This window comes from Cupriavidus pauculus, assembly GCF_002858765.1.
Lineage (GTDB): Bacteria > Pseudomonadota > Gammaproteobacteria > Burkholderiales > Burkholderiaceae > Cupriavidus > Cupriavidus pauculus_B.
In genome coordinates this window covers 564,773-679,811 of the sequence record NZ_PJRP01000001.1, presented here as the reverse complement: position 1 = coordinate 679,811, position 115,039 = coordinate 564,773, and the positions used below count along the sequence as shown (strand labels likewise).

The window sequence follows — 115,039 nt, the reverse complement described above, 5'->3', positions numbered from 1 at the left end:
GGGCGCACCGGCGCCCTTGAACAATGCATTGGCCGGCTCCGTGGGGGCGGGCTCGGCGGTCGTGGAATAGCGGCGCATACGTTAGAATTCGTGCCAATGCCGCGATTGTCGCAGAGATCGCCATGTCCGGCAGACCATCGCCTTATCGCCTTATGAATTCTCCGTATTTCCCGCTCTCATCGATCGCCGACATGTCCACTTCCGCCCCCCTCTCCGAACTGCCAGCCGGCAAGAACCCGGCCTTGCGCGTGGTACCGATGCCCGCCGACGCCAACGTGCACGGCGACGTGTTCGGCGGCTGGATCATGGCCCAGGTGGACATCGCCGGCTCGATCCCGGCGGTGGAACGCGCCCAGGGCCGCGTGGCCACGGTGGCGGTGAACTCGTTCCTCTTCAAGCACCCCGTGTTCGTGGGCGATCTGGTCAGCTTCTACGCGGATATCGTCAAGACGGGCCGCACGTCGATCACGGTGTCCGTGGAGGTCTACGCGCAACGGATGCGCCACAGCCACGAGATCGTCAAGGTGACGGAAGCCACGCTGACGTACGTGGCCACCGACGAAAGCCGGCAACCGCGGGTGTTGCCGGCCTGAATGCGCCGTTGAACGGGTTGGATTCCCCTCTCCAGTACGACGGGAGAGGGGAGCAAACAAGCGGTAGATGCAGCGCCTCAGTCGAACTTCGAGAAATCCGGCTTGCGCTTCTCGAAGAATGCCGTGAACGCTTCCTTGGCTTCCGGCGCCACCAGCATGCGGCGGAACACCTCGCCTTCCTCGGCCATCTTCTTCGCCACGGCCGCCACATCGTCGCCCTTCATCAGCCGCTTGGTCTCGCGCAGCGACGACGCAGGCAGCGCCGCCAGCTTGGCCGCCTGCTGGCGCACGTAGTCCGACAGCTCGCCCACCGGCAACACCTTCGTCACCAGCCCGATCGCGAATGCCTCCTGCGCGCTGAACGCCTCGCCCAGCAGCAGCTTCTCGGCGGCGCGCTGGTAGCCCATCAGGCGCGGCAGCAGCAGGCTCGACGCGGCCTCCGGGCACAGGCCCAGCTGCGAGAACGGCAGCGACAGCTTGGCGGTGTCCGACGCATAGACCAGGTCGCAATGCAGCAGCAGCGTGGTGCCGATGCCCACGGCCGCGCCGCTGACCGACGCCACCACGGGCTTGGTGGCGTGGCTGATGGCGTGCAGGAACTGGAACACCGGCGGCTGGGCGCCGTCGCTGCCTTGCGTCGGCGGACGCTTCATGAAGTCTTCCAGGTCGTTGCCGGCCGTGAAGATCTCGGGCTTGCCTTCGATCACGATCACGCGCACGGCGCTGTCGGATTCGGCGGCACGCAGCGCATCGGCCATGGTCTGGTACATGGCCGCGGTGATGGCGTTCTTCTTGTCGATGCGATCGAAACCAATGGCCAGAATGCCCTGGTCGATGCGGGTGGCAATGCTCATGTCTTCCTCGTCTCGGTCGTGATGCAGACTGCCGCTCACACGAACGGTGGCGGCATGTCGGAAAGATAACTGAGCCCGAACGCGCCCGCGCCCACGTTGAGCGCGACGGTCAGGCTCATCGGCGCGAGCATCAGCTCCACGCCGTACTTGGCGGCGGTTTCGGCCAGCGACTGCCACGCCGGCCACGATTCCACTTCGTCCAGATCGCCCGCGTAAGCGGCGGCCACGGCGGGCGTCAGCAGGCACTTGGCCCGGATGCAGGCTTCCGCGTGACCCAGCAGGCGGCGCACGCCGTCCTCGGCCCCGCGCACCTTGGCAATCGCTTCGGTCTCGCCCTGGTGCATGCGGATCACCGGTCGGATATTGAACGCGCTACCCAGCATGTAGCGGCTCCACGTGATGCTGTTCTCGCCCTTGTGCTTGGCGCGCGTGTACATGTACAGCAGTTCGTCGGGGATCAGGAACATGTGCGCGGCGTCGCGCAGGCGGTTCTCCACGGCGTCGACCACCGCCGTCGCCTTCGCGCCATCGGCCAGCATACGGGCGGCCTCGCGCACGATCAGCGCCTGGCCGGGGCCGATGGCGCCGGTGTCGATCACGGTCAGGTCGAACAGCCCGCTGCGGCCGGCGTCCTTGCGCAGCTTGAAACTGCGCGCGACGGTGCCCACCACGGCGCCCGTGGCATTCGCGTAGAGCTTGCTGCGGCTGCTGGCGATGGTCAGCAGGATGGCGCGGTCGCAACCGGCCACCACGTTCTTCAGCAGGTGGTCTTCCAGTTCGCGTTCGAGCAGCGGGATCGATTCGGCGTAGTGGTCCTGCTTGCCGACCAGGTATTGCTGATAGAGGTCCGGCAGCGCGGCCTCGTCGCGCGTATCGACCACGAAGCGGTCACCGGCGCGGATGCGGAACGGGATGGTGCGGACGCCCAGCGCGTCCATCATCGAACGCGGCATGTCGCATGCCGCGTCGGCCAGAATGGCGGTCTCCTGCATATTGTTGTTCTCCTCCGTGTCAGTGCGTCAACGTGTTGGCATCTTCGTGTCCATACATTTCTTCATCTGATCGAAGGTTGGGACAGCCCTCCCCCGGGCTGTCCCTGCGGCGCGTTTAAACGCGCTCGAAGATTCCGGCGGCGCCCATGCCCGTGCCCACGCACATGGTGACCATGCCGTACTTCAGGTTGTGACGACGCAGCGCGTGCACCACGGTGGCCGAGCGGATCGCACCGGTCGCGCCGAGCGGGTGGCCCAGCGCAATCGCGCCGCCCATGCGGTTCACACGGGCCGGATCGAGTTCCAGGTCACGCATCACCGCCAGCGACTGCGCGGCGAATGCCTCGTTCAGCTCGATCCATTCGATCTGGTCCTGCGTCAGGCCGCCGGCCTTCAGCGCTGCCGGAATCGCAACCTTGGGGCCGATCCCCATGATTTCCGGCGGCACGCCACGCACCGCGAACGATACGAAACGGGCCAGCGGCACCAGGTTGAACTGCTTGAGGATCTTTTCCGAGACCAGGATCAGCGCGCCGGCGCCATCCGACGTCTGCGAGCTGTTGCCGGCCGTCACGCTGCCCTTGTTGGCGAACACCGGGCGCAGCTTGCCCAGGCCTTCCACCGACGTGTCCGGGCGCGGACCTTCGTCCAGCGAGATAGTACGCGTCTTGACGCTGACCTGGCCAGTGGCGAGGTCCGGAAACTTCTCGACTACCTCAATCGGGGTAATCTCGTCGTTGAATTCACCGGCCTGCTGCGCGGCAATCGCCTTCTGGTGCGAGGCCAGCGAGAACGCGTCCTGGTCTTCGCGGCTCACCTTCCATTGGGTAGCCACCTTCTCGGCGGTCAGGCCCATGCCGTAGGCAATGCCCACGTTCTCGTCGCGCTCGAAGATCGACGGCGACATCGACGGCGAGTTGCCCATCATCGGCACCATGCTCATCGATTCCACGCCAGCGGCGATCATCACGTCGGACTCGCCCACGCGGATGCGGTCGGCCGCCATGGCCACGGCCGACAGGCCCGAGGCACAGAAGCGGTTCACCGTGATGCCGCCCACGGTATTGGGCAGGCCGGACAGCAGCGCGCCGATACGCGCCACGTTCAGGCCCTGCTGGGCTTCGGGAATGGCGCAGCCAACGATCGCATCTTCGATCAGTGCCGGGTCCAGCCCCGGCACCTGGGCCACGGCGGCCTTCAGGATCGAGGCCAGCAGGTCGTCGGGACGGGTGTTCTTGAACGCGCCCTTCGGGGCCTTGCCAATCGGCGAACGGGTAGCCGCAACGATGTAGGCGTCTTGCAGTTGTTTCATGATGTCGGTTCCTCGTTGGCGGATTAGTTGCGCACCGGCTTGCCCGTCTGCAGCATGCCCATGATGCGCTCCTGCGTCTTGCCATTGCCCAGCAGGTCGATGAACGCCTTGCGTTCCAGCGCCAGCAGCCAGTCTTCGCTGACCAGCGAGCCCGCTTCCACGTCGCCGCCGCAGACCACTTCGGCAATGCGCGACGCGATCAGGAAATCGTGCGCCGAGATGAAGTTGCCATCGCGCATGTTCACGAGCGATGCCTGGATCGTGGCGATGCCCGAGCGGCCCGCCACCGGAATCAGCTGGCCCGGCAGCGGCGCGCGGTAGCCGGCATTGGCCAGCGCGCGCACTTCGCTCTGTGCCACGTACAGCAGTTCGTGCACGTTGTAGACGATGGTGTCGGTCGGCTGCACGTAGCTCATCTTCTGCGCGTCAAGCGCCGACGTCGACACCTTGGCCATGGCCGCCGCCTGGAAGCGGTTGGTGACGAAGTTCAGGTAGTTCGTGCTGCCGGCAGCCTGCGCCGCCTTGGCCGCCGCAATCGCGGCTTCCTTCAGCCCGCCGCCGGCCGGCACCAGGCCCACGCCCACTTCGACCAGGCCCACGTAGCTTTCCATCGCCACCACACGCCTGGCCGAATGCAGCATCAGCTCGCAGCCACCGCCCAGCGCGATACCCGACACGGCCGGCACCACCGGCACCGCCGCGTACTTCACGCGCATCATCGTGTCCTGGAACTTCTTCACGAACGGCTCGATGCCCTTGGCACCGCCCATCATGAAGGCCGGCATCGCGGCTTCCAGGTTGGCACCGGCCGAGAACGGACCGCCCGGCGCGCCCAGCTGCAGCGACGTCGGCTGCCAGACCACCAGGCCCTTGTACTCGGCCTCGGCCAGTTCCACGGCGCGCACGATGGTGTCGAGCACGTCCGGGCCGATGGTGTTCATCTTGCCCTTGAACGAGATGACCAGCACATCGTCAGCGCCTTCGCTGGTCCAGATGCGTGCACCGTCGTTCTCTTCGATGGTCTTGCCGGCGCGACGCGGGTCGGCGGCATCGGTGCCCTTGATGGCGGCACGGAACACCTGGCGCTCGTACACCGGCAGCGCGGCGCGCTTGACGAAGCTGCTGGTCGCCGGCGACCACGAACCCTGCGCGGTGTGTACGCCGCCGTTGTCGGCCACGGGGCCTTGCAGCACCCAGGCCGGCAGCGGCACGTTGGCCAGCGCCTTGCCCGCTTCGATGTCTTCCTTCACCCACTGCGCCACCTGCATCCAGCCGGCGGCCTGCCAGTCCTCGAACGGGCCCGAGTTCCAGCCGAAGCCCCAGCGAATCGCCAGGTCGATGTCGGCCGCCGAACCGGCGATCTGCTCCAGGTACACACCGATGTAGTGGAACACGTCGCGGAACACGGCCCACAGGAACTGCGCCTGCGGATTGGTCGATTCGCGCAGCAGCTTGATGCGCTCGGCCGGGTCCTTCTTGAGCATGCGCACGACGATCTCGTCGGCCTTCTTGCCCGAATCCACGTACTGGCCGGTCTTGGCGTCCAGCACCTTGATGGCCTTGCCTTCCTTCTTGTAGAAGCCCGCGCCGGTCTTCTGGCCCAGCGCGCCGGCATCCACCAGGCTCTTCAGCACGGCCGGCGTCTTGTAGACGGCTGCGAAGGGGTCACCGCCCAGGCCGTCCTGCATGGTCTTGATCACGTGCGCCATCGTGTCCAGACCCACCACGTCGGCGGTGCGGAACGTGGCCGACTTGGCGCGACCCAGCTTGGTGCCGGTCAGGTCGTCGACGATATCGAACGGAATGCCGTACTTTTCGGCTTCGGCAAACACGGCCAGGATCGAGAAGATCCCCACGCGGTTGGCGATGAAGTTCGGCGTGTCCTTGGCACGCACCACGCCCTTGCCGAGCGTGGTGGTCAGGAAGGCTTCCAGGCGATCCAGGATCTCCGGCTTCGTGGTGGCGGTCGGGATCAGCTCCACCAGATGCATGTAGCGCGGCGGATTGAAGAAGTGCACGCCGCAGAAGCGCGCCTTCAGGTCGGCGTCGAAGCCGTCGGACAGCGACGTGATCGACAGGCCAGACGTATTCGTCGCGAAGATTGCGTTCGGCGCCAGGTGCGGCGCCACCTTCTTGTAAAGGTCGTGCTTCCAGTCCATGCGTTCGGCGATCGCCTCGATCACCACGTCGCATTCCTTCAGCAGGGCGATGTCGTCCTCGTAGTTGGCCGCGCGGATCAGGCCGGCCTCATCCTTGATCCCCAGCGGCGCCGGCGACAGCTTCTTGAGGTTCTCGATGGCACGCAGGGCAATGCCATTCTTGGGGCCTTCCTTGGCCGGGAGGTCGAACAGCACCACGGGCACGCGGGCGTTGACCAGGTGGGCGGCAATCTGCGCCCCCATGACGCCGGCACCCAGCACGGCGACTTTCTTGACGATGAAATTGGACATGCGCGCTCCTAGAGTCGTGAGCGTTTGAGAAGAGAGTCTGCAAGGCCGGAGGCAGTCAGTCGACCGCCTCCGCATAACTTGTCCGGCCGATCAGAACAGATCGGCATCCAGCGCCATCAGCGTGGCCGAACCGGCGCGCGCCTTGCGGATTTCGGCGGCGATTTCCGGCAGCAGCTTGGCAAAGTAGAAGCGCGCCGTGGCCAGCTTGCTGACGTAGAACTTGTCGCCGCTGTCCTGCTTTTCGAGCGCGATCTTGGCCATGCGGGCCCAGAAGTACGAGAAGACCAGGTGGCCCACCACGCGCAGGTACGGCACGGCGGCGGCGCCCACCTCGTCGGGGTTGCCCATCGCCTTCATGCCGATTTCCATCGTGAGCTTCTGCACCTTGTCGCCGATGTCGGCCAAGGGGTTCACGAATTCCTGCATGGCTTCGTTGGTGCCCTCTTCCTCGACGAACTGCTGCACGATCTTGCCGAAGGCCTTCAGCTTGGCGCCCATGTCGCCCAGGATCTTGCGGCCCAGCAGGTCCAGCGACTGGATCGTGTTGGTGCCTTCGTAGATCATGTTGATGCGGGCATCGCGCACGTATTGCTCCATGCCCCACTCGGAGATGTAGCCGTGGCCGCCGAACACCTGCATGCCTTCGTTGGTCGACGTGAACGCGTTGTCGGTCAGGAAGGCCTTGATCACCGGGGTCAGCAGCGCCACCAGGTCGGCGGCTTCCTTGCGCACGCTCTCGTCGGCGTGCGACAGTTCGCGGTCGATCTGCAGCGCCGTCCAGTAGCTGAATGCGCGGCCGCCTTCGGCGTAGGCCTTCTGCGTCAGCAGCATGCGGCGCACGTCCGGATGCACGATAATCGGGTCGGCCGCCTTCTCGGGGGCCTTCGGACCGGTCAGCGCGCGCATCTGCAGGCGGTCCTTGGCGTAGGCCAGCGAGTTCTGGTAGGCCACTTCGGTCAGGCCCAGGCCTTGCGCGCCCACGCCCAGGCGGGCGGCGTTCATCATCACGAACATGGCGTTGAGGCCCTTGTTGGCCTCGCCAACCAGCCAGCCGCGCGCACCGTCCAGGTTCATCACGCAGGTGGCGTTGCCGTGGATGCCCATCTTGTGCTCGATCGAGCCGCACTGGATGCCGTTACGCTCGCCCGGGTTGCCGCTGGCATCGGGAATGAACTTCGGCACGACGAACAGCGAGATGCCCTTGGTGCCTTGCGGGGCGTCCGGCAGGCGCGCCAGCACCAGGTGGATGATGTTCTCGGCCAGGTCGTGCTCGCCGGCCGAGATGAAGATCTTGGTGCCCGTGATGGCGTACGAGCCATCGGCCTGCGGTTCGGCCTTCGAGCGCAGGATGCCCAGGTCGGTGCCGCAGTGCGGCTCGGTCAGGCACATCGTGCCGGTCCACACGCCCGACACCAGCTTGGGCAGGTAGGCCTGCTTCAGTTCCGGCGTGCCGTGCGCGTGCAGCGCCTCGTAGGCACCGTGCGACAGGCCCGGGTACATCGTCCAGGCCTGGCCGGCCGAGTTCAGCATCTCGTACAGCGCGTTGTTGACGATGATCGGCAGGCCCTGGCCGCCGAATTCGGGGTCGCAGGCCAGCGCAGGCCAGCCGGCCTCGACATACTGCTGGTAGGCTTCCTTGAAGCCCTTGGGTGCGCGCACCACGCCGTCGCCGACGTACGTGCAGCCTTCGCGGTCGCCGGGCTGGTTCAGCGGGAACACCACGTCCGAGCAGAACTTGCCGGCTTCTTCGATAACCTGGTTGATGGTGTCCGCGTCGATGTCCGCGTGTTGCGGCATCGCCTTGAGTTCGGCTTCTACGCCGAGCAGTTCATGGAGCACGAACTGCATGTCGCGCAACGGTGCGGTGTACTGGCCCATCAAAGACTCCTTGGAGGTTTGCTTAGTGCCGCCACACGCGCATGCCGCACGCCCTGGAGGGGACGCGTGCGACCGTTGCCCGGGGGCGGCTCAGGTTCGGTAAGACTGAATCAGTTTGTTGAGCGCGACCATGGCAAGTTCGGCGCTGTCCGGCAGGCGCAGGAATCGGGCGTCATGATGCAAGCCTAGTTCAAGGCTGTACATTTCAAACAGCATCAGGCGCGGATCGCAATCCGCGCGCAGGTGCCCCTCTTCCCGGGCCTGGTCGATCGCACGCAACAACGCGGCCCGCCAGATGGTGACGCTCTTGACCAGCTCGTCACGCACCGGGCTTTCCGCGCGGTCGTCGTACTCCACCGCCCCGCTGATGTAGATGCAACCCGTGGTCACTTCCTGGATGCGCTTTTCCATCCAGCGCCGCACCATCGACCACAGGCGAGGCAAACCGCGCGGCTCCTGCAGCGAGGGGTAGAACACCTCCTGCTCGAACCGACGGTGATACTCGCGCACCACTTCCACCTGCAGGTCCTCGCGCGAACCGAAATGCGCGAATACGCCGCTCTTGCTCATCTGCATGCGTTCCGCGAGCAGGCCGATGGTCAGCCCTTCCAGCCCGTCGCGGGACGACAGTTCCAGTGCGGCATCGAGAATCGCCACGCGCGTCATCTCACCCTTTCGCAAGGGCGTGGGCGCGGCGGCGGATTCAAGACGAACTGACTGGTGTCGCATGGTTTTCTCTCCGTTCTCTTCAGCATCCCGCGGATGCTGTTTCCTGGCTTGACGCTGCGTTCGGCAGGCGCCGCGACAGCAAACTGCCGTCGCAAATGCACGAAGTCTAAGCCAAAAAAGAACGGTCGTTCAGATTATTCTGGCGAGGCCGACTGGCATCAAGTATTTAATTAGACCCGTGTTTCTAAACACACGGCCCCGATGGGGCCGACACGGGCGCACGTTGCGGCGCATTGCAGCAACGGCTTAAAAACCGCATGGGATCGGGGTATGCGCGCAACCGGACAAGGCAGGGCTGCGGCGAGGCACCATGTTACCGTGTGACGCCTTGTCGGCGCCTCAGTAGCGCCCCGTCACCCCCGCGATAACGACGCCGAGACGCAACACGTAGTAGGCCGCCCAATTGGCAAAGCGCCGCAAACGCGGCAGCCGGGCGTGCACCTCGGGCATCACACGCGCGCTGCGCTGGGCCATGGCGCGCTCCAGCCGGGTGCGCAGCGTATCGGCAAACGCGGCGTCATAGACGGCCACGTTGGCCTCGCGGGCCAGCAACAGGCTGAAGGGATCCATGTTGCTCGATCCCACTGTGGCCCAGGTGTCGTCGACCACGGCCACCTTGGCGTGCAGGAAGCTCTCCTCGTACTCATAGATCTCCACGCCCGCCTCCAGCAGCCGCGCGTAGAGCGCGTGGGTGGCGTAGTGCTGGAGCCGGTATTCCACCATCCCCTGCAGCAGCAGCCGCACGCGCACACCGCGCTCCCGGCAGGCCAGCAGCGCGCGCCGCATCTTGTGGCCGGGCAGGAAGTAGGCATTGGCCAGGATCACATCGTGGCGCGCCGAGCCCAGCGCGTACAGGTATTCGCGTTCGATGGTGCGGCGATTGCGCAGGTTGTCGCGCAGCAGCAAGGCGGCGGGCACGCCGTCGGGCTGGACGTCACTCCGCGCCTGCCGCGCGCCACGCGTCAGCGTCTCCACTTCGGCAAACGCATTCGCGGTTTCGCGCAGGCCGCGCCGTTGTGCGATGCGAAACCAGAGCCGTGCCGACGCCAGTGCGATCTGCGCCACCAGCGGCCCGCGCACGCGCACCGCAAAGTCGTAGCGAGGCCCCAGTTCCGGCAGATCGACCGGCCCGTGGTTATGGTCGTCGATGATATTGATGCCGCCCACGAAGGCAACCTTGCCGTCGACCACGGCGATCTTGCGGTGGAGTCGCCGCAGGTGGCGCCGCGCGAACTTGAACCCGCGCATCGGCCGGTAGATCTCCACATTGACACCGCCGGCGCGCAGGCGGTCCAGCAGCGCGGCGGGCATGTCGCCAGCGCCAAATCCATCGACCACCAGCCGGACATCGACGCCACGCCGGGCAGCGGCAATCAGCGCATCGCCAACGCGCGTGCCCACGTCATCGTCGGCATAGATATAGGTTTCCACCACCACGTGCCCCTGCGCGGCATCGATGGCCGAGATCAATGCCGGAAAGAACTCCTGGCCATTGCGTAGCAGGTCGACGAGGTTGCCCGGCACCGGGCTGCCACGGCGGCGCACCCAGTGCATCAGCCTGGCCTTGGCGTGGGCACCCGCGGTGCGCAGCTCATGGACGGGCCCGGTCAGGCCGGGCGCGGGCGATGGCGACGGGGCGGCATCCGCCGGCGCCTGGCGCGCATCGGGCACCCCGGGTACCTCGGGCGCATCGTGCCCATCGGGGGGCCGGGACAATTCGGGTTCGGCGCGATCGTAGATCCGTGACATGGCTCGATTATCGGCCAACGGGCGGCTCCTGCACATGGCCCAGCCGAACTCTGCTATTGTCGGGACATTGTGACGCCCAACAGGGAAAGCATTGTGAAGGTATTCGGTATCGCCGGTTCTTCGGGCAGCGGCAAGACGACGCTGCTGGACCAGTTGATCCCCCGCTTCGTGGCCGACGGCCTGCGCGTCGCCGGCATCAAGCACACGCACCACGGCTTCGATCCGGACACACCAGGCAAGGATTCGTGGCGCATGCGCCAGGGTGGCTGCGAAAATGTGGTGCTGGTCGGCGCCCGCCACCTGACGCTGATGCGTCATTACCCGGAAGACAAGCCCTCTCCGGAGATCGGCGAAGCCTTGGCCGTGCTGCCGCCCGACACCGACCTGGTCATGGTCGAGGGCTACAAATGGAGCGATTTCCCCAAGCTGGAAATCTATCGGCCTGCCAACGGCAAGGCGCCGCTCTGGTCCGAAGTGCCGGGTGTGGTGGCGGTGGCCACCGATGCGATGGACCAGGTGGCCGGACAGACCACGCTGCCCGTGATCGACCTGGCCGACGCGGACGCCATCTACCACTGGATCCGCGACTACCTGGCATCGCACTGACGCCAGATTCAACAGGGCCCGGACGGGCCCCTGCCCCTTCTTTCCGCCTTACGCTTCCGGAATCGCCACGCGATGCGCCAGTTCGGCCATCAGTGGCACGTGATCCGAGCGCTCGGCCCATTCGCGGCCGGTCAGCGCCTGCGAGCGTTCGATGTCGAACCCGCGCACGTAGATGCGGTCGAGTTGCCACCACGGCATATGGCTCGGAAATGTATGAATGCGCCCGTTCTTGGCGTGGGCCGACTCCACGGCATTCAGCGTGTTGCAGATGCGGGTATCGAGCTTGTGGTTCCAGTCGTTGAAATCGCCGGCGATGACCAGCGGGGCGTGGTCGGGCACCACCGACCGCACCCGCTCCACCAACGCGCTGGCCTGCCGCACCCGGCTGCGCGCGAACAGCCCGAAATGCACGCAGATCAGGTGCGCCTCCACGCCATTGATATCCGCCACCGCGTGCAGCAGCCCGCGCTGCTCGAAGCGGTGATCCGAAATATCAAGATTCTCTGACATCAGGATCGGATGCCGCGACAGGATCGCGTTGCCGTGGTGCCCGTGGTCGTACACCGCATTGCGCCCGTAGACGGAATGCGGATAGGCGTCGGTGGCCAGGTAGTTGAGCTGGGTGTGGTCGGGATCGAACAGTTCGGCGGCGATCAGGCGGTCATTGCGGTCCTGCACTTCCTGCAGGAACACGATATCGGCGTCCATCGACTGCAGGCCCGTGCGCACGCTCTGGATGCGCGGCTTGCCCGTGAACCCCTTCACGCCCTTGTGGATGTTGTAGGTCACGACGCGCAGTTTCATCGCGCCTCTCCACGGACTGCCCCGGCTTCCGCGCCCTGCGCCCCGGCCATGCGCCAGGCCAGCTGGCGCACCGCCTCGGCATTGCTGCTGGAAAAGCAGCGCTCGGCGGCGGCCTGCCACGGCAACCACTCGAACTGCAGGTGCTCACGCGGCGCCAGCGTCACCGGCAGGGGTTCGGGCACGCACAGGCCGAACCAGTGCTCGGTATTGCGGGTGACGCCGGGGGCATAGCGGTGCCGCCACTGGGGGTAGATTTCGTAGTCGATGGTATGCCGCCAGTCGGTCAGCTGGTAGCGGTCGGCCACGATGCCGGTTTCTTCGGCAACTTCGCGGGCGGCAGTGGCCATCAGCGGCTCGTCTTCGGCATCGAGGCTGCCCGTGACCGATTGCCAGAAGCCTGGCCGGTCGGCACGCTCGATCAACAGGACTTGCAGGTCTGGCGTATGAATGACGACCAGCACCGATTCGGGAATCTTGTAGCGCATGGGGCGGTGGAAGCAACAGACCCCAAGCATAGCGCAGCGGCGCCAGCTTCGGCGTCCTCCGCTGTCTGAATACCGCGATGTGGAATCAGGCGGCGGTCTGCTCGCCAGACTGCCGGGGTGTCAGGTAATGCCCGCCGGGGACCGGCGAGGCCACGCCGTCCGGCCCCGTGCCGGACATGCCGCTCAGCCACGTATCGAAGACTTCGGGTGAATCGCCATGGCCCCAGGCGGCGCGCAGCTGCTGCATCAGCGGCGCCAGCGCCTGGGTGTAGCGCTGCGATGCCACACGGGCATGTTCGGCCAGCGCATCGGTGCTTTCGCGCACCTGGGCGGCCAGTTCCGAGCGTTCCTGGCCGATTTCCTTCTCGCGCATGCCAAGCTGGTTGTATTTCTGGATCAGGAAGCGCTGGTAGTCGCCCGCCTCCACGCCTTGCGCGGCCTGGGCATTGACCTGCTCGAAGCGCATCACGATGCTGGCCGTTTCCTGCTCCACATGGGCCGCCTCGGCATTCACCTGCGCCAGGGCTTCCTGAAGCCGAAGCGCCTCGCGTCGATGGGTCTGCAGGCGCGTGGCTTCGTCGTCAAACGTGCGTTGGGCGGTCAGATAGGCCTGCACGACGGGCTGCGGCGCCACCACGAGCAGCGGGTCTGCGCCACCGGCACGCCGGCCCGACAGCAGCGCATCCTCGGCCAGCCGCAGGTTGCCGACATCCTCCAGCCATCGGCCGCGGGCCATGACGGTTGCCACGGTATCCAGCGCCAGCTTGCGCAGGGCGTCGGCGCGCTGTGCGGCCACGGGGCCCTCGCCCTGCACGGGCTGCGCGTAGTCCGAAAGCGGCTGCGCGTTCTGGACGGCATGCGCAATATCGGGCACGCAGGCCGCCACGGTGGTCGCCACCGATTCCGACATGGCCTGGGCCGACTTGCGCACTGCGCGGCGCAGCTCGAAGCGCGCCAGCAGCATCATCAACAGCCCGGCCACCAGCCAGGTCAGGATGGTTTCGGCATGGGCCAGTACGAAGGCCCGGATCATTTCCGTATCGAGTTGCAGCATCTGTTGTAGTCCTCCCACGTCGCGCCCGGCCTTTCGGGTGGGCCGGCTTCGCGCGCATCAGGCAGAAAGACATCATCCGGGATGGCTTCGTTCCGGGTAGTAACAAATGGAAACGCATCCTTGCGCCAGAAACAAAAAAGCCGCGCTTGGGCGCGGCTTTTCATACCAGAACCGGAATGATCCGGCGCCGGTCAGGGGATCGGGCGATCCGGTCAGGCAGTCGTCTTCGGCTCTTGCGCGCGCAGGCGGATATGCAGCTCGCGCAGTTGCTTTTCGTCGACCGAGCTCGGCGCCTGGGTCAGCAGGTCCTGGGCACGTTGCGTCTTCGGGAAGGCGATCACGTCGCGGATCGAATCGGCCCCGGCCATCATCGTCACGATACGGTCCAGGCCGAAGGCCAGGCCACCATGCGGCGGCGCACCATATTGCAGGGCGTCGAGCAGGTAGCCGAACTTGGAACGTGCTTCCTCGGCACCGATCTTCAGCGCGCGGAACACCTTGCTCTGCACGTCCTCGCGGTAGATACGGACCGAGCCGCCGCCCATTTCCCAGCCGTTCAGGACCATGTCGTAGGCCTTGGCGATGCACTTGCCCGGGTCGGTTTCCAGGTACTGCAGGTGCTCGTCCTTGGGGCTGGTGAACGGATGGTGCATGGCCACCCAGCGAGCATCTTCCTCGTCGTACTCGAACATCGGGAAGTCGATCACCCACAGCGGCTTCCAGGTGTCCTCGAACAGGCCGGTGCTCTTGCCGAATTCCGAATGGCCGATCTTCAGGCGCAGCGCGCCGATGGCGTCGTTGACTACCTTGGCCTTGTCGGCGCCAAAGAAGATGATGTCGCCGTCCTGGGCTTCGGTGCGCTTCAGGATTTCGTTGATCGCGGCGTCGTGCAGGTTCTTCACGATCGGCGACTGCAGGCCGTCACGGCCCTTGGCCACTTCGTTGACCTTGATCCACGCCAGGCCCTTGGCGCCATAGATCGCCACGAACTGGGTGTAGGCATCGATCTCGCCACGCGAGATGGCGCTGCCGCCCGGCACGCGCAGACCCACCACACGACCCGTGTCGCTGTTGGCCGGACCCGAGAACACCTTGAAGTCGACGTCCTTCATCACGTCGGTCAGCTCGGTGAATTCCAGCTTGACGCGCAGGTCAGGCTTGTCCGAGCCAAAGCGGGCCATGGCTTCGCGGAATTCCATCACCGGGAACTTGGAGATCAGGTCCACGTCGATGGCGTTCTTGAACACGGTACGCATCATGTCCTCGAACAGGTCACGGATCTCCTGTTCGGTCAGGAACGACGTTTCGCAGTCGATCTGCGTGAATTCGGGCTGGCGGTCGGCGCGCAGGTCCTCGTCACGGAAGCACTTGGTGATCTGGTAGTAGCGGTCGAAACCCGAGACCATCAGCATCTGCTTGAAGATCTGCGGCGACTGCGGCAGCGCGAAGAAGTGGCCCGGGTTCACGCGCGACGGCACCAGGTAATCGCGTGCGCCTTCCGGCGTGCTCTTGCCCAGCATCGGCGTTTCGATGTCGATGAAACCCTGTGCGTCCAGATACTTGCGCACTTCCATGGCCACCTTGTAGCGCAGGCGCAGGTTGTATTGCATCTGCGGGCGGCGCAGGTCCAGCACGCGGTGCGTCAGGCGCGTGGTTTCCGACAGGTTGTCGTCGTCCAGCTGGAACGGGGGCGTGACCGACGGGTTCAGCACTGTCAGCTCGTGGCACAGCACCTCGATCTTGCCCGAGGTCAGGTTGGCATTCTCGGTGCCGTCCGGGCGCGGGCGCACCTTGCCCACCACGCGGATGCAGAATTCGTTGCGGATCTCTTCCGCGGCCTTGAACATCTCCGGACGATCCGGATCGCACACCACCTGCACCAGGCCTTCACGGTCGCGCAGGTCGACGAAGATCACGCCGCCATGGTCGCGACGGCGCTGCACCCAGCCCGTCAGGGCCACTTCCTGGCCGGTCAGTTGTTCGGTCACCAGACCGCAGTAATGTGTACGCATGGAAGACATAGGAGAGAGTCCCTGTAATACGCGGCCGCCAGGCAGCCGCGCGCAAATCAGTTGGTATGGGTGTCGGCGACTTCGTCCGCAACCAGCACGGCTTCGTCCGTGCCGGCGTCAACGTTGCGGCGCGGCAGGTCGGTCGGCGCCACCACGCCCATCGACACGATGTACTTCAGCGCCGCGTCGACGGTCATGTCGAGTTCGATGGTGTCTGCCTTCGGCATCATCAGGAAGAAGCCCGAAGTCGGGTTCGGCGTCGTCGGCACGTACACGCTGACGTATTCGCCCTGCAGGTGATTCTGCACGTCGCCGCCCGGACGCCCGGTCAGAAACGCGATCGTCCACGACCCTTCGCGCGGATACTGCACCAGCAGCGCCTTGCGGAACGCATTGCCCGACGACGACAGCAACGTGTCCGATACCTGCTTCACGCTGGTATAGATCGGGCCCACCACCGGAATATGGCCAAGCAGCGCTTCCCACCAGCGCACCAGGCGCTGGCCGATGAAGTTGTGCGTCAGCACGCCCACCAGCAGGATGAACAGCAGGGTCAGGATCGCGCCCAGGCCCGGGATGCGGCGCCCGAACAGGTTCTCGGGCTGCCACGCCAGCGGCAGCAGGGCCATGCTCTGGTCCATCGTGCCGATGATCAGGTTGAGCACCCACAGCGTGATGCCCAGCGGCACGAGCACGAGCAGACCGGTCAGGAACCAGGTCTTGATGGCGGACGTTTTCTTGGTAGCCACGGCTTCCTGGCGCTCAGTTGCTGCTGGAGGCCGGCGCGGCCGGCGTGGCCGGTGCCGCAGGCGCGGCGGCGGGGGCGGGGGCGGGGGCGGGGGCGGCCGGCGCGGCATCGGCGGCCGGCGAACTGGCAGGCGCGCTGGCGCCGCCACTGCCGCCACGGAAATCCGTCACGTACCAGCCCGAGCCCTTGAGCTGGAAGCCGGCTGCGGTCAGTTGCTTCTTGAAGGTCCCGGCGGTGCCGCAGGATGGGCAATCCGTGAGCGGGGCGTCGCTCATCTTCTGCAGCACATCGCGCCCGTGGCCGCAGGCGTCGCAACGGTAGGCATAGATCGGCATGGTTCTTTCGTGGAATCTGAAACGTAAAGCGGGTAAATGGCTGCGCCCGGTCCGTTCGACAAGGGCCAGCGCACGAAAATATACCCGCGCGGCGATGCAAAGCCTCGGATTATAAACCGTCGGCGCGGCGTCTACCGGCAGGAAATGGGGGCTTTCGGGGGCGTAATCGTCACGATTTCGCCCCTGCGCTTAAAAGTTAAGCAATATGCACTTCACGAACAGGCGGCCGGTCACTGATCCATTGCGGCAGCAGAGACCCGAACACCATGCCACTGATCGAGAACATCAGGCCCACCATCTGCGGCGGCACGGTAGCCCCGGTGAACGCCACCTCACATGTCAGCCACGAGGTCAGGCCCAGCACAATGGCCAGCAGGCCGCCCTGGCGCGTGGCCGGCTTCCAGAACAGGCCGAAAGCCAGCGGCACGAACGCCGACACCAGCGTCACCTTGTAGGCGTTTTCCACCATGTGGAAAATCGACAGGTGCGAATTCAGCGCGAACAGCGTCACCAGCGCGGTAAAGACCAGCACCACGGCCTGCATCACGCGCAGGAACTGCTTGTCGCTCAAATGGCGGAAATACGGGCGCAGGATGTTCTCCGCGAACGTCACGGACGGCGCCAGCAGCGTGGCCGACGCGCAGCTCTTGATGGCCGACAGCAGCGCGCCGAAGAACATCACCTGCGCAAACATCGGCGCGTGGTTCAGGATCAGCTGCGGCAGGATCAGCTGCGAATCCGAATTGATGTACTTCTCGACCATCTGCGGATCGATCAGCGTGGCCGAATAGGCCAGGAACATCGGAATGAAGGCAAAGAAGAAGTACAGCACGCCGCCCAGCACCGAGGCGCGGCCGGCAATCTGCTCGTTCTTCGAGGATGTCACGCGCTGGAACACGTCCTGCTGCGGGATCGACCCGAGCATCATGGTGAACAGCGCCGCCGCAAACCCAATGATCTGGACCAGATCCAGCGATGGCAGGAACTCGAACTTGCCGGCCGCCGCCGCATGCGACACCACCGCAGTCACGCCACCGGCCTGCCCGCTGACCTCGTAGCCGATGTAGAGCATGCCGATCACGATGATGATCATCTGGATGAAGTCGGTCACGGCCACCGACCACATGCCGCCAAACAGCGTATAGACCAGCACGCTGGCGGCGCCGATCATCATGCCGGCCTCCTGCGACAGCGCGCCGTCCGACACCGTATAGAACACCAGGCCCAGCGCCTTGATCTGCGCCGCCACCCAGCCCAGGTACGACACGACGATGCACAGCGTGGTCAGCACTTCGGCCAGACGGCCGTAGCGGTTGTGGTAGTAGTCGCCGATCGTCAGCAGGTTCATCCGGTACAGCGGCCGGGCGAAGAACAGGCCAACGAGGATCAGGCAGAGCGACGAACCGAAGGGATCGGAGACCACCCCCGACAGGCCTTCCTTGAGGAAGACGGCCGGGATGCCGAGCACGGTTTCAGAGCCGAACCATGTGGCGAAGACCGTGGCGGTGACGATGTAGAACGGCAGGCTGCGTCCCGCGACGGCGAAGTCGGCGGTGCCCTTGACGCGCAGTGCCGCCCACAGGCCGATGCCGACCGAGATAACCCAATAGATGATGACGAACCAGATCAGCATGCCGCTGCCCTATCCCAAATAGCCAGAAATGCCCTGGTGGCGAAAAACCGAATGCCGGCCGGATGCCTGGAACGTACCAGGCCGACTCCGCCCGGAGTCCAATTCATCGGTCGGGGCCGCGGGCGCCCGGGAGGGGCATAGGCGGTCGTAGCCGAATCAAAACGCGGATTATAGCGACGCAGACTCCCCGGGACGAAAAAAATTCCCCGGGGCGCGGTCAAATCCCCACACTCGCACCGGCACGGTGCAGCGTGGGGCGCACGGCATCTGGCGCAGGGTTACCAGTAGCCCGCCCAGGCCAGCGCCTGGACGATCACGATACCGGCCAGGAACCCGCCCACCAGCATCAGCGCGGTGGAAAGCCGCCGGTTGGTACGGCGCTGCTCATGCACCAGCTGGGTCAGCAGCCGCTCCTGTTCGCCGTTATTCAGCAGCGCGCGGCGCTCCAGGAACTGGTGCGCCAGGCGCGGGAAGTCGGGCAGCATCTTCGCCCATTGCGGCGCCTCGACCTTGACGCGCTCCCACGCGCCCTGCCAGCCGACCTGCTCGTACATCCAGCGCTCCAGGAACGGCTTGGCGGTCTTCCAGAGGTCGAGATCGGGGTCCAGCTGGCGGCCCAGGCCCTCGATATTGAGCAGCGTCTTCTGCAGCAGCACCAGCTGCGGCTGGATTTCGACGTTGAACCGGCGTGACGTCTGGAACAGGCGCATCAGCACCATGCCCAGCGAGATTTCGCGCAGCGGCTTGTCGAAATAGGGTTCGCAGCACGCGCGCACCGCCGATTCCAGCTCCTCGACACGCGTCTCCGAGGGCACCCAGCCCGATTCCACGTGCAGCAACGCCACACGGTGGTAGTCGCGACGGAAGAAGGCGATGAAGTTCTGCGCCAGGTAGTTCTTGTCGAACTCGGACAGCGCGCCGACGATGCCGAAGTCCAGCGCGATATACCGGCCAAAGGTCTCCGGCTGCACCGACACCAGGATGTTGCCCGGGTGCATGTCGGCATGGAAGAAGCCGTCGCGGAACACCTGCGTAAAGAAGATCTCCACACCTTCCTCGGCCAGCTTGTGCATGTCGACGCCAGCGGCCTTGAGCGATTCGGTGCGCGAGATGGGGATGCCATGCATGCGCTCCATCGTGAAGACGGTGCCGGTACACCAGTCCCAGAACACCTCGGGCACGCACAGCAGGTCGCTGTCGGCAAAGTTGCGGCGCAGCTGGCTGGCGTTGGCCGCCTCGATCATCAGGTCCAGCTCGTCGTGCAGGTACTTGTCGAATTCGGCCACCACTTCGCGCGGCTTCAGGCGACGGCCATCGACCCATACGCGCTCCAGCCAGGTGGCCATGTCGCGCATCAACGCCAGGTCGCTGTCGATCACGGGCAGCATGCCGGGGCGCAGTACCTTCACGGCCACCTCGCGGCCATGGTTCGGGCCGCCGCGCAGCGTGGCGAAGTGAACCTGAGCAATCGACGCGCTGGCCACGGGCTGGTGCTCGAAGTTGTCGTACAGCTGGTCCAGCGAGCGGCCCAGCGACTTTTCGATGATCTTCACGGCCACCGCCGAATCGAACGGCGGCACCTGGTCCTGCAGCTTGGCCAGTTCGTCGGCGATATCGGGCGGCATCAGGTCGCGCCGGGTCGACAACACCTGGCCGAACTTGACGAAGATCGGCCCCAGGGTTGTCAGCGCCAGGCGCAAACGCTCGCCGCGCGGCTGTTCCAGCTTGCGGCCGATGGTGATCACGCGCACCAGGAACTTGATGCGCCGGCTCTTGAAGCCGGACAGCACTAGCTCGTCGAGCCCGTAGTAAAGGATGACGAAGACAATCTTGCAGAGACGCAGCAGGCGGGTCATGCGGGGATTTTCAGAAGACGGCGCCGCGCGATGCGGCAGCGAAGAGTGACATGGCGATTAACGGTGGGCCGACGGAAGCTGGCCCGAAGCCCCCTCCCCCTGCCCACCCGTGCGTTCCAGGCGTTCGAGCCGCTTTTCCAGCCGCGCCAGGTCGTCCCGCACACGCGCCACGTCGACGCCAAACCCGTCCAGCGCGGCATGGCGCACCAGGGTCGGCTGTTCGTCGAGCAGGTATTCGGTCACGTTGTCGAGCAGCGCCCGGCCCACGCGCGTGGCGCTTTCATGCACCTGGCGCGCGCCGTCCACCACCCGCTGGGCCACGCTGTCGCTGACCGGGCCGCCCATCACGCCACGCAGCGCGCGGGACAGGTCTTCAGCCGCATCCCAGCGCAGGTTGCGCGCCAGCGTCGACACCGCGTTGGCCAGTTCCGCATCGCCATCGATCCGCACATGGCGCATGGCAGCAGCCTGGCCGCCCTCGGCCACGTCGGCCACCACCAGCGGCCATTGCTGCAACGGCACCCGCAGCGTCACGGCAGGCGTGTCGGCTTCAGCCGCCTGGTCGATGCCGCCCTGGTCCGTGATCCGCAGGGACAACGCGAATGCCGCGGCGTCGAACCGGATGACGCGGCCGGCAAATGGCACCAACAGGCCGCAGGCCCAGGGCTCCTGTTCGATCAGGTGATTCAGTGCGGCGACGATCGGCGCGGCCAGGGGTGTCGGCAATGCGTTCATGGCGTCCGGGTTCCGGGCAGGTCTGCCCAATAAAAAAGGCCCACGCGTACGTGGGCCTCCATTCTAAGCTACTCGGCCGCCGCTTCATGTCATCCATGCGGCGGCGGACGCGCCGCTCAGGATTCCTGCTGGATACCGGCCAGCAGCCAGCCGCCGCCGGACACCGACTTGGCCAGGTTCCAGACTTCGCCGAACGGCTGCGCCGCCTCGCCGGCAGTCTCGCGGATCATGCCCGAGAAACGTACGCTGGCAATGTGCTGGGCCGGCGTGTTTTCGATGCCCAGCAACTGGGCGTCGAGCGTGACCACATCGGTCTTGTTGAGCGCTTCGCCGCGCTCGGACAGGTCCATCTTGATCTCGGCGAACATTTCCGGCGTGGTGAATTCGCGGATGTCGTCCAGGTTGCCGGCGTCCCACGCGGCCTGCAGGCGCACGTAGTGAACCTTGGCGTTGCGCAGGAAGGCTTCGGTGTCGAAGTCGGCCGGCACGCCCCATGGCTGTTGCACCGCCGCGGCGGCAGCACCAGCGGCCGCGCCGCCCATGACCGGGTTGGCCGCCGCGCCGTTGTAGCCGGCCGGCTGCGCCGGTTCGGCCTGGCGGAGCGTCGGCTCGGCGTTGCGCGCCGTGCCGCCGAACGGCGAGCTGTTACCGTTGCCGCCCATGCCGGCGTAGGCCGGCGTCTGCGAACGGGCCGAGCCACCACGGAACTTGCGGAACAGCCACAGGGCGATCATTGCGATCACGGCGAACATGATCACATTGGCCAGGAAGCTGGCCGCCGCGCCACCCAAACCGAAGTGCGACAGCAGGTAACCCAGGCCCAGGCCGGCCGCCAGGCCGCCGAGCATGCCACCCCAGTTACGCTTCGGTGCCGCAGCCGCTGCGCCACCCGCAGCGCCGGCGGTCGCCGGGGCTGCCTGCTGCGCGGGCTGCTGCTGGGCCGGCGCATTCTGTTGCGGCGGCGTGGCCTGACGCTGCTGCGTCACGCTCGACGATTGCTTGCCGACACTGCGCGATCCGCCGAGGCGTTTCGCATTGGCGTCGAGTGCTGCCCCCATGGCCACCGTCACCATCAGTGCGGCCGCCAGGAATTTTCCACGAAAAGAAGACATTTGAGCTTTTCCCCTGTCATTTTCGGCCATCATTGGCCGAACATGGCGAATTAGTACTTTCTCCCGACATGGAGCGCCACGACTCCGGCCGTCAGGTTGAAGTATTCGACTTGTTCGAGTCCAACTTGTTCCATCAAGCGTACAAGTGAACCCTGGTCTGGATGCATTCTGATCGATTCTGCGAGATAGCGATAGCTCGGGGCATCCCCAGCTACGCGCTCGCCCAGCCAGGGGAGCACCTTGAAAGAATAGACGTCGTAGATTTTCTCGAGCGGCTTCCAGACCTTGGAGAATTCCAGCACCATCACCTTGCCGCCCGGCTTGACCACGCGGCGCATCTCGGCCAGGGCGCGGTCCTTGTGCGTCATGTTGCGCAAGCCGAAGGCCACCGTGACCAGGTCGAAGTAATTGTCCGGGAACGGGATCCGCTCGGCGTCGCACAGCGCCACCGGCGTGACGACGCCCTTGTCCAGCAGGCGGTCGCGGCCCACGCGCAGCATCGACTCGTTAATGTCGGTCAGCCAGACCTCGCCCTTCGGGCCGGCCTGTTTCGCGAAGGCCTTGGCCAGGTCGCCCGTGCCGCCGGCGATGTCCAGCACCTTCTGGCCCGGCCGCACATTGGCCTGAGCAATCGTGAAGATCTTCCAGACGCGGTGCATGCCACCGGACATCAGGTCGTTCATCACGTCGTATTTGCTGGCCACCGAGTGGAACACGCCGGCAACCTTGCCCGCCTTTTCCGCTTCGTCGACCTTGTCGAACCCGAAGTGGGTTTCGCTCATTCTCAGACTCCAGGTACTTGATTCAGTGATGATGGCCGCATGCGTGGCCGCCGGCCGCCGGCATCGGCGCATCGCGGTCCAGCCCGGCAGCTTCCAGCCGCTTCAGGTAGCCGTCCCACAACATGTCCTGCTGGTCGCCCAGGCGGTACAGCAGTTCCCACGTGTAGATGCCCGTGTCGTGGCCGTCGTCGAAGCGGATCTGGATCGCATAGTTGCCCACCGGCTCCACCGCCGCGATACCCACGTGGCGCTTGCCGGTCTGCAGCGTTTCCTGGCCAGGGCCGTGGCCCTGGACTTCGGCGGAGGGCGAGTATACGCGCAGCAACTCGAACGGCAGCCGCCACGTGCGGCCATTGTCGAAGCCGATTTCCAGCACGCGCGACTGCGTGTGGACGGTCAGTGCGGTGGGGTGAGGAGTATCTTTGTCCAGGCCAGCCATGATGTATGGTTGCGGCGCCCGCTTGGCAACCCCGGGAGGGGCCGTTACAGCGGCGCCGTCATGCGTCTTGTACGACCCGATAGCTTACTCCACCCCCCTCGCCTTGCCCATCCCGCGGGCCGCCGCCACTTTCGTCGGCGCCAGGGCCCACCGGCACATAGCGCAGGCGCCGGCCGTGGAAGGCCGCCACGGTGCTGCGGTGCGCGATGCTCACGATCGCGGCGCCGGGCAGTTCGTCCACCATCAGCTGGTACATCGCGCGCTCGGTTTCCTCGTCCAGCGCACTCGTAGCCTCGTCCAGGAACAGGTACTCGGGCTTCTGCAGCAGCGCCCGGGCGAAGGCCAGCCGCTGCTGCTCGCCGGGCGACAGCCGCAGCGACCAGTTGTCGAACACGTCCAGATGCTTGGTCAGCATGCCCAGCCGCGCCTTGCGCAGCACGGCGACCAGCGTCTCGCGCGAATGGCTGTTGCCGGCGTCGGGATACGACAGCGCGTCGGCCAGCGTGCCGATCGGCAGGTAGCTGCGCTGCGGCAGGAACAGCATGCGCCGGTGCGGCACCGTGATGCGCCCGCTGCCATAGGGCCAGATGCCGGCCAGCGCGCGGAACAGCACGCTCTTGCCGCATCCTGACGGCCCATGCACCAGCCAGCGCTCGCCCGGTGCGATCGACAGCGAGAACGGCGCCACCAGCGGGCGCTGCCCCGGGTGACGGTCGGGATCGATCCCTTCCTCGTCCACGTCCAGCCCGCCGCGCACCGGCAGCGCCAGGGCCAGGCCGCTGATCGAGATATCGCCTGCGGACGGGCTGGCGGACTGCACCACCTCGATATCGCCCGGCCCTTCGTGCGTCAGGTCCTGGCGCTCGGCCACGCGCATGGCGTCCTGGAAGTCGATCAGACGGTTGGCGGCGGCCTTCCAGCCGACCAGCGTCGAATAGCTGTCGACGAACCACGACAGCGCGCCCTGCACCTGGCCGAACGCCGAATTGATCTGCATGAGGCCGCCCAGCGTCAGCTTGCCGGAGAAGTAACGCGGCGCGGCCACCAGCAGCGGGAAGATGATCGCGAACTGACCGTAGCCGGAGTTCACGAAGGTCAGGCGCCGGGTATAGCGCATGAGCTGGTTCCAGTTCGCCCGGATCCGCTCGAAACGGGCGCGCAGGCCGGCCTGCTCGGTCGGTTCGCCCCGATAGAGCGCCACCGGCTCGCTGTTCTCGCGCAGGCGCACCAGCATGAAACGGAAGTTGGCCTCGTACTGTTCCTGCTGGAACGACAGGCCGATCAGCGGCCGCCCCACGAAGTGGGCAATCAGCGAGCCCGCCACCGCGTAGCCGATGGCAAACCAGACCATGTAGCCGGGGATCGTCAGGTCCGTGCCGCCCAGCGCCAGCGTGATCGGGCCGGACACCACCCAGAGGATGCCGATGAACGACACCAGCGTCACCGCCGAGTTGAGCAGGCCCATCGACAGCGTCAGCGCGCCATCGGTGAACTGGCGCAGGTCATCGGCCAGCCGCTGGTCGGGGTTGTCGGTCGAATGGGTCTGCTCGATCCGGTAATAAGCCTGGTGCCCGAGCCAGCGTTGCATGAAGGTGCCGGTCATCCAGGTGCGCCAGCGCATCTGCAGCATCATCTGGTAGTACTGGCGCGAGATCGCCAGCACGATGAAGCAGGCGGCGATCCACGAAAACCGCAGCAGCAGCGCCTTGAACGAAACGAAGTCGCGCTGCTCGATGGCGTTGTAGAACACGCGGTTCCACTCGTTGAGCAGCACGTTGATATAGACGATGCCCAGGTTCAGCGCCACGACCAGCGTCAGCAGCCCCAGGCCGGCCTTGCGGTCTTCCGAACTCCAGTACGGCTTGATCAGCGCCCAGGTGGCCGCCATGCGCAGCCGGCTCTGGTTCTTGAGGGCCTCGGCGGGTACGGCAGGACCGGGCACGATTACGGACGACGGTGTGGATGACATGGCGCCAGCGGTTGGCCCGCCGCGCGAGGCCGGCGGGCATGTTGTTGTTCGACCGGAGTCAGACGCACCGCCGGGCGGGCGGGTTCCGTACCAGACTGCTACGGCACTTTACAAGGGGACGGGAAGAATTGCAGCGGACGCGGTCAATAACGGTCGGCAGTCGTCGGCAGCGGGCCGCCGGCCGGTTGCCGGTCGACGGCCGCACCGCGTCAGTCCGAATCGGCCAGCACCGAAAGTGCCGTGCGCAGCGCCGGCAGCCGGAGGCCCAGCTCGGCAATGCGCGCCGCGTCGGCGGCCCGTTGGGGCGCGGCCCAGACGGCTTCCGGAAAATGGGTATCCCAGCGGTAGCGCGGAATGATGTGCCAGTGCAGGTGCGGCACCATGTTGCCGAACGCGGCCAGGTTGACCTTGTCCGGCGTCATGACTTCACGCACCACGCGCTCGACGCGCGCCACCAGCCGCATCAGCCAGGCCTGGTCGGCATCGTCCAGGTCGGTCAGCTCGGCGGCGTGGTCGTTCCAGACCACGCGGCAGAATCCCGGAAAGCGGTCGTGCTCGACCAGGATCACGCGCGCGCGGTCGCCCATCCAGAGCAGTTCGCCGCCGTCGGCTTCGCACAGGGGACAGTTGGGAACCCGGTTCATGGCGATGGCTTACACCAGCACGCGCTCGATGCCGCCGGCGTTGGCGCGGGCCACGTACTCGGGCATCCAGTTCTGGCCCAGCAGGTGCTTGGCCATCTCCACGACGATGTAGTCGGCCGATACCGACGCATCCTCGTTGTAGCGCGACAGGCCCTGCAGGCACGACGGACAGCTGGTCAGGATCTTGACGTCGCCGTTGAAGTCGTCGGTGCGCAGCTTGTCGGCGCCGCGGCGCATTTCCTCTTCCTTGCGGAAGCGGATCTGCGTCGACACATCCGGACGCGTCACGGCCAGCGTGCCCGATTCCCCGCAGCAGCGCTCGTTCTTCTCGATCTTGCCGCCGCCCTGGTTCCCGCCCATCAGGTCGTTCACCAGCTTCGTCGGGTCCATCGTCTTGATCGGAGTGTGGCAGGGGTCGTGGTACATGTAGCGCGTACCGGTCACGCCCTCCAGCTTCACACCCTTTTCCAGCAGGTACTCGTGGATGTCGATGATGCGGCAGCCCGGGAAGATCTTGTCGAACTCATACCCGGCCAGCTGGTCGTAGCACGTGCCGCAACTGACCACCACGGTCTTGATGTCGAGGTAGTTCAGCGTATTGGCCACGCGGTGGAACAGCACGCGGTTGTCGCTGACCATCTTTTCGGCCTTGTCGTACTGCCCGGCGCCGCGCTGCGGATAGCCGCAGCACAGGTAGCCCGGCGGCAGCACGGTCTGCACGCCCACATGCCAGAGCATCGCCTGCGTGGCCAGCCCCACCTGCGAGAACAGGCGCTCCGACCCGCAGCCCGGGAAGTAGAACACGGCTTCGGTCTCGGCCGTGGTCGTCTTCGGGTTGCGGATGATCGGCACGATCTCGTTGTCTTCGATATCGAGCAGCGCGCGCGCCGTCTTCTTGGGCAGGTTGCCCGGCATCTTCTTGTTGATGAAGTGGATCACCTGCTCCTGCACCGGCGGCTTGCCAACCGTGGCGGGCGGATGCTGGGTCTGCTTCCTCGCAAACTTCTTGAGCACCTCGTTGCCCAGGCGCTGCGCCTTGTAGCCCCAGCCGATCATGGCCGCGCGGGTCATGTTGATCGTCTGCGGGTTGGTCGCGTTCAGGAAGAACATCGACGCGGCGGTGCCCGGGTTGAACTTCTTCTGGCCCATCTTGCGCAGCAGGTTGCGCATGTTCATCGACACGTCGCCGAAGTCGATCTTGACCGGGCACGGCGTCACGCACTTGTGGCAGACCGTGCAGTGGTCGGCCACGTCCGAGAACTCGTCCCAGTGCTTGATCGACACGCCGCGGCGCGTCTGTTCCTCGTACAGGAACGCCTCTACCAGAAGCGACGTGGCCAGGATCTTGTTGCGCGGGCTGTACAGCAGGTTGGCGCGCGGTACGTGCGTGGCGCACACGGGCTTGCACTTGCCGCATCGCAGGCAGTCCTTCACGCTGTCGGCAATGGCGCCGATGTCGCTCTGCTGCATGATGATGGACTCATGCCCCATCAGGCCGAACGACGGCGTGTACGCGTTGCGCAGGTCGGCGCCCGGCAGCAGCTTGCCCTTGTTGAAGCGGCCCTGCGGGTCCACGCGCTGCTTGTACTCGCGGAATTCGCCGATCTCGTCCTCGGTCAGGAATTCGAGCTTGGTGATGCCGATGCCGTGCTCGCCCGAAATCACGCCGTCCAGCGAACGGGCCAGGTCCATGATGCGGGCCACCGCGCGGTGCGCGTCCTGCAGCATGTCGTAGTCGTCCGAGTTGACGGGGATGTTCGTGTGCACGTTGCCGTCGCCGGCGTGCATGTGCAGCGCCACGAACACGCGGCCGCGCAGCACCTGCTTGTGGATCTTCTGCGCCTCGTCCAGGATCGGCTTGAACTCGCCGCCGTTGAAGATCTTGCGCAGTTCGGCACGGATCTCGCTCTTCCAGCTCACGCGGATCGTGCGGTCCTGCATCAGGTGGAACACCGTGGCGTCCGGCTGGCTCTGCAGGCGCTGCTCGAAGGCCGGGCCCAGCAGGCCCAGGCCGTGGCCGATCAGCGATGCGCGGGCCGTCTGCAGCGGCGTATCGAGATGGTCCTCCAGGTAGCGCCAGCGCGCGCGGATCTCGCGCAGCAGCGTCAGCGCGTGCTGCACGCGATCTTCCAGCAACTCGGCGCTCGGAATCTCGTTGGCATCGTCGCTGCGACCCAGCGGCAGGTTGCCACGCGCGAAGAATGCCTCCAGCTCGTCCACCAGCTTGAGCTTGTTCTTGGTCGACAGCTCGATGTTGATGCGCTCGATGCCGTCCGTGTACTCGCCCATGCGGGGCAGCGGAATCACCACGTCTTCGTTGATCTTGAAGGCGTTGGTGTGGCGCGCGATGGCGGCCGTGCGCGACCGGTCGAGCCAGAACTTCTTGCGGGCCTCGGGGCTCACGGCGATAAAGCCTTCGCCGCTCTTGCCGTTGGCCATGCGAATCACTTCCGAGGTGGCACGCGCCACAGCGTCTTCGTCGTCGCCGACGATATCGCCGATCAGCACCATCTTCGGGAAGGCGTTGCGTTTGCTCTTGGTGGCGTAGCCCACCGCGCGCAGATAGCGCTCGTCCAGGTGTTCCAGGCCGGCCAGGATCGCCCCACCCTCGCGCTTCGATTCGGCGTCCAGAAAGTCCTTGATCTCGACGATGCTGGGGATGGCGTCGCGCGGCTGGCCGAAGAACTCCAGGCACACCGTGCGGATGTGCTTCGGCATGCGGTGCAGGATCCAGCGTGCGCTGGTGATGATGCCGTCGCAGCCTTCCTTCTGCACGCCGGGCAGGCCGGCCAGGAACTTGTCGGTGACGTCCTTGCCCAAGCCTTCCTTGCGGAACTTGCGGCCCTCGATGGCCAGCGTCTCGGTGCGCAGCACCTTCTCGCCCGGCTTGCGATCGCCGTCTGACCACTTCAGCTCGAACGTGGCTACCGGCACGTCGTGGATCTTGCCCAGGTTGTGGTCCATGCGGGTGATCTCGAGCCAGTTGCCCTCGGGATCGACCATGCGCCACCACGCCAGGTTGTCCAGTGCCGTGCCCCACAGCACGGCCTTCTTGCCGCCCGCGTTCATGGCCACGTTGCCGCCGATGCACGATGCATCGATCGACGTCGGGTCCACCGCGAACACCAGGCCAGCCTTGTCGGCGGCATCGGCCACGCGGCGCGTCACCACGCCGGCGCCCGAGAAGATCGTCGCCACCTTGTGCGGCACGTTGGGCAGGTCGGTCATCTCCACCGCGTCCAGCTGTTCCAGCTTTTCGGTGTTGATGACGGCCGCGAACGGCGTCAGCGGCACGGCGCCGCCGGTGTAGCCGGTGCCGCCTCCGCGCGGAATGATGGTTAGGCCCAGCTCGAAGCAGCCCTTGACCATCCCGGCAATCTCTTCCTCGGTGTCCGGGGTCAGCACCACGAACGGGTATTCCACGCGCCAGTCGGTGGCATCGGTCACGTGCGACACGCGCGACAGGCCGTCGAACTTGATGTTGTCCTTCTGGGTCACCTTGCCCAGCACGCGCTGGGTGCGCTTGCGCAGCGCGTAGGCGTCGGCGAATTCCTGCTGGAACGCCTCGATCGCCTGCTTGGCGAACACGACCAGCTGCTCCACGCGGTGCGAACGGTCTTCGGCGGCGGGCTCGGCGTGCTCGGCACGGTCGGCGGCGCGGCGTTTCTCGATTTCGTTCAGGCGATGGTGCAGCGCGCTGACCAGCATCTGGCGGCGCTTGGGATTTTCGAGCAGGTCATCCTGCAGGTAGGGATTGCGGCGAACCACCCAGATATCGCCCAGCACCTCGTAGAGCATGCGGGCCGACCGGCCGGTACGGCGTTCGCCGCGCAGTTCGTCAAGAATGCGCCAGGCTTCCTCGCCAAGCAGACGGATGACAATCTCGCGATCCGAAAACGACGTGTAGTTATAGGGGATCTCACGCAGGCGCGGCGGGGCGTCCTGCGCGGCGAGCTTGGCATCGAGCACGAGTGGGGCGTTCATGGGCGGGACCGCTTTGAAGCTGCGCACGGGGACGGTGCGCGATTATCGTCATTAAAGGGCGATTGTACTGCAACGCCCAGTTTCGCCGCGCCGCAACATGGGCGTTTTGGGGGAATAACCCCTGAAAATGTCGGGAATCAGCACGGATTGCATGCAATTTGCCGCATTTTAGGCATTTCCGGGCCACCTCCCCGCCCGCCGCCCTAGAACCACTGCCGGACCGCCTCGGCCACGCCGTGCCAGAAGGAATCGGGGATCCACAGCAGGCTGGCGGTCATCGCCAGGTAGCGCAGGAACTTGCCGATCGCCATATAGAACAGGCTGTGCCAGAACGGCAGCCGCAGCCAGCCGGCCAAAGTGCACAGTGGATCACCAATCCCGGGCAGCCACGAAAACAGCATCGTCGGCGGGCCGTAGCGGCGCATCCAGCGGAAGTATTTGGCGTCCAGCCTGGGCTTGTGCCGCTTGCGCGGGTGCGTGCGGTGCTCGGCATGTTCGCGCTCGTGCTCGTGCAACTGTCGCCGTTGCCGGTAACGCACCACCGCCAGCTTGGCGGCGTACCCGAGCCACCAGTCGATGGCGCCGCCCAGCGTGTTGCCGGCCGTGGCCACCAGTATCGCCGGCCAGAACAGGTCCGGATTGAGCTTCACGTAGCCAAACACGGCCGGCTCCGAACCCAGCGGCAGCAGCGTGGCCGACACCAGGCTGACCACGAAAATGGCCGGCAGCCCGACCTTGGGCAGGGCTACGGTCTCGAACAGCCAGTCGATGAAGGCTTCCATGCGTGGGGACGTTGGACAGGCCGCTCAGGGCAGGGGAACCCGCATGGCAGCACCGAAGGTTTTGTGATTTACTTTTAGAGCCTGTGGCGGCGGATCGTTCATTCCGCCGCAAGACCGGGCAAACCCGGCAGCACCAATATCACGAAATAGCCGTCTCAACCAAGCGGCAGTACCGCGTCGTGGCCCGTCCCGCGCACTCTACATTCGGGGATCGGCGGAGCTGGCCATGCGCGCACCACCCCACATGGAGACAAGCATGGCGATTCCGATCCGCCTGACGGTCAACGGCAAGCCCGTTGACGCGCAGGTCGAACCCAACACCCTTCTGGTCCAGTTCCTGCGCGAGCAGCTTCGCCTGACCGGCACCCACGTGGGCTGCGACACCGCCCAGTGCGGCGCCTGCACCGTCCATCTGGACGGCCGCGCCGTGAAGTCCTGCAACATACTGGCAGTCCAGGCGGACGGGACCAGCGTGACCACTATCGAGGGCCTGGCCGCCAACGGCGAGATGCACCCGATGCAGCAGGCGTTCCGCGAATGCCACGGCCTGCAATGCGGCTTCTGCACGCCGGGCATGGTGATGGCGGCCACGTCGCTGCTGCAGCAGCAGCCGAATGCCGATGCCCAGGCCATCCGCGACCAGCTCGAAGGCAACCTGTGCCGCTGCACCGGCTATCACAACATCGTGCGTGCGGTGCAGCAGGGCCAGGCCGCCATGGGCGACCGCACCGCGGTCAGCGCCGAATAAGGGAGGCCCGTCATGAATGCACCCGAAAAGCACCCGTTCGTCGGCACGCCCGTGCGCCGCAAGGAAGACTACCGCTTCCTGACCGGCAACGGCCAGTACACCGACGACGTCACGCTGCCGCACCAGAGCTACGGCTACTTCGTGCGCTCGCCCCACGCTCACGCGCGCATCCGGTCGATCGACACCACGGAGGCCCTGGCAGCGCCCGGCGTCATCGCCGTGCTCACCGGCGATGACATGGCCGGCGACAAGGTGGGCGGCCTGCCCTGCGGCTGGCTGATCCACAGCATCGACGGCTCGCCGATGAAAGAGCCGCCCCACCCTGCCTTGGCCCACGGCAAGGTTCGCCACGTCGGCGACCAGGTAGCGGTGGTGATTGCCGAATCGCTGCAGCAGGCGCGCGACGCGGCCGAAATGGTCGTGGTCGACTACGACGAGTTGCCCGCCGTGGTCAGTCCGGCCGATGCCGCCGCATCGTCCACGCTGGTCCACGACGACGTACCGGCCAACACCTGCTACACCTGGGGCCACGGCGACCGCGCCGCCACCGACGCCGCATTCGGCAAGGCTGCCCACGTGACCACGCTGGAGATCGTCAACAACCGGCTGATCCCGAACGCCATCGAGCCGCGCGCGGTCAACGCCAGCTACACCCGCCAGGACGACAGCTACACGGTCTACGTCGCCAACCAGAACCCGCACGTGGAACGCCTGCTGATGGGCGCCTTCGTGCTGGGGCTGCCCGAATCGCGCCTGCGCATCATCGCGCCGGACGTCGGTGGCGGCTTTGGCTCGAAGATCTTCCTCTACCCGGAGGATGTGGCGCTGACCTGGGCGTCGAAGAAGGTCGGCCGGCCGATCAAGTGGACGGCCGAGCGATCGGAGTCGTTCCTGACCGACGCCCACGGCCGCGACCACGTGACCAAGGCCGAACTGGCGCTCGATGCCGACGGCAAGTTCCTTGCCATGCGCGTGCACACGGTGGCCAACATGGGCGCGTATCTGTCCACCTTCGCCAGCAGCGTGCCGACGATCCTCTACGCCACGCTGCTCGCCGGCCAGTACGCCACCCCGGCCATCTACGCCGAGGTGAAGGCCGTGTTCACGAACACGTCGCCGGTGGACGCCTATCGCGGCGCGGGCCGCCCCGAAGCCACCTACGTGGTGGAGCGCCTGGTCGAGGCCGCCGCGCACGAAACCGGCACCGACCCTGCCGCGCTGCGCCGCAAGAACTTCATCCGCACCTTCCCGTACGCCACGCCCGTGGGCCTGACCTACGACACCGGCGACTACGAGCCCTGCCTGGCGCGGGCCGAGGAACTGGCCGACGTCGCCGGCTTTCCGGCGCGCCGCGACGCCGCAAAGCAGCGCGGCAAGCTGCGCGGACTTGGCTACTCGTGCTACATCGAAGCCTGCGGACTGGCCCCATCGAACATCGCCGGCGCGCTTGGCGCGCGAGCGGGCCTGTTCGAGGTGGGCGAGATCCGCGTACACCCTACCGGCACCGTGACCGTCTTCACCGGCTCGCACAGCCACGGGCAGGGCCACGAAACCACGTTCGCGCAGATCGTGGCAGACCGGCTCGGCATTGCGCTGGACGCCGTGGAGATCGTGCATGGCGACACCGGCCGCGTGCCGTTCGGCATGGGCACCTACGGGTCGCGCTCGCTGGCGGTGGGCGGATCAGCCATCGTGAAGGCGCTGGACAAGATCGAGGCCAAGGCCAAGAAGATCGCCGCCCACCTGCTGGAAGCGTCCGACGCCGACATCGAGTTCCAGGACGGCGTGTTCCGCGTGGCTGGCACCGATCGCACCAAGACCTTTGGCGAGGTGGCGCTCACCGCCTACGTGCCGCACAACTATCCGCTCGACAAGCTCGAACCGGGCCTGAACGAGAACGCGTTCTACGACCCGACCAACTTCACCTATCCGTCCGGCGCCTATATCTGCGAGGTCGAGGTCGACCCCGACACGGGCGAGTCGCACGTCGTCAAGTTCACGGCGGTGGACGACTTCGGCAACGTCATCAACCCGATGATCGTCGAGGGCCAGGTCCACGGCGGCATTGGCCAGGGCCTGGGCCAGGCGATGCTGGAGCAGTGCATCTACGACCCCGACAGCGGCCAGCTGCTGACCGGTTCCTATATGGACTACGCCATGCCGCGCGCCGGCGATCTGCCGGACTTCACGGTGGAAACCTCCAGCGGCACGCCCTGCACGCACAATCCGCTGGGCGTGAAGGGCTGCGGCGAGGCCGGTGCCATCGGGTCGCCACCAGCGTTCATCAACGCGCTGGTCGACGCGCTGTCGCCGCTGGGCGTGCGCGACGTGCAGATGCCCGCCACGCCGCACCGCGTGTGGCAGGCCATTCAGTCCGCGCAGGGTAGCGCGGCGTAACCCGGGGGAGACGACCATGTACGCATTCCAGTACGAACGCGCCACGGACGCCGCTTCGGCCGTGGCCAAACTCAAGGCCGATGGCGACGCCAAGTTCCTGGCCGGCGGGCAAAGCCTGCTGGCGGCCATGAAGCTGCGCCTGGCCGCCCCGTCGACGCTCGTCGACATCGCGCGCATCCCGGGCATCGCCGACATCGCCGTGCAGGGCAACGAGCTGGTGATCGGTGCCGCCGCGCGCCACGCCGACGTGGCCGCCAACGCCGAGGTCATGCGCCGCATTCCGGCGCTGGCGGCGCTGGCTTTCGGCATCGGCGACCGCCAGGTGCGGGCGATGGGCACGATTGGCGGATCGCTGGCCAACGATGACCCCGCCGCCGACTACCCGGCGGCCGTGCTCGGCCTGAACGCCACCGTCGTGACCGACCGCCGCAGCATCGCCGCAGACGACTTCTTCAAGGGCCTTTACGAAACCGCGCTGGCCCCTGACGAACTGATCACGGCCGTGCGGTTCCCGGTGCCCGACAAGGCCGCCTACATCAAGTTCCGCAACCCGGCGTCGCGCTTCGCGCTGGTGGGCGTGATGGTGGCGCGCACCGGCCAGTCGGTACGCGTGGCGGTGACGGGCGCGGCCGACAGCGTGTTCCGCGCGCCGGCGCTGGAGCAGGCGCTGACCACCAGCTTCACGGTGGCGGCGGCACGGGCGGTGAAGGTCGATCCGTCGGGCCTCAACGGCGACCTGCATGCGTCGCCCGCGTACCGCGCGCACCTGATTCCGGTGCTGACGGCCCGGGCGGTGGAACAGGCGCTGAAGGGGTAGCTTCGCTTTGGTTTGCTCCCCTCTCCCGCAAAGCGGGGGAGGGGCTGGGGGAGAGGGCGGGCCTGTCGGGCACCATCATGCTGGATCACACAGACAGCTTCGCTGGATGTGGCCCCTTGTTGCACCACCCCTCTCCCCTGCCCTCTCCCCATGAGGGGAGAGGGAGCCAGGACACTATCTTCTGCATCCGCTCGGGCGTGGCTGGCGGCGGTGACCGTTAAACAACCCCCAGCTTCGCTTACGGCTTGTTGTTGAAATCATGCTTCCCACTTCCATCGACCAGACCCTCTCTTCGCTCGAAGCCCAGCAGTACTTCGCCGATCGCGAGACCGCCACGGTGCTGTACCTGGCCCTGCGCATGCAGCGGCCGCTGTTTCTGGAAGGCGAACCGGGCGTGGGCAAGACGGCGCTGGCGCAGGCCATGGCCGCCATGCTCGGCACGCGCCTGCTGCGGCTGCAGTGCTATGAGGGGCTCGACGCCGCCAGCGCCCTCTACGAGTGGGACTACCCGCGTCAGATCATGGCGCTGCGCCTGGCCGAAGCGCGCGGCGAGCGGCCCGAGCAGCAGTCGCTCTACCACGACGACTACCTGCTCAAGCGCCCGCTGCTCGAATCACTGCTGCCGGACCCCGCCAGACCCGACGTGCCGCGCGTGCTGCTGATCGACGAGATCGACCGCGCCGACGAGCCGTTCGAGGCCTTCCTGCTCGAAGTGCTGTCCGAGTACCAGGTGTCGATCCCCGAGATCGGCGTGATCCGCGCCGAGCGGCCGCCGCTGATCGTCATCACGTCGAACCGCACGCGCGAGGTTCACGACGCGCTCAAGCGGCGCTGCCTGTACCAGTGGATGGGCTACCCGGAACGCGACCGGGAACTGCAGATCGTGGCCGCCCGTGCGCCCGAAGCCGCGGCGGCGTTGCAGCAGCAGGCCGTCGACTTCATCCACAGGCTGCGTGGCATCGACCTGTTCAAGGCGCCGGGCATTGCCGAAGCCATCGACTGGTGCCGGGCGCTGGCCGCGCTTGGCGTGACCGAACTCGATCCGCAATCGGTGCGCAACACGCTGGGCGTGCTGCTCAAGTACCAGGACGACCTGGCGCGCGCCGATGGCCCCACCATCGCGGACTTGCTGGCCGGCGCCACGCCCGCTGGCTGACAGGAAGCCGGACATGCCGCAGGACGTACCGCCCCCCACCGCCTTGCCGATGCTGGCGCGCAACGTCACCCATTTCACGCGGCTGCTGCGCGATGCCGGCTTTGGCCTGTCGCCCGCGCACGCGGTCGACGCACTGGAGGCGCTGCGCCACGTCGACATCGGCGCCCGCAGCGAAGTGCGTGCCGCGCTGGCCGCGTTGATGCTGTCCGGCCCCGACCAGCGGCCGCTGTTCGATGCCGCCTTCGACCTGTTCTGGCGTGACCCTGACTGGGAGGGCAAGCTGCGCGCGATGCTGCTGCCGCGCGTGGATGCCGGCACGCCGCCGCCCAAGCGCAGCAATCGCCTGGCCGATGCCCTGGCGGCGCGCCAGCCGGCCGCCGCCCGGCCCGACCCGCCGATGCGCGAGGAACGCTTCACGGCGCCGCTGACCTTCTCCGACCGCGAGCGTCTGGCGAGCCGCGACTTCGACACGCTTTCCGCAGATGAATGGCGTGCCCTGCAGCATCTGGTGCGTACGCACCGCGCCCACCTGGCGCTGCAACGGACGCGCCGGCTCCGGGCCGCCGCCTGCGGCACCCATGCCGACCTGCGCGCCAGCGCGCGGCTGGCCGTGCGCCAGCATGGTGAATGGCTGCGCTGGAAATACCGCAAGCACGCCGAGCGCAAGCCGCCCGTGGTGCTGCTGCTCGACATCTCGGGCTCCATGAGCCAGTACTCGCGCGCGGTGCTGTACTTCTGCCATGCGCTGATGCAATCGCGCGAGCGCATGCACGTGTTCCTGTTCGGCACACGGCTGACCAACGTCACCCGGGCGCTGCGCGAACGCGATCCCGACGACGCCGTGACCCTGATCGCCGAGCAGGTGCGCGACTGGGCCGGCGGCACCCGCATCGGCGCCGCGCTGGCGGCCTTCAACCGGCAATGGGCCCGCCGCACGCTGGGCGGCCGCGCCACCGTGCTGTTCGTCAGCGATGGCATCGACCTGGAACACATCGACCTGCTGGCGCAGGAGATGGCCCGGCTGCGCCGCTTCGCGCACCGCATCGTGTGGCTCAATCCGCTGCTGCGCTACGCGGGCTTCGCGCCCCAGGCGCGCGGCATCCAGGCCATCCTGCCGCATGTGGACGCGCTGCGCCCGGCACACAACCTCGACAGCCTGCTGGCACTGGAAACGCTGCTGGCGGACACCGGCAGGCCACCGCGCGTGCCACCGGACAGACAAACCGCCCCCCGACAAGGAAATCCGCCATGGAAATGAACCAGACCCAGCGCCTGCCCGTGCCGCAACAGGTGGCATGGGAGGCGCTGAACGACATAGCCCTGCTCAAGCAATGTATTCCCGGATGTGAGAGCATCGAGCCCGATGGCGAAAATGCCTACCAGCTTGCGCTGACCGCCGCCGTGGGGCCGGTCAAGGCGCGCTTCAAGGGGCGCATGGCCCTGCAGGACATCCAGGCGCCGGACAGCTACACGATCCAGTTCGACGGACAAGGTGGCGCGGCCGGCTTCGGCAAGGGGTCCGCCACGGTCACGCTGACCCCCGAAGGCGACGAGACGCTGCTCACCTATGCGGTGAAGGCGCAGGTAGGCGGCAAGATCGCGCAGATTGGCTCGCGGCTGGTGGATGCCGCCGCGCGCAAGATGGCCGATGCGTTTTTCGTGCGCTTCACCGAGGCCGTGGGCGGCAGCCCCGCCGACGCCGAAGCGCCGGACAGCGACAACGACAGCCAGAGCAACGAGGCCACCGAAGACGGCGACAAAGGCGACGACGGCGGTGGCGAGGAACAGACGAAGAAGCGGAAACGATCATGGACAGCGTGGATCTCGAAGTCCTGAAAAGCAGCGTGAAGTGGCAGCAGGAAGGACACGGCGTATTGCTGGTGACGGTGGTCAGGACATGGGGCTCGTCGCCCCGGCCTGAAGGCGCGATGCTGGCAGTACGCGACGACGGCCTTGTCGTCGGCTCGGTCTCGGGCGGATGCATCGAGGACGACATCATTTATCGCGTGCACAAGGAAGGCATCAAGGCGACGCGCCCCGAAGCCATGAAGTACGGCATCAGCGCCGAAGAAGCCCATCGCTTCGGCCTGCCTTGCGGCGGCACCATCGAACTGGTGGCCGAGCCGCTGGCGCCGCACAGCGGCCTCGCGGAACTGCTGCAGGCGGTGGAAAGCGGCCGGCTGGTGGCGCGCTCGCTGGACATGGCCACCGGGCGGGCCACGCTGGGCCACGCCGTGGCGACCGACGGCCAGACGTTCGACGGCCAGACGCTGATGACCATCCACGGGCCGCGCTACCGCATGTTGGTGATCGGCGCGGGCCAGTTGTCGAAGTACCTGTGCCAGATTGCCGTGGGCCTGGGCTTCCAGGTCACCGTGTGCGATCCGCGCGAGGAATACACCGAGACGTGGGATATCCCCGGCGTGACGATGGTGCGCACGATGCCCGACGACACGGTCGAGGCGATGCAGCTCGACGAACGCTGCGCGGTGATCGCGCTCACGCACGACCCGAAGCTGGACGACCTGGCGCTGATGGAAGCCCTGCGCACGCCCGCGTTCTACGTGGGCGCGCTGGGTTCGCGCCGCAACAACCAGGCGCGGCGCGAGCGGCTCAAGGAATTCGACCTGACCGAACTGCAACTGGCCCGCCTGCACGGCCCGGTGGGCATCTACATCGGCAGCCGCACGCCGCCCGAGATCGCCATCTCGATCCTGGCCGAGGTGGTCGCCGCCAAGAACCACGTATCGCTGCCCGACATCCTCCAGGTGGAAGGCGCCAAGGCCGCCCGCGAAATCGCGGCCGGCGAAGCCGACTGTCCGATCCTTCCCGGCGGCGTCCCCGCCGCACAGCCATGAGCAAGTCCACCCGCGCCCCGCTCATCCAGAGCGACCTGCCCACCGGCATCCTGCTGGCCGCCGGCTTCGGCCGGCGTTTCGACCCGGCCGGCCTGCGCAACAAGCTGCTCGAAAAGCTGCCCGATGGCCGCACCGTGGCCTGGCGCAGCGCGCGCACGCTGGCGGCCGGACTGCCCAATTCGATTGCCGTGGTGCGCCCCGGCATACCGGAACTGGCCGAGGAACTGCGGCGCGGTGGCTGCAAGGTGGTGGAAGCCCCGGAAGCCGAGGCCGGCATGGGCGCGGCGCTGCGCGCGGGCGTGGCGGCCTGTGCCGATGCCCGCGGCTGGGTGGTGGCGTTGGCCGACATGCCGTGGCTGTCGATGGAACTGGTGCGCGCGGTGGCCCTGACCATCACGTCGCGTGACACCATTGCGGCGCCGTGGCGCGACGGCCAGCGCGGGCATCCGGTGGGATTCGGCGAGGCCTGGAAAGACGAACTGCTGAAGCTCGACGGCGACGAAGGCGCGCGTGCGCTGCTGAAGTCGCACCCCGTCACCCGCATCCTGACCGACGACGACGGCGCGTTCCGCGATATCGACCTGCCGGGGGACGTGCGCTGACTTGCGGTTTACTCCTCTCTCCCGCCTGCGGGGGAGAGGGCGGGCCGTTCCAAATGCGACGGGTCGGCAAGCAGAACCTCGACGCCCTCTCCCCCAACCCCTCTCCCATTGCATGGGAGAGGGGAGCAAACCCTCAGCATCTCAAGCCATCAGCCCCCCTCTGTCTCCATCAGCGCGCGCAGGTACTCGCTGCTCCACCAGTGCACGTCCTGCTGGCGAATGCGTTCCAGCAGTTTCTGGTGCCGGGCGCGGCGTTCCGACAGCGGCATGTGCAGCGCCTGCTGGATCGCCTGCGCCGTGGCGCGGGTGTCATAGGGGTTCACCAGCAGCGCTTCCTTCAGCTGCTCGGCCGCGCCGGCAAAGCGCGACAGCACCAGCACGCCGGGATCGTCGGGGTCCTGCGCGGCGATGTATTCCTTGGCCACCAGATTCATGCCATCGCGCAACGGGGTGACCAGCGCCACGCAACTGGCGCGGCACAGGCCCGGCAGGCGCCGGCGCGACGTGGACCGATGGATGTAGCGCACCGGCATCCAGTCCAGCTCGCCGTATTCCCCGTTGATGGCTCCGGTGATGCCTTCCATCTCGCGGCGCAGGTCGGCATAGGCATCCACCGATTCGCGCGACGGCGCGGCAATCTGGACCAGCGTGGCGCTCGACCGGTTCTCGGGGTACTCGGCCAGCAGGGTCTGGTACGCCTTGAGCCGCTGCGGCAGGCCCTTTGAATAGTCGAGCCGGTCGATGCCCAGCAGCAGCCGGCGGCGCGCATACTGGCCGCGCATCATCTCGTAGGTTTCCACGGCCTCGTCGCCGCGTCCCAGTTCGGCAAATTCGTCGACATCGATGCCGATCGGGAACGCCTGCGCACGCACGGTGCGGTGGAACGCGCGGAAGCGGTACTCGCCCATCGGCTCCGCCCCGGCCTCGCCCTGCACGTAGCGCGAGAAATGGTCCAGGTCAGCCTGGCTCTGGAAGCCGAGCAGGTCATAGGCAAACAGCGCGCGCATCAGCCATTCGTGCTGTGGGATGGCGGCCAGGATCAGCGGTGGCGGCAGCGGCACGTGCAGGAAGAACCCGATGCGCTGGCCGCAGCCAATGGCGCGCAGTTCGGCCGCCAGCGGGATCAGGTGGTAGTCGTGGATCCAGATCACGTCGTCGGGCTTCAGCAGCGGCGCCAGCTTGCGCGCGAACAGCTGGTTCACGCGGCGGTAGGCATTGAGGCTGCCGCCGGCGTCGAAGTCCGCCAGGTCCACACGGTAGTGCAGCACCGGCCAGAGTACGCCGTTGCTGTAGCCCAGGTAGTACGCGTCATGATCCTCACGGCACAGGTCCACGGTGGCCAGCGTCACGTTGCCCGCCTGCACCTGGTGCACTTCGCCTTCGCCGGGCGTGCCGCCCTGCGCGGTTTCCACCACCTTGCCGCTCCAGCCGAACCAGAGGCCGCCCGTCTTGTTGAGCGCCTCGGAAAGCGCCACAGCCAGCCCGCCCGCCGCGTGGTTGCGGGGGTCCGCGACCCGGTTCGATACCGCTACTAGTCTGCCCATATCTCGCTTGTTGTTGTTGCCAATCCTTTCTTCAGATCACGGTGTCCCAGGGTGCCGACAGCCGCATGGCACCGTTGATCAGGCCGACCATCGAATAGGTCTGCGGGAAGTTGCCCCACATCTCTCCGGTGATCGGGTGGGTGTCTTCCGACAGCAATCCCAGCGGATTGCGTGCGGCCAGCATGGCCTCGAAGATTTCCCGCGCCTCCTCGCGCCGCCCGATGCGCGCCAGCGCGTCGATGCGCCAGAAGGTGCAGATGTTGAAGGCGGTTTCCGGCTTGCCGAAGTCGTCGGGCGCCTCGTAGCGCCGCATGTACGGCCCGTCGCACAGCGACGCTTCCAGCGCCTTGACCGTGGAAACGAAGCGCGGGTCTTTCGGGTCGATGAAGTTGACTTCGGCCATCAGCAGCACGCTGGCGTCGAGTTCCTTGCCGCCGAAGCTCTCCGCAAACGCCTGGCGGCTTTCATTCCACGATTCGTCCAGGATGCGCTGCTTCATGTGGTCGGCATGGTCATGCCAGTAGGCGGCACGCGCGGGCTGTTCGAGCTTCTCCGCGATCTTGGCCAGGCGGTCGCACGCCACCCAGCTCATCAGCGCCGACGACGTGTGGATGCGTGCGCGTGTGCGCAGTTCCCACATGCCCGCGTCGGGCGTGCCGAACACGCGTACGGCCTGCTCGCCCACGTCTTCCAGCCGGCGGAACTCGGCGGGGCCGCCGCGATAGAGCAGCCGGTGGTCGTGAAAGGCTTGCGCGGCGGCCAGCACCACGTTGCCATAGACATCGTGCTGGAAGTGCTCCTGCGCCTGGTTGCCCACGCGCACCGGCCCCATGCCGCGATAGCCGCTCAGATGATCGAGCATGCTTTCCGGCAGTTCTCGTTCGAGCCCGATGCCGTAAAGCGGCTGGATATGTCCGTCCTGCGACTGCATCACCACGTTGGACAGCCAGCGCAGGTAGTCTTCCATCGTGCCGACTTCAGACAGGCTGTTCAGCGCACGCACCACGAAGAACGCGTCGCGCAGCCAACAGAAGCGGTAATCCCAGTTCCGGCCGCTGCCGGGCGCCTCGGGGATGCTGGTGGTCATCGCGGCCACGATGGCACCCGTTTCCTCGTACAGCGACATCTTCAGCGTGATGGCGGCACGGATCACGGCGTCCTGCCATTCGCGCGGCACGGCCAGCCGGCGGCTCCAGAGGCGCCAGTACGAGGTCGTTTCCTGCTCGAAGTCGCGGGCGGTGTCGTCCACACCGTGCGTGAGCGTTTCGTCGGGTCCGAGGATGAAGTTGTAGCCGCGCGTGACTAGGAAGGGCGTATTCGACAGCACGTAGGCCAGCGGCGCGTCGGTGGTCAGGCGCAGCGTCATGTCGTCGCTGACAAAACGCGCGTGGCTGCTGCCGCGCGTGACCTGCGGCTTGGTGCGGCCCCAGTTGAAGCGGGGCGCCACCGTCACACGCACGCGCGGCGCGCCCCGGATCGGCCGGATGCGCCGCACCAGCGTCAACGGACGGAAGTAGCGGCCCAGCCGGAAGAAGCGCGGGCAGAAATCGGTGATCTCCAGGCAGCTGCCATGCTGGTCGATCAGCCGCGTGCGCAGCACGGCCGTATTCGGCTCGTACCACTGCGTGGCTTCCTGGAAGTCCTCGATCTCGATATTGAAGTGGCCGGCGTTCTCGCCGGTATCGAGCAGCGCATTGAAGACCGGGTCGCCGTCGAAGCGCGGCATGCAGCACCAGACGATGCGGCCACGCCCGTCGACCAGCGCCGAAAACGCGCAGTTGCCGATCATGCCGAGCGACAGCGACGGATCGGCCTGGCGGCAGGAGCTGTCCGAATCCGTGTTGACCGCCGGCGCCTCGGTGGCGATGGCGGGGTTGAGGTTGGCAGGGTCACTCACAACGGTTTCTCCCTTGCAGGTGATGGGGGTGAAAGGGGATCGGACGGGTCTTCGCGGCGCGCCATCAGATGGGTAAGCGCGTGTGCGGAGCGATGCAGCCATTCGCGCAGGACGGCGGGCGCCGGCACGCTGACCGACGCGGCCGTGGCACGCTGGCCCACCAGCAGGCCCACGCCGCCCAGTTCGCGGACCACCGTAAAGCCGGCCTCGTCGGTCACGTCGTCACCGGCAAACAGCGGCATGCGGCCGGCAAAGGGCGCCGAGCGCATAAACGTGGCAATCGCCCCGCCCTTGTCCACGCCGGCCGGCTTGATCTCGATGACCATCTTGCCGGGTAGCGCGTCGAGCCCGACCGCATCGCGCAGCACATCGGCCACGGCGGCGCGCACCAGCGGCTCCAGTTCAGGCACCTGGCGATAGTGGATGGCCACGGCCACCGACTTGCGCTCCAGCTGCAGGCCGGGGTGCTTGAGCACCAGCGCTTCGAGCTTCGGCAGCAACGGACCGATGCCCGGCGCGGGTGGCCGCACGATGCTCTCGGCGCCGTGGCGGAATTCCGCGCCGTGCACGCCGGCGGCCGGCAATCGCAACGGTTGCAGGAAATAGTCGAGTTCGTCCACGGGACGACCCGAGACGATGGCCAGCGCGCCGTCCAGGCAGGTGTGCAGCGCACGCAGCGTGCCGACCAGCTGGGGCTCCACCTGCACCAGGTCGGGGCGCGGCGCAAGATCGGCCAGCGTCCCGTCGAAGTCCAGGAACAGCGCGGTGTTGGGTTCGATGAGAGGTAGGGGGGGCATCGCGTGAAACCGTAGCACGCCGATTTGCCGAGCGTCCACCGGGCGCTGTCCTACAACAGTGGCCCTTGCGGCACGCGGGGCGCTCCCATGCGAAGCCGGGGCCCGCAAGTGCGCCATCCATTATCATTGGCGGTTTCCGCCGATTTTTCCGGCTTTTTTTGCCACGGCCAAGCGTGGCGCTCGCAGACCATGACCCGCACCCCCGCCAAGCCCGATTATTTGAAGAAGATCCTGACCGCCAAGGTCTACGACGTGGCACAGGAGACCGAACTGACCTACGCCCCCGCGCTGTCGGCACGCACGAACAACGCGGTCTGGTTCAAGCGCGAAGACACCCAGCCGGTGTTTTCGTTCAAGTTGCGCGGGGCGTACAACAAGATGGCGTCGCTGCGGCCCGAGGAACTCAAGCGCGGCGTGATCGCCGCTTCGGCCGGCAACCATGCCCAGGGCGTGGCCCTGTCCGCCGCCCGGCTGCAGTGCAAGGCCATGATCTGCATGCCGACCACCACGCCGCAGGTGAAGATCGACGCCGTGCGCGAGCGCGGCGGCGAATGGGTGCAGATCGTGCTGCATGGCGATTCGTACAGCGATGCCTACCTGCACGCGGCCGAACTGGAAAAGAAGCACAAGCTCACGTTCATCCACCCGTTCGACGACCCCGACGTCATCGCCGGCCAGGGCACCATCGCCATGGAGATCCTGCGCCAGCACCCGGGCCCGATCCACGCGATCTTCGTGGCCATCGGCGGCGGCGGCCTGATTTCGGGCATTGCCAGCTACGTGAAGGCCGTGCGCCCCGACATCAAGGTGATCGGCGTGCAGACGTTCGATTCCGACGCGATGAAGCGTTCGGTGGACGCCGGCAAGCGCGTGGAGCTGAAGGACGTGGGCCTGTTCTCGGACGGCACCGCAGTGAAGCTGGTGGGCAAGGAGACCTTCCGCATCACGCGCGAACTGGTGGACGAGATCATCCTGGTGGATACCGATGCCATCTGCGCGGGCCTGAAGGATGTGTTCCAGGACACGCGCAGCATCCTGGAGCCGGCCGGCGCGCTGGCCGTGGCCGGCCTGAAGGCCTATGCCGAGCGCGAAAAGCTCAAGAGCCAGCACCTGGTGGCCATTGCCTGCGGCGCCAACATGAACTTCGACCGCCTGCGCTTCGTGGCCGAGCGTGCCGAAGTGGGCGAGGCCCGCGAGGCCATCTTCGCGGTCACCATCCCCGAGGAACGCGGCAGCTTCAAGCGCTTCTGCGAACAGGTCGGCACCCGCAGCGTGACCGAGTTCAACTACCGCATCGCCGACACCGGCGTGGCGCACATCTTCGTGGGCCTGCAGATCGCCAGCCGCGCGGAAAGCGACAAGATGGCCGCCAACTTCCGCCGCCATGGCTTTGACACGCTGGACCTGTCCAACGACGAACTGGCCAAGCAGCACATCCGCTACATGGTGGGCGGCCATTCGCCGCTGGCGCACGACGAACTGCTGTACCGCTTCGAGTTTCCGGAGCGTCCCGGCGCCCTGATGCGGTTCCTGTCGAGCATGAGCCCGAACTGGAACATCAGCCTGTTCCACTACCGGAACCAGGGCGCGGACACGTCGAACATCCTGGTCGGCATCCAGGTCCCCAAGAACGAAAAGCGCGAATTCCGCACGTTCCTTTCCACGCTCGGCTACGTACACTGGGATGAGACCGACAACCCCGTCTACAAGCTGTTCCTGTCCTGAGACCGACCATGACGCTTCCTGAGCACTCGCCGCTGGGCAAGCCCTCGGCCTACAAGACCGAATACGACCCGACGCTGCTGTTCCCTATCCCGCGCCAGCCCAAGCGCACGGAGATCGGCCTGCCGGAAGGCAAGGCCCTGCCGTTCTTCGGTGTCGATATCTGGAATGCCTACGAGGTGTCGTGGCTGAACCTGAAGGGCAAGCCGCAAGTGGCGCTGGCCACGTTCATCATTCCGGCCGATACGCCGAACATCGTCGAATCGAAGTCGTTCAAGCTGTACCTGAATTCGTTCAACCAGAGCAAGATCGCGTCGGCCGAGGCGCTGCAGCAGCTGCTGCATCACGACCTGTCCGAAGCCACGGGCGGCACGGTGCAGGTGCGGCTGGTGACCGAATCGGATCTTGGCACGCAGAAGATGGGCGAACTGGACGGCCTGCTGCTTGATCGCCTGGACATCGAGACCGACGTCTACGAACCCGATCCGACGCTGCTCAAGGCCGACCAGGATGAATCGCCGGTGGAGGAATCGCTGGTGTCGCACCTGCTGAAGTCGAACTGCCTGGTGACCGGGCAGCCCGACTGGGGCAGCGTGCAGATCCGCTACGTGGGCGCACCGATCGACCAGGAAGGGCTGCTCAAGTACCTGATCTCGTTCCGCAACCACAACGAGTTCCACGAGCAGTGCGTGGAGCGGATCTTTACCGACGTGATGCGCATGTGCAAGCCGGTGAAGCTGGCCGTCTACGCGCGCTACACGCGCCGTGGCGGGCTGGACATCAACCCGTTCCGCACCAACTTCAACACGCCGTGGCCGGACAACCGGCGCAACGCGCGGCAGTAACACTGCCGCCGGCCGGGCCGGTTCATCAGAACTCCGCGTGGGCGCGGATGCCGATGAACTTGGCCGGTCCGCGGTCGCGGTTGTAGCCCGGGTTTCGCACGTACTGGAAGTCCGGGCTCAGCGTCAGCGTCTTCCACACCGCCACGCTGTAGTAGATCTCGACGATCTGCTCCGGCCCGTAGCGCAACGCGCCATCGCCCAGGAAGGCCCCCAGGCCGCCGGCGGCCAGGTAGTTGCGGTGCCCCGATCCCAGCATGTTCACGGCCACGGCCAGACCCACCTCGTCCTTGGGGCGGCCCCATTTCGCGCCCTTCATCGTGCCACCCGCCGACACCTGCCGGCCGATTTCGGTGAAGGCATAGGTTTCGGTCTTGTCGTCGGACCAGTTGGCACGCAGGAACACGCCGGCGTCGTCGGCCACTTCCTGCAGGAAGGCCAGCCCCACGCCCCACTTGCTGTGCTCGCGCCGCACATCGGCCACATCGGGCGTCACGCCGTTGGCCTGGCCGAAGGCGATGGCGTCGTTGAACGCCCCCATGCGCGCCTTGTTCCGCCATAGCAGCAGGCGCGCCTGGCCGGGCCGTTCCGCGATGGTGTAGCGCTTTTCCAGCTCCAGCATCTGGCCGTAGTGCTCGAACAGCCGGGTGTCCAGCTCGCGCCCGTTCGATTCGATCGGCTGCAGGAAATGGCCCACACGCGCCGACCAGCCATCGCCGACGTATTCGAGCGCCGCGCCCCAGTTATAGCCGCGCGAATCGGCGGGATAGTCCCACGAGCCGTGCGTCATGAACGACCAGTTCATGAACTGCGTGCGGGGGTCGGAGCCATACGGGTTCTGGTCGAACACGTCGATCACGCCGAAGTTGCCGGCGGTCAGCACCAGGCGCTGCTTGTCCACCGTGCGCGCGAACTGGTTGAAATCGGATTCCAGCGTCTCATCGCCGCCGCCCAGGCCCCAGTACTGCCGGATAAAGGCGCGCGCGCGATAGACCTTCGGGGTCGTGCTGGCCGTCTTGGCCAGTTCGCCGTTCGACAGGCCGCCCATGCCGTGCAGGTCGGAAAACGGCACGCCCTGCGCCACCTCGGGGTTGAGGTGGAATTCGGCGCCCTTCCACAGCCGCAGTCCCAGGTCGAACGTGGCCGTGAACGAGTAGCTCTTGGCACGATCGGGCGTCAGGCTGTTCTCGCCCGAATACGGCGCGCTGAACGCGGGCTTACGCTGCCAGATGTAGGTGGTCTGCCCGTGAAATGCGAACGGGCTCTCCATATCGTTCACAAGCGGCACGCTGGCTGCCGGCGCGGTGACGGTCGGAGCGGCGGGAGCGGTCAGGGCGTCCGCGGGCGTCGTTTCCTGCGCGTGCGCCGCCCACGGCAAGGCCGTACTCGCCACCATCCAGGCGGCAAGCTGACGGACAAAGCGCGGGCGCGGCTGCAACACGGCGGCCAGGAAACGGAAACGCTGCATAGGAAAACCCGGGATGCGGATGCACCACCTACGGGCACCCTTCTTGACAGGCGCGAGCATAGCCAAGCCCACATGACATGTCTACCTTGTTTTGCTGCGACGCAGCATTCCGCCAACGCTTGTTTTATCAACGCTTTGCGGTGGCGCAAAGCCGACGTTGTAACCGTCCTTGTATTAATTAATCCGAAAATTAATATTGACCGGAGCCCTGCCGTTTTTTGGCTCCCAGACGACTCTCCGATGTCTTCCCCGGACTGGTTTCGATGCCCAACCGCCCGCCGACCGATTCCCCGCGCCGCCCCGGCCGCCCTGCCGCGCAGGCTGCCGACGCTGGCCAGCGCGATCGCCTGATCGATGCCGCCGTCACGCTGTTCGCCAGCCATGGCGTAGCGGCCACCTCGACCAAGGCCATCGCCGCCGAAGCCGGCGTCACGCCCGCCCTGGTGCATTACTACTTTCGCGACCGCGACGCGCTGCTCGACGCCATCTTCGAGGAACGGGTCCAGCCCCTGATCGAGCACGTATTCGGCACCCTGCAAGCCGGCCCGTCTGACCCCGTCGCCCGTATCCAGGCGCTGGCGGAGCAGTTGATCCGCACGGCGTCGGCCACGCCGTGGTTCCCGGGCCTGTGGATACGCGAGATCGTCGGCACGGAAGGCCAGTTGCGCGAGCGCCTGCTGCAGCGGGTGGCCCTGCAACGCGCGCATCTGATCGCCAGCCCCCTGGCGGCCGCCCATGCGCAGGGGCAGCTCAATCCTGGCCTGGAGCCGGCGCTGGTCATGGTGTCGCTGATCGGCCTGACGCTGCTGCCGCTGGCCACCACGCATATCTGGCGCGCCCTGCCCGGCGCCGCCGACATCGACACCGACACGCTGGTGCGCCACGTCACCGCTCTGCTGGGCCACGGGCTGTCCGTGCCGTCCAACGCCCGCCCTGAACCCGGTATCCCGGAGCCCGCATGATGCTTCCCATCCCGAACCGCACCTGGCCCCTGCTGCTGGCCGCCATGTCCCTGCCGATGCTCGCCGCCTGCAGCCATGACAAGCCCTCGACCTGGCAGGGCTATGTGGAAGGCGAGTTCGTCGCCGTGGCCTCGCCGTTCGCCGGCCGCCTCGAAACGCTGTCGGTCGATCGCGGCCAGCAGGTCAGCAGCGGCGCGCCATTGTTCGTGCTGGAATCCGACGACGAACGCGCCGCACGCCAGCAGGCCGCCGAACAGGTGCGCGTGGCCGAGGCCCAGCTGGCCGACATCCAGACCGGCAAGCGCCCCGTGGAAGTGGCCGTCAACCAGGCGCAACTGGTACAGGCCCAGGCACAGGCCGGACGCAGTGCCGCCCAGCGCAAGCGCGACGAGGCGCAGTTCGACATCGGCGGCATCTCGAAGGCGCAGCTCGACGAAAGCCGCGCCACGGCCGACGCCGACGCCGCCCGCGTGCGCGAACTGCAGCGCGATATCGACGTGGCCCGGCTGCCCGGCCGCAAGGACCAGCTGGCCGCGCAAAGCGCGCAGATCGATGCCGCTCGCGCCGCGCTGGCGCAAGCCGAGTGGAAGCTGTCGCGCAAGTCGGTCAATGCCACGGTGTCCGGACTGGTCTACGACGTGCCGTTCCGCCCCGGCGAATGGGTGCCCGCGGGCAGCGCCGTGGTGCGCATGCTGCCGCCCGGCAACGTCAAGGTGCGCTTCTACGTGCCCGAGGCCGTGGTCGGGTCGCTGAAGAACGGCCAGGCCATCACCATCCATTGCGATGGCTGCGCGGCGCCCGTGGCCGCCAAGGTCACCTATGTATCGAACGAGGCCGAGTACACGCCGCCCGTCATCTACAGCAACGAAACCCGCCGCAAGCTCGTGTTCCTGATCGAGGCCCGCCCCAGCGCCGCCGACGCGCCGAAGCTGCGTCCCGGCCAGCCGGTGGAGGTGACGCAATCATGAACACGCAGGCCACCGGCGGACTTGGCAACGGCAAGGCAGCCAACGACGGCAATGGCCATGGCAATGGCCACCGCAACGGCGAACTCGTCATCGACGTACACGATCTCAACAAGCATTTCGGCGACAAGCACGTGGTCAACAACCTGACCATGCAGGTGGCCCGCGGCGAGATCTTCGGCTTCCTGGGGCCGAACGGCAGCGGCAAGACCACGTCGATCCGCATGATGTGCGGCCTGCTGACGCCGGACTCCGGCTCCGGCACCTGCCTGGGCTACGACATCCTCAAGCAGGCGGCCGACATCAAGCGCAACGTCGGCTACATGACGCAGCGGTTCTCGTACTGGGAAGACCTGTCGATCCGCGAGAACCTCGATTTCGTCGCCCGCGTCTACGACATGCCCAACCGCAAGGACGTGGTGGCGCGCGCGCTGGAAGACCTGGGCCTGCAGTCGCGCGCCGAGCAGCTGGCCGGCTCGCTGTCCGGCGGCTGGAAGCAGCGGCTGGCGCTGGCCGCGTGCCTGCTGCACGAGCCGCAACTGCTGCTGCTCGACGAACCCACCGCCGGCGTCGACCCCAAGGCGCGCCGCGACTTCTGGGAACAGCTTCACCAACTGGCCGCGCGCGGCATTTCGGTGCTGGTCAGCACGCACTACATGGACGAGGCCGAGCGCTGCCACAAGCTCGCCTATATCGCCTACGGCAAGCTGCTGGCCCAGGGCACGTCCGATGAAGTCGTGGCCAGCCAGCACCTGAGCACCTGGAGCGTCGAGGGTGACAACCTGGCCGAACTGTCCGCGCAGCTGCAGGGCAAGCCCGGCGTGGACCAGACCGTGGCATTCGGCACCGCGCTGCACGTGACCGGCAAGGACGCCGCGCAACTGGAGCAGACGCTCCGGCAATATGCTGGCGCCGACCACCGCCTCGTGCAGACCGAGACCAGCCTCGAAGACGTGTTCATCCACATGATGGGCGGCGCGCAGGACAACATGGCCGCCCCGCCGCCGAAGAAGGCCGCGCACGGCCGCAAGGAGTCGTCATGAGCGCCGCGCGCCAGCCCTCGCGCGCGACCAGGCGCTCGCCGCACACTGCTTTCTCGCTGCAGCGCTGGTGGAGCATCGTGCTGAAGGAATTCCTGCAACTGCGCCGCGACCGCATCACGTTCGGCATGATCGTGGCCCTGCCCATCGTGCAGTTGCTGCTGTTCGGCTTCGCCATCAACAGCGATCCGCGCCACATGCCCACGGCGGTGATCGTCGCGGAGCACAGCGACTTCTCGCGCACGTTCATCGCGGCGATGGAAAACTCCACGTACTTCCGCGTGGTGCGCACGATGCCCGACGAGGCCGCGGGCCGCGAGGCGCTGCTGCGGGGCGACGTGCAGTTCGTGGTCAACATCCCGCACGACTTCTCGCGGCGGCTGCTGCATGGCGACCGTCCCCAGATCCTGGTGGAAGCCGATGCCACCGACCCGTCGGCCACGGGCCAGGCCATCGCGGCGCTGTCGCAGTTGCCGGACACCGTCGCGCGCATCGACCTCAAGGGTGCGCTGGCGCCGCTGGCCGGCGGCAAACCGGCCTTCGACGTGAACGTGCATCGCCTGTACAACCCGGAAGGCATCACGCAGTACAACATCGTGCCTGGGTTGATGGGCACCATCCTGACGATGACGATGGTCATGATGACGGGCCTGGCCATGACGCGCGAACGCGAGCGCGGCACGATGGAAAACCTGCTGGCCACGCCGGTGCAGCCCGTCGAGGTCATCTCGGGCAAGATCGTCCCGTACATCTTCATCGGCCTGATCCAGGCCACCATCATCGTGCTGGCCGCGCACTATGTGTTCTCCGTGCCGTTCCTGGGCTCGGTGCTGGCGGTGTACCTGGCCACGCTGCTGTTCATCGCGGCCAACCTGACGGTGGGCATCACGCTGTCGTCGCTGGCCAGCAATCAGCTGCAGGCGGTGCAACTGACGTTCTTCTACTTCCTGCCGAACATCCTGCTGTCCGGCTTCATGTTCCCGTTCGCCGGCATGCCGACGTGGGCACAGTGGATCGGCAACGTGCTGCCGATGACCTATTTCAACCGGATGGTCCGCAGCATCATGCTCAAGGGCAGCGGCTGGACCGAACTCTGGCCCAACGTCTGGCCCGTGGCGCTGTTCACGGTCATCGTCATGGGCATCGCCGTTCGCTTCTACAAGCGCACGCTCGACTGACACGCGGAGCCCCGCCATGCGTACGTTCCCCACCCTGCTCGCTTCGGTCGCCGCGCTTTCCGCGCTGCTGGTTGCCGGTTGCGCGGTCGGCCCCGATTTCCGCACCCCCGACGCCCCCACCGACGCGCGCTACACGGCCGGCCCGCAGCCGCTGCAGATGCCGGCTGCGGGCTATCCCACGCAAACGCTGCAGGCCGGCGACGTGCCCGCCCAATGGTGGACGCTGTTCGGCAATCCGCAACTCGATGAAACGGTACGCATCGCACTGGCCAGCAGCCCCACGCTGACCCAGGCGCGCGCCCGCCTGCGCGAAGCCCAGGAGAACCTGGCCGCGCGCACCGGCGCCACCCAGTTTCCGCAGGTCGATGCCAAACTGAACACCACGCGCCAGCAGGTGGACCTGACCTCCGTCGGCATCACGCAGTTTCCGAGCCCAGGGCCGTTCACGCTCTACAACGCCAGCGTGCAGGTGTCCTACGCGCTGGACCTGTTCGGCGGGCAACGGCGCGAACTCGAAGGCCTGCGCGCCGCCGTGGATTACCAGCGCTACGAGCTTGAGGCGGCCCGCCTGTCGCTGGCCGCGAACGTGGCCACTACGGCGATCCGCGAGGCCGGGCTGCGCGCGCAACTTGCCGATACGGTGGCCATCGCCGAAGCGCAGCAGCGCCAGCTTGGCATCATGCAACAGCGGCTGAAGGCCGGCGGCGTGGCCCGCGTGGACGTGCAGCGGCAGCAGTCCGAACTGGCGCAGACGCAGGCGCTGGTGCCGGGGCTGTCGCAACAGCTTGATGCCGCGCGCCACCAGCTGGCCGTCTACACGGGACAGACCCCGGGCAGCGCGCAACTGCCCGAGTTCCGGCTCGAAGACCTGCACCTGCCCGAGACCCTGCCGGTCAGCCTGCCCGCCGAACTGGCGCGCCGCCGCCCCGATATCCGCGCGGCCGAGGCGCTGCTGCACCAGGCATCCGCCGACATCGGCGTGGCCACGGCCAACCTCTACCCGCAGATCACGCTGACGGCCAGCGGCGGCACCCAGCAGATGCGCGCCCGCGACCTGTTCAGCAGCATGAATGTCTGGAGCCTCGCCGCCGGCGTGGTGCAGCCCGTGTTCCACGGCGGCGAGCTACGCGCGCAGAAGCGCGCCAAGGAAGCGGCGTACGAACAGTCGCTGGGTGCCTACCAGCAGGCCGTGCTGCAGGGCCTGCAGAACGTGGCCGACACGCTGCGCGCCCTCGACGCCGACGCCGGCACGCTCCAGGCCCGCGCCGACAACGCCACGCAAACGCGCGACACGCTGGCCATCGTCAACGAGCAATACCGGCTGGGCGGCGTGAGCCAGTTCACGGTCATCGACGCCGAACGCCAGGCCCGCCAGGCCACGCTCGACCTGTCGCAGGCCCGCGCCGCAAGACTGGCCGATTCGGCAGCGCTGATGCAGGCACTGGGAGGGGGGTGGTGGGGTGAGGAGGCGACGGTGGGAAGCTTGAAATAGAGGATGTCGGCATCGGAAACGTCTACCCTCTCCCCCGCCCCTCTCCCGCCCGCGGGAGAGGGGAGAACACCAAGCGCATGACAAAGGCTGCCGGATCGCTCCCCTCTTGCGAGGCGCGGAGTGGCAAGGGGTGCTGGGTCTCTCCCCTCTTGCGGGGCGCGGAGAACACCAAGCGCATGACAAGGGCTGCTGGGTCGCTCCCCTCTTGCGAGGCGCGGAGTGGCAAGGGGTGCTGGGTCTCTCCCCTCTTGCGGGGCGCGGAGAACACCAAGCGCATGACAAGGGCTGCTGGGTCGCTCCCTGTAGTGGTCAAGTTTTTTCAGACAGGTATTAGGGTGGTCTGTTGGAACTTGTCCTCGTAGTCTGTTGGCGACGTGTAGCCCAGTGTCGAATGCAAGCGCACCGGGTTGTAGAAGCCCACGATGTACTGCGTGATGTCGCGCCGGGCTTCCGCCCGGTCGACGTACCGCCTCTGCCAGACGCGCTCCATCTTCAGGTTCAGGAAGAAGCGTTCGGCTACAGCGTTATCCCAGCAATCGCCGGCCCGGCTCATGCTGCAAACCAGGCCGTGGCGCGCCAGCAATCCCTGGTACTCCTCGCTTGCATACTGGCTGCCGCGGTCCGAATGCACAATCAGTCCGGGCGCCGGATTGCGCTGCAGGATGGCCATCTTCAAGGCCGACGCCACCAGCGCGGCGGGCATGGCCGCTGCGCTGGCCCAGCCCACTACCTTGCGCGAATACAGGTCCAACACCACCGCCAGATACAACCAGCCTTCCCCCGTGCGCACATACGTGATGTCCGACACCCAGGCCCGGTTGGGCTGTGCGGGCCTGAACTGCCTGCTCAGCACGTTCGGCGCCACCGGCCTCCCATGCCGGCTGTCAGTCGTCGCCACGAACTTGCGCTTCCACACCGGGTGCAGATTCTCCTGGCGCATCAGCGTGCGGGCCCGATAGCGCCCGATCTTCACCCCCTGCTTGTCCAAATCCTGCGCCACGCGCCGGCTGCCGTAGGTACGTCCGCTGGCCTCGAACGCCGCCCGCACATACACCGCCTGCCGCAAGGCCTTCTCCTTGGTGGCAGGCTCTCGCCCGGCCGCGTAATACCCCGCCCGGCTCACGCCCAGTACCCGGCATGCCCGACTGATGGAGATCGCCTCCTTCTGCAATCCGCTAACCACTCGATAGATCACTTGAGTTCGCGGGCGAAGAAGGCCGATGCCTTTTTTAGGATCAGGTTGTCCTCCTTCAGTCGGCGGTTTTCCTCTTCGAGCTGGCGGATGCGCTGCTGCTCAGGCGTCAGCGGCTTGCCCACTCCCTTGCCGCCAGCCACTTCAAGGTCGTATTGGACCAGCCAGCGCCGTAAGGCGGTCTCGCCAATCGCCATCGTGTGGCAAACCTCGGCGACCGATAGGCCCTGATCCCGGATCATCCGGACTACCTCCAGCTTGAAGGCAGCGTCAAACTTGCGGCGTTGCTTTGTCATGTCGTCTTTCCTCGTCGATCGTGATTTTCCACCTATCGACCTGTCTGAGGAAATTGGACCACTACACCCCTCTCCCGCCTGCGGGAGAGGGGCTGGGGGAGAGGGCAAGCGCATCAAGTGCTATGAGCGCAGATATCCCCTCAACCGCCTCACTCCTTCATCCAGCCGCGCCACGTCGCATGCGTAGCACCACCTGACGAAGCCCTCGCCCTCGTCGCCGAACGCGCTGCCGGGGGCCAGCCCAAGGTGGGCCTCGCGCACCAGGCGCTTGCAGAGCGCCAGGCTGTCGGTGGCGCCTGCCAGCCGGAAGAACACGTACATGGCGCCATCGGGCGCGTGGGCTTCCACCCCCGGCAGGCTGGAAAGCGCGCCCACCAGATGATCGCGCGACGTGCGCAGCCGCTGCACCAGGTCTTGCGTAAACGCCTCGCCCTGCTGCACGGCCACGATGCCGGCCTCCTGCACGAACGACGGCGCGCACGAGGTGTTGTATTCGATCAGCTTGCCCAGGTCGTCCATCAGCGACGCGGGCAGCACCATCCAGCCCAGCCGCCAGCCCGTCATCAGCCAGGCCTTGGAGAACGAGTTCACCGCGATCACGCGCTCGTCGCGGCTGGCGATATCGAGGAAGGATGGCGCGTTGCCGCCCTCGCTGCCGTAGTAGAGCCGTTCGTAGACTTCGTCGGCGATGATCCAGATGCCGTGGCGGCGGCAGTGGTCCAGTACGGCCTGCTGCTGGGCGCGCGGCATGACCCAGCCCGTGGGGTTGTTCGGCGAATTGATCATCACCGCCCGCGTGCCGGGGGTCAGGGCACGCAGCAGGCGGTCAGTGTCGAGCGTCCAGCCTTCGTCGCCAAAATCGAGCGATACCGTTTCCACGGTGGCGCCGAGGATGCGCGGAATTTCCACCAGGTTGGGCCAGAGCGGCGTGACGCAGACCACGCGGTCGCCGGGGCCGGCCACCAGCTGCGCGGCCAGCATCAGCGCGTTGACGCCTGCGCTGGTCACGGCGATGTTGTCGACCGGCGTGGCGCCGTGCAGCCGCGTCACGTAGTCGGACAGCGCGGCCCGCAGCGGCGCGATCCCAAGGTTGTGCGTGTAGAACGTGGCGCCGCTGGCCAGCGCCTGGGCGGCGGCGTCGCGGATGAAGGCTGGCGTGACCTGGTCGGATTCGCCAAACCAGAACGGCATGACATCCGGCAGGCCGATGCCGGCGTTAGCCACCTCGCGGATGCGCGAGGCGCGCAGGCCATGGACGATGTCCCGCGCCAGCGGCGCGGCTTCAGGGGGAGAAGGCAGGCGGGACGGGCTGGCGGACATCGGCACTCCTGGCGTGGAAACGGATGAAGCGCCTAGCGTACCGGAATCCCGCCGGCCCTGCCGGGACGAATGACTGGGGGATTACGCGAAGCGCGCCCGCAGGTCGTCGGCCGTCATCGCCGCATAGCCGAGGCTGTTCAGCGGCGTGCGCACGGCACGCAGCAGGCCGGCGTTATCGGGCGCCGTGGTGCCATCGGGCAGCGTCATGTTGTTCTCGAAGCCGATGCGCGCGTGCCCGCCCAGCATCACGGCCGCGGCCGCGCAATCGGCTTCCTGCTTGCCGAAGGCGCAGACCGCCCATTCGACGCCGCTCTGGTCCAGCCCCATGTCGTGCCACGCGGCCAGGAACGGCAGCAGGTCCGTGGGCGACGACTTCTGGCCAGCCGAGTAGCGGCCCAGCACGAACAGCACCCAGTGGCGGCCTTCGGGAATCGCCCCGCTCCCCCGCAGCGCGGCATAGCGGCGCACATCGTTGGCGTCGTAGAGGATGTACTGCGCCACCACGTGCTCGCGATGCATCCACTGGAAGAAGGCTTCTGCCGCTGGCAGCGCCGCATCGTCGGGCACCAGTTCGCGCACCGCCACCGACGCGGCCTCCGGACGCAGCGCCTGCACCATGGCGATCTGCTGGGCCGGCTGGCAGATGCCCACCGCTTCGGTGGTCAGTTGCAGCACCAGGTTCTGGCCAACCGCCTGGCGCACGGCCGCGATGGCCGGCTCGTAGTCGGCCACTTCGAGACTGTGCGTGGCGTCGGCCTTGCGCACGTGCAGGTGGATCATCGCCGCGCCGGCTTCCACGCAGTCACGCGCGCACTGGGCCAGCTCGTCGGGGGCGATGGGCAGCCGCGCGTGGTCGGCGTGGGTCTTGCGCGCGCCGTTGGGCGCCACGGCCAGGGAGAAGGGACGGCGCAGGGTATCGATCGTCATGCGTCGTTCCTCAGGCCGGCAGCACAGTGTTCACCGACTGCACGAAGCGGTCGACGATGTTGTCGATATCGGCCGGCGTGCAGATGAACGGCGGCGCAAACAGCACGTGGTCGCCGTGGATGCCATCGACGGTGCCACCCATCGGGTAGACCAGCAGGCCATTCTCCATGCAGGTGCGCTTGAGCACGGCGTGGGTCTTCCTGGCCGGATCGAACGTGGCCTTGGTGGCGCGGTCGGCCACGAACTCGACGCCGACGAACAGGCCGCGGCCCCGCACGTCACCAAGATTCGGATGGTCACCCAGCGCCTCGCGCAGCCGTGCGCGCAGTTGCTCGCCACGCGCCAGCACGTTGTCGAGCAGCTTGTCCTCGGCAATCGTGCGCTGCACGGCCAGCGCAGCGGCGCACGCGGTGGCGTGCCCGATATACGTATGGCCGTGCTGGAAGAAGCCGCTGCCGCCGACGATGGCTTCGTAGATGCGCGCGGTGGACAGCATCGCGCCAATCGGCTGATAGCCGGCACCCAGGCCCTTGGCGATGGTCACGATGTCGGGCACCACGCCGTCTTCCTCGCACGCGAACAGGTAGCCGGTGCGGCCCATGCCGGACATCACTTCGTCCAGGATCAGCAGCACGCCGTACTTGTCGCACACGGCGCGGATGCGCTTGAGATAGTCCGCCACCGGCGGCACCGCGCCGGCCGTGGCGCCGACCACGGTCTCGGCCACGAAACCGGCCACCGAATCGGGCCCCAGTTCCAGGATCTTGGCCTCCAGCTCGTCGGCCAGGCGCTGCGCGTATTGCACGTCGGTCTCGCCGGCCGCCTGGTCGCGATAGGCATAGCACGGCGACACGTGATGCGCGGGCACCAGCAGCGGCAGGAACGGCTCCCGGCGCCAGGCGTTGCCGCCAATGGCCAGCGCGCCCAGCGTGTTGCCGTGATAGCTCTGCCGGCGCGCGATGAAATGCCGGCGCTGCGTCTGGCCAATCTCGACGAAGTACTGCCGCGCCAGCTTCAGCGCGGCTTCCACCGCCTCGGAACCACCCGACACGAAGTACACGTGGTTCAGGTCGCCAGGCGCGGCATCGGCCAGCGTTTGCGCCAGCGTCTCGGACACTTCGGTGGTGAAGAACGACGTGTGCGCATAGGCCAGCGTATCCACCTGCGACTTGATCGCCTCGATCACGCGCGGATGGCCGTGCCCCAGGCACGACACCGCCGCGCCACCCGAGGCGTCCAGATAGGCGCGGCCGTTGCTGTCGAACAGCTCGATACCCTTGCCGCCAACGGCGACGGGCAAGGTTTGCTTGGGATTGCGATGAAAGACGTGCGTCATGGTCGGTCGGCGTGCAGGAAAGCGCGTGGGGCGCGAAACAGGTAGTCAGTATAGGAACAACATACCGCCTACGCAACAACTGTTTCATCGAATAGCATCAACGAAACATACGATTCCCGCAATTCCGCCGACACCGGCAGGCGACCTATGCAACAATCGTTGCAAATCCCGCTTTTTCATCACATCGATGTCCGCCGACCAGCCGAACCCTCCCGAATCGCTCGACGCCCTGCTCGACCAACTGCGCGCGGAATTTCCGAATCTCAGCGTCCAGTTCCAGGGCGGCGCGCGCTATCTGCTGGACCATCCGCGCGACATCGCCATCCAGTCGATGCGCAAGGTGGCCGCCAATGCGGGGGTGCAGCCGGCGACGCTGGTGCGCCTGTCGCAGTCGCTGGGATTCGAGGGCTGGCAGGGGCTGCGCGAGCTGTTCGTGACGGCCGTGCGCGAAGGCGGCAGCCAGCCGTACGCGCGCCGGGCGCGCAAGGTGGTCAAGGACTCGGACAAGACCAGCGGCCCGGGCAAGATGCTGGCCGAGATGATCGAAGTCCAGCACCACAACCTCGACGCCCTGCTGGCCAACAACGCCGACACCCTGCCCCGCGCCGCAGACCTGCTGGCCGCCGCGCCCATCGTGCATGTGGCCGGCTTCCGCTCATGCTTTCCGATTGCGTTCACGTTCCACTACATCTACGGGCTGTTCCGCAGTTCGGTGCGGTTGATCCGCGGCGACGCCGGCACGCTGGAGATGGAACTGCGCGCGCTCAACGCCAAGGACGCCGTGCTGGTGGCCGGCTTCGCGCCCTACTCGCAGGAAAGCCTGCGCGTGGCCCAGGCCGCGCGCGAGGCCGGCTGCAAGGTCATCGCCCTGACCGACAGCACCGTGGCCCCGATTGCCCTGGAGGCCGACTGCACGCTGCTGTTCGCCATCGACAGCCCGTCGTTCTTCCCGTCGATCACATCGGGCGTGACGATGGTGGAAGCGCTGGTCGAGCAACTGCTGGCCCGCAAGGGCAAGGGGGCGATCCGCGCGCTGGAGCAGACCGAGGGGCAGCTGCATCGCACGGGGGCTTACTTGCCATAACGGCTTTGGGAGGCGCCAGCAAGGCGAAGCGAAGCGGTTCTGGCCAGGCGCGCGGCCGCAGACAGTACAAGTGGTACGGCAAGGCCGCGCAACGACGCCAGAATCGTCTTGGTAGCGACGCTTACTCGAACGCCTCATCATTCGGGTTCGCATACGCCTTCTTGATCTGCTCGCTCTGCGGCAGGTCGAACGAGATGTTCTTAGGCGGCACCGGCTTCTGGAACCACTTGGCGTAGAGCGTGTTGATCTCGCCGCTGCGCATCAGGCCGGTCATGGCGTTGTCCACCACCTGCTTGAAGCCCGGATCGTCGCGGCGCATCATGAAGCCGTAGGCCTCGAACGATTGCGGCGTGCCCACCACGGCCCAGTCGTCGGGCTTGGGCGCCAGCGTGCGGGCGCCAGACAGCAGCACGTCGTCCATCATGAATGCCGCCACGCGGCCCGACTGCAGGATCAGGAACGATTCACCGTAGTCCTTGGCGCTCTGAATCGTCATGTTGGCGCCCTTTTCGTCGTTGAGCTTACGCAGGATGCGCTCCGACGTCGTGCCCGCGTTCGTTACCACGTTCTTGCCAGCCAGGTCCGGGAAGTCGTGGATCGGACTGCCCTTCTTGACCAGCAGCCGGGTGCCGGCCACAAAGTACGTGGTCGAAAACGCCACCTGCTGCTGGCGCGATTTCAGGTTGGTCGTGACGCCGCATTCCAGGTCCACCGTGCCGTTCTGCACCAGCGATTGGCGATTTTGCGATGTCACCGGGACCATTCGCACCTGCAGGTTCTGCGAGCCGGCTTCCTTCTTGACCGCCTCCACCACGCGGTCGCAGATGTCCTGGGCAAACCCGATCACCTTCTGGTTGGCGTCGTAATACGAAAACGGGATCGATGACGTGCGGTGTCCGATCGAGATCGTGTTGGACGACTTGATCTTGCTGAGCGTCGGGCTGGCGGCCACCGCCGCGGCATCGGCGGCCAGCGCCGAACCGGCGCCACTGAATGCGGCCAGCAGCACCGCGGCACGGATCGGGAAGGACTGGGTCATGGAAACACTCCTGTTGAATGAAAGCGTCAGCTGTTGCAATGCTAGTCATTGAGCAACAAGTGTTCCATCATGGATAACCATGAAACAAATGGATTCTCCCCGAAGTCGGGCATGCGGCGCCCGGCTTTGGGGAAATGCGGCGGCGCGGCAAAGGGGTCAGTGCGCCGACGGGGTGCGTGGAACCCCCTTCCACATGGCCAGCCCGCTCGCCAGCAGCAGACCCGCCAGCAGGTACAGCGCGTTGTCCATGCTGCCCGTGTGGGTCTTGATCTGGCCAATCACCCACGGGCTGACGATGCCGCTGGTGATGCCGATGCTGGAAATGAACGCGATGCCCGTGGCGGCGGTCTGGGCCGGCAGGTGGCTGGGTGGCAGCGACCAGAAGATCGGCAGGGCGGCAAAGATCAGGACGGCCGCCACCGACAGCATCGCCAGCGACACCGCCAGGCTCGGCACGTGCAGCGTCAGCGCCGCCAGCGCCAGCGCGCCGCCGGCGGTGCAGCACAGGAAGTGCCCGTGGCGCTCGCCCAGCCGGTCGGACCGGCGTGCGATCAGGATCAGCCCCACCGCGCCGATCGCGTTCGGAATGACCGAGTACAGGCTGACGGCCATCACGTCGCGGATGCCGAAGTCCCGGATCATCAGCGGCATCCAGAACGACAGCGTCAGCGAACCGCACGTCAACGCAAAGTAGATGAATGCGAACAGGTACACGCGCGGATTGCGCAACGCCTGGCCCAGCGCCTGCAGCGAATGGGCGTGGCCGCTGCTGCCCTGCGACTCGGCCGCGTGTTGCGCTACCAGGTAGTCCTGCTCGTCCGGCGTCAGCCAGCGCGCCTGACGCGGGCCGTCGACCAGGCAGAACGCCGCCACCAGCCCCAGCAGCACGGCCGGCGCGCCTTCGATGGCGAACATCCATTGCCAGCCGTGCATGCCCATCACGCCGGCCATGTCACGCATGATCCAGCCCGATACCAGCCCGCCCAGCACCCCGGCCACGGCCACGCCGGCAAAGAAGATCGCCATCACCGCGGCACGGCGGCGCGCCGGGAACCAGTAGGTCAGGTAGAGCACGATGCCCGGGAAAAAGCCCGCCTCGAACACGCCCAGCAGGAAGCGCAGCAGGTAGAAGTGCGACGGCTGCGACACCAGCATCATGCCGACCGACGCCACGCCCCACAGCACCATGATGCGCGTGAACGTGCGCCGCGCCCCGAAGCGGGCCAGCAGCATGTTGCTGGGCACCTCGCAGAGCACGTAGCCCACGTAGAACACGGCGGCGCCCAGGCCGTACATGGCGTCGCTGAAGCCCAGGTCCTGTTTCATCTGCAACTGCGCGAAGCCGATGTTGATGCGGTCCAGGAACGACACCACGTAGCAGACGAACAGGAACGGGATGATGCGCAGCCAGACCTTGCGGTACAGCGCGTCTTCCTGCGGCAGCGGCAGGCTGTGTGGCAACGGTTCGGACAAGATTTCAGGCAATGCGGGGGCGGCGCCCAGGCTCTGGGTGTGCATGGTTGTCTCCGGATTCGGGGGTAGCAGGCGCGAGTCGCCCCCGGGGCGTCGGATTGCGCCCCTGCGGAGGTGATCGCGGATTAGGGGGTGGCCGGGCGGCCTGCGCGGGGCTAGGCCGGGGTTGGCACTTCGGCAGCCGCGCGGGCCAGCCGCATGGCTTCAACCAGCGCGTCGTGATCGCCGATGTGGTTGGCCAGCAGCAGGATCAGCCGCGCGTTGACAGCCTGGCTGGCGGCATCGTCCAGGTCGCGGTGCATGTCGATCAGCGCCTCGTAGAAGTCATCGGGGCGCGCGAGGTTGGGGGCGGTAGTGAGCGGCATGGGGCCTGTCTCCTTCGGATGGCTGCGTTCAGGTCTTCAGGCCAGGGCCGGTGCCGGCACCGGGGCGGATGGCGCCAGGCTCGCGGATGCCGGCGCGTTGCCGGTGGCTCGGGCCAGCGCGACGGCAATCCCGGCCACATCGACACCGCGCCAGCGCGCGCATACATGCTGGTCGGGGCGGATCAGGTAGCAGGTGCCGGCGCGGGCGTCGTAGCGATTGGCGGCCAGGCCTTCGGCATCGCGCAGCACCGTGGCACCGGGCCAGGCCTGGGCCGATGCTGAGATGGCCGCGTCGGTGACAAACACCACGCGCAGCGGAATGCCGCCCTGCTGCAGCACGCGCAGCGCTTCGGCCTGTGCGGCATCGAGCCCGGCCGGCGGGCCGAACACCAGCGCCACGAATTCGTCGCCCAGATGCTGCAGCAGCCAGGGCTTGCCGGCCGCATCGGCGACGGGGGCATCGACGCACGCGGCACCCAGCGCCATCGCACCGCCAAAGGCAGCGGCAGCGGCATCGCCCGTGTTCAGCGCCGAATCGTGCAGCACGGCCGGCACCGACAGCCGGCCGCTGTTGACCAGCTGCCGTGCGAACGCATGATCGCGGGCCAGCGTCAGCACGGCATCGCGGAACACGCGGCTCACCGCGCTCTTCGGCGTGATGAAATCGGTGGCGCGCGTGGAGTTGCGGATGTTCTCGTCGGCGGCGAATTCGCGTTCGCTGGCGTAGGTGTCCAGCAGGCTGTCGGGCGCCTTGCCCTGCAGCACATAGGCCAGCTTCCAGGCCAGGTTCTCGGCGTCCTGCACACCGCTGTTGGCGCCACGCGCACCGAACGGCGACACCCCGTGCGCGGCATCGCCGGTGAACAGCACGCGGCCATGGCGGAAGCTGTCCATGCGCACGCACGCGAACGTGTACACGCTGACCCATTCCAGCTCGAACTTCGCGTCGGGGCCCAGCAGCGCCTGCACGCGCGGAATCACCCGCTCGGGCGCCTTCTCGGCCACGGGATCGGCATCCCATCCCAGCTGGAAGTCGATGCGCCAGACGTTGTCGGGCTGGCGGTGCAGCAGCACCGACTGGTTCGGATGGAACGGCGGGTCGAACCAGAACCAGCGCTCGGCCGGAAACGGCGCCTCCATCTTCACATCGGCAATCAGGAAGCGGTCGCGAAACGTATGGCCATGGCTTTCCTGTCCCAGCATCTTGCGCAGCGGGCTGCGCGAGCCATCGGCCGCCACCACGTAGCGGCCGCACAGCGTGTAGCAGCCGTCGGGCGTCTCGATGGTCAGGGCCACGTGGTCGGGGTGCTGCGCCACCGCCACGGCGCGGCTCTTCCAGCGGATGTCGATATTCGGCATCGCCCGCGCGCAATCGAGCAGGTAGCCCTCGACGTAGTACTGCTGCAGGTTGATGAACGCCGGGCGCTGGTGGCCGGCCTCGGGCAGCAGGTCGAACGCGTAGATCTGGCGGTCCTGCAGAAACACCTTGCCCACGTGCCAGCGCACGCCCTTGTCGACCATGCGGTCGCCGCAGCCCAGGCGGTCGAAGATGTCCAGCGTGCGCTTGGCAAAGCAGATCGCACGCGAGCCGGTGGACAGCGTGCAGTCGTCATCGACCAGCACCACGGGCACGCCGTGGCGCGCCAGGTCGATCGCCGTAGCCAGCCCCACCGGCCCCGCGCCCACCACGATCACGGGATGCGGTCCCTCGGCCTGGTGGCCGGCCTGCTGCTCGGCACAGGGCACGTAGGCGTACGTCTGCTTCTGGTAGTCGATGTCGACTTCGGTACTGCTCATGGTGTCTCCGTCCACTTTGCGTGGTTGTGTTCTTTTTCGCCGCTCTCCCGCCGTGCGGGAGAGCGGCGAAAACAGCCGGTGCCAACTCACGCCTGCAAAGCCGCCCACATATCCTGGTCGCGCTGCGCCGTCCAGATGCGCGGATGCGTGATGCCCGACGCCTCGTCGAACGCCCGCGACACATCGAACGGCAGGCAGTGCTCGTAGATGAACACGTGGCCGAACTTCGGATCCATCGACTTGCGCGTATGCGCCATGGCGGCCTTCAGGTCGAGCTTGTCGGCCACGGCTTCGCGGCCGGCCTGCAGCAGCGTGGAGACAAAGTCCTTGGTGTAGGCCAGGCCCTTGGCCACATCGGCCGGCGTGGTCAGCGCGGGGCCGCGGCCCGGCACCAGCTTTTCGGGCTGCAGCGCGGCCAGTGCGTCGAGCGTGGCCGGCCATTGTTCGAGCTGGGCGTCGCCGCAGTAGCAGGCGGCGTCGTACTCCACCAGGTCGCCCGAGAACAGCACCTTCTGCTGCGGCAGCCACACCACGGTGTCGCCCTTGGTGTGTCCTGCGCCCAGGTGCGCGATGCGCACTTCCAGCTTGCCCATGAACAGCGTGATCTCGCGCTCGAAGACCAGCGTCGGCCAGGTCAGGCCCGGCACCGTTTCCACGCCGGCGAACAGGCGCGGAAACCGTTCGATCTCGGACTTCATGTCGGCCTCGCCGCGCTCCACGATCATCTCAAAGGTGCCCCGGCTGGCGATGACCTGCTGCGCGCCCTCGGCAAAGTAGGCCGACGCGCCCAGCACGCGCACCGCATGGTAGTGCGACAGCACCACGTACTTGATGGGCTTGTCGGTGATCTCGCGGATGCGGGCGATCAGGTCCTGCGCCATGGCCGGCGTGGCGGTGGTGTCCACGATCATCACGCCGTCGTCGCCAATGATCACGCCCGAATTGGGGTCGCCCTCGGCCGTGTAGGCCCAGGCGTTTTCGGAAAGCTGGGTGAAGGTGATCTGCTTGGCTTCCAGGTCGGCCTGGGATGCGAATGCTTTTGCCATGTTTGTCTCGTTGTCGTCGGTATCGGAATGGGATCGGGGGGGACGATCCACGCTGGAGGCCGGCGGAATCGACCGGATCGGCCAGGTTGGGCGTAAGGGAATCTTAGGAAGACGGCTATTTTTAGTCAATGGCAAATACGATTGCTATTTGCTAAATTACCCGCCATGCCTTGTGACAGCGTGGGCGACGCGGGAAAACCCCGAGCCCCTGGCACCGCATCAAGCGCCTGACAGGCCGCCCGATGGCGATGCATCGCGTACCATTGGGCTCTTTCCGACAGACACGGCAGCAGGCAGGCATGGCACGACCCCCGGGCGAATCCGCCGGCAAGACGCAGCGCGGCATCCAGAGCGTGGAGGTGGGCGGCCGCCTGCTGCAGGCGCTGGCCGATGCACGCCGGCCGCTGGCCCTGGCCGACCTGGCCGCCGCGGCGCAACTGGCGCCGGCCCAGGCGCACACGTACCTGGTCAGCCTGACGCGGCTCGGACTCATCAAGCGCGATCATCTCGACGGCAGCTACGAACCGGGGCCGCTGGCGTTGCGCCTGGGCATGCTGCATCTCGATCACACGCCGGCCTATCGCGCGGCCGTGCCGCACGTGCAGGCGCTGGCCTCGGCCATCGGCTGGAACGTGGCGGTCAGCCTGCCCACGCCGCAGGGGCCGACCATCGTCCACTATGCGACCGCCGGGTCGCCGCTCCACGTCAACCTGCACGTGGGCACGGTGATGGCCCTGGCCACCACCGCCACCGGCCGCACGTATTGCGCGTTCCAGCCGGCGGCGCACTGGCAGCCGATCTGGCGCCAGCAGCAGGCCGGGGCCGCGTCGGCATCGCCAGATGCCCTGTCCGCTTTCGAGGATCAGCTCGACGCCGTGCGCCAGCGCGGCATGGCCCGCAGCATCGATTCGCCCAGCCCCGCCGTCAGCAGCCTGGCGATGCCGCTGGTCGATGCCGATGGCACGCTGCGCCTGGTGCTGACCGCCATCGGGTCCACCGGCGCCATCGACGTCGACTGGCAAGGCCCCGTGGCCAGCGCGCTGCGCGGCGCCATCGACGACATCGCGCAGGCAGTGGCACCGACATGACCGACCCGGAAGACAGCAAACCCCAGCGCGGCATCCAGTCGCTGGACAATACCGGCCAGTTGCTCAATGCGCTGGCCGACGCCGGTCGTCCGCTCTCGCTCGGCGAACTGGCGCGCGCCGCCGGCATGGCACCGGCCAAGGCGTTCCCGCATCTGGTCAGCCTGCAGAAGATCGGCCTGCTGGCGCGCAACGCCGATGGCGATTTCGAGGCCGGCATGCTGGCGCTGGAAATGGGCCTGGTGGCCCTGCAGCGCCTGTCGCCCACGCGCGAGGCCGAGCCCGAGGTGGTGGCGCTGGCGCACGCCACGGGCCTGTCGGTGGCGATGGCGGTGTTCGGGCCCTTGGGGCCCACGGTGATCCGGCTGGAGGAAGCGTCGCGCCCGCAGCACGTCAGCCTGCGTGTCGGCACGGTGCTGTCGATGGTCCACACGGCCATCGGCCGCACCTTCGCCGCTCACCTGCCCGACGACGTACTGACCCAGGCACTGGCGCAGGACGCGATCCGCATGGCCGGCGTGACCGTGGATACGGCGGTGCAGCAGGCGGCCACGCCGCGCTGGCGCAAGATCCGCGACGATGGCATCGACAACGCCGTCAGCCGCCCCGTGCCCGGCATCGACACACTGGCGGCCCCGGTGTTCGACCACACCGGCGCGCTGGCGCTGGTCATCGCCGTCATGGGCAGCAGCGGCAGCTTCGACAGCGCGACGGACAGCGATGTGGCCCAGCTGGTCAGGCAGGCGGCCCGGCGTCTGTCGTGGCGGTTCGGCGCGATGGGTGCCACCGGTGCAAGTAGCGCAAGCGACGCCACCGGCGCCTGACCGGCGTACCGCCATCCGGGCGCTGCACCCGCAGTCAGTCCTCCAGTTGCCGGGCGCCGATGCTGGCCAGATAGCTGTCCACCGCGCTACCCACCGTGGGGTGGAAGCAATCGTCGGGGAATATCGCGGTCAGCTCGAAGCGCCTGAGCTTGTCGCGGACCGGGTCCTTCATTTCCGCGAAATGCAGCGCCACGCCGTCCTCGGCCAGGTTCTGGATCAGTTCGCGCAGCATGTCGGCCGATGTAACGTCCACGCTGGTCACCGGCTCGGCCGCCACCACCACCCAGCGCACCGGCGGCGGCGCGGCCTCCACCGCTTCCATCAGCCGTTGCTGGAACAGTTCGGCATTGGCAAAGAACAGCGGCGCGTCCCAGCGGAACAGCACCAGCCCGTCGATCAGCGCCGCATGCGGATAGCGCTTCAGGTCGTGATAGCCGCGCAGGCCCGGCACCCGGCCCAGCACCGCAAAGTGCGGCCGCCAGCCATCCCACAGGAACTCGATCACGGCCAGGACCACCGCCAGGCAGATGCCGGGAATCGTGCCGAACACCGCCACGGCCGCAAAGCACAGCATCGACAGCCAGAACTCCCACTGCTGGATGCGATAGATGCGCTGCAGGTCCTTGAACTCGAACAGGCCGATGGCCGCGGCAATGACCACGGCGGCCAGCGCGCTGTTGGGCAGGTAGCGCAGCAGGTTGGGCGCCACCAGCAGCAAGGCCGCCACGGCGATGGCGCCGACCACGCCGGTCAGCTGCGTGCGGGCGCCGGCCGCCTCGGCCACCGGCGTGCGCGATGCGCTGCTGCTGATCGGAAACCCCTGGAACAGCCCGGCCGCCAGGTTGGCCACGCCCAGGCCCACCATTTCCTGGTTCGGATCCACCCGCGTATGGGTGCGCGCGGCATAGGTGCGCGACAGCACGCTGGTATCGGCAAACGCAATCATCGCCACGGCACAGCCGCCCAGCGCGATCCGGACGATGTCCACGCCGCTGAACCACGGCAGCGCGAACGTGGGCAGCCCCTGCGGGATCTCGCCCAGTACCTTCACGCCCTGGGTATCCAGCCGCAACACGCTGACCGCCAGCGTGGCCAGCACCACGGCGATGAGGATGCCCGGTACGCGCTCGAAGCGCTTCAGAAACAGGATCACCACCAGGCTGGCCGCGCCCACGGCGAAGCTGTACCAGTTGGTCTTGCCATCGGCGATGGCCTGCGCCAGCCACCACAGCTCGCGCAGCGGCCCGGCATCGTCGATCTTGATCGCGAACAGCTTCGGCAACTGGCTAACCAGCACCGTCAGCGCGATGCCGTTCATATAGCCATAGCGGATCGGCTTGGACAGCAGCTCGGTGATGAAGCCCAGCCGCAGCAGGCCCAGCACGATGCAGAACAGGCCCGCGACGATGGCCATCAGGCTGGCCGTAGCCACGGCGCGCATCGGGTCGCCGCCGGACATGCCCAGCACCACGGCCAGGATCGGCGCGGCCAGCGCGGAATCGGGCCCCAGCACCAGGATGCGGCTCGGCCCGAACAGCGCGTAGGCCAGCAGCGGGATGATCGTCGCATAGAGCCCGTACACGCCGGGCACGCCCGACGCCTCGGCATAGGCGATGCCCACCGGCACCAGCATCGTCGTCAGCACCAGCCCGGCGGCCAGGTCGCGCGGCAGCCAGGCGGGCTCGTACGTGCGCAGCATGGCCAGTCCGGGCAGCCAGCGCAGCCAGTGCGGGGCCGATGCATGAGCAGAGGTGGGCGTGGTGGATGCCATGGGACCCTTTTCGTGGTGGTGACACGCCGGAGATCGGTGTGATTCAGCATAGGCTCCGGCGGCGCCAAAGCAAGGCCACGCCGGTGCGGGCGACGCCGCCGTGCGGGCCAGCTTGCGCAACCCTTGTGCCCACCTTTGTGCCCACCTTTGTGCGCGCCATTGTGCGCCGCACAATAAGCGGCTGACCGAGGGCGTGATCGGGCCCTTGGATGGCCTGACCTGGCATGGCCAGCCTCACGCGTCGCCACCGCACAACCCGCGCGATTGAAAGCCACGTAGTTTCATATCGCCGTCACACCCCTGCCACGGACCATCTTCGACAATCGCCAGCGTCACATCCGCCACACGCGCACTTGTCGCGCCGGCGGCCATGACCACGGGCCTTTCCCGTCGTTTTGCGCAGTCTTCGGGCTCGTGTTTCCTTTCAATCCAACACGACGAGATACTGAATGCTTGCAACCTTCCCGCTGTATCGATGTTTCGTTCGCGCATGGCTGTGGCTCTTGCTGTGCGCGGCACCCATGGCCGCCCAGGCCGGCACCTACTGGACCGGCGTGAGCCGTGCCTTGCCCGCTTCGCCGCTGGGCAACACGGTGGCGCTGTCGTGCCACAACTGCTATGGCAGCACCACGGCGGCCACCAATGCCCAGGTGGCCATGGCGCTGTCGCGCGGCTACGACCTGATCGAACTCGATCTCACGCTGCATGCCGATGGCCAGGTCTACGTGGAGCACGCCGACAGCGAAGGCGCGGTGGGATCGCTGGCCGACGCGCTGGCCAATACCAGCCTGCAGCAGAGCGACCGGATGCTGTTCCTGGAAATCAAGGAAGGCTATTCCACGGCGGCGGCCAGCGACACGTTGATGCTGGGCGTGCTGCGCGCGATTCGTGACTGGGGCTATGCCAGGGCCGGGCGCCCGGTGATGCTGCGCGCCTTCATGGATGGGCGCCACCAGCACCTGGTGCGCGCCAAGGCGCTGCTGGCGCAGTCCGAATTCGCCAGCATCCGCGACTACGTGCGCTTTCACACGCTGATCGAGAGCGACATCCGCAACAACATTCGCACCACCAAGAGCCTGGGCTTCCATGGCGTGGAGCTGGAATACCGGATGTCGAACCTGTATGGCGCGCTGATGCAGGCCAAACTGCTGGGGCTCGGCGTTGGCGTTTATACGACGCCGGCAAGCATGGGCGAAGCCTACCTGTCCGCGTTGCGCGAAGACGTCGACTTCATCACCACCGACTACGACCGCGGCACCACCGCGCTGGCCAGTTCCGCCCGCGCACTGATTGCCGAATCCACGGCGCTGCTGTACATGAACACCGCCCAGCAGACGGCCTGGCCGCTGAGCTACCAGCGTACCGGCGCCACGCGCTACAGCGTGGCCCAGGGCAGCAGCACACCGACGCTGGAAGTGCTGGCGGTCACGTCGGACGAGGATCGCGTGGGCGGCAGCATGGTGTTCACCGGCACGCAGTCGGTCACCACCTGGCAGGCCGACAACGACGCAAATGGCGGCTTCCTGGTCAGCGCGGTGGTGAATTTCGATGACCTGACGTCAGGCGCCACGGCATCGATCCTGGCCAAGAGCGACGCGGGCGGGTTCGCGCTGGAGCAGGCCGGCACCACGCTGCGCTTCGGCGTCTACGTGAACGGCGCGTACCAGTACGCCACGGCGCCGCTGGCATCGTTCAACGGCACCGACTCGTACTTCATCGTCGGCGCCTACGATGGCAATGGCGCGGTGCGGCTGTGGGTGAACAACGTCGAGCGCACGCCGTCGGTATCGGTCACGGGCGGCGTGGGGCTCAATACGAGCCCGATCGTGATTGGCGCCGACCCGCAGGGCGCCACGGACCGACGCTACTTCTTCAAGGGCAAGATCCAGCAGGTGATGGTGCAGCGCTGGCGCGACCACTGACCGGGCGCGCACGGACGATGACAGATGCCCCGGCCTTGCTGGCTAATCCGGCCTCCCGGCCTGCCCGGCCGGGGCATCTCACTTGACGCCGGCCTGCATGAACGACTGCATGAACTGGCGCTGGAACAGCAGGAAGGCCAGCACCAGCGGCCCCACGCACAGCAGCGTGCCGGCCGACAGCACGCCCCAGTCGACGCCGGTCTCCGGCGCGGCAAACAGCGCCATGCCCACGGTGACCGGCCGGCTGGCTTCGGTCTGCGTGGCCACCAGCGGCCACAGGAAGTTGTTCCAGTGATAGCTGACCGACACCAGCGCGTAGGCCAGGTACGTCGGCCGTGCCAGCGGCACGTAGACCTTCAGCAGGATGCCCAGCCGCCCCATGCCCTCGATGCGCGCGGCATCCTCCAGTTCCTGCGGCACCGTCATGAAGGTCTGGCGCAGCAGGAAGATGCCAAACGCGCTGGCGATGTAGGGCAGCGCCACGCCCAGCCAGGTATCCACCTGGCCCGCGCGAGCGATGGTCAGGTAGTTCTCGGTGATCAGCACCTCGGGCATCACCATCAGTTGCAGCAGCACCAGTCCGAACACCAGGCTGCGGCCGGCAAACTGCATCCGCGCCAGCGCGTAGCCAGCCAGCGTGCACACCGTCAGCTGCAGCACCAGCAGCAGCGTGACGATGCAGACGGTGTTGACCAGATAGCGCGCGAACGGCGCCACGTTCCAGGCTTGCGGAAAGTTGTCCAGCCCCCACGGCGTTTGCAGGCTCAGCCGCATGGCTTCGCCGCCCGGGTGAAAGGCGCCCCAGCACAGCAGCAGCAACGGCGAAATCCACAGCAGGCCGGCGACGGCGCCGGCAACGGGTAGCAAGGCAGCGCGAAGGAAGGTCATCGGTAGTGGACGCGGTTGCGGGACAGCCAGAACTGGATTGCCGAGCACAGCGCCAGGATCGCCAGCAGCACGATGGTCAGCGCGGCGGCATAGTTCGCGTCCTGGAACTTGAACGCGATCTCGTACAGGTAGTACAGCAGCAGCGTGCTGGCGTTGTTGGGGCCGCCGCGCGTGAGCACGAACAGGTGATCGACCAGCTTGAACGCGTTGATCAGCGCGTTGACCACCACGAACAGCGTGGTGGGCGCCAGCAGCGGCAGCACCACATGGCGCAGCCGGTACCAGGCCGACGGGGCCTCCAGCCGCGCGGCGTCGAGCTGCTCGGTGGAGATGGACTGCAGCGCCGCCAGGTAGAAGATCATGAAGAAGCCCGCCTCTTTCCAGATGGTGACCACCATCAGCGCGGGCAGCGCCGTATCGACATCGCCCAGCCAGTTGCGCCCGGCAATGCCCACCCACGCCAGCAGCCGGTTCAGCAGGCCGATGTCGGGCGCGTAGAAGAACAGCCAGACGTTGGCGGCGGCCACCATCGGCAGCATGGTCGGGGTGAAGAAGGCCAGCCGCAGCAGGCCGCGTCCCGCGTAGCGCTGGTTCACCCACAGCGCCATGGCCAGCGCCAGCACCACCGACACCGGCACGGTCACCAGCGCATACCAGAGGTTGTTGCGCACGGCCTGACGGAACACGGGGTCATCCATCAGCGCCGCAAAATTGTCGAGGCCCGCGAACGCCGGCGGAATGCCGGGCGCCTGCATCTGCACGCTGTGCCAGAGGCTGCCCACGATGGGCCAGTAGGTGAAGGCGGCCAGCAGCACCAGCGCCGGCAGCAGCATCAGCCACGCTTGCGTGGCGTGGCCGGAGGTAGGAGTTCTGGCTTTCATGAGGTCGGCGCCGGGCCGGCGGGAAATCAGGTCACCGCGGAGCCGGCGGGCGCCGGCTCCGCCGTCATCAACGCTGGTAGGGCTTCAGCACGCGGTCGGCCTGTGCCTGCGCGCCAGCCAGTGCGGCCTTGGGCTCCTGCTGGCCGGCGATGGCCGACTGCAGCGCATCTTCCAGCAGCTTGCGCACGCGGCCGGCCTGGTGCGTCGACAGTTCGGCGGTCGCCACCGACAACTGGTCACGCGCCACCAGCGACTGCGGCACCTTGGCAGCGTAGTCCTTCAGCGTCGGCGTCTCGTAGCTGGCCTGGCTCACACCCATGTAGCCGGTCGCCACGCTCCACTGCGCAGAACGCTCGGGCGCGGTCAGGAACTTGACCAGGCGGAACGCGGCACGCTGCTCGGCATCGCTGCCGCTCTTGAACAGGTAGAAGTTGCCGCCGCCGGTGGGCGAGCCCGGCTCGGTGTTGCCGGGCAGCGGCGCCACGCCGACGTCGAACCTGGCTTCCTTCAGCACGGCGGTCAGGTTGCCGGTGGAATGCCACATCATCGCGGTCTTGCCTTCGACAAAGTTCTGGCGCAGCGTGCCCCACTCGATCAGGCCCTTGGGGCTCACGCCGTCCTTCGACAGCGACGTCCAGTACTCCAGCGCCTGCACCGCCTTCGGGGCGTCGAACGTGGTGCGCGTGCCGGCCGGGTTCATCAGCGTCTGGCCGTTCTGCTTGGTCAGCGCGCCGAACATCCAGTAGGCGTAGCCGGTGGACGGGATCATCACGCCCCAGCGGCTGGTGTTGCCGCCGTCGCGCTTCACCAGCCTGGCCGCGGCCTCGCGCATCTCGGTCCACGAGCGCGGCGGCTGGTCGGCGTTCAGGCCGGCCTGGCGGAAGGCGTCCTTGTTGTAGAACATGACGATGGTCGAGCGCTGGAACGGAATGCCCCAGGTCTTGCCATCGGCGCGGCCGTTGTCCATCAGGCCCGGGTAGAAGCTCTGCAGCCATGCCTTGTCTTCGGCCGTGGTGGCGAAGTCGTCGAACGGACGGATCACGCCCAGGTCCTTCAGTTCGTGCAGGTCGATCGAAAACAGCACCGACGTCTGCACCGGCGTACCGGCCTTCAGCGCGGCCAGGGCCTTGGTGCGCGCGTCGTCATAGTTGCCCGCGTAGATGGCGTTGACCTTGACGTCGGGATTGGCCTGCTCGAACTCGCCGACCAGCTTGTCGACGACCTGCGTCAGCGGGCCGCCAACGGAAACCGGGTAGTACATCGTGACCTGCGTCGGCGCCGCACTGGCCGCCAGCGACGCGAAGCAACTGAGGGTGCCGAGCGCGACGGCCAGGCATCGGGTCTTGAACGACATGAACGCTCCTAGTAGATAGTCAGGGCAAAACGGTGGACAAAACCTTGGAGGCCGCCGGCGCGTCGTCGATCGCAAAGCGATGCTCGCGCGCCGCCGGCCACTGCACCATCAGGCGGGTACCGGGCGCCGGGGCCACGCGGCCCGCGTGCCGCACCAGCAGCGGCTGGTCGTGCAGCCGCACTTCGATCAGCGTGTCGGCGCCGTGATATTCGGAGCGGACCACCTCGGCCGCGTGGCCGCCGCCCAGTTCGATATGTTCGGGCCGCACGCCCAGCCAGTGATCGGCGCCCGGCAGCCGGATCAGGTTCATCGGCGGCTGGCCGATAAAGCGCGCCACCACCGGCGTGGCCGGCTGCTCGTACAGTTCGGTGGGCGTGCCGGTCTGGGCGATCTGGCCCTGGTGCATCAGCACGATGCGGTCGGCCATGCTCATCGCCTCGACCTGGTCGTGCGTGACATAGACCACCGTCAGGCCAAGCTGCTGCTGGAGCTTGCGCAGTTCCGCGCGCATCTCCGCGCGCAACTGCGCATCGAGGTTCGACAGCGGCTCGTCCATCAGGCAAAGCGGATGCTGCGACACGATGGCGCGCGCCAGCGCCACGCGCTGCTTCTGGCCGCCCGACAGCGCCGCCGGCTTGCGCGCCAGCAGCGTGCCCAGCCCCAGCAGTTCGGCGGCGTGGTGCAGCCGGTGCGTCTGCGCGTCGCGCGCCACCTTGCGGGCACGCAGGCCGAACAGGATGTTGTCGGCCACGCTCAGGTGCGGAAACAGCGCGTACGACTGGAACACCATGCTCAGCATGCGCTGCGCGGGCTCCAGCGCGGTGACATCGCGCCCATCCAGGTGGATGCGGCCGGCGCTGGGCAGGTCCAGCCCGGCAATCAGGCGCAGCAGCGTGGTCTTGCCGCAGCCGGACGGGCCCAGCAGCGCGATGAACTCGCCACGTTCGATGTCGAGGTCGATACCGCGTAGCACCGCGTGGTCGCCGAAGCGCTGCTGCAGCTGTTCGAGTCGCAGATAGGCCATGGGATTCAGGAAGGAAGGCGCGCGTGGCGCCGGAGGCTCAGCACAGGTGCAGCGCCACGCCGGCGCGCTCGCACAGGTTCGGCAGCGTCGGCAGCGCGTCGGTGGCCTCGGTATCGGTGAACAGGTGGTCGATCTGGTCCAGGCCGGCCACGCGGCACGGCGCGTTGCGCAGGCACTTGCTGCTGTCGGCCAGCAGCACGCGCAAATGGCTGTGCGACAGCAGCACCTGGCTCAACTCGGCCTCCTCGGGCTGGAATTCGTAGAACGTGCCGTCCGCGTCGATGCCGGCGGCGCTGCAGATCGCCACATGCGCACGAAAACGTCGTACAAAATCCAATGTGGCGCTGCCCATCACATCGAAATCGCCGGCACGCAGGCGTCCGCCGGCCACCCAGGTTTCGATGCGCGGCTTGTCGGCCAGCGCATGCACGGCACCCAGGTTGTTGGTGATCACGCGCAGCGGCAGGTCGTCCGGCAGCGCACGGGCAAAGTCGGCCACCGTGGTGCCATAGCCCAGGAAGACCGTGGCATCGGCCTCGACCACGCCGATGGCCACCTCGGCAATGCGCCGCTTGCGCTCGACATGCGCGGTACTGCGCTGCAGATAGCTGATGTTGTGCTGGCTGGCCGGCAGGCTCAGCCCGCCGTGCATCCGGCGCGCCAGACCCTGCACACTCAATTCATTGATGTCGCGCCGGATGGTCTGGCTGCTGACGCCAAAGCGGCTGGCCAGTTGTTCGGTACTGAGGTAGCCGGCATCGTTCAGCCAGCCAAAGATTTCACGTTGCCGCGGGGTCAGACTCATCGACGCTCATTCGCTCACTTTGCATGCTCGAACGAAAATGTAAGCGCGCGATGTGACGCTTCCGTGACAGTCCTACCCCTCCCGGCGTGGGGCACCCGTGCCGCCCTGGCGCCGCAGCCGCCGCCAGCCCACGACCACACCGCTGACCGACATCGCCAGGCCGACGATGGACAACGCCCAGACCACGGCGTCCCAGAGCGGACGATGCCGCGTCAACGTGACAAGGTCATAACTGTGGGCGGCGTTGAACAGCCAGCGGTACAGCCGCCGGCTGTCGTCGCTGCGGCCGATGACCTGGCCGGTTGCCGGATCGACATAGGCCCAGGTACCGTCCGGATCGTCGAAGCCGACCCGCAGCACCGGGAAGCGGCGCGCATGGTGATGGCTGTACCAGTAGGCGTCGGGTTCGTTCTGGACGATTTCCGATGCGATCCGGGCATCCGGCAGCAGCGTGGCCGCCGCGCGCACCAGGTCGTCGGGATTCCATTGGACGGTCGCACCATCGTGCGGATCGACGGCCCGCACCCCGCCGTCTCCCGTCGACGCCAGCAGCACCGGCCGGCCACCCACCCACGTCATGCGCGCTTCGCGCACGCCGTCGCCCAGCGTCTGCCAAGCCGGCGTCGGGAACGATGCGGCGGTATGCCCGGCGTGGCGCTGCAATGCCGCCCCATCGAAGCCGCGCCCGTTGAACCACTGGTTCGGATTGACCGACAGCCAGCCCGAGATCAGCCAGCACAGCAGGAACAATGCCCCCGCCAGCCCCGCCACGTGGTGCCAGGCCATCCAGCCGTGATACGGCGACGTACCGCCCAGGCTGCCGTGGGCAAAGCGGCGCCGCACGCGCAGGCGCAGCCAGCCGATCCAGATGCCGGTGATCGCCACCGCCACGCAGGGGCCCGACGTCCACAGCACCACCTGGCGCCACAACGGCGGGTCCTGGCGGATCGGCGTGAAGTAAAGCCAGTGCGGCACCGAACCCAGCCAGTTCCAGAAGCGCTCCGTGCGATGGGTATCGCGCATGACCTCGCCAGTCCGGGCCGACACGTAAAGCTCGGTGCCCTGCCCATCGTCGATACCGATACGGTGCAGCGGCCGCCAGGGGTTGAGACCGTTCGGCACGGTCCACTGGTCGCGCTCGGCCGTCTCCAGCCATTGCGCGGGCTTGCCGGCGAAGTGCTGCGCGGTGGCCTGTGCCGTTGCGGCATCGACTTGCGCGATCACATGGCCGTCGAGGGCCGACACCGTATGCGGCCGACCCTTGCCGTCGACCATGCGATAGACCGGCAGGTCGCCCGCCATCTCCAGCCGCAGGCTGCGCGGAAAGGCATCGAGCCCGGCCGCCGCCATCGCTGCGTCGGGGGTGATGGCCACGCGCGATGCGTCGATACGCGGCAGGCCGGCCAGCCGCTCGGCGTCGGTCAGCGCCGGAAAGCCCACATACATCATGACCAGCCCGGAGCCGAACCACATCGCGATCAGCAAGCAGCCGGCGATGCCCATCCAGCGATGGATCAGATACAGCCAGCGCTTCAGCCTGACCTTGCGTGCCATGGCAGCCGGGCCTCAGAAGTAGAAGTTGGCCGACAGCTCCGCCGAACGCGGGCGCCCCAGCAGCCACTGCTGGCCGCCGTTCGAGAACGATTCGGCGTAGTCGCGGTTGAACAGGTTGTAGACGCGCAGCGTCAGTGCCGCCTGCTTCGAGACGCGCCAGGACAGCGCGGTGTCGACCGTCGTATAGCTCGGCACGCGCACCCTGTTGGCCGTGTCCGCGTAGCGGCCGCCCACGTAGCGCAGACCCGTGGCGAACGTCCACTGCGGCATGAAGTTCCAGCTCAGCCAGGCGTTGGCTGCCTGCTGCGGCACGCTGGTCGGCACGTTGCCGGCGCGCGACACCGCCACGCCGCCGACTGATTCGTTGAAGTCGTCGTAGCGCGCGCGCAGCACCGTGCCGTTGACGTCCAGGCGCAGGCCGCGCAGCACTTCCACGCTGGCCGATGCTTCCAGCCCGAGCGACGACTGCTCGCCCACCTGCTGGGTGATCGTCGGATTCACCGGGTCGCGCGACAGCAGGTTCTTCTTGCGGATCTCGTACGCGGCAAACGTCCATTCGCCGCGATTGCCCCAGAACGCCTGCTTCACGCCCACTTCCACCTGCTTGCCGGTGGCCAGCTCGAAGTTGCGCTGCGCGTCGTTCGTCGTCACCAGCGCGCCAAGCGGATCAGTGGCCGTGGCGTACTGCGCGTAGACCGACAGGCTCGGCGTGAACTGGTACACCGTGCCCACGCGCCAAGTGGTGTTGGCGAAAGTCTTCTCCCAGCCCGTGTTGGCGACCAGATCGGTGCGGTACAGCCGGGCATGGTCGAAGCGGACGCCGCCGATCACCGACCACTGCGGCGTAAAGGAAATACGATGTTCGCCGAACAGCGCGTACTGCGTCGTGTTGGTCCGCAGGCGCGGCGACGTGACGATGCCCGGCGGGCTGAAGAACATCCCCGGATCGAAATCGTACGCATTGACCGTCGACGCACCGCCGTACGGCGAGTTGTTGGAATGCGTGAAGTTGATCTTGTTGATGTCGAAGCCCACGGTCGTGGCGTTTTCCAGCCCGAACAGCCGGCTCTTGACGGTCAGGTCCGCGCGGTTGCCCACCTGCTCCTGGTCATGCAGGATTTCCAGATAGTCGGTGCGGCGCACCTGCGAGGTCGCCGGCAGGAACGCGTAGGTCTCGCTGTCGCGCCAGTGACGATGGCTGGTCAGGTAATAGAACTGGTTGCGTACCGTCACGCGGTCATTGGGCGTCCATTCGGCGTTCAGGCGCGTCCAGCGGTCGCGGTAGCTGATCTGGGCGTCGCCCACGTTGTAGTTCTTCTTGCGCAGCGACGTATCCAGGCTGCCGTTCACCAGCGGCACACCGAAGTACTGCTGCGGATGCTGGGTGCCGTCGTCATAGGACAGCGTCAGGTTGAAGTCCGGGTTGATGTCCAGCCGCACCGACGCCGACACCATCAGGTTGTTGGTGTCCCCGCGATCGACCCAGCCGGCCGACCGGTTGTAGGCCGTGGCAAAGCGGTACGACAGGTTGTCGTTGACCTTGCCGCCGCTATCGAACGCCACGCGCGCGGTCTTTTCGGTGCCGCCGGTGATCTGAAGCTCGTTCTCGATGGGCCCGCGGATCGGCTTCTTCTGCACCACGTTGATCACGCCGCCAATGGCGCCTTCGCCATACATGACCGATGCCGGCCCGCGCAGCACTTCGATGCGATCCACCGACCAGGTGTCGAACGGGAAGGTGACGGTGCCCGATGCCACGTACATGCGCGTGCCGTCGAGCAGCTGCATGACCGACCCCTGGCCGGAAAAGCCACGCGCCGTCAGCGACGTGCCGCCATTGCCGGGGGCGGGGTTGCCCGTGATGCCCGTGGCGCGCGTCACGGCCTCGCGCACGGACTGGTCGCCGCGTGCGCGGATGGTCTCGCCGCTGAGCACTTCGACGCTGGCCGGCGTTTCCAGCGGGGTCAGGCCCAGGCGGCTGCCTGTGTATTCGGGTTTCGACAGAGCCAGACCAGGTGGGTCGATCTGGGCCGCCCCGCTGACCGTGACGGCCGGCAGCGTGCCTTCCTTCCGGTCGGAAGCGGCTTCCTGGGCCAATGCATAAGGGAGATTGAGGCTGGCGACGGTGCCGAGCGAAGCGGCCAGCAGACGCGGCCGGTGGCCACGCGCCAGGGGTGTGCGGCGTTTGGCCGAGCGCGAGCGGCCTGCGGAATGCGCGGACAGGTTGTAAGTCATCGTAAAGCCGGACGACCCCGCCCGGACAAATGGAGTTCGATGATGACAACAGGCCGGTATCCGGGCTTGCAGGGCGGCGCTCACGCGCCCGGGATGCCGTCGCCTTCCCACGCCGCTTGCTGCTGGCGCAGTGACCGCCGATCCAGAGGATCGGCCTGACAGTTCCCAACCTGCTTACCGTTGCGGGGGCAGCACAAGCATTGCCGCGATGTTCTCGACGATCGGCGGCGCACCTGTTTCCCGTTTAACCGACGAAATACCCGTCGGCACCTGCAATCACGGACGGCACACGGGAATCGTGTGCCGCGGCGCGCATTCTACCTGCAACAGCTTTGATACAAACGCGACAAAAGGACACGCGCCTGGCGTGCCAGCCGCGTGGGGTGAGCGCGCCTTAGAACACGCGGGTCAGGAATTCCCGCGTCCGCGCCTGGACAGGCGCCCCGAACAGCTGCGCCGGCGGGCCCTCCTCGACCACCTTGCCGCCATCCATGAAGACCACATGGTTGGCCACCTCGCGCGCGAAACCCATTTCGTGCGTGACCACCAGCATCGTCATGTGCTCGTCGGCCAGCTGGCGCATGGTCCGCAGGACTTCGCCGGTCAGTTCGGGGTCAAGCGCCGAAGTGGGCTCGTCGAACAGCATGATGTCCGGCTCCATGGCCAGCGCACGGGCAATGGCCACGCGCTGCTTCTGGCCGCCCGACAAGCGCGACGGATAGCTGTCGCGCTTGTCGAACAGGCCCACCTTGCGCAGCAGGTCTTCGGCCAGCGGCACGACGCGGTCACGGGACATGCCCTTGACGGTCATCGGCGCCTCGATCAGGTTCTGCAGCACGGTCAGGTGCGGAAACAGGTTGAACGACTGGAACACCATGCCCATCCTGGCGCAAATACGACGCAGGTCGGCACCCTTGGCGTAGTGCACGCCGGTGGCGTCGGTCGTCGCCAGCGCTTCGCCTTCAATTTCCAGCGTGCCCCGGTCGATCAGTTCCAGATGGTTCATGCACCGCAGCAGCGTGCTCTTGCCCGAGCCCGACGGGCCGATCACGGCGGTCACGTCGCCCTTGCGCAGGGACAGCGACACGCCCTTCAGCACATCCAGCGCGCCGAAGGACTTGTGAATGTCGCGGGCCGACACCATCAATGGCCGCTCGCGCACGCCGGCATTCTCATTGATCGTATCTTGCATAGCGTTTTTCGAGGCGTTGGAGGAGCCACGTCAGAACCAGCGTCATCACCAGGTAAAACAGTGCGGCCACCAGGAACGGGGTTGTCGTGAAATCGCGCTGCACGATGCTGCGCGCCGTGCGCAGGATGTCATTGAGCGCCAGCACGTAGATCAGCGAGGTGTCCTTGACCAGCGTGATGGTCTCGTTGCTCACCGGGGGCAGCACGCGGCCAATCATCTGGGGCAGCACGATCCGGCGCATGGTCTGGAAGTAGCTCAGGCCCAGCGTCTTGCTGGCCTCGTACTGGCCACGCTCCACCGACTGGATGCCGGCCCGGAAGATCTCGGCGAAGTACGCTGCGTAGTTCAGCGCGAACGCGACCACGGCGGCGGGAAAGTCCGGCAGCCGGATGCCGACATAGGGCACGAACGGCAGCGCGAAGTAGATGAAAAGCATCTGCAGCATCAGCGGCGTGCCGCGCATCAGCCAGATATAGCCATTCACCAGGCCACTGACCGGCGCCCACGCCGAGATCCGCAGCAGGGCCAGCGCCAGGCCCAGGGGCACCGACAGCGCCAGCGTGATGGCGAACAGGGTCAAGGTGACCTTGGCCCCTTCCATCATCGGCGGCAGGAGAGAAAGAACGTAGTCCATGCTGAAACTGAAACGTTACGACGCAGGTGCAACAGGGCCGGTGCAAATTGCCATGTCTACCGAACCCTGTGCAGCCTGCGAGGTGGCTGTCCTTACTTGGTGATGTCCGCGCCGAACCACTGGGTGGCGATGCGCGCGGCGGTGCCGTCCTGCTTCATCGAAGCCAGGGTCTTGTTCAGCTTGTCCAGCAGCTCGCCATCGTCCTTGCGCACGCCCACGCCGTAGTCTTCGGTGCCGAAGTTCTCGGTCAGGATGCGATATTCGCCGGCGCGCTTGCTGGCCAGGTAGCGGCCCACCACTTCGTCCACCACCACGGCGTCGAGGCGGCCTGCCGACAGGTCCATCAGCGCCGTCACATTGTCGCCAAACGACTTCAGTTCCTTCAGGCTGGCAGCCACGGTCGCCTCTTTCTTGATGGCGTCGACGGCGCTGCTGCCGTCCTGGGCGCCGACGATGCGGCCGGCCAGGTCAGCCTTGGTCTGGATCGGCGACTTGGCGGTCACGATGACGATCTGGTGGTTCGTCATGTACGGCGCGGTAAAGCTGATGTTCTTCTTGCGGTCCTCGGTGATCGTCAGGCCGTTCCACAGCACGTCCACACGCTTGCCGTTCAGCTCGGCTTCCTTGGCGCTCCAGTCGATCGGCTTGAAATCCACCGTCATGCCGAGCCGCTGCGCCGCTTCCTTGGCCATGTCGATGTCGAAGCCAACCAGCTGGTTGTTGGCGTCGCGGAAGCCCATCGGCGGGAAGTTGTCGTCCAGGCCCACCACGATGCTGGTGCTGGCGCTGGCAGGCTTTGCCGCCGGCGTCGGGTCGCTCTTGCCGCAGGCGGCCAGCAACGAAAGACCGGAGATCAGGAGAACGGCTGCTATTTTTTTCATGATGTCGAGGAGAGATGAAGGGTGCGGCAACACGCGCCGCCACGCCGATGGCAGGATCGCCGCCATTGGCACCATTCGCGCCCGTTGGCGCAACTGGCGCTCACGTCCAGGCAGCGGCCCGCCACCGCGCACAATTGCCCCGCCGCGCCGGGTTGTCCGCCGGCATGGTGCAAAAATCGGGAATTGGGCGCGGAATCAAGCCGATTCGGCAAGTCGATCCGCAGAGGTCGCTGAACGCGTGAACAATCGGCCACTTGGCGTCCTGGCCAACCGGGTTGACCGATGGGCAGCGCCGGGTGGCCAACCAACAGGCCGACATTCTACAGGGACGCACGGCGCGGCAGGCCGTGATCGCCGCCGCGCCCGATGTCATCCTCCATCTAATTGATACCTGAAAGGCACTTGCGGTGCCGATAACGGGCCGTCTCTGGCGAAACGGCCAGGTCTGCCACCCTGCTCCGCCGGGTTCCGATCAAGCGGGCATCGCCGGTGGCCAGTTGTGCGTCTCGGCCTGGCAGTGCTTGCACCAGGCGTACAGGGCGTCGTACATCACCATGCCTTGCCGCAACATGTCGTGGTCGTCGGCGAAGGTTTTCGACAGGCCCAGCGATATCGCGTACAACCCGCCCGATTCCCGGGTGAGGTCCAGCCGCGACGTGTCGGCCCCCCGGACGATGGCGGCAAGCTGGTCGAGCGAGGGGTCGTCCAGGCCGTATTTCTTCAGGAAGGCGTCGAAGCTGCACAGTTCTCCCTCATGCGACAGCTCGACGCCGGGGATGTCGTAGGGAATCGCCCCGCTGCGCCGCGCTTCGGCCAGCACGTCGCCAGCGGGTACATAGAGGAACTCGGGCGACGGATCGATAAACCGGGCGACCAGCCACGGACAGGCAATCCGGTCGATCTTCGGGAACTCTCGCGTAATCCATTTCATGATTGGCTCCTGAACATCCGCCAACGCCGGCTGACATCAGCCGCGCAGCAACGGATAGACGATCAGCCCGACGATGGCCGCGCCGAGCACGATCACCGGCTCTGGCAGTGTCTTGAATCGCCAGAGCAGGAGCACCGTGGCCACGGCCAGCGCAACCGTCGGGACATCGATCAACGACCGTCTGGCCAGCACGATCACGGCCCCCGTGATGGCGCCCACGGCCGCCGCCGTCACGCCATCCACGAATGCGACGATGGCCGGCCGCTTGCCGTACTTCTTGAAGTACGGCGCCGGGATGACGGTAAACAGATAGCAAGGCAGGAAGGTGGCCAGCGCGGCCACCACCGCACCGGGCAGGCCGGCGACCAGATAGCCGATGAAACCCACGGTAATCACCACGGGCCCGGGCGTGATCATGGCAACCGCCACGGCATCGACAAACTGCTTGTCGTTCAGCCAGTGATGCTCGGTCACCACGCCGCCGTACAGGAACGGCACGATGGCCAGCCCCGAGCCGAACACAAACGCCCCGGCCTTGGCAAAGAACACGCCGATCTGCACGTGCAGCGGCCAGTCCAGGCTGCTGGCGAACCCGCCGACCATCGGCAACTGCGTGGCGGCGAGGGCGTTGACGCCCCGCTCGCGCAGCCACTTCGGCGGCGCGCGCCAGAACCAGACCAGCAGCCCGGCGGCCAGGAACAGCCAGGCGATTTCCGATTCGGTGATGACCGTGACCGCCGCCAGCACAAGATAGATGCCCCACAGCAATGGGTCCCGGCCCACGCTCTTGTTGGTCAGCTTGTACGCGCTGAGCGTGATGATGCCGATCACCGCCGCGCCCACGCCGTAGAACACCGACTGCATCCACGTCAGGCCGCCGAACTTCGTATAGGCCCAGCCCAGCGCCAGCACCATCAGGAACGACGGCAGGACAAAGGCGACGCCCACCAGCGTGGCGCCGACGATGTGGTAGTGCACGTACCCCAGATAGATGGCGAGTTGCGCGGCCATCGGGCCGGGCGCCAGTTGCGCCAGCGCAATGCCTTCCTTGTAGTCCCCATCGGTGATCCATTGCCTGCGCTCGACCAGGTCGCGATGCATGTAGCCGGCCAGCGCCACGGGGCCGCCAAAGCCCAGCGTGCCCAGGCGCAGCATGTAGAAGACCAGTTGCCAGAGGCTGTAGCGGGCGCCATCCTGCCCGATGTCCCCCGTGGGAGGCGTGTCTTGCGGATGCATGTGCAATGCCCTCCGGCGCTACCGCTTGCGGCGGCTCGCGCTGCCGTAGTGCGTGTAAAGGGAATCCAGTACCGGGCTCATGTCCCGTAGCAACGCGTCGTCGTCCGGCATGCGGGTGCGCGCCCCGGTCAGCACGGCCTCGAAGCCGCTGGCCTCCGCCACGGGCGCGCCACCGACATCGAGCACATGAACCAGTTGCGCCAGCTTCGACAGCCCCTTGTCCTCGTCCAGCCCGAAGCTCGCCATCAGCACCTCGAACGACACGCGGTCGCCGATATGTGTGAACGTCGCGCCGTCGAAGTCGAATCCCAGTGCATCGTCCGGGCACTGCCGCACGTCATCGAGCCACAGGAACCTGGCGTGGGGATCGATAAAGCGCTGGATCAGCCAGGCGCACGCGACGCGGTCTACCCAGAGATGCCGGCGCGTAGCCCAGCAGCGCCCCTGGTACTGCGCCGGATCGCGCCGGGCGATGGCACCCGAGACGCCGTGCGGCTCGCCGGGAGACAGCGCCGCATCCACGGCGGCATTGAAATCGCGCCACTTTGCCTCGGCAATCGATGCCGCCTCGGCGGGGAAAAAGTCGATCTTCCGGATCGCGTCATAGCCGCGTCCGAGCCGGCGCGCCACGCGTAACAGCTCGGCCTCGCCAAGGGCGGCAATGGCCTCGCGGCCGCCCGCCAGTTCCGTCGTCCAGTCCGCGTATTCGGCGGTGCGATCGAACAATCGCCGGTAGTCGGCCTGCTGCTCCGGCGTGGCCAGCACGGACAGCAGCCAGACCTTGCCATCCTGATCCGCCGCGTCGTCGGCAATCGCCTGCAGCGGCTGCAGCAACTCGGCCCGATTCGGCACCAGATAGACGCCATCGCGCAACGCCGCCCCACCCAGCGCCTTGATCGCGCGCCAGAACCGCATGCGGGCGGTGGCTGCCGACGTCGGCAGGCTGATGACCAGGAGCCGCCAGTCGGCGGAAGGATGAAGGGTGTCCATGCGAGGCATCGTAGGCCGTCGCAACGGTTACTTCAACGGCGTAATAAGCTCTACAAGCCCCACCCAGGCGCTCGGCCCAAACAAAAAACCCCGCCAATGAGGCGGGGTTTTTCTTGATAAGGCTTAGGCGAGATCAGAACGGAATATCGTCGTCCATGTCCTCGAAGCCGTTCGACGGGGCTTGCTGCTGACGACGCTGGCCGCCCTGCTGGCCGCCTTGCTGGCCGGCACCGCCGCCGCCCTGGCCGCGGCCACCGCCGTAGCCACCGCCACCGCCGCCACCGCCTTGCGATTCGCGGCTATAGCCACCACCGCCGCCAGCACCACCGCCGTAGCCGCCTTCTTCGCCGCCACCGCCGCCCTGGCGGGCGCCCAGCATCTGCATCTGGTCAGCCACGATTTCGGTGCTGTACTTGTCCTGGCCCGACTGGTCCTGCCACTTGCGGGTGCGGATGCGGCCTTCGATGTAGACCGACGAACCTTTCTTCAGGTACTGGCCGGCGATCTCAGCCAGCTTGCCGAAGAAGGCGATGCGGTGCCATTCCGTCGCTTCCTTGAACTCGTTACTCTGCTTGTCCTTGTAGCGGTCGGTCGTCGCGAGCCGGATGTTGGTCACGGCGTCGCCGCTGGGCATGTAGCGGGTTTCAGGGTCGGCGCCCAGGTTGCCGACGAGAATGACTTTGTTGACCGATGCCATGTAGAAGTTCTCCAAGGACCGCGCCCTTTCAGCGCGGCGTTAAACGTAGTGCGAGATTCGCAAGAAATATTCGGGCCCGAGACCGGTAACCGGCATGGGCCACCTATCGGACGACCGTAAACGACATCACGCGCCCTTCGGAACACTCCGTCAGACGCGTGTCGAATGCTACCGCCGATACCGGGAAAAAGCGTGTCGGGCTTTTGCGGATAGGTGAAAAAGTGTGTCTAAGCCGCCACTGCCGGGGCGCCATCCTTGCTGCGTGCCGGCGGCGCCTTCATGCTCCAGGCGATTATAAGCCAGAGCAGCAGCACGGCCGCGCAGGCCACGAACACCGCCGGACGGCCTTCGTGCTGGAGCAGCCAGCCGCCCGCCACGCCGCCCAGGGCCAGGCCCAGCGACTGCGTGGTGTTGTAAACGCCCAGTGCGGCGCCCCGACTGGCGGCCGCGTAGCGCGACACCAGCGACGGCTGCATGGCCTCCAGCACGTTGAACGCCACGAAGAACAGCAGCAGCACGCCAACGATCGACCACAGCCCGTGGACGGTGGCAAACAGCAGTTGCACGGCGGTCATCAGCGCCACCGACGCCAGCAGCACCGGGCGCACCTTGCCGTAGCGCTCGGCGGCCATCATCGGCCCCAGCATCAGCAGGAACGACACCAGCACCACGGGCAGGTACACCTTCCAGTGCTGGTCCAGCGGCATGCCGGCGCTGCTGAGCATCGTCGGCACCACCATGAACATCGCCACCTGGCTCGCATGCAGCGCCAGCACGCCCACATTCAGGCGGATCAGGTCGGCATTGAGCAGCACCTTGCGGAACGGCATCTGCACCGGATGGGGCGGCGGCGGGTTGGGCACCACGAACAGGGTCACGCCGATGGCCAGGGCTCCCAGCACCCCCATCAGCCCGAAGATGCCGGACATGCCGATGCTGTGCAGCAGCGGCGAGGCAATCACCAGCGACAGCGCAAACGTCAGGCCGATGCTGCCGCCGACCATCGCCATGGCTTTTGTACGATGCCGCTCGCGCGTCAGGTCGGCGATGCAGGCGGTAATGGCCGCCGAGATCGCACCCATGCCCTGCAGCGCGCGGCCGGCGGTGATGCCGGTCAGCGTGTCGGAAAAGGCGGCAACCAGCGCGCCGGCCACGAACAGCACCAGGCCGGCCACCATCACCGGCTTGCGGCCCACGCGGTCGGACAGCCAGCCCAGCGGGATATGCAGGAAGGCCTGCATGAGGCCATAGATGCCCATGGCCACGCCCACACGCTGGGCGTCGTGCCCATCGGGCAGCGTACGCGCGTATTCGGCGAAGACGGGCAGGATCAGGAACAGGCCAAGCATGCGCAGGGCAAAAATGCTGGCCAGCGACAGGCTGGCGTGCAGTTCGCCGCGGGTCATGCGGTCGCGCACGGGTTCGGCGCGGGTGGGCTCGTTGGAAAGACTGGGTGAGGAAGGGGGGATCGACGGCATTGCGGTCGTAGGTGGAATTCTGGCTCGGTCGCTGGCTCGGTCAGCCTGGCAGCTTCGACACGCGCTGGCGCCCGGAAGTTGCCCGGGCGTTGCCTTGTCTGGCATCGCAGACATCCATGCAACAGACGCTGCCGCGATGCTCGCGGCGCCGCCGGCACGTTGCCGTCTTCAGCCCGTTTGGCGCCGGGTAACCCCGGAAACCGAAGTTCGGTATATTAGCAGGTTTGTTTCTCGCGCTTGTTCCATCACGTCCGGCCTCGGCCAGGCGTGAAATGTGCGTGAAGCGGCAGGCTGGCGCCCTTGTCCGGGGCGCCCAGGCATCTGGCCAGGCACATCGAATTTCCGCGGGACCGACCTGCTCTCCGCAGGTCGCCCACCGGGCGAACGAACGGTATATGGAAGAAATCAAGATCCGTGGGGCGCGTACCCACAACCTGAAGAACATCAACCTGGACCTGCCGCGCAACAAGCTCGTGGTGATCACGGGCCTGTCCGGCTCCGGCAAGTCCTCGCTGGCGTTCGACACGCTCTACGCCGAAGGCCAGCGCCGGTACGTGGAATCGCTGTCCGCCTATGCCCGCCAGTTCCTGCAGCTGATGGAAAAGCCCGATGTCGACCTGATCGAAGGGCTGTCGCCCGCGATCTCCATCGAGCAGAAGGCCACCAGCCACAACCCGCGTTCCACGGTCGGCACGGTCACCGAGATCCACGACTACCTGCGCCTGCTCTACGCCCGCGCCGGCACGCCCTACTGCCCCGACCACAACATCGCGCTGCAGGCCCAGAGCGTGTCGCAGATGGTGGATGCCGCCCTGGCACTGCCCGAAGACACCAGGCTGATGATCCTGGCGCCCGTGGTGTCCGACCGCAAGGGCGAGCATTCCGACCTGTTCGATTCGATGCAGGCGCAGGGCTTCGTGCGCTTCCGCATCCGCTCGGGCGGCGGCACGGCCCACGAGGCCGAGGCGAAGGTCTACGAGGTGGACAGCCTGCCGAAGCTCAAGAAGACCGAAAAGCACTCGATCGACGTGGTGGTGGACCGTGTGAAGGTACGCGCCGACATCAAGCAGCGCCTGGCCGAATCGTTCGAGACCGCGCTGCGCCTGGCCGACGGCCGCGCCCTCGCGCTGGAAATGGATACCGGCCGCGAGCATATGTTCAGCTCGCGCTTTGCGTGCCCGATCTGCTCGTACTCGCTGCAGGAACTGGAACCGCGCCTGTTCTCGTTCAACAACCCGATGGGCGCCTGTCCGAGCTGCGACGGCCTGGGCCAGATCACGTTTTTCGACCCCAAGCGCGTGGTGGCATTCCCGAACCTGTCGCTGGCGTCGGGCGCCATCAAGGGCTGGGACCGCCGCAACCAGTTCTACTTCCAGATGCTGCAGAGCCTGGCGGCGTTCTACGATTTCGATACCGAGACCGCGTTTGAAGACCTGCCCGCCGAAGTGCAGCAGGTGGTGCTGCACGGCTCCGGCGAGCAGGAAATCCCGTTCACGTACATCAACGAGCGCGGCCGCACCACGGTGCGCTCGCATGCGTTCGAGGGGATCATTCCGAACCTGGAGCGCCGCTATCGCGAAACCGATTCGGTGGCCGTGCGCGAGGAACTGGCCAAGTACCAGAACAACCAGGCCTGTCCGGTCTGCCAGGGCACGCGGCTGCGCACCGAGGCCCGCCATGTGAAAATCGGCGAGGACGAACAGGCGCGTGCCATCTACGAGATCAACGGCCTGCCGCTGCGCGACGCGCTGACGTGGTTCCTGACGCTGAACCTGCACGGCGCCAAGCGCGAGATCGCCGACAAGATCGTCAAGGAAATCTCGGCGCGGCTGAACTTCCTGAACAACGTGGGGCTCGACTACCTGTCGCTGGAGCGCAGCGCCGACACGCTGTCCGGCGGCGAGGCGCAGCGTATCCGCCTGGCGTCGCAGATCGGCTCGGGCCTGACTGGCGTGATGTACGTGCTGGACGAGCCGTCCATCGGCCTGCACCAGCGCGACAACGATCGCCTGATCGGCACGCTCAAGCACCTGCGCGACATCGGCAACTCCGTGCTGGTGGTGGAGCACGACGAGGACATGATCCGGGCCTGCGACTACGTGGTCGACATCGGCCCCGGCGCCGGCGTGCATGGCGGCATGATCGTGGCCGAAGGCACGCCCGCGCAGATCGAGCAGTCGCCGGCGTCGCTGACGGGCCAGTACCTGTCGGGCCAGCGCAGCATCGAGGTGCCGAAGAAACGCGCCGCGCCGGACGACGAGCGGCTGCTGCGCATCGTCAACGCCACGGGCAACAACCTGCGCAACGTGTCGGCCGAGATCCCGGTGGGCCTGCTGACCTGCGTGACCGGGGTGTCGGGCTCGGGCAAGTCCACGCTGATCAACGACACGCTCTACAACGCCGTGGCGCGCCACCTGTACGGATCGACGGCCGAGCCGGCGCCGCACGACCAGATCGAGGGGCTGGAGAACTTCGACAAGGTCATCAACGTCGACCAGAGCCCGATTGGCCGCACGCCGCGGTCGAACCCGGCCACCTACACGGGCCTGTTCACGCCGATCCGCGAACTGTTTGCCGGCGTGCCGGCGGCCAAGGAACGTGGCTACGATCCGGGCCGGTTCTCGTTCAACGTCAAGGGCGGCCGCTGCGAGTCGTGCCAGGGCGACGGCGTGATCAAGGTGGAGATGCACTTCCTGCCGGACGTCTACGTGCCGTGCGATGTCTGCCACGGCCAGCGCTACAACCGCGAGACGCTTGAGGTGCTGTACAAGGGCAGGAACATTTCAGAGGTGCTGGACCTGACCGTGGAGCAGGCGCACGAGTTCTTCAGCGCCGTGCCCGTGGTGCGCCGCAAGCTGCAGACGCTGCTGGACGTGGGCCTGGGCTATATCCGGCTTGGACAATCGGCTACGACGCTGTCCGGCGGCGAGGCGCAGCGGGTGAAGCTGTCGCTGGAGCTGTCCAAGCGCGACACGGGCCGCACGCTGTATATCCTCGACGAGCCGACCACGGGCCTGCACTTCCACGACATCGAGCTGCTGCTCGCGGTCATCCAGAAGCTGCGCGACCATGGCAATACGGTGGTGATCATCGAGCACAACCTCGACGTCATCAAGACGGCCGACTGGCTGATCGACATGGGGCCCGAAGGCGGTGCGGGCGGCGGCGAGGTGATTGCCAAGGGCACGCCCGAGACCGTGGCGGCCAGCAAGGCGAGCTTTACCGGCAAGTACCTGGCGCCGCTGCTGAAGCGCAAGTAGTGGGCGGCGGACGTTTTTCACCCCTCTCCCACAAGCGGGAGAGGGGTGAAAATCAAGCGTCCCTGCGGCTATCTGTCTAGCGCGCCTCCGCCACGTCGCCGAGCTTGTCCGGCGCGTCTTCCTTCATGCGGCTGCGGTTCATCAGCCCGGCCTGCTCCAGCACCGGATAGGCCGTGGCGCAGAACAGCGAGTTGAGCCGCTTCATTTCGCTGATCACGTCCAGGTGCAGCGAACTCGTTTCAATACTTTCGACGGTCTGGATCGCCACGCGCTGCAGATGCGAGCGCGCGTACTTGCGTTCCAGTTCCCGGAAGTTGGCCTTCTCGGCCATCAGCTGCTGCGCGCTGCGGATATCGCCGGTCAGGAACACCGACAAACCCAGCCGCAGGTTGCCCACCACGCGCGCGTGCATCTCGGCGATTTCCTGCATGCCGGCCTCCGAGAACGACAGGTTGTGCGCGATCTTCTTCTCCCGGGCATCGACGATGACACGCTCGATCAGATCCCCCGCATGCTCCAGGTTGATGGTCAGCGAGATGATTTCCGTCCAGCGCTGGCCATCGCGCTCGTCCAGCGCCTCGGTGCTGATCTGGGTCAGGTAGAGCTTGATCGCGGTGTACAGGTCGTCCACCTCGTTGTCGATGCGGCACGTGGCGTTGGCCAGCTTCAGGTCGTTGGTGCGCAGCACGCGCAGCAGGTTGTCGAGCATCTGCTCCACGCGGTCGCCGATGCGCAGCACCTCGCGGGCGGCGTTGGACAGCGCCAGCGTGGGCGTAGACAGCGCGGCAGGGTCCAGGTGGCGCGGCGTCACCTGGCTGTCGCCGGTGTTGCGGCCGGGCAGGATGGCTTCGCACAGGCGGGCCAGCGGCGCCGTAGCCCCCAGCAGCACCACGGCCAGCGCCACATTGAACAGCAGGTGGAAATTGACGATCAGCCGTTGCGGGTCGGTATCGAAATGGGCCAACAGTTCCTCGGCCTGGGTCAGCAGCGGCAGTGCGATCACGCATCCCAGCAGGCGCGACAGCAGGTTACCCAGCGTCACGCGCTTGCCGGGCTGGTTGTTGCCCGACGTGGTCAGCAACGCCGAGATGCCGGACCCCAGATTGGCGCCCAGCACCAGCGCCAGCGCCACGTGGATCGACACCACACCGGCCGAGGCCAGCGCGCCGCAGAACAGCACCACGGCCAGGCTCGAATAGCAGAGGATGGTCAGGAAGGCGCCGATCAGCATGTCCAGCGCCGCGTCGCCGGTCAGCGTGCTGAACAGCACCTTGACGCCGGCGGCCTGCACCACGGGGCGCGTGGCGATCGAAATCAGCTCCAGCGCCAGCGTGATCAGGCCCAGCCCGATCAGCACCCGGCCCACGTGGCCGGCCTTGCTGCCCTTCCAGCTCAGGTGCAGGATCACGCCGACAAAGATCAGCAGCGGCGACAGCCACGACAGGTCGAGCGAGAACACCTGCACCATCACGGCGGTGCCCACGTTGGCGCCCAGCATGATGGCCAGCGCCGGAGCCACGGCGATCAGGCCCTGGCCCACGAACGAACTGACGATGACGGCGGTGGCATTGCTGCTCTGCACCAGCCCGGTCACGCCCAGGCCGGCAGCGAATGCCTTGAAGCGGTTCGACACGCTGGCGGAAAGCACATGGCGCAGATTGGCGCCGTACACGCGCAGGATGCCGACCTTGACGATGTTGGTGCCCCAGACCAGGAGCGCCACACCGGAGAGAAGATGAAGCAGTACGCCCATTGTGCGTCCCTTGTGACCGGTGCCGGCGGGTGGCAGGAGGCGTGCCGCCCGGTCATCGCGTTGTTATCAAGGGGGCATTATGCGCCCCGCCGTCACACGGGGCAATTGGACGGGGCCTGACGTCCGGTGAAGCGTTGCGTCCGCGTCAGTGGCCCTCGAACTTGCAGACCGTGAACAGCGGCAGGCCGCTGCCGTGCAGCACCTTCGACCCGCCCAGCTCGGGCAGATCGACGATCGCCGCACCCTCCACCACGGTGGCGCCCAGGCGTTCCAGCAGCTTGCGGCCGGCCATCATGGTGCCGCCCGTGGCGATCAGGTCGTCGATCAGCAGCACGCGGTCGCCGGGCTTGCAGGCATCGGCGTGGATTTCCACGGTGGCGCTGCCGTATTCCAGCTCGTACTCCTCGGCCACGGTCTGGAACGGCAGCTTGCCCTTCTTGCGGATCGGCACGAAGCCCAGATTCAGCTCGTACGCGATGATCGAGCCCAGGATGAAGCCGCGTGCGTCGATGCCGGCCACGAGGTCCAGTTGCTGGTCCATGTAGCGGTGCACGAACACGTCGATCAGCACGCGCAGCGTCTTGGGGTTCTGCAGCAGCGGGGTGATGTCGCGAAACTGGACGCCGGGCTGCGGCCAGTCTGGCACGGTGCGGATGCGGTCACGCAGGTAGCCGGTGATATCGCCGAGATCGGGGGACTGAATGATGGGATCTGCCATGGGGAATCTGTCTGGAAAGAGTTCATGCGGTAACGGGCTACCACCCGCGCCCCGCCTTGCCGCCGCACAATGGCCCGGCTGCTTGGGCGTCCGCAACCCGTAACCATACAGGAGACAGCTATGGCAAAGAAGATTCTGATGCTGGTCGGCGATTTCGCCGAGGACTACGAGACCATGGTGCCGTTCCAGGCACTGCAGATGGTGGGCCACACGGTCCACGCGGTCTGCCCCGACAAAAAGGCCGGTGACGCCTGCGCCACCGCCATCCATGACTTCGAGGGCGACCAGACCTACACCGAGAAGCGCGGTCACAATTTCACGCTCAATGCCACGTTTGCCGACGTGAACCCGGCCAGCTACGACGCGCTGGTGATCCCGGGCGGCCGCGCGCCCGAATACCTGCGCCTGAACGACCGCGTGATCGAGATCGTGCGTCACTTCGCCCAGGCCAACAAGCCGATCGCGGCGGTCTGCCATGGCGCCCAGCTGCTGGCCGCCGCCGATGTGCTGGAAGGCCGCACCTGTTCCGCCTATCCGGCCTGCGCGCCCGAAGTGCGCCTGGCGGGCGGCAAGTACGCCGACATCCCCGTTGACCAGGCCCATACCGATGGCAATCTGGTGACGGCCCCGGCGTGGCCGGCACATCCGGCCTGGCTGGCGCAGTTTCTTGCCGTGCTGGGAACGCGGATCGTAGAGTAGAGGCTTCCGAACGCGGCCAGCCCGGCCGCGGCGCACGGGAGTTTGCATGTGTGAGATCTTCATCCGGGCCAATCCGGATTCGTATCAGACCCAGTCGCGGTCGCTGCGCCTGCACGGCGTGGCGACCAGCATCCGGCTGGAAACCCTGTTCTGGGAAGTCCTGGAAGAACTGGCGCAGCGCGACGGCATGAGCGTCAACCAGCTGCTGGCGCGCCTGCACGACGAGCTTGCCGAGCATCGCGGCGAGGCGTCGCTGTCCGCCAACTTCGCCTCGTTCCTGCGTGTGTGCTGCATGCGTTACTTGTTGCTGCAGAACAAGGGCCGCATTCCCGCCGATACCAGTGTGCCGATTCACTCACTCGAGGCCCGGGCGGTGCTGAGTGATCTACCCGCCTCGTGGGTGGGCGACGGGGGCCGCCGTCCGGCTGCCGGCGACGACCGCAGGCAAACCCGCACCGCCTGATCGGTCCTCCGTCAGGGCAATTCCGGGCCGAGCCTGCATCCTACTGCCGCACCAGCCGATCTTCCGCCGACTCCAGCGCCTCCGGCGTGCCGCGCAGCACGATGATGTCGCCCGGCTCCAGCACGGTCTCGGGCTGGGGATCGAAGGCCCGGATGCCGCGCCGGCGCACCGCCGTGACCTCCACGCCGATGCGTTCCAGCCCCAGCGTGCCCAGGCGCCGCCCCACCGCCGTATGTTCGGGCCCGAGCGATACCGAATGCAGCCGCACGGTATCGCGCTCCACCATGTCTTCCTCGTCGTCGCGGCCGTGGAAATAGCCGCGCAGCAGGCTGTAGCGCGCATCGCGCGCCTGCTGCACGCCGCGCACCACGCGGCGCATCGGCACGCCCAGCAGCACCAGCGCGTGCGACGCCAGCATCAGGCTGCCCTCGATGATTTCCGGCACCACCTCGGTGGCCCCGGCCTTCTGCAGCGTATCGAGTTCCGAATCGTCCACGGTCCGCACGATCACCGGCATCGCGGGTGCCAGTTCCTGCACGTGGTGCAGCACCTTCACCGCCGACGCCGTATTGGCGTAGGTAATCACCACCAGCGCGGCCCGGTGAATACCGGCGGCGGTCAGCGATTCGCGCCGCCCGGCATCGCCATAGACCACGGTATCGCCGGCCGCGGCGGCCTCGCGCACGCGGTCGGGGTCGAGATCCAGCGCCACATAGGTAATGCCCTCGCGCTCCAGCATGTGGGCCAGGTTTTGCCCGCTGCGGCCGTAGCCACAGATGATGGCGTGCTTTTCGGTCTGCAGGCTCTGGGCCGCGATGCGGGTCATGTTCAGCGACTGCATCAGCCACTCGTTGGCGGCAAAGCGCAGCACGATAGCGTCGCTGTACTGGATCAGGAACGGCGCCGCCAGCATCGACAGCAGCATCGACGCCAGGATCACCTGGATCAGCACCGGGTCCACCAGCCCCATGCCGTCGATCTGGTTCAGCAGCACGAAGCCGAACTCACCGGCCTGCGCCAGCCCCAGGCCGGTACGGATGGCCACGCCCTGCCGCGACCCGAACAGCCGCGCCAGGCCGGTGATCAGCACCAGCTTGAACAGGATCGGCACCACCAGCAGGCCCAGCACCAGCCAGATATGGTCGAACACCACGCGCACGTTGAGCAACATGCCGATGGTGACGAAGAACAGCCCCAGCAGCACATCGCGGAACGGCTTGATGTCTTCTTCCACCTGGTGGCGGTACGGGGTCTCGGAGATCAGCATGCCGGCCATGAACGCGCCCAGCGCCATCGACAGGCCCAGCCGTTCGGTCAGCGCGGCCATGCCCAGCGTGACCAGCAGCAGGTTCAGCATGAACAGTTCCTGCGACCGGCGCGCCGCCACGATGTGGAACCAGCGGCTCATCAGCTGCTGCCCGACAAAGAAGATCAGCCCCAGGGCCACGACGATCTTGACGGTGGCCAGCCCCAGCGCCCAGGCCAGGTCGCCTGGATCGCGCGACAGCGCCGGGATGATGATCAGCAGCGGCACCACGGCCAGATCCTGGAACAGCAGCACGCTGATGATGTTGCGGCCGTGCTCGCTTTCCAGTTCCATCCGCTCGGACAGCATCTTCACGACGATGGCCGTCGACGACATGGCCAGCGCGCCGCCCAGCGCCACCGACGCCTGCCAGGTCAGCGGGAACGCCCAGCTGAACAGCCAGCTGGCCGGCAGCACGGCCAGCAGCGACAGCATCACCTGCGACCCGCCCAGCCCGAACACCAGCCGCTTCATGGCGCGCAGCTTGCTCAGGCTGAACTCCAGGCCGATCGAGAACATCAGGAAGACGACGCCGAATTCCGCCAGGTACTTGGTCTGGCCCGTATCGCTAGCCAGCCCCAGCGCGTGGGGGCCGATCAGGATGCCAACCGCCAGGTAGCCCAGCATGGGCGGCAGTTGCAGCATGCGGAAGGCCACGACGCCAAAAACAGCGGCGGCCAGCAGCACGAGGGTCAGTTCCAGCGGAGAATGCATTCGGCAGGCTTCAAAAACGCCGGCCGGGCACGCGCCTGAGCCGGCATCTGCACCCCGCCGGCAAAAGACGGCAAGCGCGGCGGTCGTCTCGGCTGCCGGGCGGATTGCCGGGCCAGACGCCATCGCATTCGTTGGTATACTCCAGCGCCATGATAGCCAATTTCGATGCGAATCGAGCACTCGAGCTCGCTCGCCACACCCTACAGATCGAGGCCGACGCCGTTTCGGCGCTGGCCGGCCGCCTGACCCCCGCCTTTACCCGGGCCGTCGAGATGATTCTCGGCTGCACGGGCCGCGTGGTGGTCTCCGGGATCGGCAAATCCGGCCATATCGGCCGCAAGGTGGCCGCCACGCTGGCGTCCACGGGTACGCCGTCGTTCTTCGTCCATCCGGCCGAGGCCAGCCATGGCGACCTTGGCATGATCACGCGCGACGACGTGCTGATCGCCTTCTCGAATTCCGGTGAAACGGCCGAGCTGCTGTCGATCGTCCCGATCGTCAAACGGATTGGCGCTGGCCTGATCTCGATCACCGGCAACCCCGAATCGAACCTGGCCAAGCTGTCCGACGCCCATCTGGACGGCGCCGTGGCACAGGAAGCCTGCCCGCTGAACCTGGCCCCCACGGCCAGCACCACGGCCGCGCTGGCCCTGGGCGACGCACTGGCCGTGGCCGTGCTCGATGCCCGCGGCTTCGGCGAGGAAGACTTCGCCCGCTCCCATCCTGGCGGCGCGCTGGGCCGCAAGCTGCTGACCCACGTCCGCGACGTCATGCGCAGCGGCAACGCCGTGCCGGAGGTACGCGAAAGCACGCCGCTGGCCCAGGCCCTGATGGAAATCACCCGCAAGGGAATGGCCATGACCGCCGTGGTGGACCCCGACGGCCGTGCCGTGGGCGTGTTCACCGACGGCGACCTGCGCCGCCTGCTGGAGACCCCGCGCGACTGGAAGACCGTGCCGATCGGCGACGTCATGCACCACAATCCGCGCACGGTCCACCAAGACCAGCTTGCCGTGGAAGCCGTGCAGATCATGGAAACGAACCGCATCAACCAGCTGCTGGTCGTCGATGGCGACGGCCGCCTGGTGGGCGCGCTCCATATCCATGACCTGACGCGCGCCAAGGTCATCTGAACGATGCCGGACTTCCTGTCCAGACTCACCGGCCTGATCATGCGGCTGCTGCCGCTGCTGCTGATGGCCATCGTCGCCGGCAGCACGTTCTGGCTGGTGCAGCTGAACTCGCCGCGCGAGGCCGACGAGCAGTCGCGTGTCAAGCGCCACGAGCCCGACTACTGGATGGAGCGTTTCTCGGCCACCGAACTGGCCGAGGACGGCACCACCAAGCTGCGCTTCACGGGCGTGAAAATGGTGCATTTCGAGGACGACCAGACCTACGAGGTGACCACCCCGGCCATGCGCTCGTACGAGCCGGACCGCCCGCCGGTCACCGCCAATTCGGAGCGTGGCACCATGAACGCCGAAGGCTCGATCATCGATCTCTACGGCAATGCGTTCGTGGTCCGGCAGGCCGGTGTCGACCCGTCCAAGGATCCGCGCATGACCGCGGCATCGCAATACTTCCAGTTACTGGTCAATGACGATATCGTCAAGACCGACAAGGCGGTGCAGCTGACGCGCGGCCCTTCGGTCATGACGGCCAACGGCATGATCTTCAACAATGTCACCCGCGAAGTACAATTGCTGGGTAACGTACGCGGCACCATCATCATGAATTCGCCGCAGGGGCAGGCCAGGACCCAGTGACCCCGGGGGACGCAAGCGCTCCGGCGCATCCTGGCCGCCGTCTTTATCTCACCACTCGCCAAACATGACTGCATCCCTGACGACATCGCCCTGTCGCCGCCTCGCGCCCGCCCTGCTGGCGACCATCGCCGCTCTCTGCCTGACGCTGGCCGCGCCGGTCTTTGCCGAACGCGCCGACCAGGGCAAGCCGCTGGTGCTGGAGGCCGACAACGCCAGCTACGATGACGTCAAGCAGATCTACACCCTCACCGGCAACGTGGTGCTGACCAAGGGCACCATGGTGCTGAAGTCCGACGCGGCCGAGCTGCGCACCGACCCCGAGGGCTACCAGTACGCCATCGCCACGTCCAAGCCCGGCCATCAGGCGTATATCCGCCAGAAGCGCGACGGCGTGGACGAGTACATCGACGGTTGGGGCGACCGCATCGAATACGACGGCAAGTCCGAGATCAACAAGCTGATCGGTCATGCCCGCGCGGCGCGCGTGTCCGGCGTCGGCGCGAAGATCATCGACGAGATCCGCGGCGCGGTGATTACCTACGACAGCCGCAACGAGTACTACACGGCCACCGGCGGCGACAACAACACCACGGCCGGCAATACGTCGGGCCGCGTGCGCGCGGTGCTGTCGCCGCGCGCGGACGCCAGCGCCCCCGCGGCGGCCGGCGCACCGCTGGACCTGAAGCCGTCCACCGCGCCCAAGCCTTAACGCCTTACCTCCAGCCAGTCCTGATGAACGATTCCGCCACGCTCGCCGCCTCTGCCCCGTCCTCCTCATCCGCCGTCCGCACCGACAGCAGCACGCTGATCGTGCGTCACCTGAAGAAGCGCTACGGCACGCGCACGGTGGTCAAGGACGTATCGCTCGATGTGAAAAGCGGCGAGGTGGTGGGGCTGCTTGGCCCCAATGGCGCGGGCAAGACGACGTCGTTCTACATGATCGTGGGGCTGGTGGCGCTGGACGAAGGCGACATCGTGCTCGACGACGAGCACATCAGCGGACTGGCCATTCACGAACGCGCCCGCATGGGCCTGTCGTACCTGCCGCAGGAAGCGTCGGTGTTCCGCAAGCTCAACGTGGAAGAGAACATCCGCGCGGTGCTGGAACTGCAGGTGGAGAACGGCAAGCCGCTGCCGAAGGCCGAGATCGAACGCCGCCTGGATTCGCTGCTCGATGACCTGCAGATCGCCCACCTGCGCAACAATCCGGCGCTGTCGCTGTCGGGCGGCGAGCGCCGCCGCGTGGAAATCGCACGCGCGCTGGCGTCGTCGCCGCGCTTCATCCTGCTCGACGAGCCGTTCGCCGGCGTGGACCCGATCGCCGTGGGCGAAATCCAGCGCATCGTCAGCTTCCTGAAGGCACGCAATATCGGCGTGCTGATCACCGACCACAACGTGCGCGAAACCCTGGGCATCTGCGACCACGCGTACATCATCAGCGAAGGCACCGTGCTGGCTGCCGGCCAGCCCGAGGAAATCATCGCCAACGAGTCGGTGCGACGCGTCTACCTGGGCGAGAATTTCCGCATGTAAGGCCCTGGCCGCCCTTGGCGGCCGCTCTTCCGACAGGTCATCGGCAGGTCATTTTTACCGCACTTGCCAACGGTTTTTCCAAAGCCGTTTCCGATCACGAAGCCCAAGCGATAGGTTGTAGCAAATTCCGTTCCAACAACGGAAAGATGCGCATAGAATAGGTCGCATGAAACCTTCGCTTCAGCTCCGCCTCTCCCAGCATCTGGCCCTGACGCCGCAACTGCAGCAGTCCATCCGACTGCTTCAGCTTTCGACGCTGGAACTGCAACAGGAGGTGGAACAGGCGCTCACGGAAAACCCGCTGCTCGAACGCGAAAACGACTGGATCGAAAGCCCGCTGCGCGTGGCGGCGGACGGCTCCGTCAACCTGCAGAGCGCCCCGGCGCCGGCGCCGGCCGAACCGCAGGCCAACGGCGACGACCGCGGCGAGCATGCCCCTGGCAGCGAGGATGAAGGCTATAGCGATTCCGGCGGCGAGGACTATGGCAGCGACTGGAGTCTCGACGACTTCGCGCGCCGTCCGCAGAACGACGAAGACGAAAAGACGCCGATGCAGTTGCGCGATGCGGACCCCACGCTGCGCGAATACCTGATGGAACAACTGACGCCGCTCAAGATTTCGGCGCGCGACAAGGGCCTGGCCATCTTCCTGATCGAATCGCTCGATGACGACGGATACCTGAGTGCGTCACTCGAGGAAATCTGCACCGAACTGCCCGAAGAGCTGGAGTTCGAGGTCGATGAAGTGCAGGCCATGCTGACGCTGCTGCAGAGCTTCGATCCCCCGGGCGTGGGCGCGCGCAATGCCGCCGAATGCCTGAGTCTGCAGCTGAAGCGTCTGCAGCATCCGCAACGCGAGCTGGCCCTGTCCATCGTCAATCACCATCTTGAACTGCTGGCTGTCAGGGATTACACGCGGCTCAAGAAAGCGCTGCAGGTTGACGAAATTGTACTTAAGGCGGCGCATGATCTGATCCGCTCGCTGGCACCGTATCCGGGGCATGCGTACAGCCGCCCCGAAGCGGATTTCGTGGTGCCGGACGTGTTCGTGCGCAAGAGCGGCAGCGGCTGGATTGCACAGCTGAATCCGGACGTCATGCCACGCCTGCGCATCAACGACATGTACGCGCAGATTTTGCGCGGTGCAAAAGGAGAAGCGGGTGCCGCGGGCTTGCAGCAGAAGCTGCAGGAAGCCCGGTGGCTCATCAAGAACATCCAGCAGCGATTCGACACAATCCTGCGTGTATCGCAGGCAATTGTGGAGCGTCAGAAGAACTTTTTTTCGCACGGCGAAATAGCAATGCGCCCCTTGGTTTTGCGGGAAATAGCCGATACACTCGGTTTACATGAGTCGACCATTTCCCGGGTGACCACGAACAAATACATGGCCACGCCAATGGGTACTTTCGAGTTGAAGTACTTCTTTGGTAGCCACGTCTCCACGGAGACGGGCGGCGCGGCCTCTTCCACGGCGATCCGCGCGCTGATCAAGCAACTGATAGGAGCCGAAGAACCCAGGAATCCTCTTTCCGACAGCCGCATCGCCGAATTGCTGGGCGAACAGGGCTTTGTGGTCGCACGCCGCACGGTGGCCAAATACCGCGAAGCGCTGAAGATCCCCGCAGTGAATCTCCGCAAGTCTTTGTAGCCGAGCCGCAACCGCCTGCCTGGTGCGGCTCTTTCAGAAGGAGAAGCGCTATGAACTTCAAGATCAGTGGACACCACCTCGACATCACGCCGCCGCTGCGTGAGTATGTGGAAACGAAACTGGAGCGAATTGTCAGGCATTTCGATCAGGTCATTGGCGTGAGCGTGCTGCTATCTGTCGACAACCACAAGGAAAAGGACAAGCGCCAGTACGCGGAAATCAATCTGCACCTCAAGGGTAAGGACATCTTCGTGGAAGCGCATCATGAAGACCTGTACGCGGCGATCGACTGTCTGGTCGACAAGCTCGACCGGCAGGTGATCCGCTACAAGGACCGCGTGCAAGGCCATGACCGGGAAGCGGTCAAGTACCAGATGGCTGAAGCCCAACTACAGCAACAATAGGCTGGCAAATCCTCAACTGCCCCTCGAGGCGGACTTCAGCGTCCCCCGAGAGGACTGATAGGAAGAGAGCAAAGCCGCGCATCTGCGCGGCTTTTTTGATGGGCGCGCGCCGGCGGCAGGCTGAAATTGGCCGTTACCTTGGCGCCACGGCGGAAACCATTTGATTCTTCAGGGGTGTTCGCATCTGGCGCGGCTCGGTGTATGCTGCGCCATACAAGAACGACAGGCAGAACGGTCCCGGTGACCTGCACGGCACGACGCACGACGGAAGATCATGCGGACGCTGACGGCGGCATCCGGGTGGGCAATCCGGCCGGCCAGTCCGCGGCACCACCCGCGGCGCCGGCGCTGCAGCGCACAAGCGCGCTGTAGCCCTGCTCTATAATGGCCGGACGCTCCAATGCGGGCGTCCACTAAGCACTCGATATCCTGAATTGCCCCATCCGGCGGGACGGCATTTGTGCGCCGTATCGCCAACCTGACTTCTCGTGCATCGCCCATGAATCGTTTGGCCAAATTGCTGCCACCCGGCAACATCCACCTCGACGTTACCGTCACCAGCAAGAAGCGGGTCTTCGAGCAAGCCGGGCTCCTGTTCGAGAACAACCATGGTGTGGCCCGGGCCACCGTCACGGACAACCTTTTCGCGCGCGAATCGCTTGGCTCGACTGGCCTGGGTGCCGGCGTAGCCATTCCGCACGGTCGCATCAAGGGCCTGAAGCAGCCGCTGGCCGGCTTCATGCGCCTGGCGGAGCCGATTCCGTTCGAGTCGCCTGACGGCAAGCCGGTCTCGCTGCTGATTTTCCTGCTGGTGCCCGAACAGGCCACGCAGCAGCACCTCGAAATCCTGTCGGAAATCGCACAATTGCTGTCGGACCGCGAGATGCGCGAAGGCCTGGCCACGCTCCCCACGCCCGAAGCCGTCCACCAGTTGCTGACCGAATGGCATCCGTGACGATCCGCAAGCCGGCCTGGCTGGCCGGCTGAAGCCACACCGCCCCCTCGTAGAAAGTCATCCCGCATGGAACTCACCGGCGTCACCTCGCAGTCGATCTTCGACGACAACGCAGCCGACATCAAACTGTCGTGGGTCGCCGGTCTGGAAGGAGCCGACCGCGCCTTCGACGTCGAATTCGCTCGCGAAGCCACTTCCGCCGCCGATCTGGTGGGCCACTTGAACCTGATCCACCCGAACCGGATCCAGGTGCTGGGCAAGCCCGAAATCCAGTATTACCAGCGTCTGGACGACGAACCGCGCAAGCGCCAGATGGGCGAGCTGATTCTGCTGGAGCCGCCGTTCCTGGTCGTAGCGGACGGCATGGAGCCCCCGCCCGATCTGGAATTGCGCTGCACGCGCTCGTCGACCCCGCTGTTCACCACGCCGGTGTCGTCGGCGGCCGTGATCGACCACCTGCGCCTGTACCTGTCGCGCATCTCGGCGCCGCGCGTGACGATGCACGGGGTATTCCTCGACATCCTGGGCATGGGCGTGCTGATCATGGGCGAATCGGGCCTGGGCAAGAGCGAACTGGGCCTGGAACTGATTTCGCGTGGCCACGGCCTCGTGGCCGACGACGCCGTCGATTTTGTCCGGCTGGGCCCCGACTTCATCGAAGGCCGCTGCCCGCCGCTGTTGCAGAACCTGCTGGAAGTGCGCGGGCTGGGCCTGCTCGATATCAAGACCATCTTTGGCGAAACGGCGGTGCGCCGGAAGATGAAGCTCAAGCTCGTGGTGCAGCTGGTACGCCGCAACGACGGCGAATTTGAACGGTTGCCGCTCGATTCCCAGTACCTGGACGTGCTGGGGCTGCCAATCCACATGGTGAAGATCCAGGTTGCGGCCGGCCGCAACCTGGCTGTTCTGGTGGAAGCCGCCGTGCGCAATACGATCCTGCGGCTGCGCGGCATCGACACGCTGCGCGACTTCATGGACCGCCAGCGCGCGGCCATGCAGGCCGACGTGGTATCGCGGGGCCAAGGCCGTCTGCTCTGAGCCTGCGCAGGCTCCCGAACGTTCCGACGCCCGCTTCAAGCGGGCGTTTTTCATTTGCTTACAAGCCCGGCGCGGCACCTCGTCAACGAACTGTGGACGACCGCCGTTTGTGCTGTAATGGGCGCCGAGCCCATGTTCCGCCAGACGCCAGCATGGCGCGCGGCCACGATGTGTTTCCACAGCCAGGAGAGAAGCATGAAAAAGCTGATCGCGATGTGTTTGCTGGTTACCCCCCTGTTCGCCACGAGCGCGTTTGCCCAGGGCGCCTCGGCGCCGGCCGTCGAGAAGTCCGGCAAGACCGCGCAGCAGGAAAAGATGGCCGCCTGCTCGAAGGCCAACAAGGGCAAGAAGGGCGACGAATACAAGAAGGCGCAGAGCGAGTGCCTGTCGGGCAGCGCCCCCGCGGCCGCCGCCGAGCCGAAGACCCAGCAGGAAAAGATGGCCGCCTGCTCCAAGGCCAACAAGGGCAAGAAGGGCGACGAATACAAGAAGGCACAGAGCGAGTGCCTGTCGGCCAAGCCGGCAACCTGATCAGTCGACCTCGCAGTCCACTTCGCGGTCCCACCTCGCGGCCCGCGACCCAATGACGGCGATTTTCCCCTCGAAAATGGCGAATCCTCTGCGATTCGCCATTTTTCGATGGGACAAGCTGTCATGACGCGGTTACCTTGCGGTGCTATCCTTGCGTCGCTATGCGGATCATTCTCATCACCGGAATTTCCGGCTCCGGCAAGTCTGTCGCCTTGAACGTCCTGGAAGATGCAGGCTACTACTGCGTCGACAATCTGCCAGCCCAGTTCATCCCCGAACTCACGGCCTATCTGGCCGACCAGGGGTACTCCCATCTTGGCGTGGCCACCGACATTCGCAGCCGCGAGTCGCTGGCGCGGCTGCCGGACACCGTCCGCGAGCTCTCCGCCCATCACCAGGTGCAGGTGCTGTTCCTGACAGCCAACACCGACGCACTGGTGCAACGCTATTCGGAAACGCGCCGCCGCCACCCGCTGTCGAGCCGCGTCGAGGGCGCGCCGGGGGGGCATCAGGAAGGCGCCGCAGAGGGTGCCGCGGCAAGCGGCGCCGGCGCCATGGTCAGCACGTCGCTGATCGAGGCCATCGAAATGGAACGCGAGCTGCTGAGCCCGTTGTCCGAATCGGCCCATCGCATCGATACCAGCAATGTGCGCACCAACACGCTGCGCAGCTGGGTCAAGGAGCTGATTCGCGGCGACAACGCCGGCAGCCAGTCGCTGACGCTGCTGTTCGAGTCGTTCGGCTTCAAGCACGGTGTGCCAAGCGACGCGGACATGGTGTTCGATGTGCGCTCGCTGCCAAACCCGTACTACGACTTGGCCCTGCGCCCGCTGACCGGCCGCGACGCCCCGGTCGTGGACTTCCTGCAGAGCCAGCCGATGGTGCTGGCGATGGCCGAGGATATCCGCGCCTATGTCGAGAAGTGGCTGCCAAGTTTCATTGCCGACAACCGCAGCTACCTGACGGTGGCCATCGGCTGCACGGGCGGCCAGCATCGGTCGGTATTCATCACCGAACGACTCGCCAACTATTTCCGGGCCCATGGTAATGTGCTGGTCAGACACCGCGAATTGGCCCCGGCCGGCTGACACGCGGGCTTGAGGGGACGGCCCCGGCGCCGTCCCGCCACTGGAGCGGCCAATCGCATGTCGACACTTCCCCCCGACACCGCATCCCCCGGCGCCATACTCGATGCGCTGCCGCTGTTCCCCCTCAATACGGTACTGTTCCCCGACGGCCGCCTGCCGCTGCGTGTCTTCGAGAAGCGCTACGTCGACATGGTGCGCAACTGCATGCGCGATGGCACGCCGTTCGGCGTCTGCCTGATCTCCAGCGGCGATGAAGTGGCACGGCAAGGCCACGATACGGTGCCCGAGGAAATCGGCTGCCTGGCGCAGATCGTAGACTGCAACATGGAACAACTGGGCGTGCTGCTGATCGAGTCGCGCGGACGGCAACGCTTCCGCGTGCTGTCCCACGCCACGCGCGACGACGGGCTGCTGGTGGCCCAGGCCGAAGTGCTGCCCGACGATGTCATCGACTGCAAGCTGGAACTGCTGAGCGAGTGCCTGGAGGCCCTGCGCCGCATCGTGACATCGGTGCATAGCGAACAGCCCGACAAGTCCAGGCTGCCGTTTGCCGAGCCTTATCGGTGGGACGACCCGACCTGGGTGGCCAACCGCCTGTGCGAACTGCTGCCTGTGCCGCTCAAGGCCAAGCAGATGCTGATGGCGCTGCCCGATGCGGGCATGCGCATCGAGATCGTCCACCGGTACATGCGGCAACACCACATCGTCTGACCGCCTTTCGGCGCCGTCAGATCGTCAAGACTCCAGAACTTCAGGTATTCAGAAAAGTCCGATGCGCGCTTGGTCTTCGAGCAGGCGCCGCACCGGCGCGGGCGTGCCCAGTGCGTTGAGATCGTCCAGCGACAGCCAGCGCGTTTCACCCGTTCCGCCCGTTTCACCGCCATTGGCACGCAGCGTTGCTGCCTCAAGATCCACGCGGATCGCACGGATCAGCAGGCGGAAGTGCGTGAACACATGCATCAGTTCGCCGGCCAGGTGAGCGCGCACGGGCTGCCCGAATTGTCGCGCCGTCTCCAGCGCGGCATCCTCGGCGGCTTCGGCATCGAACGGCAGGCTGTCCACCGCGATCTCCGGCAGGCTCCACAACCCGCCCCAAATGCCGCTGCCGGGCCGCAGGTTGACCAGCACTTCGCGGCCGTGGCGCACGATCAGCATCACGGTGCTGCGTTCTGGAATGGCGGCACGCGGCTTGGGGGTCGGCAGCAGCGCTGTCAGGCCGTCCCGGCGGGCGACGCAGTCCACCGCGAGCGGGCATTTGTCCGCATCACCCAGGCACGCCGGCTTGCCGCGCGAGCAGATCGTCGCGCCCAGGTCCATCAGGCCCTGCGTATAGGCCACCATGTCCTCGGCCTGGTTCGGCCCGGCCGGTGGCAGCGCCTGCCCGGCCAGCGCCCACATGCGCGTCTCGATGGCGCGCTCGCCAGGGTAGCCGTGGATGCCGAACACGCGCGCAAAGACGCGCTTGACGTTGCCGTCGAGGATCGGCGATCGCACGCCCGCGCTGAATGCGGCAACGGCCGCCGCCGTCGAGCGCCCGATGCCCGGCAGCGTGACCAGCATGGCCGGATCGGTCGGGAACACACCGCCGTGGTCTTCCATGACCACCTTCGCGCAGCGATGCAGGTTTCGCGCGCGCGAGTAGTAGCCCAGCCCGGCCCACAGCGCCATTACCTCGTCGGCCGGCGCGGCAGCCAGCGCGGCCACAGTGGGCAAGGCCGAGACAAAGCGCTGAAAGTACTCGATCACGGCCGCCACCTGGGTCTGCTGGAGCATGATCTCCGACAGCCAGATGCGGTATGGATCGCGTGTGTTCTGCCACGGCAGGTCATGCCGGCCGTGCTGGCGCTGCCAGGTGACCACGCGCATGCCGAAATCGGCGGGTACGGCGGTTTCATCGTGGAGCACGGGAGCGGCGGCAGGCTTGCGGGGCATTGCGGGGAGTCTGGAAAAGAAAAGGCGCCGCTCGAAGGCGGCGCCACATGATACCAACGATGGCGAAACGGCTATGCCGCGCGCGCCGATGCCTCGACCGGTACCTCCAGCAGCGCGCGCGTGAAAGCCTCGATCTTCGTGCTGCGCTCGTCCAGGCCGTTCAGCACATCCTCCAGTTCGGCGATGCGGCTTTCCAGCGTGTCGGTGGCTTCGTGGATGCGTTCAATCGAATCCACACGGCGGCGCAGTTGCTTCTGGTGCTCGCGCACCTGCGCTTCCAGCGGCGTCATCACCGACTTGAGCCAGATTTCGATATCGCGGTTCAGGTCGCGGAAGTTCTCCAGCACGCGGCTCGCCATCGTCGCGAAGGCGTTCTGCACCAGTTGCGGCCGCGACCGCGTCAGCATGTTCACGGTGCCGAAGTGCGCGTTGACCAGCGCCAGCGTCTCCTGCAGCTCGGCCGCGTAGCGCGACGTGACGAATTGCATCGGCGACGGCAGCGTGAACCCATGCTCGGCATTGAAGCGGCGATACATGCTGTCCACCAGCTGGTGCAGGCCGGCGATCTTCTGGTCGGCATCCTGGATCAGACCGGTCAGCTGGCCGAACAGCGCCTCCATGTCTTCGCGCAGGCCGCGCGAGAAGAAGCGCTCCTTCATCTGCTCGCGCTTGTCGCGCATCGTGCGGCGCACGTCGCGCAGTTGCAGACTCTTGATGATGTCGGCGCTGTGGCGGCCGAACACCAGGCGCAGCGCCTGGAACTTGGCGATGCTCTGCTCGAACTCTTCCTTCTCGCTCTGCACGCGCATCAGCATGTGCTTGACCATCGCGTGGTTCTTGCCGCGCAGGCCGCGCAGTTCAAACAGCTGCTCGACGATATCGCGCCGGCGGCTCTGCAGCAGTTGCTGCGCGCCGCGCGACATGTCCTGCACCAGGCGATGCACCTGGTCGGACACGATCTCGCGCCGCTGCGGAATCAGCTGGTTGGACAGCACGTTCTCGAACTGCATCAGGTTGCTGCGCACCAGCATGGGCTGATCGTGCGTGACCTTGGCCACCAGGCCCTTCTGCGCCGACACCGGATACACGCGGCGTTCCTCGATACCCAGCGTCTGCGCCGTGGTGCGAACCTGGCGCGCGATCTCGCCGGCGATCTCGGGCGACGACTTCAGCGGATCCCACAGGCCATCGATCTTGTTGAGCACGGCCAGGCAGCCCCGGCGGTGGCCGGCGCCCACGTGGCTGCGCCACAGTGCAAGGTCGCTCTTGGTCACGCCAGCGTCGGCCGCCAGCACGAACACCACCACGTGTGCATCGGGAATCAGGCGCAGCGTCAGTTCCGGTTCCGTACCGATCGCGTTCAGGCCCGGCGTGTCCAGGATGACCAGCCCCTGGCGCAGCAGCGGATGCGGGAAGTTGATGACCGCATGGCGCCAGCGCGAGATTTCCACCATGCCGTCGGCGTCCACCGAATACGCGGCATCGGGATCGTTCTCGTTGTACAGCCCCAGCGATTCCGCCATGGCCGGCGTCACGCGCGTGGTTTCCACCACGTGGTGGAAGGCGGCCAGCATGCCTTCGGGCGACGACGGGTCCAGCGGCACCGTGGTCCAGTGCGAATTGCTCGATCCGGGCTCCATGAAGTCGGCCGTCGAGGCGTCCTGCAGGCGCGTTTCGATCGGCAACAGCCGGATGCACGGCGGTTCGTGTTCGTCGTAGCGCAGCTCGGTCGGGCACATCGTCGTCCGTCCGGCGGACGAAGGCAGGATGCGTCGACCGTAGTCGGCAAAGAAGATGGCGTTGATCAGCTCGCTCTTGCCGCGCGAAAACTCGGCAATGAACGCCACCTTGAGGCGGTCGCTCTTGAGCACGCTATGGATGCGCTGCGCGCGGTCGTCCGCGGTGGCGTCATGCAGATCGTACTGCTGCAGCCAGGACTGGAATTCGGCGAGTGACTGAAGGACCCCGGTTCTCCAGGCGCCATATTGTTCGAATTGTTGGGCGAGGCTCGTCATGAGTGATTCGCTGTGTCGGCTTGGATTTATGGTTTTGGGCGCGTACCGCACGACTGGCGCCAGGCTTGTCCGTTGACCCGCGGACCCGTAGCCAGTCGTCCCGCCGGATGCCCTTGTCGAATGGGCGAACCCGGCAGTTTTTGTAACTTTTTATGACTGCGCACACGATACAGGTTTCCAGACACATTTTGTGGAATTCGCGTCCCTTGTTGCGCTTCTGTGCCCGGAGTGTTGCGCCGACCCATCGGCAATGTATTGCAACAATGTTTCGCCATCGGATTGCCATGGTCGGTGCCGTGTCGGCAGGCGCCACCCGTTGCCGGCGCAACGCCGCCGCAGGACTGGCGTCAGTGCTGGCAATGCGGGCAGTAGAAGCTCGACCGCTGGCCCTGGACGATCTGGCGAATCGGCGTGCCGCAAACGCGACATGGTTCGCCCGCGCGGTCGTAGACCAGGCAATCCAGCTGGAAGTAGCCGCTGCTGCCGTCGCTGCCCACGAAGTCGCGCAGCGTGCTGCCGCCCCGGGCAATGGCCTCGGTTAGCGTTTCGCGCACAGCGACGGCGAGCTTGTCGTAGCGCGCCAGGCTGATCTTGCCGGCCGGCGTGGTGGGACGGATGCCCGCGCGAAACAGGCTTTCGGAACAATAGATATTGCCCACGCCCACGACGATCTCCCCGGCCAGCAGCGCCTGCTTGATCGCCACGGAGCGGCCACGGGTAAGCCGATGGAACCAGGCGCCGTCGAAACGCGGATCGAACGGCTCGATGCCAAGCCGCCGCAGCAGCGGGTGTTCGGGCAGCGCCGCTTCGGCCAACGGCGTCCAGATGATGGCGCCGAAGCGGCGTGGGTCTCGGAATCGCAGCACCATGGGGGGGCCGCCCTCACCTTCCTCCGCCTCAGCCGGGGCACCGGCCGGTGCCAGCGCGATGTCGAAGTGGTCGTGGGCGCCGGCCGGTGGCGCGTCGGGGTACACGCGCAGCGTGCCGGTCATGCCCAGGTGGACAAGCAGCCAGCCGGGGGCGTCGTCTCCGGGGCCGGGGCTGCCCGGGCTACCCTCGCCAGCAGGCGCTGGCAGGCATTCGAGCAACAGGTATTTGCCGCGCCGTTCGATACGACCGATCACCCTGCCCGTCAGCCGCGCTTCAAGTTCGGGCTCCACGGGCCAGCGCAGCCCACGGTGACGCACGGTCACCTGGACGATGCGGCGCCCCACCACATGCGGCAGCAATCCGCGCCGCGTGACTTCGACTTCCGGTAGTTCTGGCATGCGCCCCGTGTCTCCTGGCCGGCATCCGGCCCAGCTTTCCCAACCTCGCAGAACCTATGGGCAGCTTTTGCGCTCCAATGACGCAGGGAATTCCCTGCCGCCAGGCCAACCATGTGCGGGTTCCCATACGTAAGCGCCCCGCGAGGCAAGCAGCGCATTGTAGCGGCAGGCTACAATGCCCCCATCCATTCCCACGCCCCGTGCGCCGGAGCTTTGCTTTCATGCCGGACCAAATCTTGCCCTCTCAAGCCATGCGCCCGGAACCCATCCCGATGAACACATTCCGTTTCCGTCGCCATGCGCGCGCCCTGGGCGTGGCCGCGTGCCTGGCGCTTGCTTCGCTGGCCCACGCCGCCCCGGCAACGGTGGCGCAGAACGATGACGAAGTCATCGAAGTGCCAGGGCCGTCAGCCAATGCCAAGGGCGCGCGGACGCCGCTGCCGAATGTCGCGCTGACACCGGAAATCCTCTACCGCGTGCTGGCGGCCGAGATATCGCTGCAGCGCGGGCTGGTGGGACCGGCCTACCGCACGTACATGGACCTGGCTCGGGAAACGCGGGATCCGCGCCTGGCGCAACGGGCGACCGAAATCGCCTTCAATGCGCGCGTCGCGCAGCAGGCCCTGGACGCGGCGCGCCTCTGGGCCGAACTGGCCCCGAAATCGCCCGCCGCACGCCAGGTGCTGTCGACACTACTGGTCCTGAACGGACGCTGGGAAGATGCCGAGCCGCTGCTCGTCCAGCAACTGGCAGCGGCCCCGGCCAACCATCGCGGCGAAGCCATCCTGCTGTTGCAACAGCAGATGGCACGCACCAGTGACCCTACCGGCGCGGTGGGCGTGCTCCAGCGCATCACCGCCAATGACGCAAAGCTGGCGGAAACGCACCTGGCGCTGGCGCGTGCCCGCGAAGCTGCCGGCGACAATGCCGGCGCGCTGGCCGAGCTGGACCAGGCGCTGCGCGTCAAGCCCGACCTGGAACCCGCCGCGCTGATGTCGGCCGAACTCCAGGCCGAGTCGGCCACCGACAAATCCATCGAGGTACTCAAGCGCTTTTTGGCCAAATCGCCATCGTCGGTCAACGGTCACATCACGCTGGCGCGCCTGTATCTGCAGAAGAACGACATGGAGGCCGCGCGCGCCGAATTCGAGGTGCTGCGCAAGGTGGCCCCGAACGATCCGCGCGTGCCGTTGGCGCTGGGCCTGACCAGCCTGCAGGCCCGCAGCTACGACGAAGCCGAACGCTATCTGAAGGAATACCTGCAGATGGCCGAGAAGTCGCCGGCTGCCAATCCCGACGTGGCATACCAGTACCTGGCCCAGATCGCCGAAGAAAAGAAGGATTACGCGGCGGCCATCGGATGGCTCGACAAGATCGAGGACGGCCGCCTGGCCATCGCGGCGCAGGCCAAGCGCGGCCAGCTGCTGGCGCGCATGGGCAAGCTCGACGACGCCCAGGCCGTGTTCGGCGATCTGCTGGCCGATGCCGAGGATATTTCCGATCCGGTGCAGCGCGCCCAGCGCATGACCGCGATCCGCCAGGCCGAAGTGGGCGCACTGCTCGAAGTCAAGGCCTACGATCGCGCGCGCAAGGTGCTGAACGAACGCGTGAAGGTTGAGCCCGACAACGCGGACTGGCTCTATGAGCTGGCCATGCTCGACGAGCGCGAGAAGCGCTACGACAGCATGGAGCGCGGCCTGCGCAAGGTCATCGCGCTGCAGCCCGAGCAGAAGCAGGGCTACAACGCGCTTGGCTATTCGCTGGCCGATCGTAATGAGCGCCTGCCCGAGGCACGCAAGCTGCTGGAGCGCGCGTCGGAACTGGGCCCGGACGATCCGTACATCATGGACAGCCTGGCGTGGGTGAAATATCGCCAGGGAGAACTGCAGCCGGCCGCCGACCTGCTGCGGACCGCCTACAGCAAGGCCCCCGAGGCCGAGATCGGCGCGCACCTGGGTGAGGTACTCTGGCAACTGGGCCAGCACGAGGAAGCACGCAAGACGTGGACCGAGGCTGCCAAGGTGGAGCCCGAGAACACCACGCTGATCGACACGCTGCGGCGCTACAACCAGAGCGTGTCGCTGTCCAAGTAGATCGCATCGCGTAACATGACCAGCCGCCCGGGCCTTGCGCCCGGGCGCTGCTTTCTGACGATCCACCCGGCGCCGCCGGCTTGAACCGCCGCATGGACCCGTCGCGTTGATCGCCCCAGCCGGCGCGCCAACCGCCGCCTTGTGTCGCCAGCAAACATTCAACGCCACCCAACTTTCGCCATCTTGCACATGCTCCGATCCCGACGCCTGGCCCTGCTCTGCGTGGCCGCTCCGCTCTGGCTTGCCGCGTGCAGCACCATCACGCCATCCCGCAGTTTCGACGCTGACGAGTCGGCGCGCAGCGAGCACTACAGCGGACGCTTTGCCGCCAACTACACCCGCTACGGCCGCAGCGAGGGCGTGCAAGGCAGCTTCCGCTGGCAGGAACAGGGCCGCAACGTGCGGCTGGACCTGATCTCGCCGCTGGGCCAGACGCTGGCCGTGGTCACCAGCACGCCGTCCGGCGCCACGCTCGACCTGCCCAACGAAAAGCCGCGCAACGCACCCGAGGTGGACAGCCTGATGGAGCAGGCGCTGGGCTTTTCGCTGCCGGTCGCGGGCATGCGTGACTGGCTGCATGCGCGGCCCGCGCCGGGCGCGCCGTCCAGCGTGACGCGCGACGCGAACGGGCGGCCCGACACGCTGAAGCAGAATGGCTGGACCGTACGCTACGTGGCCTGGCAAGAAGCTTCCGAAGGCACCCCCACCCCATCGGCCCAACCGCGCCGCATCGACATGGCCCGCGACGGCAACGAAGCGCCGCTGTCCGTGCGGCTGGTGATTGATCCCAAATCCGAACAATGACGCAAGCCATGACCGCAGGCACCGCCCTGCCGCCCGCCGAACTGCGCGATTGCCCCGCGCCGGCCAAGCTCAACCTTTTCCTGCATGTGACGGGCCGCCGCCCTGACGGCTACCACACGCTGCAAACGGTGTTCCAGTTGATCGACTGGTCGGACACCCTGCACTTTCGCCGCCGCGACGACGGCGTGATCGCACGGGTCACGGACATCCCCGGTGTACCCGCCGACACCGATCTCGTGGTGCGCGCGGCACGCGCGCTGCAGCAGGCCTGCGGCACGCGGTTCGGCGCGGACATCGCCATCGACAAGATCCTGCCGATGGGCGGCGGGATCGGTGGCGGATCGTCAGACGCCGCCACCACGCTGCTGGCCTTGAACCATCTCTGGGGCGCTGGCGTGGCGCGTGCCGAACTGATGCGCATCGGCCTGACGCTGGGTGCGGACGTACCCGTTTTCGTGTTCGGCCAGAATGCATTCGCCGAAGGCGTGGGCGAGGAACTGACGGCGGTAGATCTGCCCGAAAGCTGGTTCGTGGTCATCCATCCGCGCCAGCATGTACCGACTGCAGCAATTTTTTCAGATGAGCGCTTGACAAGGGATTCCCCGATCTCTATAGTTGCGGACTTCGCTGCTTGCACAAACAAATTCGCTTTCGGTCGCAACGACTTGCAAGCGATAGCAACAGCGAAGTTCGGCGAAGTTGCCCGAGCCCTTGAATGGCTGAGACAATACAGTCCGCATGCAAGGATGACCGGTTCCGGAGCCTGCGTATTTGCCCGTTTCGACGACGAGCAGCGTGCGCAGGAGGTGATGGAAAGGTTGCCGTCCGATTGGGATGGCAGGTGTGTGAAAAGTTTGGCTCACCACCCGCTCGCAGCATTCGCATAGCAAGTTTTTCGTTTGGCGAAGTCCTGAAGTAAAGTTCGGTTCGGCGACAGACGATAAAGGTTGTGTAGGGGAGTCGCCAAGTTGGTCAAGGCACCGGATTTTGATTCCGGCATTCGAAGGTTCGAATCCTTCTTCCCCTGCCATTACTTCCTATAGTGTCCAAACGGACATGCAGAAATCGCTACCGGCGCTGGCCGGTGGCACAAAGCTCCCCCAGCAGCAAGACAGGTGCCCCGAATGAGCGTCGAAGGCTTGATGGTATTTACCGGCAACGCCAACCCTAAACTCGCGGAGGCTGTCGTACAGCACCTCGGCATTCCGCTGGGCAAGGCCCTGGTTGGCCGTTTCTCCGACGGTGAAGTTCAGGTCGAAATCCAGGAAAATGTTCGCGGCAAGCACGTCATCGTGCTGCAGTCCACCTGCGCGCCGACTAACGACAACCTGATGGAACTGATGGTGATGGTCGACGCGCTCAAGCGCGCCTCGGCACGCAGCATCACCGCCGCCATGCCTTACTTTGGCTATGCGCGCCAAGATCGCCGTCCGCGTTCCGCCCGCGTGGCCATCTCGGCCAAGATCGTGGCCAACATGCTCGAAGTCGCCGGTGTGGACCGCGTCCTGACGATGGACCTGCACGCCGACCAGATCCAGGGCTTCTTCGATATCCCCGTCGACAACATCTACGCTTCGCCGGTTCTGCTGGGCGACCTGCGTGAGAAGAGCTACGGCGACCTGCTGGTCGTTTCGCCCGACGTCGGCGGCGTGGTGCGCGCCCGTGCGCTGGCCAAGCAGCTCGACTGCGATCTGGCCATCATCGACAAGCGTCGTCCCAAGGCCAACGTGTCCGAGGTGATGAACATCATCGGTGAAGTGGCCGGCCGCAAC

The 115,039-nt window shown here is 66.5% G+C and carries 98 protein-coding genes, 1 tRNA gene and 1 riboswitch (2 of these 100 cut by a window edge); of the genes, 40 read left to right on the top strand and 59 right to left on the bottom strand.

Annotated features, from left to right (window positions below):
• On the bottom strand, positions 1–78 hold the beginning of the coding sequence (locus CYJ10_RS03075) for an ABCB family ABC transporter ATP-binding protein/permease (protein WP_101680069.1). Its footprint begins 1,815 nt before the window's first position; only the first 78 of its 1,893 coding nucleotides appear in the window; the start codon lies at positions 76–78; its stop codon lies beyond the left edge, outside the window.
• Between the two features lie 113 nt (positions 79–191).
• Between CYJ10_RS03075 and CYJ10_RS03070 the strand changes: the two genes are divergently transcribed.
• Entirely contained in the window at positions 192–593 is a 402-nt protein-coding gene (locus CYJ10_RS03070) for an acyl-CoA thioesterase (protein ID WP_101680068.1), read from the top strand.
• 77 nt (positions 594–670) lie between these two features.
• Here the strand turns inward: CYJ10_RS03070 and CYJ10_RS03065 are convergent, their stop codons facing one another.
• The 7 genes from CYJ10_RS03065 to clsB all read right to left on the bottom strand — a co-directional run bounded on the left by CYJ10_RS03065 (position 671) and on the right by clsB (position 10,362).
• Positions 671–1,447 carry an enoyl-CoA hydratase gene (locus tag CYJ10_RS03065; protein ID WP_101680067.1) on the bottom strand — a complete coding sequence of 259 codons (777 nt, stop codon included), beginning with the start codon at positions 1,445–1,447 and terminating at the stop codon, positions 671–673.
• 35 nt (positions 1,448–1,482) lie between these two features.
• Positions 1,483–2,439 (bottom strand): DegV family protein, encoded by a 957-nt coding sequence (locus CYJ10_RS03060; RefSeq protein ID WP_101680066.1) that lies wholly within the window; start codon positions 2,437–2,439, stop codon positions 1,483–1,485.
• A gap of 115 nt (positions 2,440–2,554) precedes the next feature.
• Positions 2,555–3,754 carry an acetyl-CoA C-acyltransferase gene (locus CYJ10_RS03055; RefSeq protein WP_101680065.1) on the bottom strand — a complete coding sequence of 400 codons (1,200 nt, stop codon included), beginning with the start codon at positions 3,752–3,754 and terminating at the stop codon, positions 2,555–2,557.
• Positions 3,755–3,774: 20 nt separating this feature from the next.
• Positions 3,775–6,201 (bottom strand): 3-hydroxyacyl-CoA dehydrogenase NAD-binding domain-containing protein, encoded by a 2,427-nt coding sequence (locus tag CYJ10_RS03050; protein WP_101680064.1) that lies wholly within the window; start codon positions 6,199–6,201, stop codon positions 3,775–3,777.
• A 90-nt stretch (positions 6,202–6,291) separates the two neighbouring features.
• The gene (locus CYJ10_RS03045; protein WP_101680063.1) at positions 6,292–8,079 is read right to left on the bottom strand and encodes an acyl-CoA dehydrogenase C-terminal domain-containing protein; all 1,788 of its coding nucleotides are present in this window, start codon (positions 8,077–8,079) and stop codon (positions 6,292–6,294) included.
• A 90-nt stretch (positions 8,080–8,169) separates the two neighbouring features.
• The gene (locus CYJ10_RS03040) at positions 8,170–8,760 is read right to left on the bottom strand and encodes a TetR/AcrR family transcriptional regulator (RefSeq protein ID WP_066739514.1); all 591 of its coding nucleotides are present in this window, start codon (positions 8,758–8,760) and stop codon (positions 8,170–8,172) included.
• A gap of 387 nt (positions 8,761–9,147) precedes the next feature.
• Entirely contained in the window at positions 9,148–10,362 is a 1,215-nt protein-coding gene (gene clsB / locus CYJ10_RS03035) for a cardiolipin synthase ClsB (protein ID WP_101680402.1), read from the bottom strand.
• Positions 10,363–10,650: 288 nt separating this feature from the next.
• Here clsB and mobB point away from each other — a divergent pair, with 288 nt between their 5' ends.
• On the top strand, positions 10,651–11,163 hold the full coding sequence (mobB, locus tag CYJ10_RS03030; protein ID WP_101680062.1) for a molybdopterin-guanine dinucleotide biosynthesis protein B: 513 nt from the start codon (positions 10,651–10,653) through the stop codon (positions 11,161–11,163).
• Positions 11,164–11,211: 48 nt separating this feature from the next.
• Here the strand turns inward: mobB and CYJ10_RS03025 are convergent, their stop codons facing one another.
• From CYJ10_RS03025 to CYJ10_RS02950, 16 genes are all read right to left on the bottom strand, one after another.
• Complete coding sequence (locus tag CYJ10_RS03025) at positions 11,212–11,967, bottom strand: endonuclease/exonuclease/phosphatase family protein (protein ID WP_101680061.1); 756 nt, start codon at positions 11,965–11,967, stop codon at positions 11,212–11,214.
• On the bottom strand, positions 11,964–12,452 hold the full coding sequence (gene nudB / locus CYJ10_RS03020) for a dihydroneopterin triphosphate diphosphatase (RefSeq protein ID WP_101680060.1): 489 nt from the start codon (positions 12,450–12,452) through the stop codon (positions 11,964–11,966). Before nudB ends, CYJ10_RS03025 begins: the two co-directional genes overlap by 4 nt.
• Before the next feature lie 85 nt (positions 12,453–12,537).
• Positions 12,538–13,503, bottom strand: a complete 966-nt coding sequence (locus tag CYJ10_RS03015) for a hypothetical protein (protein WP_101680401.1) — start codon at positions 13,501–13,503, stop codon at positions 12,538–12,540.
• A gap of 215 nt (positions 13,504–13,718) precedes the next feature.
• The gene (gene aspS, locus CYJ10_RS03010; RefSeq protein ID WP_101680059.1) at positions 13,719–15,527 is read right to left on the bottom strand and encodes an aspartate--tRNA ligase; all 1,809 of its coding nucleotides are present in this window, start codon (positions 15,525–15,527) and stop codon (positions 13,719–13,721) included.
• 47 nt (positions 15,528–15,574) lie between these two features.
• Positions 15,575–16,267, bottom strand: a complete 693-nt coding sequence (locus CYJ10_RS03005; protein WP_101680058.1) for a DUF502 domain-containing protein — start codon at positions 16,265–16,267, stop codon at positions 15,575–15,577.
• A 13-nt stretch (positions 16,268–16,280) separates the two neighbouring features.
• Positions 16,281–16,601, bottom strand: a complete 321-nt coding sequence (locus tag CYJ10_RS03000; protein WP_101680057.1) for an FmdB family zinc ribbon protein — start codon at positions 16,599–16,601, stop codon at positions 16,281–16,283.
• Positions 16,602–16,797: 196 nt separating this feature from the next.
• Positions 16,798–18,234, bottom strand: coding sequence for a sodium:solute symporter family protein (locus CYJ10_RS02995; RefSeq protein WP_101680056.1), 1,437 nt, complete (start codon positions 18,232–18,234; stop codon positions 16,798–16,800).
• 278 nt (positions 18,235–18,512) lie between these two features.
• Positions 18,513–20,090: a ubiquinone biosynthesis regulatory protein kinase UbiB gene (gene ubiB, locus CYJ10_RS02990; protein WP_101680055.1), complete on the bottom strand. Its 1,578-nt coding sequence runs from the start codon at positions 20,088–20,090 to the stop codon at positions 18,513–18,515.
• Between the two features lie 57 nt (positions 20,091–20,147).
• Positions 20,148–20,825 carry a ubiquinone biosynthesis accessory factor UbiJ gene (locus CYJ10_RS02985; RefSeq protein ID WP_101680054.1) on the bottom strand — a complete coding sequence of 226 codons (678 nt, stop codon included), beginning with the start codon at positions 20,823–20,825 and terminating at the stop codon, positions 20,148–20,150.
• A 116-nt stretch (positions 20,826–20,941) separates the two neighbouring features.
• Positions 20,942–21,937: a Tim44 domain-containing protein gene (locus CYJ10_RS02980; RefSeq protein WP_101680053.1), complete on the bottom strand. Its 996-nt coding sequence runs from the start codon at positions 21,935–21,937 to the stop codon at positions 20,942–20,944.
• 50 nt (positions 21,938–21,987) lie between these two features.
• Positions 21,988–22,719: a bifunctional demethylmenaquinone methyltransferase/2-methoxy-6-polyprenyl-1,4-benzoquinol methylase UbiE gene (ubiE, locus tag CYJ10_RS02975; RefSeq protein ID WP_101680052.1), complete on the bottom strand. Its 732-nt coding sequence runs from the start codon at positions 22,717–22,719 to the stop codon at positions 21,988–21,990.
• Positions 22,720–22,741: 22 nt separating this feature from the next.
• A complete protein-coding gene (locus CYJ10_RS02970; protein WP_101680051.1) occupies positions 22,742–23,158 on the bottom strand; it encodes a gamma-butyrobetaine hydroxylase-like domain-containing protein in 417 nt (138 codons plus the stop codon).
• A gap of 58 nt (positions 23,159–23,216) precedes the next feature.
• On the bottom strand, positions 23,217–25,127 hold the full coding sequence (locus CYJ10_RS02965; RefSeq protein ID WP_101680050.1) for an ABC transporter ATP-binding protein/permease: 1,911 nt from the start codon (positions 25,125–25,127) through the stop codon (positions 23,217–23,219).
• A 209-nt stretch (positions 25,128–25,336) separates the two neighbouring features.
• Entirely contained in the window at positions 25,337–25,771 is a 435-nt protein-coding gene (locus CYJ10_RS02960; protein ID WP_101680049.1) for an HIT family protein, read from the bottom strand.
• A 9-nt stretch (positions 25,772–25,780) separates the two neighbouring features.
• A complete protein-coding gene (locus CYJ10_RS02955; protein ID WP_101680048.1) occupies positions 25,781–29,755 on the bottom strand; it encodes a DUF3683 domain-containing protein in 3,975 nt (1,324 codons plus the stop codon).
• A gap of 203 nt (positions 29,756–29,958) precedes the next feature.
• Positions 29,959–30,537, bottom strand: coding sequence for a YqaA family protein (locus CYJ10_RS02950; protein WP_101680047.1), 579 nt, complete (start codon positions 30,535–30,537; stop codon positions 29,959–29,961).
• Between the two features lie 256 nt (positions 30,538–30,793).
• On the opposite strand from CYJ10_RS02950, the gene CYJ10_RS02945 reads away from it, so the two are divergent.
• The 8 genes from CYJ10_RS02945 (at position 30,794) to CYJ10_RS02910 (ending at position 39,115) form a co-directional block, all read left to right on the top strand.
• Positions 30,794–31,285: a (2Fe-2S)-binding protein gene (locus CYJ10_RS02945; protein WP_101680046.1), complete on the top strand. Its 492-nt coding sequence runs from the start codon at positions 30,794–30,796 to the stop codon at positions 31,283–31,285.
• A 12-nt stretch (positions 31,286–31,297) separates the two neighbouring features.
• A complete protein-coding gene (locus tag CYJ10_RS02940; RefSeq protein ID WP_101680045.1) occupies positions 31,298–33,682 on the top strand; it encodes a xanthine dehydrogenase family protein molybdopterin-binding subunit in 2,385 nt (794 codons plus the stop codon).
• A gap of 16 nt (positions 33,683–33,698) precedes the next feature.
• On the top strand, positions 33,699–34,499 hold the full coding sequence (locus CYJ10_RS02935) for an FAD binding domain-containing protein (RefSeq protein ID WP_101680044.1): 801 nt from the start codon (positions 33,699–33,701) through the stop codon (positions 34,497–34,499).
• A 259-nt stretch (positions 34,500–34,758) separates the two neighbouring features.
• The gene (locus CYJ10_RS02930) at positions 34,759–35,655 is read left to right on the top strand and encodes an AAA family ATPase (protein WP_101680043.1); all 897 of its coding nucleotides are present in this window, start codon (positions 34,759–34,761) and stop codon (positions 35,653–35,655) included.
• A gap of 13 nt (positions 35,656–35,668) precedes the next feature.
• Positions 35,669–36,913: a vWA domain-containing protein gene (locus tag CYJ10_RS02925; protein WP_101680042.1), complete on the top strand. Its 1,245-nt coding sequence runs from the start codon at positions 35,669–35,671 to the stop codon at positions 36,911–36,913.
• A complete protein-coding gene (locus CYJ10_RS02920) occupies positions 36,904–37,491 on the top strand; it encodes a CoxG family protein (protein WP_101680041.1) in 588 nt (195 codons plus the stop codon). The genes CYJ10_RS02925 and CYJ10_RS02920 overlap by 10 nt, the downstream gene beginning before the upstream one ends.
• Positions 37,464–38,513 carry an XdhC family protein gene (locus tag CYJ10_RS02915; protein WP_101680040.1) on the top strand — a complete coding sequence of 350 codons (1,050 nt, stop codon included), beginning with the start codon at positions 37,464–37,466 and terminating at the stop codon, positions 38,511–38,513. The genes CYJ10_RS02920 and CYJ10_RS02915 overlap by 28 nt, the downstream gene beginning before the upstream one ends.
• Positions 38,510–39,115, top strand: a complete 606-nt coding sequence (locus CYJ10_RS02910) for a nucleotidyltransferase family protein (protein WP_101680039.1) — start codon at positions 38,510–38,512, stop codon at positions 39,113–39,115. The genes CYJ10_RS02915 and CYJ10_RS02910 overlap by 4 nt, the downstream gene beginning before the upstream one ends.
• A gap of 149 nt (positions 39,116–39,264) precedes the next feature.
• Here CYJ10_RS02910 and CYJ10_RS02905 read toward each other — a convergent pair whose 3' ends face one another.
• From CYJ10_RS02905 to otsB, 3 genes are read right to left on the bottom strand one after another with little or no spacing between them, the layout of a single operon-like run.
• Positions 39,265–40,659: an alpha,alpha-trehalose-phosphate synthase (UDP-forming) gene (locus CYJ10_RS02905; RefSeq protein ID WP_101680038.1), complete on the bottom strand. Its 1,395-nt coding sequence runs from the start codon at positions 40,657–40,659 to the stop codon at positions 39,265–39,267.
• A 31-nt stretch (positions 40,660–40,690) separates the two neighbouring features.
• The gene (locus CYJ10_RS02900) at positions 40,691–42,556 is read right to left on the bottom strand and encodes a glycoside hydrolase family 15 protein (RefSeq protein ID WP_374703214.1); all 1,866 of its coding nucleotides are present in this window, start codon (positions 42,554–42,556) and stop codon (positions 40,691–40,693) included.
• Positions 42,553–43,353 (bottom strand): trehalose-phosphatase, encoded by an 801-nt coding sequence (otsB, locus tag CYJ10_RS02895; protein ID WP_101680037.1) that lies wholly within the window; start codon positions 43,351–43,353, stop codon positions 42,553–42,555. The genes CYJ10_RS02900 and otsB overlap by 4 nt, the downstream gene beginning before the upstream one ends.
• Positions 43,354–43,542: 189 nt before the next feature.
• On the opposite strand from otsB, the gene ilvA reads away from it, so the two are divergent.
• Both ilvA and queF read left to right on the top strand, forming a co-directional pair.
• The gene (gene ilvA / locus CYJ10_RS02890) at positions 43,543–45,078 is read left to right on the top strand and encodes a threonine ammonia-lyase, biosynthetic (protein WP_101680399.1); all 1,536 of its coding nucleotides are present in this window, start codon (positions 43,543–43,545) and stop codon (positions 45,076–45,078) included.
• An 8-nt stretch (positions 45,079–45,086) separates the two neighbouring features.
• On the top strand, positions 45,087–45,920 hold the full coding sequence (queF, locus tag CYJ10_RS02885) for an NADPH-dependent 7-cyano-7-deazaguanine reductase QueF (RefSeq protein WP_101680036.1): 834 nt from the start codon (positions 45,087–45,089) through the stop codon (positions 45,918–45,920).
• 25 nt (positions 45,921–45,945) lie between these two features.
• Here queF and CYJ10_RS02880 read toward each other — a convergent pair whose 3' ends face one another.
• On the bottom strand, positions 45,946–47,385 hold the full coding sequence (locus CYJ10_RS02880; RefSeq protein WP_257992239.1) for a carbohydrate porin: 1,440 nt from the start codon (positions 47,383–47,385) through the stop codon (positions 45,946–45,948).
• Between the two features lie 263 nt (positions 47,386–47,648).
• On the opposite strand from CYJ10_RS02880, the gene CYJ10_RS02875 reads away from it, so the two are divergent.
• The 5 genes from CYJ10_RS02875 to CYJ10_RS02855 are packed head-to-tail and all read left to right on the top strand — an operon-like array spanning position 47,649 to position 53,022.
• Positions 47,649–48,347, top strand: a complete 699-nt coding sequence (locus CYJ10_RS02875) for a TetR/AcrR family transcriptional regulator (RefSeq protein WP_101680035.1) — start codon at positions 47,649–47,651, stop codon at positions 48,345–48,347.
• On the top strand, positions 48,347–49,315 hold the full coding sequence (locus CYJ10_RS02870; RefSeq protein WP_374703224.1) for an HlyD family secretion protein: 969 nt from the start codon (positions 48,347–48,349) through the stop codon (positions 49,313–49,315). The genes CYJ10_RS02875 and CYJ10_RS02870 overlap by 1 nt, the downstream gene beginning before the upstream one ends.
• Positions 49,312–50,355 carry an ABC transporter ATP-binding protein gene (locus CYJ10_RS02865; protein ID WP_101680033.1) on the top strand — a complete coding sequence of 348 codons (1,044 nt, stop codon included), beginning with the start codon at positions 49,312–49,314 and terminating at the stop codon, positions 50,353–50,355. The genes CYJ10_RS02870 and CYJ10_RS02865 overlap by 4 nt, the downstream gene beginning before the upstream one ends.
• A complete protein-coding gene (locus tag CYJ10_RS02860) occupies positions 50,352–51,530 on the top strand; it encodes an ABC transporter permease (RefSeq protein ID WP_180862826.1) in 1,179 nt (392 codons plus the stop codon). The genes CYJ10_RS02865 and CYJ10_RS02860 overlap by 4 nt, the downstream gene beginning before the upstream one ends.
• A gap of 16 nt (positions 51,531–51,546) precedes the next feature.
• On the top strand, positions 51,547–53,022 hold the full coding sequence (locus tag CYJ10_RS02855) for an efflux transporter outer membrane subunit (protein WP_101680032.1): 1,476 nt from the start codon (positions 51,547–51,549) through the stop codon (positions 53,020–53,022).
• A gap of 319 nt (positions 53,023–53,341) precedes the next feature.
• Here CYJ10_RS02855 and CYJ10_RS02845 read toward each other — a convergent pair.
• The 4 genes from CYJ10_RS02845 to CYJ10_RS02830 form a co-directional block, all read right to left on the bottom strand.
• Positions 53,342–54,510 (bottom strand): IS3 family transposase gene (locus CYJ10_RS02845; protein ID WP_101680030.1). Its coding sequence is split into 2 segments (ribosomal slippage): positions 53,342–54,243 and positions 54,243–54,510, totalling 1,170 coding nucleotides; the frame shifts between segments, so codons are not numbered across the junction.
• A gap of 120 nt (positions 54,511–54,630) precedes the next feature.
• On the bottom strand, positions 54,631–55,830 hold the full coding sequence (locus CYJ10_RS02840) for a pyridoxal phosphate-dependent aminotransferase (RefSeq protein ID WP_101680029.1): 1,200 nt from the start codon (positions 55,828–55,830) through the stop codon (positions 54,631–54,633).
• 81 nt (positions 55,831–55,911) lie between these two features.
• Positions 55,912–56,757 carry a BKACE family enzyme gene (locus tag CYJ10_RS02835; RefSeq protein WP_257992225.1) on the bottom strand — a complete coding sequence of 282 codons (846 nt, stop codon included), beginning with the start codon at positions 56,755–56,757 and terminating at the stop codon, positions 55,912–55,914.
• A 10-nt stretch (positions 56,758–56,767) separates the two neighbouring features.
• A complete protein-coding gene (locus CYJ10_RS02830; RefSeq protein WP_101680028.1) occupies positions 56,768–58,093 on the bottom strand; it encodes an aspartate aminotransferase family protein in 1,326 nt (441 codons plus the stop codon).
• A gap of 187 nt (positions 58,094–58,280) precedes the next feature.
• Between CYJ10_RS02830 and CYJ10_RS02825 the strand changes: the two genes are divergently transcribed.
• Positions 58,281–59,177 carry a MurR/RpiR family transcriptional regulator gene (locus CYJ10_RS02825; RefSeq protein WP_101680027.1) on the top strand — a complete coding sequence of 299 codons (897 nt, stop codon included), beginning with the start codon at positions 58,281–58,283 and terminating at the stop codon, positions 59,175–59,177.
• Between the two features lie 121 nt (positions 59,178–59,298).
• Here CYJ10_RS02825 and CYJ10_RS02820 read toward each other — a convergent pair whose 3' ends face one another.
• From CYJ10_RS02820 to CYJ10_RS02800, 5 genes are all read right to left on the bottom strand, one after another.
• Positions 59,299–60,216, bottom strand: coding sequence for a glutamate/aspartate ABC transporter substrate-binding protein (locus CYJ10_RS02820; RefSeq protein WP_101680026.1), 918 nt, complete (start codon positions 60,214–60,216; stop codon positions 59,299–59,301).
• Positions 60,217–60,372: 156 nt separating this feature from the next.
• Positions 60,373–61,734 carry an MFS transporter gene (locus tag CYJ10_RS02815; protein WP_101680025.1) on the bottom strand — a complete coding sequence of 454 codons (1,362 nt, stop codon included), beginning with the start codon at positions 61,732–61,734 and terminating at the stop codon, positions 60,373–60,375.
• A 110-nt stretch (positions 61,735–61,844) separates the two neighbouring features.
• Positions 61,845–62,054: a DUF2783 domain-containing protein gene (locus tag CYJ10_RS02810; RefSeq protein ID WP_101680024.1), complete on the bottom strand. Its 210-nt coding sequence runs from the start codon at positions 62,052–62,054 to the stop codon at positions 61,845–61,847.
• A 36-nt stretch (positions 62,055–62,090) separates the two neighbouring features.
• Entirely contained in the window at positions 62,091–63,851 is a 1,761-nt protein-coding gene (locus CYJ10_RS02805; protein ID WP_101680023.1) for an FAD-dependent oxidoreductase, read from the bottom strand.
• Between the two features lie 86 nt (positions 63,852–63,937).
• Entirely contained in the window at positions 63,938–64,897 is a 960-nt protein-coding gene (locus CYJ10_RS02800; protein WP_101680022.1) for an MBL fold metallo-hydrolase, read from the bottom strand.
• Positions 64,898–65,196: 299 nt separating this feature from the next.
• On the opposite strand from CYJ10_RS02800, the gene CYJ10_RS02795 reads away from it, so the two are divergent.
• Positions 65,197–65,985, top strand: coding sequence for an IclR family transcriptional regulator (locus CYJ10_RS02795; RefSeq protein WP_101680021.1), 789 nt, complete (start codon positions 65,197–65,199; stop codon positions 65,983–65,985).
• Positions 65,982–66,806 (top strand): IclR family transcriptional regulator, encoded by an 825-nt coding sequence (locus CYJ10_RS02790; protein ID WP_101680020.1) that lies wholly within the window; start codon positions 65,982–65,984, stop codon positions 66,804–66,806. Before CYJ10_RS02795 ends, CYJ10_RS02790 begins: the two co-directional genes overlap by 4 nt.
• A 34-nt stretch (positions 66,807–66,840) precedes the next feature.
• Here the strand turns inward: CYJ10_RS02790 and CYJ10_RS02785 are convergent, their stop codons facing one another.
• The gene (locus CYJ10_RS02785; protein ID WP_101680019.1) at positions 66,841–68,577 is read right to left on the bottom strand and encodes a SulP family inorganic anion transporter; all 1,737 of its coding nucleotides are present in this window, start codon (positions 68,575–68,577) and stop codon (positions 66,841–66,843) included.
• Positions 68,578–69,026: 449 nt separating this feature from the next.
• Here CYJ10_RS02785 and CYJ10_RS02780 point away from each other — a divergent pair, with 449 nt between their 5' ends.
• On the top strand, positions 69,027–70,499 hold the full coding sequence (locus CYJ10_RS02780; RefSeq protein ID WP_101680018.1) for a LamG-like jellyroll fold domain-containing protein: 1,473 nt from the start codon (positions 69,027–69,029) through the stop codon (positions 70,497–70,499).
• A 78-nt stretch (positions 70,500–70,577) separates the two neighbouring features.
• Here the strand turns inward: CYJ10_RS02780 and CYJ10_RS02775 are convergent, their stop codons facing one another.
• The 15 genes from CYJ10_RS02775 to CYJ10_RS02705 form a co-directional block, all read right to left on the bottom strand.
• Positions 70,578–71,387 (bottom strand): carbohydrate ABC transporter permease, encoded by an 810-nt coding sequence (locus tag CYJ10_RS02775; protein WP_101680017.1) that lies wholly within the window; start codon positions 71,385–71,387, stop codon positions 70,578–70,580.
• On the bottom strand, positions 71,384–72,268 hold the full coding sequence (locus tag CYJ10_RS02770) for a carbohydrate ABC transporter permease (protein ID WP_101680016.1): 885 nt from the start codon (positions 72,266–72,268) through the stop codon (positions 71,384–71,386). Before CYJ10_RS02770 ends, CYJ10_RS02775 begins: the two co-directional genes overlap by 4 nt.
• 67 nt (positions 72,269–72,335) lie before the next feature.
• Entirely contained in the window at positions 72,336–73,622 is a 1,287-nt protein-coding gene (locus tag CYJ10_RS02765; protein WP_101680015.1) for an ABC transporter substrate-binding protein, read from the bottom strand.
• Positions 73,623–73,641: 19 nt separating this feature from the next.
• Entirely contained in the window at positions 73,642–74,646 is a 1,005-nt protein-coding gene (locus tag CYJ10_RS02760; RefSeq protein ID WP_101680014.1) for an ABC transporter ATP-binding protein, read from the bottom strand.
• A 37-nt stretch (positions 74,647–74,683) separates the two neighbouring features.
• Entirely contained in the window at positions 74,684–75,451 is a 768-nt protein-coding gene (locus tag CYJ10_RS02755) for a DeoR/GlpR family DNA-binding transcription regulator (protein WP_101680013.1), read from the bottom strand.
• Positions 75,452–75,523: 72 nt separating this feature from the next.
• A complete protein-coding gene (locus CYJ10_RS02750) occupies positions 75,524–77,005 on the bottom strand; it encodes a PepSY domain-containing protein (protein WP_101680012.1) in 1,482 nt (493 codons plus the stop codon).
• Between the two features lie 12 nt (positions 77,006–77,017).
• Positions 77,018–79,240 carry a TonB-dependent receptor gene (locus CYJ10_RS02745; protein WP_101680011.1) on the bottom strand — a complete coding sequence of 741 codons (2,223 nt, stop codon included), beginning with the start codon at positions 79,238–79,240 and terminating at the stop codon, positions 77,018–77,020.
• A 34-nt stretch (positions 79,241–79,274) separates the two neighbouring features.
• A riboswitch (cobalamin riboswitch) is annotated at positions 79,275–79,529 on the bottom strand.
• A gap of 105 nt (positions 79,530–79,634) precedes the next feature.
• Positions 79,635–80,384, bottom strand: coding sequence for an amino acid ABC transporter ATP-binding protein (locus CYJ10_RS02740; RefSeq protein WP_101680395.1), 750 nt, complete (start codon positions 80,382–80,384; stop codon positions 79,635–79,637).
• 28 nt (positions 80,385–80,412) lie between these two features.
• Entirely contained in the window at positions 80,413–81,066 is a 654-nt protein-coding gene (locus tag CYJ10_RS02735) for an amino acid ABC transporter permease (protein WP_101680010.1), read from the bottom strand.
• 92 nt (positions 81,067–81,158) lie between these two features.
• A complete protein-coding gene (locus CYJ10_RS02730) occupies positions 81,159–81,947 on the bottom strand; it encodes an amino acid ABC transporter substrate-binding protein (protein WP_101680394.1) in 789 nt (262 codons plus the stop codon).
• A gap of 472 nt (positions 81,948–82,419) precedes the next feature.
• Positions 82,420–82,878, bottom strand: a complete 459-nt coding sequence (locus CYJ10_RS02725; RefSeq protein WP_101680009.1) for a chromate resistance protein ChrB domain-containing protein — start codon at positions 82,876–82,878, stop codon at positions 82,420–82,422.
• A 36-nt stretch (positions 82,879–82,914) separates the two neighbouring features.
• Complete coding sequence (locus tag CYJ10_RS02720) at positions 82,915–84,114, bottom strand: chromate transporter (RefSeq protein ID WP_101680008.1); 1,200 nt, start codon at positions 84,112–84,114, stop codon at positions 82,915–82,917.
• A gap of 18 nt (positions 84,115–84,132) precedes the next feature.
• A complete protein-coding gene (locus CYJ10_RS02715; RefSeq protein WP_374703213.1) occupies positions 84,133–85,104 on the bottom strand; it encodes a chromate resistance protein ChrB domain-containing protein in 972 nt (323 codons plus the stop codon).
• 133 nt (positions 85,105–85,237) lie between these two features.
• Complete coding sequence (locus tag CYJ10_RS02710; protein ID WP_101680007.1) at positions 85,238–85,801, bottom strand: single-stranded DNA-binding protein; 564 nt, start codon at positions 85,799–85,801, stop codon at positions 85,238–85,240.
• A gap of 227 nt (positions 85,802–86,028) precedes the next feature.
• Positions 86,029–87,279, bottom strand: a complete 1,251-nt coding sequence (locus CYJ10_RS02705; RefSeq protein ID WP_101680006.1) for an MFS transporter — start codon at positions 87,277–87,279, stop codon at positions 86,029–86,031.
• 395 nt (positions 87,280–87,674) lie between these two features.
• Here CYJ10_RS02705 and uvrA point away from each other — a divergent pair, with 395 nt between their 5' ends.
• Positions 87,675–90,539 carry an excinuclease ABC subunit UvrA gene (uvrA, locus tag CYJ10_RS02700; RefSeq protein ID WP_101680005.1) on the top strand — a complete coding sequence of 955 codons (2,865 nt, stop codon included), beginning with the start codon at positions 87,675–87,677 and terminating at the stop codon, positions 90,537–90,539.
• Between the two features lie 76 nt (positions 90,540–90,615).
• Here uvrA and CYJ10_RS02695 read toward each other — a convergent pair whose 3' ends face one another.
• Positions 90,616–92,292 (bottom strand): Na/Pi cotransporter family protein, encoded by a 1,677-nt coding sequence (locus CYJ10_RS02695; protein ID WP_101680004.1) that lies wholly within the window; start codon positions 92,290–92,292, stop codon positions 90,616–90,618.
• 145 nt (positions 92,293–92,437) lie between these two features.
• On the bottom strand, positions 92,438–93,010 hold the full coding sequence (locus CYJ10_RS02690) for an adenine phosphoribosyltransferase (RefSeq protein WP_101680003.1): 573 nt from the start codon (positions 93,008–93,010) through the stop codon (positions 92,438–92,440).
• A 120-nt stretch (positions 93,011–93,130) separates the two neighbouring features.
• Between CYJ10_RS02690 and CYJ10_RS02685 the strand changes: the two genes are divergently transcribed.
• Positions 93,131–93,709: a DJ-1/PfpI family protein gene (locus tag CYJ10_RS02685; protein ID WP_101680002.1), complete on the top strand. Its 579-nt coding sequence runs from the start codon at positions 93,131–93,133 to the stop codon at positions 93,707–93,709.
• Positions 93,710–93,755: 46 nt separating this feature from the next.
• On the top strand, positions 93,756–94,172 hold the full coding sequence (locus CYJ10_RS02680; RefSeq protein WP_101680001.1) for a ribbon-helix-helix domain-containing protein: 417 nt from the start codon (positions 93,756–93,758) through the stop codon (positions 94,170–94,172).
• Between the two features lie 40 nt (positions 94,173–94,212).
• Here CYJ10_RS02680 and CYJ10_RS02675 read toward each other — a convergent pair whose 3' ends face one another.
• Entirely contained in the window at positions 94,213–96,192 is a 1,980-nt protein-coding gene (locus CYJ10_RS02675; RefSeq protein WP_101680000.1) for a monovalent cation:proton antiporter family protein, read from the bottom strand.
• A gap of 149 nt (positions 96,193–96,341) precedes the next feature.
• Here CYJ10_RS02675 and CYJ10_RS02670 point away from each other — a divergent pair, with 149 nt between their 5' ends.
• From CYJ10_RS02670 to CYJ10_RS02620, 11 genes are all read left to right on the top strand, one after another.
• Positions 96,342–97,325, top strand: coding sequence for a KpsF/GutQ family sugar-phosphate isomerase (locus tag CYJ10_RS02670; RefSeq protein ID WP_101680392.1), 984 nt, complete (start codon positions 96,342–96,344; stop codon positions 97,323–97,325).
• A gap of 3 nt (positions 97,326–97,328) precedes the next feature.
• The gene (gene lptC / locus CYJ10_RS02665; RefSeq protein WP_101679999.1) at positions 97,329–97,958 is read left to right on the top strand and encodes an LPS export ABC transporter periplasmic protein LptC; all 630 of its coding nucleotides are present in this window, start codon (positions 97,329–97,331) and stop codon (positions 97,956–97,958) included.
• A gap of 64 nt (positions 97,959–98,022) precedes the next feature.
• A complete protein-coding gene (gene lptA / locus CYJ10_RS02660) occupies positions 98,023–98,667 on the top strand; it encodes a lipopolysaccharide transport periplasmic protein LptA (RefSeq protein WP_101679998.1) in 645 nt (214 codons plus the stop codon).
• A gap of 23 nt (positions 98,668–98,690) precedes the next feature.
• Positions 98,691–99,491, top strand: a complete 801-nt coding sequence (gene lptB, locus CYJ10_RS02655; RefSeq protein WP_101679997.1) for an LPS export ABC transporter ATP-binding protein — start codon at positions 98,691–98,693, stop codon at positions 99,489–99,491.
• Positions 99,492–99,657: 166 nt separating this feature from the next.
• The gene (locus tag CYJ10_RS02650) at positions 99,658–101,139 is read left to right on the top strand and encodes an RNA polymerase factor sigma-54 (RefSeq protein WP_101679996.1); all 1,482 of its coding nucleotides are present in this window, start codon (positions 99,658–99,660) and stop codon (positions 101,137–101,139) included.
• Between the two features lie 50 nt (positions 101,140–101,189).
• Positions 101,190–101,543: a ribosome hibernation-promoting factor, HPF/YfiA family gene (gene hpf, locus CYJ10_RS02645; RefSeq protein ID WP_066739680.1), complete on the top strand. Its 354-nt coding sequence runs from the start codon at positions 101,190–101,192 to the stop codon at positions 101,541–101,543.
• A gap of 499 nt (positions 101,544–102,042) precedes the next feature.
• A complete protein-coding gene (gene ptsN / locus CYJ10_RS02640; protein ID WP_066739687.1) occupies positions 102,043–102,498 on the top strand; it encodes a PTS IIA-like nitrogen regulatory protein PtsN in 456 nt (151 codons plus the stop codon).
• A gap of 66 nt (positions 102,499–102,564) precedes the next feature.
• Positions 102,565–103,536 (top strand): HPr(Ser) kinase/phosphatase, encoded by a 972-nt coding sequence (gene hprK / locus CYJ10_RS02635; RefSeq protein WP_092603200.1) that lies wholly within the window; start codon positions 102,565–102,567, stop codon positions 103,534–103,536.
• Positions 103,537–103,731: 195 nt separating this feature from the next.
• Entirely contained in the window at positions 103,732–104,067 is a 336-nt protein-coding gene (locus CYJ10_RS02630) for a PsiF family protein (RefSeq protein ID WP_101679995.1), read from the top strand.
• Positions 104,068–104,228: 161 nt separating this feature from the next.
• Complete coding sequence (gene rapZ, locus CYJ10_RS02625) at positions 104,229–105,155, top strand: RNase adapter RapZ (protein ID WP_101679994.1); 927 nt, start codon at positions 104,229–104,231, stop codon at positions 105,153–105,155.
• Positions 105,156–105,212: 57 nt separating this feature from the next.
• Entirely contained in the window at positions 105,213–105,866 is a 654-nt protein-coding gene (locus tag CYJ10_RS02620; protein ID WP_101679993.1) for an LON peptidase substrate-binding domain-containing protein, read from the top strand.
• 48 nt (positions 105,867–105,914) lie between these two features.
• Here CYJ10_RS02620 and mutY read toward each other — a convergent pair whose 3' ends face one another.
• The 3 genes from mutY to mutM form a co-directional block, all read right to left on the bottom strand.
• On the bottom strand, positions 105,915–107,087 hold the full coding sequence (gene mutY / locus CYJ10_RS02615; protein WP_101679992.1) for an A/G-specific adenine glycosylase: 1,173 nt from the start codon (positions 107,085–107,087) through the stop codon (positions 105,915–105,917).
• 71 nt (positions 107,088–107,158) lie between these two features.
• Positions 107,159–109,102 carry a dynamin family protein gene (locus CYJ10_RS02610; protein WP_101679991.1) on the bottom strand — a complete coding sequence of 648 codons (1,944 nt, stop codon included), beginning with the start codon at positions 109,100–109,102 and terminating at the stop codon, positions 107,159–107,161.
• A gap of 347 nt (positions 109,103–109,449) precedes the next feature.
• A complete protein-coding gene (mutM, locus tag CYJ10_RS02605; protein ID WP_101679990.1) occupies positions 109,450–110,370 on the bottom strand; it encodes a bifunctional DNA-formamidopyrimidine glycosylase/DNA-(apurinic or apyrimidinic site) lyase in 921 nt (306 codons plus the stop codon).
• Positions 110,371–110,642: 272 nt separating this feature from the next.
• Between mutM and CYJ10_RS02600 the strand changes: the two genes are divergently transcribed.
• From CYJ10_RS02600 to CYJ10_RS02580, 5 genes are all read left to right on the top strand, one after another.
• Positions 110,643–112,463, top strand: coding sequence for a tetratricopeptide repeat protein (locus CYJ10_RS02600; RefSeq protein ID WP_257992128.1), 1,821 nt, complete (start codon positions 110,643–110,645; stop codon positions 112,461–112,463).
• Positions 112,464–112,652: 189 nt separating this feature from the next.
• Positions 112,653–113,267, top strand: coding sequence for a lipoprotein insertase outer membrane protein LolB (lolB, locus tag CYJ10_RS02595; protein ID WP_101679988.1), 615 nt, complete (start codon positions 112,653–112,655; stop codon positions 113,265–113,267).
• 8 nt (positions 113,268–113,275) lie between these two features.
• Complete coding sequence (ispE, locus tag CYJ10_RS02590; protein WP_101680391.1) at positions 113,276–114,154, top strand: 4-(cytidine 5'-diphospho)-2-C-methyl-D-erythritol kinase; 879 nt, start codon at positions 113,276–113,278, stop codon at positions 114,152–114,154.
• Between the two features lie 66 nt (positions 114,155–114,220).
• A tRNA-Gln gene (locus CYJ10_RS02585) sits at positions 114,221–114,297 on the top strand.
• Positions 114,298–114,391: 94 nt separating this feature from the next.
• Positions 114,392–115,039, top strand: partial view of a ribose-phosphate pyrophosphokinase gene (locus CYJ10_RS02580; RefSeq protein WP_066739710.1) — the 5' portion only. It continues 306 nt past the right edge of the window; only the first 648 of its 954 coding nucleotides appear in the window; it begins with the start codon at positions 114,392–114,394; its stop codon lies off the right edge, out of view.

What these genes read in the sequence shown, in the direction of transcription:
- CYJ10_RS02955 (WP_101680048.1), bottom strand. Translation starts at nt 29,755, where the DNA reads ATGAACGCCCCACTCGTGCTCGATGCCAAGCTCGCCGCGCAGGACGCC.
- CYJ10_RS02735 (WP_101680010.1), bottom strand. Translation starts at nt 81,066, where the DNA reads ATGGACTACGTTCTTTCTCTCCTGCCGCCGATGATGGAAGGGGCCAAG.
- CYJ10_RS02970 (WP_101680051.1), bottom strand. Translation starts at nt 23,158, where the DNA reads ATGGCTGGCCTGGACAAAGATACTCCTCACCCCACCGCACTGACCGTC.
- CYJ10_RS02755 (WP_101680013.1), bottom strand. Translation starts at nt 75,451, where the DNA reads ATGAGTCTGACCCCGCGGCAACGTGAAATCTTTGGCTGGCTGAACGAT.
- CYJ10_RS03060 (WP_101680066.1), bottom strand. Translation starts at nt 2,439, where the DNA reads ATGCAGGAGACCGCCATTCTGGCCGACGCGGCATGCGACATGCCGCGT.
- CYJ10_RS02855 (WP_101680032.1), top strand. Translation starts at nt 51,547, where the DNA reads ATGCGTACGTTCCCCACCCTGCTCGCTTCGGTCGCCGCGCTTTCCGCG.
- CYJ10_RS02835 (WP_257992225.1), bottom strand. Translation starts at nt 56,757, where the DNA reads ATGACGATCGATACCCTGCGCCGTCCCTTCTCCCTGGCCGTGGCGCCC.
- CYJ10_RS02620 (WP_101679993.1), top strand. Translation starts at nt 105,213, where the DNA reads ATGTCGACACTTCCCCCCGACACCGCATCCCCCGGCGCCATACTCGAT.
- CYJ10_RS02945 (WP_101680046.1), top strand. Translation starts at nt 30,794, where the DNA reads ATGGCGATTCCGATCCGCCTGACGGTCAACGGCAAGCCCGTTGACGCG.
- CYJ10_RS02875 (WP_101680035.1), top strand. Translation starts at nt 47,649, where the DNA reads ATGCCCAACCGCCCGCCGACCGATTCCCCGCGCCGCCCCGGCCGCCCT.
- CYJ10_RS02770 (WP_101680016.1), bottom strand. Translation starts at nt 72,268, where the DNA reads ATGAAAGCCAGAACTCCTACCTCCGGCCACGCCACGCAAGCGTGGCTG.
- CYJ10_RS03045 (WP_101680063.1), bottom strand. Translation starts at nt 8,079, where the DNA reads ATGGGCCAGTACACCGCACCGTTGCGCGACATGCAGTTCGTGCTCCAT.
- CYJ10_RS02840 (WP_101680029.1), bottom strand. Translation starts at nt 55,830, where the DNA reads ATGTCCGCCAGCCCGTCCCGCCTGCCTTCTCCCCCTGAAGCCGCGCCG.
- CYJ10_RS02910 (WP_101680039.1), top strand. Translation starts at nt 38,510, where the DNA reads ATGAGCAAGTCCACCCGCGCCCCGCTCATCCAGAGCGACCTGCCCACC.
- ptsN (WP_066739687.1), top strand. Translation starts at nt 102,043, where the DNA reads ATGAATCGTTTGGCCAAATTGCTGCCACCCGGCAACATCCACCTCGAC.
- CYJ10_RS02775 (WP_101680017.1), bottom strand. Translation starts at nt 71,387, where the DNA reads ATGACCTTCCTTCGCGCTGCCTTGCTACCCGTTGCCGGCGCCGTCGCC.
- ispE (WP_101680391.1), top strand. Translation starts at nt 113,276, where the DNA reads ATGACCGCAGGCACCGCCCTGCCGCCCGCCGAACTGCGCGATTGCCCC.
- CYJ10_RS02610 (WP_101679991.1), bottom strand. Translation starts at nt 109,102, where the DNA reads ATGACGAGCCTCGCCCAACAATTCGAACAATATGGCGCCTGGAGAACC.
- queF (WP_101680036.1), top strand. Translation starts at nt 45,087, where the DNA reads ATGACGCTTCCTGAGCACTCGCCGCTGGGCAAGCCCTCGGCCTACAAG.
- CYJ10_RS02790 (WP_101680020.1), top strand. Translation starts at nt 65,982, where the DNA reads ATGACCGACCCGGAAGACAGCAAACCCCAGCGCGGCATCCAGTCGCTG.
- CYJ10_RS02705 (WP_101680006.1), bottom strand. Translation starts at nt 87,279, where the DNA reads ATGCCGTCGATCCCCCCTTCCTCACCCAGTCTTTCCAACGAGCCCACC.
- CYJ10_RS03065 (WP_101680067.1), bottom strand. Translation starts at nt 1,447, where the DNA reads ATGAGCATTGCCACCCGCATCGACCAGGGCATTCTGGCCATTGGTTTC.
- CYJ10_RS02780 (WP_101680018.1), top strand. Translation starts at nt 69,027, where the DNA reads ATGCTTGCAACCTTCCCGCTGTATCGATGTTTCGTTCGCGCATGGCTG.
- CYJ10_RS02685 (WP_101680002.1), top strand. Translation starts at nt 93,131, where the DNA reads ATGGCAAAGAAGATTCTGATGCTGGTCGGCGATTTCGCCGAGGACTAC.
- CYJ10_RS02740 (WP_101680395.1), bottom strand. Translation starts at nt 80,384, where the DNA reads ATGGTGTCGGCCCGCGACATTCACAAGTCCTTCGGCGCGCTGGATGTG.
- CYJ10_RS02675 (WP_101680000.1), bottom strand. Translation starts at nt 96,192, where the DNA reads ATGCATTCTCCGCTGGAACTGACCCTCGTGCTGCTGGCCGCCGCTGTT.
- CYJ10_RS02690 (WP_101680003.1), bottom strand. Translation starts at nt 93,010, where the DNA reads ATGGCAGATCCCATCATTCAGTCCCCCGATCTCGGCGATATCACCGGC.
- CYJ10_RS02830 (WP_101680028.1), bottom strand. Translation starts at nt 58,093, where the DNA reads ATGACGCACGTCTTTCATCGCAATCCCAAGCAAACCTTGCCCGTCGCC.
- CYJ10_RS02715 (WP_374703213.1), bottom strand. Translation starts at nt 85,104, where the DNA reads ATGGACACCCTTCATCCTTCCGCCGACTGGCGGCTCCTGGTCATCAGC.
- CYJ10_RS02650 (WP_101679996.1), top strand. Translation starts at nt 99,658, where the DNA reads ATGAAACCTTCGCTTCAGCTCCGCCTCTCCCAGCATCTGGCCCTGACG.
- CYJ10_RS02800 (WP_101680022.1), bottom strand. Translation starts at nt 64,897, where the DNA reads ATGGCAAAAGCATTCGCATCCCAGGCCGACCTGGAAGCCAAGCAGATC.
- uvrA (WP_101680005.1), top strand. Translation starts at nt 87,675, where the DNA reads ATGGAAGAAATCAAGATCCGTGGGGCGCGTACCCACAACCTGAAGAAC.
- hprK (WP_092603200.1), top strand. Translation starts at nt 102,565, where the DNA reads ATGGAACTCACCGGCGTCACCTCGCAGTCGATCTTCGACGACAACGCA.
- CYJ10_RS03025 (WP_101680061.1), bottom strand. Translation starts at nt 11,967, where the DNA reads ATGAAACTGCGCGTCGTGACCTACAACATCCACAAGGGCGTGAAGGGG.
- lptC (WP_101679999.1), top strand. Translation starts at nt 97,329, where the DNA reads ATGCCGGACTTCCTGTCCAGACTCACCGGCCTGATCATGCGGCTGCTG.
- CYJ10_RS02760 (WP_101680014.1), bottom strand. Translation starts at nt 74,646, where the DNA reads ATGGCCTATCTGCGACTCGAACAGCTGCAGCAGCGCTTCGGCGACCAC.
- CYJ10_RS02670 (WP_101680392.1), top strand. Translation starts at nt 96,342, where the DNA reads ATGATAGCCAATTTCGATGCGAATCGAGCACTCGAGCTCGCTCGCCAC.
- clsB (WP_101680402.1), bottom strand. Translation starts at nt 10,362, where the DNA reads ATGCACTGGGTGCGCCGCCGTGGCAGCCCGGTGCCGGGCAACCTCGTC.
- lptB (WP_101679997.1), top strand. Translation starts at nt 98,691, where the DNA reads ATGAACGATTCCGCCACGCTCGCCGCCTCTGCCCCGTCCTCCTCATCC.
- CYJ10_RS02930 (WP_101680043.1), top strand. Translation starts at nt 34,759, where the DNA reads ATGCTTCCCACTTCCATCGACCAGACCCTCTCTTCGCTCGAAGCCCAG.
- CYJ10_RS02965 (WP_101680050.1), bottom strand. Translation starts at nt 25,127, where the DNA reads ATGTCATCCACACCGTCGTCCGTAATCGTGCCCGGTCCTGCCGTACCC.
- CYJ10_RS02795 (WP_101680021.1), top strand. Translation starts at nt 65,197, where the DNA reads ATGGCACGACCCCCGGGCGAATCCGCCGGCAAGACGCAGCGCGGCATC.
- CYJ10_RS02920 (WP_101680041.1), top strand. Translation starts at nt 36,904, where the DNA reads ATGGAAATGAACCAGACCCAGCGCCTGCCCGTGCCGCAACAGGTGGCA.
- CYJ10_RS02810 (WP_101680024.1), bottom strand. Translation starts at nt 62,054, where the DNA reads ATGCCGCTCACTACCGCCCCCAACCTCGCGCGCCCCGATGACTTCTAC.
- CYJ10_RS02720 (WP_101680008.1), bottom strand. Translation starts at nt 84,114, where the DNA reads ATGCATCCGCAAGACACGCCTCCCACGGGGGACATCGGGCAGGATGGC.
- CYJ10_RS03000 (WP_101680057.1), bottom strand. Translation starts at nt 16,601, where the DNA reads ATGCCGATCTATGCCTACCGTTGCGACGCCTGCGGCCACGGGCGCGAT.
- ubiE (WP_101680052.1), bottom strand. Translation starts at nt 22,719, where the DNA reads ATGAGCGAAACCCACTTCGGGTTCGACAAGGTCGACGAAGCGGAAAAG.
- CYJ10_RS02815 (WP_101680025.1), bottom strand. Translation starts at nt 61,734, where the DNA reads ATGCACACCCAGAGCCTGGGCGCCGCCCCCGCATTGCCTGAAATCTTG.
- CYJ10_RS02935 (WP_101680044.1), top strand. Translation starts at nt 33,699, where the DNA reads ATGTACGCATTCCAGTACGAACGCGCCACGGACGCCGCTTCGGCCGTG.
- otsB (WP_101680037.1), bottom strand. Translation starts at nt 43,353, where the DNA reads ATGCCCCCCCTACCTCTCATCGAACCCAACACCGCGCTGTTCCTGGAC.
- CYJ10_RS02680 (WP_101680001.1), top strand. Translation starts at nt 93,756, where the DNA reads ATGTGTGAGATCTTCATCCGGGCCAATCCGGATTCGTATCAGACCCAG.
- CYJ10_RS02870 (WP_374703224.1), top strand. Translation starts at nt 48,347, where the DNA reads ATGCTTCCCATCCCGAACCGCACCTGGCCCCTGCTGCTGGCCGCCATG.
- ilvA (WP_101680399.1), top strand. Translation starts at nt 43,543, where the DNA reads ATGACCCGCACCCCCGCCAAGCCCGATTATTTGAAGAAGATCCTGACC.
- hpf (WP_066739680.1), top strand. Translation starts at nt 101,190, where the DNA reads ATGAACTTCAAGATCAGTGGACACCACCTCGACATCACGCCGCCGCTG.
- CYJ10_RS02630 (WP_101679995.1), top strand. Translation starts at nt 103,732, where the DNA reads ATGAAAAAGCTGATCGCGATGTGTTTGCTGGTTACCCCCCTGTTCGCC.
- CYJ10_RS02865 (WP_101680033.1), top strand. Translation starts at nt 49,312, where the DNA reads ATGAACACGCAGGCCACCGGCGGACTTGGCAACGGCAAGGCAGCCAAC.
- CYJ10_RS02980 (WP_101680053.1), bottom strand. Translation starts at nt 21,937, where the DNA reads ATGTCTTCTTTTCGTGGAAAATTCCTGGCGGCCGCACTGATGGTGACG.
- CYJ10_RS02860 (WP_180862826.1), top strand. Translation starts at nt 50,352, where the DNA reads ATGAGCGCCGCGCGCCAGCCCTCGCGCGCGACCAGGCGCTCGCCGCAC.
- nudB (WP_101680060.1), bottom strand. Translation starts at nt 12,452, where the DNA reads ATGCGCTACAAGATTCCCGAATCGGTGCTGGTCGTCATTCATACGCCA.
- CYJ10_RS02960 (WP_101680049.1), bottom strand. Translation starts at nt 25,771, where the DNA reads ATGAACCGGGTTCCCAACTGTCCCCTGTGCGAAGCCGACGGCGGCGAA.
- CYJ10_RS02730 (WP_101680394.1), bottom strand. Translation starts at nt 81,947, where the DNA reads ATGAAAAAAATAGCAGCCGTTCTCCTGATCTCCGGTCTTTCGTTGCTG.
- aspS (WP_101680059.1), bottom strand. Translation starts at nt 15,527, where the DNA reads ATGTCTTCCATGCGTACACATTACTGCGGTCTGGTGACCGAACAACTG.
- CYJ10_RS02750 (WP_101680012.1), bottom strand. Translation starts at nt 77,005, where the DNA reads ATGGCACGCAAGGTCAGGCTGAAGCGCTGGCTGTATCTGATCCATCGC.
- mutM (WP_101679990.1), bottom strand. Translation starts at nt 110,370, where the DNA reads ATGCCAGAACTACCGGAAGTCGAAGTCACGCGGCGCGGATTGCTGCCG.
- CYJ10_RS03050 (WP_101680064.1), bottom strand. Translation starts at nt 6,201, where the DNA reads ATGTCCAATTTCATCGTCAAGAAAGTCGCCGTGCTGGGTGCCGGCGTC.
- CYJ10_RS02925 (WP_101680042.1), top strand. Translation starts at nt 35,669, where the DNA reads ATGCCGCAGGACGTACCGCCCCCCACCGCCTTGCCGATGCTGGCGCGC.
- CYJ10_RS02695 (WP_101680004.1), bottom strand. Translation starts at nt 92,292, where the DNA reads ATGGGCGTACTGCTTCATCTTCTCTCCGGTGTGGCGCTCCTGGTCTGG.
- CYJ10_RS02745 (WP_101680011.1), bottom strand. Translation starts at nt 79,240, where the DNA reads ATGACTTACAACCTGTCCGCGCATTCCGCAGGCCGCTCGCGCTCGGCC.
- CYJ10_RS02915 (WP_101680040.1), top strand. Translation starts at nt 37,464, where the DNA reads ATGGACAGCGTGGATCTCGAAGTCCTGAAAAGCAGCGTGAAGTGGCAG.
- CYJ10_RS02940 (WP_101680045.1), top strand. Translation starts at nt 31,298, where the DNA reads ATGAATGCACCCGAAAAGCACCCGTTCGTCGGCACGCCCGTGCGCCGC.
- CYJ10_RS02905 (WP_101680038.1), bottom strand. Translation starts at nt 40,659, where the DNA reads ATGGGCAGACTAGTAGCGGTATCGAACCGGGTCGCGGACCCCCGCAAC.
- CYJ10_RS02985 (WP_101680054.1), bottom strand. Translation starts at nt 20,825, where the DNA reads ATGAACGCATTGCCGACACCCCTGGCCGCGCCGATCGTCGCCGCACTG.
- rapZ (WP_101679994.1), top strand. Translation starts at nt 104,229, where the DNA reads ATGCGGATCATTCTCATCACCGGAATTTCCGGCTCCGGCAAGTCTGTC.
- ubiB (WP_101680055.1), bottom strand. Translation starts at nt 20,090, where the DNA reads ATGACCCGCCTGCTGCGTCTCTGCAAGATTGTCTTCGTCATCCTTTAC.
- lptA (WP_101679998.1), top strand. Translation starts at nt 98,023, where the DNA reads ATGACTGCATCCCTGACGACATCGCCCTGTCGCCGCCTCGCGCCCGCC.
- CYJ10_RS02820 (WP_101680026.1), bottom strand. Translation starts at nt 60,216, where the DNA reads ATGACCCAGTCCTTCCCGATCCGTGCCGCGGTGCTGCTGGCCGCATTC.
- CYJ10_RS03070 (WP_101680068.1), top strand. Translation starts at nt 192, where the DNA reads ATGTCCACTTCCGCCCCCCTCTCCGAACTGCCAGCCGGCAAGAACCCG.
- CYJ10_RS02600 (WP_257992128.1), top strand. Translation starts at nt 110,643, where the DNA reads ATGAACACATTCCGTTTCCGTCGCCATGCGCGCGCCCTGGGCGTGGCC.
- CYJ10_RS02785 (WP_101680019.1), bottom strand. Translation starts at nt 68,577, where the DNA reads ATGGCATCCACCACGCCCACCTCTGCTCATGCATCGGCCCCGCACTGG.
- CYJ10_RS02710 (WP_101680007.1), bottom strand. Translation starts at nt 85,801, where the DNA reads ATGGCATCGGTCAACAAAGTCATTCTCGTCGGCAACCTGGGCGCCGAC.
- CYJ10_RS02805 (WP_101680023.1), bottom strand. Translation starts at nt 63,851, where the DNA reads ATGAGCAGTACCGAAGTCGACATCGACTACCAGAAGCAGACGTACGCC.
- mutY (WP_101679992.1), bottom strand. Translation starts at nt 107,087, where the DNA reads ATGCCCCGCAAGCCTGCCGCCGCTCCCGTGCTCCACGATGAAACCGCC.
- CYJ10_RS02765 (WP_101680015.1), bottom strand. Translation starts at nt 73,622, where the DNA reads ATGTCGTTCAAGACCCGATGCCTGGCCGTCGCGCTCGGCACCCTCAGT.
- CYJ10_RS02825 (WP_101680027.1), top strand. Translation starts at nt 58,281, where the DNA reads ATGTCCGCCGACCAGCCGAACCCTCCCGAATCGCTCGACGCCCTGCTC.
- lolB (WP_101679988.1), top strand. Translation starts at nt 112,653, where the DNA reads ATGCTCCGATCCCGACGCCTGGCCCTGCTCTGCGTGGCCGCTCCGCTC.
- CYJ10_RS02950 (WP_101680047.1), bottom strand. Translation starts at nt 30,537, where the DNA reads ATGGAAGCCTTCATCGACTGGCTGTTCGAGACCGTAGCCCTGCCCAAG.
- CYJ10_RS02880 (WP_257992239.1), bottom strand. Translation starts at nt 47,385, where the DNA reads ATGCAGCGTTTCCGTTTCCTGGCCGCCGTGTTGCAGCCGCGCCCGCGC.
- CYJ10_RS02995 (WP_101680056.1), bottom strand. Translation starts at nt 18,234, where the DNA reads ATGCTGATCTGGTTCGTCATCATCTATTGGGTTATCTCGGTCGGCATC.
- CYJ10_RS02725 (WP_101680009.1), bottom strand. Translation starts at nt 82,878, where the DNA reads ATGAAATGGATTACGCGAGAGTTCCCGAAGATCGACCGGATTGCCTGT.